The organism is Vibrio hibernica, from assembly GCF_015223435.1.
Taxonomy (GTDB): domain Bacteria; phylum Pseudomonadota; class Gammaproteobacteria; order Enterobacterales; family Vibrionaceae; genus Vibrio; species Vibrio hibernica.
In genome coordinates, this window is record NZ_VHKO01000002.1 from 57,672 (window position 1) to 173,014 (window position 115,343).

General features: G+C 39.0%; 102 protein-coding genes and 5 tRNA genes (2 of these 107 cut by a window edge). 45 read left to right on the plus strand and 62 right to left on the minus strand.

What is annotated here, in order from left to right:
* The 4 genes from FH976_RS01550 to FH976_RS01565 form a co-directional block, all read left to right on the plus strand.
* Positions 1-1,288, plus strand: partial view of a BCCT family transporter gene (locus FH976_RS01550; RefSeq protein WP_194089160.1) — the 3' portion only. 773 nt of this gene lie to the left of the window's left edge; the window shows 1,288 of its 2,061 coding nt (coding positions 774-2,061); its start codon lies off the left edge, out of view; it ends in the stop codon at positions 1,286-1,288.
* Positions 1,289-1,523: 235 nt separating this feature from the next.
* Complete coding sequence (locus FH976_RS01555; protein ID WP_194089161.1) at positions 1,524-2,270, plus strand: recombinase family protein; 747 nt, start codon at positions 1,524-1,526, stop codon at positions 2,268-2,270.
* Entirely contained in the window at positions 2,270-3,088 is an 819-nt protein-coding gene (locus tag FH976_RS01560; protein WP_194089162.1) for a siderophore-interacting protein, read from the plus strand. The genes FH976_RS01555 and FH976_RS01560 overlap by 1 nt, the downstream gene beginning before the upstream one ends.
* Positions 3,089-3,204: 116 nt before the next feature.
* The gene (locus tag FH976_RS01565) at positions 3,205-4,011 is read left to right on the plus strand and encodes a MetQ/NlpA family ABC transporter substrate-binding protein (RefSeq protein ID WP_194089163.1); all 807 of its coding nucleotides are present in this window, start codon (positions 3,205-3,207) and stop codon (positions 4,009-4,011) included.
* Positions 4,012-4,120: 109 nt separating this feature from the next.
* Here the strand turns inward: FH976_RS01565 and FH976_RS01570 are convergent, their stop codons facing one another.
* Positions 4,121-5,311, minus strand: coding sequence for a cystathionine beta-lyase (locus FH976_RS01570; protein WP_194089164.1), 1,191 nt, complete (start codon positions 5,309-5,311; stop codon positions 4,121-4,123).
* A 52-nt stretch (positions 5,312-5,363) separates the two neighbouring features.
* Positions 5,364-6,818, minus strand: a complete 1,455-nt coding sequence (gene cls, locus FH976_RS01575; protein WP_194089165.1) for a cardiolipin synthase — start codon at positions 6,816-6,818, stop codon at positions 5,364-5,366.
* Between the two features lie 474 nt (positions 6,819-7,292).
* Between cls and FH976_RS01580 the strand changes: the two genes are divergently transcribed.
* From FH976_RS01580 to FH976_RS01590, 3 genes are all read left to right on the plus strand, one after another.
* Complete coding sequence (locus tag FH976_RS01580) at positions 7,293-8,456, plus strand: aromatic amino acid transport family protein (protein ID WP_194089262.1); 1,164 nt, start codon at positions 7,293-7,295, stop codon at positions 8,454-8,456.
* Between the two features lie 150 nt (positions 8,457-8,606).
* Positions 8,607-9,323, plus strand: a complete 717-nt coding sequence (locus tag FH976_RS01585; RefSeq protein WP_194089166.1) for a TIGR01621 family pseudouridine synthase — start codon at positions 8,607-8,609, stop codon at positions 9,321-9,323.
* A 37-nt stretch (positions 9,324-9,360) separates the two neighbouring features.
* Positions 9,361-10,296, plus strand: coding sequence for a class I SAM-dependent methyltransferase (locus tag FH976_RS01590; protein WP_194089263.1), 936 nt, complete (start codon positions 9,361-9,363; stop codon positions 10,294-10,296).
* A gap of 129 nt (positions 10,297-10,425) precedes the next feature.
* Here FH976_RS01590 and gspS2 read toward each other — a convergent pair whose 3' ends face one another.
* The 10 genes from gspS2 to FH976_RS01640 form a co-directional block, all read right to left on the minus strand.
* Positions 10,426-10,815 (minus strand): type II secretion system pilot lipoprotein GspS-beta, encoded by a 390-nt coding sequence (gene gspS2 / locus FH976_RS01595; protein ID WP_194089167.1) that lies wholly within the window; start codon positions 10,813-10,815, stop codon positions 10,426-10,428.
* A 9-nt stretch (positions 10,816-10,824) separates the two neighbouring features.
* Positions 10,825-11,124 carry a YciI family protein gene (locus tag FH976_RS01600; protein ID WP_194089168.1) on the minus strand — a complete coding sequence of 100 codons (300 nt, stop codon included), beginning with the start codon at positions 11,122-11,124 and terminating at the stop codon, positions 10,825-10,827.
* A gap of 166 nt (positions 11,125-11,290) precedes the next feature.
* Positions 11,291-11,701: an acyl-CoA thioester hydrolase YciA gene (gene yciA / locus FH976_RS01605; protein ID WP_194089169.1), complete on the minus strand. Its 411-nt coding sequence runs from the start codon at positions 11,699-11,701 to the stop codon at positions 11,291-11,293.
* Between the two features lie 113 nt (positions 11,702-11,814).
* On the minus strand, positions 11,815-12,354 hold the full coding sequence (locus tag FH976_RS01610; RefSeq protein ID WP_194089170.1) for a septation protein A: 540 nt from the start codon (positions 12,352-12,354) through the stop codon (positions 11,815-11,817).
* A gap of 143 nt (positions 12,355-12,497) precedes the next feature.
* Positions 12,498-13,304, minus strand: a complete 807-nt coding sequence (gene trpA, locus FH976_RS01615) for a tryptophan synthase subunit alpha (protein ID WP_194089264.1) — start codon at positions 13,302-13,304, stop codon at positions 12,498-12,500.
* Positions 13,305-13,315: 11 nt separating this feature from the next.
* Positions 13,316-14,524, minus strand: a complete 1,209-nt coding sequence (trpB, locus tag FH976_RS01620) for a tryptophan synthase subunit beta (RefSeq protein ID WP_194089171.1) — start codon at positions 14,522-14,524, stop codon at positions 13,316-13,318.
* Between the two features lie 51 nt (positions 14,525-14,575).
* Entirely contained in the window at positions 14,576-16,027 is a 1,452-nt protein-coding gene (gene trpCF, locus FH976_RS01625) for a bifunctional indole-3-glycerol-phosphate synthase TrpC/phosphoribosylanthranilate isomerase TrpF (protein WP_194089172.1), read from the minus strand.
* 20 nt (positions 16,028-16,047) lie between these two features.
* Positions 16,048-17,046, minus strand: a complete 999-nt coding sequence (gene trpD / locus FH976_RS01630) for an anthranilate phosphoribosyltransferase (protein WP_194089173.1) — start codon at positions 17,044-17,046, stop codon at positions 16,048-16,050.
* A 55-nt stretch (positions 17,047-17,101) separates the two neighbouring features.
* The gene (locus tag FH976_RS01635) at positions 17,102-17,683 is read right to left on the minus strand and encodes an aminodeoxychorismate/anthranilate synthase component II (RefSeq protein WP_194089174.1); all 582 of its coding nucleotides are present in this window, start codon (positions 17,681-17,683) and stop codon (positions 17,102-17,104) included.
* A gap of 10 nt (positions 17,684-17,693) precedes the next feature.
* On the minus strand, positions 17,694-19,316 hold the full coding sequence (locus FH976_RS01640) for an anthranilate synthase component 1 (RefSeq protein WP_194089175.1): 1,623 nt from the start codon (positions 19,314-19,316) through the stop codon (positions 17,694-17,696).
* 383 nt (positions 19,317-19,699) lie between these two features.
* Between FH976_RS01640 and rnm the strand changes: the two genes are divergently transcribed.
* Together rnm and FH976_RS01650 are read left to right on the plus strand one after the other, a co-directional pair.
* The gene (gene rnm, locus FH976_RS01645; RefSeq protein ID WP_194089176.1) at positions 19,700-20,584 is read left to right on the plus strand and encodes an RNase RNM; all 885 of its coding nucleotides are present in this window, start codon (positions 19,700-19,702) and stop codon (positions 20,582-20,584) included.
* 124 nt (positions 20,585-20,708) lie between these two features.
* Positions 20,709-21,329, plus strand: coding sequence for an L-threonylcarbamoyladenylate synthase (locus tag FH976_RS01650; RefSeq protein WP_194089177.1), 621 nt, complete (start codon positions 20,709-20,711; stop codon positions 21,327-21,329).
* 104 nt (positions 21,330-21,433) lie between these two features.
* Here FH976_RS01650 and FH976_RS01655 read toward each other — a convergent pair whose 3' ends face one another.
* The gene (locus FH976_RS01655; RefSeq protein ID WP_194089178.1) at positions 21,434-22,123 is read right to left on the minus strand and encodes a DNA-3-methyladenine glycosylase I; all 690 of its coding nucleotides are present in this window, start codon (positions 22,121-22,123) and stop codon (positions 21,434-21,436) included.
* Between the two features lie 338 nt (positions 22,124-22,461).
* Here FH976_RS01655 and rluB point away from each other — a divergent pair, with 338 nt between their 5' ends.
* A complete protein-coding gene (gene rluB, locus FH976_RS01660; RefSeq protein WP_194089179.1) occupies positions 22,462-23,475 on the plus strand; it encodes a 23S rRNA pseudouridine(2605) synthase RluB in 1,014 nt (337 codons plus the stop codon).
* Between the two features lie 112 nt (positions 23,476-23,587).
* Here rluB and FH976_RS01665 read toward each other — a convergent pair whose 3' ends face one another.
* The 3 genes from FH976_RS01665 to FH976_RS01675 form a co-directional block, all read right to left on the minus strand.
* A complete protein-coding gene (locus tag FH976_RS01665; protein WP_194089180.1) occupies positions 23,588-23,908 on the minus strand; it encodes an HI1450 family dsDNA-mimic protein in 321 nt (106 codons plus the stop codon).
* Between the two features lie 29 nt (positions 23,909-23,937).
* Positions 23,938-24,507 carry an elongation factor P-like protein EfpL gene (efpL, locus tag FH976_RS01670; RefSeq protein WP_194089181.1) on the minus strand — a complete coding sequence of 190 codons (570 nt, stop codon included), beginning with the start codon at positions 24,505-24,507 and terminating at the stop codon, positions 23,938-23,940.
* A gap of 143 nt (positions 24,508-24,650) precedes the next feature.
* Positions 24,651-27,092: a DNA polymerase II gene (locus FH976_RS01675; protein ID WP_194089265.1), complete on the minus strand. Its 2,442-nt coding sequence runs from the start codon at positions 27,090-27,092 to the stop codon at positions 24,651-24,653.
* Between the two features lie 454 nt (positions 27,093-27,546).
* Here FH976_RS01675 and uvrY point away from each other — a divergent pair, with 454 nt between their 5' ends.
* The 12 genes from uvrY to FH976_RS01735 all read left to right on the plus strand — a co-directional run bounded on the left by uvrY (position 27,547) and on the right by FH976_RS01735 (position 37,302).
* Positions 27,547-28,191: a UvrY/SirA/GacA family response regulator transcription factor gene (gene uvrY, locus FH976_RS01680; RefSeq protein WP_194089182.1), complete on the plus strand. Its 645-nt coding sequence runs from the start codon at positions 27,547-27,549 to the stop codon at positions 28,189-28,191.
* Positions 28,191-30,053: an excinuclease ABC subunit UvrC gene (gene uvrC, locus FH976_RS01685; RefSeq protein ID WP_194089183.1), complete on the plus strand. Its 1,863-nt coding sequence runs from the start codon at positions 28,191-28,193 to the stop codon at positions 30,051-30,053. The genes uvrY and uvrC overlap by 1 nt, the downstream gene beginning before the upstream one ends.
* A gap of 46 nt (positions 30,054-30,099) precedes the next feature.
* Complete coding sequence (pgsA, locus tag FH976_RS01690) at positions 30,100-30,666, plus strand: CDP-diacylglycerol--glycerol-3-phosphate 3-phosphatidyltransferase (protein WP_194089184.1); 567 nt, start codon at positions 30,100-30,102, stop codon at positions 30,664-30,666.
* 311 nt (positions 30,667-30,977) lie between these two features.
* Positions 30,978-31,051, plus strand: a tRNA-Cys gene (locus tag FH976_RS01695).
* Positions 31,052-31,070: 19 nt separating this feature from the next.
* A tRNA-Gly gene (locus tag FH976_RS01700) sits at positions 31,071-31,146 on the plus strand.
* Between the two features lie 93 nt (positions 31,147-31,239).
* Positions 31,240-31,326: transfer RNA gene (locus tag FH976_RS01705), tRNA-Leu, on the plus strand.
* 29 nt (positions 31,327-31,355) lie between these two features.
* Positions 31,356-31,431: transfer RNA gene (locus tag FH976_RS01710), tRNA-Gly, on the plus strand.
* A 75-nt stretch (positions 31,432-31,506) separates the two neighbouring features.
* Positions 31,507-31,580: transfer RNA gene (locus tag FH976_RS01715), tRNA-Cys, on the plus strand.
* 539 nt (positions 31,581-32,119) lie between these two features.
* Positions 32,120-33,100 carry a phenylalanine--tRNA ligase subunit alpha gene (pheS, locus tag FH976_RS01720; RefSeq protein WP_194089185.1) on the plus strand — a complete coding sequence of 327 codons (981 nt, stop codon included), beginning with the start codon at positions 32,120-32,122 and terminating at the stop codon, positions 33,098-33,100.
* A gap of 19 nt (positions 33,101-33,119) precedes the next feature.
* Positions 33,120-35,534: a phenylalanine--tRNA ligase subunit beta gene (gene pheT, locus FH976_RS01725; RefSeq protein WP_194089186.1), complete on the plus strand. Its 2,415-nt coding sequence runs from the start codon at positions 33,120-33,122 to the stop codon at positions 35,532-35,534.
* A gap of 748 nt (positions 35,535-36,282) precedes the next feature.
* A complete protein-coding gene (ihfA, locus tag FH976_RS01730; RefSeq protein WP_027697326.1) occupies positions 36,283-36,579 on the plus strand; it encodes an integration host factor subunit alpha in 297 nt (98 codons plus the stop codon).
* Between the two features lie 78 nt (positions 36,580-36,657).
* Positions 36,658-37,302 carry a thiopurine S-methyltransferase gene (locus tag FH976_RS01735; protein ID WP_194089187.1) on the plus strand — a complete coding sequence of 215 codons (645 nt, stop codon included), beginning with the start codon at positions 36,658-36,660 and terminating at the stop codon, positions 37,300-37,302.
* A 168-nt stretch (positions 37,303-37,470) separates the two neighbouring features.
* Here FH976_RS01735 and cdd read toward each other — a convergent pair whose 3' ends face one another.
* The 5 genes from cdd to FH976_RS01760 all read right to left on the minus strand — a co-directional run bounded on the left by cdd (position 37,471) and on the right by FH976_RS01760 (position 41,721).
* Entirely contained in the window at positions 37,471-38,361 is an 891-nt protein-coding gene (cdd, locus tag FH976_RS01740) for a cytidine deaminase (protein ID WP_194089188.1), read from the minus strand.
* A 225-nt stretch (positions 38,362-38,586) separates the two neighbouring features.
* Positions 38,587-39,273: an LrgB family protein gene (locus FH976_RS01745; RefSeq protein ID WP_194089189.1), complete on the minus strand. Its 687-nt coding sequence runs from the start codon at positions 39,271-39,273 to the stop codon at positions 38,587-38,589.
* A 2-nt stretch (positions 39,274-39,275) separates the two neighbouring features.
* Complete coding sequence (locus tag FH976_RS01750; protein ID WP_194950287.1) at positions 39,276-39,650, minus strand: CidA/LrgA family protein; 375 nt, start codon at positions 39,648-39,650, stop codon at positions 39,276-39,278.
* Positions 39,651-39,719: 69 nt separating this feature from the next.
* A complete protein-coding gene (gene sbcB / locus FH976_RS01755) occupies positions 39,720-41,144 on the minus strand; it encodes an exodeoxyribonuclease I (protein WP_194089191.1) in 1,425 nt (474 codons plus the stop codon).
* A gap of 130 nt (positions 41,145-41,274) precedes the next feature.
* Positions 41,275-41,721, minus strand: coding sequence for a tellurite resistance TerB family protein (locus FH976_RS01760; protein ID WP_194089192.1), 447 nt, complete (start codon positions 41,719-41,721; stop codon positions 41,275-41,277).
* A gap of 207 nt (positions 41,722-41,928) precedes the next feature.
* Here FH976_RS01760 and FH976_RS01765 point away from each other — a divergent pair, with 207 nt between their 5' ends.
* The 3 genes from FH976_RS01765 to FH976_RS01775 all read left to right on the plus strand — a co-directional run bounded on the left by FH976_RS01765 (position 41,929) and on the right by FH976_RS01775 (position 47,380).
* The gene (locus FH976_RS01765; RefSeq protein ID WP_194089266.1) at positions 41,929-42,618 is read left to right on the plus strand and encodes a sulfite exporter TauE/SafE family protein; all 690 of its coding nucleotides are present in this window, start codon (positions 41,929-41,931) and stop codon (positions 42,616-42,618) included.
* 167 nt (positions 42,619-42,785) lie between these two features.
* Positions 42,786-46,760 (plus strand): ATP-dependent RNA helicase HrpA, encoded by a 3,975-nt coding sequence (hrpA, locus tag FH976_RS01770; protein WP_194089193.1) that lies wholly within the window; start codon positions 42,786-42,788, stop codon positions 46,758-46,760.
* 125 nt (positions 46,761-46,885) lie between these two features.
* Positions 46,886-47,380 (plus strand): outer membrane beta-barrel protein, encoded by a 495-nt coding sequence (locus FH976_RS01775; RefSeq protein WP_194089194.1) that lies wholly within the window; start codon positions 46,886-46,888, stop codon positions 47,378-47,380.
* 129 nt (positions 47,381-47,509) lie between these two features.
* On the opposite strand, the gene hxpB is transcribed toward FH976_RS01775, so the two are convergent.
* Positions 47,510-48,163: a hexitol phosphatase HxpB gene (hxpB, locus tag FH976_RS01780; RefSeq protein WP_194089195.1), complete on the minus strand. Its 654-nt coding sequence runs from the start codon at positions 48,161-48,163 to the stop codon at positions 47,510-47,512.
* A 251-nt stretch (positions 48,164-48,414) separates the two neighbouring features.
* On the opposite strand from hxpB, the gene FH976_RS01785 reads away from it, so the two are divergent.
* Positions 48,415-49,311: a DNA ligase gene (locus FH976_RS01785; RefSeq protein ID WP_194089196.1), complete on the plus strand. Its 897-nt coding sequence runs from the start codon at positions 48,415-48,417 to the stop codon at positions 49,309-49,311.
* A gap of 79 nt (positions 49,312-49,390) precedes the next feature.
* On the opposite strand, the gene FH976_RS01790 is transcribed toward FH976_RS01785, so the two are convergent.
* The 4 genes from FH976_RS01790 to FH976_RS01805 form a co-directional block, all read right to left on the minus strand.
* Positions 49,391-50,764, minus strand: a complete 1,374-nt coding sequence (locus FH976_RS01790; protein ID WP_194089197.1) for an MATE family efflux transporter — start codon at positions 50,762-50,764, stop codon at positions 49,391-49,393.
* Positions 50,765-50,873: 109 nt separating this feature from the next.
* Positions 50,874-51,107, minus strand: a complete 234-nt coding sequence (locus FH976_RS01795) for a CPXCG motif-containing cysteine-rich protein (RefSeq protein ID WP_194089198.1) — start codon at positions 51,105-51,107, stop codon at positions 50,874-50,876.
* Between the two features lie 383 nt (positions 51,108-51,490).
* The gene (locus FH976_RS01800) at positions 51,491-52,360 is read right to left on the minus strand and encodes a fructosamine kinase family protein (RefSeq protein WP_194089199.1); all 870 of its coding nucleotides are present in this window, start codon (positions 52,358-52,360) and stop codon (positions 51,491-51,493) included.
* 199 nt (positions 52,361-52,559) lie between these two features.
* Positions 52,560-53,033 carry a C40 family peptidase gene (locus tag FH976_RS01805; RefSeq protein ID WP_194089200.1) on the minus strand — a complete coding sequence of 158 codons (474 nt, stop codon included), beginning with the start codon at positions 53,031-53,033 and terminating at the stop codon, positions 52,560-52,562.
* Between the two features lie 222 nt (positions 53,034-53,255).
* Here FH976_RS01805 and nagK point away from each other — a divergent pair, with 222 nt between their 5' ends.
* On the plus strand, positions 53,256-54,179 hold the full coding sequence (gene nagK, locus FH976_RS01810; RefSeq protein ID WP_194089201.1) for an N-acetylglucosamine kinase: 924 nt from the start codon (positions 53,256-53,258) through the stop codon (positions 54,177-54,179).
* Positions 54,180-54,228: 49 nt separating this feature from the next.
* On the opposite strand, the gene FH976_RS01815 is transcribed toward nagK, so the two are convergent.
* The 3 genes from FH976_RS01815 to FH976_RS01825 form a co-directional block, all read right to left on the minus strand.
* Entirely contained in the window at positions 54,229-54,498 is a 270-nt protein-coding gene (locus tag FH976_RS01815; RefSeq protein ID WP_194089202.1) for a DUF2960 family protein, read from the minus strand.
* Positions 54,499-54,633: 135 nt separating this feature from the next.
* The gene (locus FH976_RS01820) at positions 54,634-55,524 is read right to left on the minus strand and encodes a mechanosensitive ion channel family protein (protein ID WP_194089203.1); all 891 of its coding nucleotides are present in this window, start codon (positions 55,522-55,524) and stop codon (positions 54,634-54,636) included.
* Between the two features lies 1 nt (position 55,525).
* A complete protein-coding gene (locus FH976_RS01825; RefSeq protein WP_194089204.1) occupies positions 55,526-57,877 on the minus strand; it encodes an ATP-binding protein in 2,352 nt (783 codons plus the stop codon).
* A gap of 279 nt (positions 57,878-58,156) precedes the next feature.
* Here FH976_RS01825 and cobB point away from each other — a divergent pair, with 279 nt between their 5' ends.
* Entirely contained in the window at positions 58,157-58,873 is a 717-nt protein-coding gene (cobB, locus tag FH976_RS01830) for a Sir2 family NAD+-dependent deacetylase (RefSeq protein WP_194089205.1), read from the plus strand.
* Between the two features lie 105 nt (positions 58,874-58,978).
* Here the strand turns inward: cobB and FH976_RS01835 are convergent, their stop codons facing one another.
* The 4 genes from FH976_RS01835 to potA all read right to left on the minus strand — a co-directional run bounded on the left by FH976_RS01835 (position 58,979) and on the right by potA (position 62,938).
* On the minus strand, positions 58,979-60,022 hold the full coding sequence (locus FH976_RS01835; RefSeq protein WP_194089206.1) for an extracellular solute-binding protein: 1,044 nt from the start codon (positions 60,020-60,022) through the stop codon (positions 58,979-58,981).
* Positions 60,023-60,148: 126 nt separating this feature from the next.
* Positions 60,149-60,937, minus strand: a complete 789-nt coding sequence (potC, locus tag FH976_RS01840) for a spermidine/putrescine ABC transporter permease PotC (protein ID WP_194089207.1) — start codon at positions 60,935-60,937, stop codon at positions 60,149-60,151.
* Positions 60,937-61,794, minus strand: a complete 858-nt coding sequence (gene potB, locus FH976_RS01845) for a spermidine/putrescine ABC transporter permease PotB (protein WP_194089208.1) — start codon at positions 61,792-61,794, stop codon at positions 60,937-60,939. Before potB ends, potC begins: the two co-directional genes overlap by 1 nt.
* Position 61,795: 1 nt before the next feature.
* Positions 61,796-62,938: a spermidine/putrescine ABC transporter ATP-binding protein PotA gene (gene potA, locus FH976_RS01850; protein WP_194089209.1), complete on the minus strand. Its 1,143-nt coding sequence runs from the start codon at positions 62,936-62,938 to the stop codon at positions 61,796-61,798.
* A gap of 327 nt (positions 62,939-63,265) precedes the next feature.
* Between potA and FH976_RS01855 the strand changes: the two genes are divergently transcribed.
* From FH976_RS01855 to FH976_RS01865, 3 genes are read left to right on the plus strand one after another with little or no spacing between them, the layout of a single operon-like run.
* Positions 63,266-64,072 carry a DUF2189 domain-containing protein gene (locus tag FH976_RS01855; RefSeq protein WP_194089210.1) on the plus strand — a complete coding sequence of 269 codons (807 nt, stop codon included), beginning with the start codon at positions 63,266-63,268 and terminating at the stop codon, positions 64,070-64,072.
* Entirely contained in the window at positions 64,069-64,833 is a 765-nt protein-coding gene (locus FH976_RS01860; protein ID WP_194089211.1) for a glucosaminidase domain-containing protein, read from the plus strand. The genes FH976_RS01855 and FH976_RS01860 overlap by 4 nt, the downstream gene beginning before the upstream one ends.
* A gap of 2 nt (positions 64,834-64,835) precedes the next feature.
* On the plus strand, positions 64,836-65,489 hold the full coding sequence (locus tag FH976_RS01865) for a DUF2987 domain-containing protein (RefSeq protein ID WP_194089212.1): 654 nt from the start codon (positions 64,836-64,838) through the stop codon (positions 65,487-65,489).
* 134 nt (positions 65,490-65,623) lie between these two features.
* Here the strand turns inward: FH976_RS01865 and ttcA are convergent, their stop codons facing one another.
* From ttcA to ccoN, 11 genes are all read right to left on the minus strand, one after another.
* On the minus strand, positions 65,624-66,571 hold the full coding sequence (gene ttcA / locus FH976_RS01870) for a tRNA 2-thiocytidine(32) synthetase TtcA (RefSeq protein WP_194950283.1): 948 nt from the start codon (positions 66,569-66,571) through the stop codon (positions 65,624-65,626).
* A gap of 142 nt (positions 66,572-66,713) precedes the next feature.
* A complete protein-coding gene (gene uspE / locus FH976_RS01875) occupies positions 66,714-67,655 on the minus strand; it encodes a universal stress protein UspE (RefSeq protein WP_194089213.1) in 942 nt (313 codons plus the stop codon).
* Between the two features lie 161 nt (positions 67,656-67,816).
* On the minus strand, positions 67,817-68,563 hold the full coding sequence (locus tag FH976_RS01880) for an FNR family transcription factor (RefSeq protein ID WP_194089214.1): 747 nt from the start codon (positions 68,561-68,563) through the stop codon (positions 67,817-67,819).
* A 137-nt stretch (positions 68,564-68,700) separates the two neighbouring features.
* On the minus strand, positions 68,701-69,372 hold the full coding sequence (locus tag FH976_RS01885) for a sulfite exporter TauE/SafE family protein (RefSeq protein ID WP_194089215.1): 672 nt from the start codon (positions 69,370-69,372) through the stop codon (positions 68,701-68,703).
* The gene (gene ccoS / locus FH976_RS01890; protein WP_194089216.1) at positions 69,369-69,554 is read right to left on the minus strand and encodes a cbb3-type cytochrome oxidase assembly protein CcoS; all 186 of its coding nucleotides are present in this window, start codon (positions 69,552-69,554) and stop codon (positions 69,369-69,371) included. Before ccoS ends, FH976_RS01885 begins: the two co-directional genes overlap by 4 nt.
* Entirely contained in the window at positions 69,554-71,962 is a 2,409-nt protein-coding gene (locus tag FH976_RS01895; protein ID WP_194089217.1) for a heavy metal translocating P-type ATPase, read from the minus strand. Before FH976_RS01895 ends, ccoS begins: the two co-directional genes overlap by 1 nt.
* An 8-nt stretch (positions 71,963-71,970) precedes the next feature.
* Entirely contained in the window at positions 71,971-72,450 is a 480-nt protein-coding gene (locus tag FH976_RS01900; RefSeq protein ID WP_194089218.1) for a FixH family protein, read from the minus strand.
* A 54-nt stretch (positions 72,451-72,504) separates the two neighbouring features.
* Positions 72,505-73,497 carry a cytochrome-c oxidase, cbb3-type subunit III gene (gene ccoP / locus FH976_RS01905; protein ID WP_194089219.1) on the minus strand — a complete coding sequence of 331 codons (993 nt, stop codon included), beginning with the start codon at positions 73,495-73,497 and terminating at the stop codon, positions 72,505-72,507.
* Entirely contained in the window at positions 73,497-73,676 is a 180-nt protein-coding gene (locus FH976_RS01910) for a cbb3-type cytochrome oxidase subunit 3 (protein WP_194089220.1), read from the minus strand. Before FH976_RS01910 ends, ccoP begins: the two co-directional genes overlap by 1 nt.
* A 13-nt stretch (positions 73,677-73,689) precedes the next feature.
* Positions 73,690-74,307, minus strand: a complete 618-nt coding sequence (ccoO, locus tag FH976_RS01915; RefSeq protein ID WP_194089221.1) for a cytochrome-c oxidase, cbb3-type subunit II — start codon at positions 74,305-74,307, stop codon at positions 73,690-73,692.
* A gap of 13 nt (positions 74,308-74,320) precedes the next feature.
* Positions 74,321-75,751 carry a cytochrome-c oxidase, cbb3-type subunit I gene (ccoN, locus tag FH976_RS01920; RefSeq protein WP_194089222.1) on the minus strand — a complete coding sequence of 477 codons (1,431 nt, stop codon included), beginning with the start codon at positions 75,749-75,751 and terminating at the stop codon, positions 74,321-74,323.
* A 213-nt stretch (positions 75,752-75,964) separates the two neighbouring features.
* Here ccoN and FH976_RS01925 point away from each other — a divergent pair, with 213 nt between their 5' ends.
* Positions 75,965-76,384 carry a hypothetical protein gene (locus FH976_RS01925; protein WP_194089223.1) on the plus strand — a complete coding sequence of 140 codons (420 nt, stop codon included), beginning with the start codon at positions 75,965-75,967 and terminating at the stop codon, positions 76,382-76,384.
* Between the two features lie 69 nt (positions 76,385-76,453).
* Here FH976_RS01925 and FH976_RS01930 read toward each other — a convergent pair whose 3' ends face one another.
* Positions 76,454-76,822 carry a DUF3693 domain-containing protein gene (locus FH976_RS01930; protein WP_194089224.1) on the minus strand — a complete coding sequence of 123 codons (369 nt, stop codon included), beginning with the start codon at positions 76,820-76,822 and terminating at the stop codon, positions 76,454-76,456.
* A gap of 174 nt (positions 76,823-76,996) precedes the next feature.
* On the opposite strand from FH976_RS01930, the gene FH976_RS01935 reads away from it, so the two are divergent.
* The 8 genes from FH976_RS01935 (at position 76,997) to FH976_RS01970 (ending at position 84,952) form a co-directional block, all read left to right on the plus strand.
* Positions 76,997-79,012, plus strand: coding sequence for a replication endonuclease (locus FH976_RS01935; protein WP_324187402.1), 2,016 nt, complete (start codon positions 76,997-76,999; stop codon positions 79,010-79,012).
* A gap of 69 nt (positions 79,013-79,081) precedes the next feature.
* Entirely contained in the window at positions 79,082-79,396 is a 315-nt protein-coding gene (locus FH976_RS01940) for a chemotaxis protein (RefSeq protein WP_194089226.1), read from the plus strand.
* Between the two features lie 263 nt (positions 79,397-79,659).
* Positions 79,660-79,902 carry a major coat protein gene (locus FH976_RS01945; protein WP_194089227.1) on the plus strand — a complete coding sequence of 81 codons (243 nt, stop codon included), beginning with the start codon at positions 79,660-79,662 and terminating at the stop codon, positions 79,900-79,902.
* Positions 79,903-79,961: 59 nt separating this feature from the next.
* Entirely contained in the window at positions 79,962-81,512 is a 1,551-nt protein-coding gene (locus FH976_RS01950; protein WP_194089228.1) for a hypothetical protein, read from the plus strand.
* Positions 81,513-81,514: 2 nt separating this feature from the next.
* Positions 81,515-81,880 carry a DUF5455 family protein gene (locus FH976_RS01955; RefSeq protein ID WP_194089229.1) on the plus strand — a complete coding sequence of 122 codons (366 nt, stop codon included), beginning with the start codon at positions 81,515-81,517 and terminating at the stop codon, positions 81,878-81,880.
* Complete coding sequence (locus FH976_RS01960) at positions 81,844-82,947, plus strand: zonular occludens toxin domain-containing protein (protein WP_228767307.1); 1,104 nt, start codon at positions 81,844-81,846, stop codon at positions 82,945-82,947. Before FH976_RS01955 ends, FH976_RS01960 begins: the two co-directional genes overlap by 37 nt.
* Positions 82,925-84,205: a secretin N-terminal domain-containing protein gene (locus FH976_RS01965; RefSeq protein WP_228767308.1), complete on the plus strand. Its 1,281-nt coding sequence runs from the start codon at positions 82,925-82,927 to the stop codon at positions 84,203-84,205. Before FH976_RS01960 ends, FH976_RS01965 begins: the two co-directional genes overlap by 23 nt.
* Positions 84,206-84,295: 90 nt before the next feature.
* The gene (locus FH976_RS01970) at positions 84,296-84,952 is read left to right on the plus strand and encodes a hypothetical protein (RefSeq protein WP_194950284.1); all 657 of its coding nucleotides are present in this window, start codon (positions 84,296-84,298) and stop codon (positions 84,950-84,952) included.
* 61 nt (positions 84,953-85,013) lie between these two features.
* Here FH976_RS01970 and FH976_RS01975 read toward each other — a convergent pair whose 3' ends face one another.
* From FH976_RS01975 to matP, 4 genes are all read right to left on the minus strand, one after another.
* Entirely contained in the window at positions 85,014-85,349 is a 336-nt protein-coding gene (locus FH976_RS01975) for a hypothetical protein (protein ID WP_194089230.1), read from the minus strand.
* Between the two features lie 77 nt (positions 85,350-85,426).
* Positions 85,427-85,804, minus strand: a complete 378-nt coding sequence (locus FH976_RS01980) for a phage protein (RefSeq protein ID WP_194089231.1) — start codon at positions 85,802-85,804, stop codon at positions 85,427-85,429.
* 147 nt (positions 85,805-85,951) lie between these two features.
* Positions 85,952-86,248, minus strand: coding sequence for a c-type cytochrome (locus FH976_RS01985; RefSeq protein ID WP_194089232.1), 297 nt, complete (start codon positions 86,246-86,248; stop codon positions 85,952-85,954).
* A 163-nt stretch (positions 86,249-86,411) separates the two neighbouring features.
* Complete coding sequence (matP, locus tag FH976_RS01990) at positions 86,412-86,861, minus strand: macrodomain Ter protein MatP (RefSeq protein WP_194089233.1); 450 nt, start codon at positions 86,859-86,861, stop codon at positions 86,412-86,414.
* Positions 86,862-87,090: 229 nt separating this feature from the next.
* On the opposite strand from matP, the gene FH976_RS01995 reads away from it, so the two are divergent.
* Both FH976_RS01995 and fabA read left to right on the plus strand, forming a co-directional pair.
* Positions 87,091-88,761 carry a S16 family serine protease gene (locus FH976_RS01995; protein ID WP_194089234.1) on the plus strand — a complete coding sequence of 557 codons (1,671 nt, stop codon included), beginning with the start codon at positions 87,091-87,093 and terminating at the stop codon, positions 88,759-88,761.
* Between the two features lie 64 nt (positions 88,762-88,825).
* A complete protein-coding gene (fabA, locus tag FH976_RS02000; RefSeq protein ID WP_194089235.1) occupies positions 88,826-89,350 on the plus strand; it encodes a bifunctional 3-hydroxydecanoyl-ACP dehydratase/trans-2-decenoyl-ACP isomerase in 525 nt (174 codons plus the stop codon).
* Positions 89,351-89,486: 136 nt separating this feature from the next.
* On the opposite strand, the gene rmf is transcribed toward fabA, so the two are convergent.
* From rmf to FH976_RS02065, 13 genes are all read right to left on the minus strand, one after another.
* The gene (gene rmf, locus FH976_RS02005; protein WP_194089236.1) at positions 89,487-89,660 is read right to left on the minus strand and encodes a ribosome modulation factor; all 174 of its coding nucleotides are present in this window, start codon (positions 89,658-89,660) and stop codon (positions 89,487-89,489) included.
* A gap of 161 nt (positions 89,661-89,821) precedes the next feature.
* Positions 89,822-91,792 (minus strand): DUF3466 family protein, encoded by a 1,971-nt coding sequence (locus FH976_RS02010; RefSeq protein ID WP_228767309.1) that lies wholly within the window; start codon positions 91,790-91,792, stop codon positions 89,822-89,824.
* 34 nt (positions 91,793-91,826) lie between these two features.
* A complete protein-coding gene (locus tag FH976_RS02015) occupies positions 91,827-93,761 on the minus strand; it encodes an ABC transporter ATP-binding protein (protein ID WP_194089237.1) in 1,935 nt (644 codons plus the stop codon).
* Positions 93,748-94,071 carry a glutaredoxin family protein gene (locus FH976_RS02020; protein ID WP_194089238.1) on the minus strand — a complete coding sequence of 108 codons (324 nt, stop codon included), beginning with the start codon at positions 94,069-94,071 and terminating at the stop codon, positions 93,748-93,750. The genes FH976_RS02015 and FH976_RS02020 overlap by 14 nt, the downstream gene beginning before the upstream one ends.
* Positions 94,072-94,116: 45 nt before the next feature.
* Positions 94,117-96,255, minus strand: a complete 2,139-nt coding sequence (rlmKL, locus tag FH976_RS02025) for a bifunctional 23S rRNA (guanine(2069)-N(7))-methyltransferase RlmK/23S rRNA (guanine(2445)-N(2))-methyltransferase RlmL (protein WP_194089239.1) — start codon at positions 96,253-96,255, stop codon at positions 94,117-94,119.
* Between the two features lie 597 nt (positions 96,256-96,852).
* Positions 96,853-97,395 carry a cell division protein ZapC gene (locus FH976_RS02030; RefSeq protein ID WP_194089240.1) on the minus strand — a complete coding sequence of 181 codons (543 nt, stop codon included), beginning with the start codon at positions 97,393-97,395 and terminating at the stop codon, positions 96,853-96,855.
* A 153-nt stretch (positions 97,396-97,548) separates the two neighbouring features.
* A complete protein-coding gene (pyrD, locus tag FH976_RS02035) occupies positions 97,549-98,559 on the minus strand; it encodes a quinone-dependent dihydroorotate dehydrogenase (protein ID WP_194089241.1) in 1,011 nt (336 codons plus the stop codon).
* 162 nt (positions 98,560-98,721) lie between these two features.
* Complete coding sequence (locus FH976_RS02040; protein ID WP_194089242.1) at positions 98,722-103,569, minus strand: NAD-glutamate dehydrogenase; 4,848 nt, start codon at positions 103,567-103,569, stop codon at positions 98,722-98,724.
* 318 nt (positions 103,570-103,887) lie between these two features.
* Positions 103,888-106,494, minus strand: a complete 2,607-nt coding sequence (gene pepN, locus FH976_RS02045; protein ID WP_194089243.1) for an aminopeptidase N — start codon at positions 106,492-106,494, stop codon at positions 103,888-103,890.
* A gap of 174 nt (positions 106,495-106,668) precedes the next feature.
* A complete protein-coding gene (locus tag FH976_RS02050) occupies positions 106,669-107,337 on the minus strand; it encodes a lipocalin family protein (RefSeq protein WP_194089244.1) in 669 nt (222 codons plus the stop codon).
* 163 nt (positions 107,338-107,500) lie between these two features.
* Entirely contained in the window at positions 107,501-109,504 is a 2,004-nt protein-coding gene (gene prc, locus FH976_RS02055) for a carboxy terminal-processing peptidase (RefSeq protein WP_194089245.1), read from the minus strand.
* Between the two features lie 17 nt (positions 109,505-109,521).
* Complete coding sequence (gene proQ, locus FH976_RS02060) at positions 109,522-110,163, minus strand: RNA chaperone ProQ (RefSeq protein WP_194089246.1); 642 nt, start codon at positions 110,161-110,163, stop codon at positions 109,522-109,524.
* Positions 110,164-110,265: 102 nt separating this feature from the next.
* Positions 110,266-110,739, minus strand: coding sequence for a GAF domain-containing protein (locus FH976_RS02065; protein WP_194089247.1), 474 nt, complete (start codon positions 110,737-110,739; stop codon positions 110,266-110,268).
* A gap of 67 nt (positions 110,740-110,806) precedes the next feature.
* Between FH976_RS02065 and FH976_RS02070 the strand changes: the two genes are divergently transcribed.
* The 3 genes in view from FH976_RS02070 to FH976_RS02080 are tightly spaced (at most 9 nt apart) and all read left to right on the plus strand, a layout consistent with a single transcriptional unit that may run on beyond the window.
* Positions 110,807-112,666, plus strand: a complete 1,860-nt coding sequence (locus tag FH976_RS02070; protein WP_194089248.1) for an ABC transporter ATP-binding protein — start codon at positions 110,807-110,809, stop codon at positions 112,664-112,666.
* Between the two features lie 9 nt (positions 112,667-112,675).
* A complete protein-coding gene (locus FH976_RS02075) occupies positions 112,676-113,968 on the plus strand; it encodes a PqiA/YebS family transporter subunit (RefSeq protein ID WP_228767310.1) in 1,293 nt (430 codons plus the stop codon).
* A protein-coding gene (locus FH976_RS02080) for an MlaD family protein (RefSeq protein ID WP_194089249.1) crosses the window boundary here: on the plus strand, positions 113,949-115,343 show its 5' portion. The gene runs 1,260 nt beyond the window's last position; the window shows 1,395 of its 2,655 coding nt (coding positions 1-1,395); the start codon lies at positions 113,949-113,951; its stop codon lies off the right edge, out of view. The genes FH976_RS02075 and FH976_RS02080 overlap by 20 nt, the downstream gene beginning before the upstream one ends.

Here is a 115,343-nt window from a genome sequence, read left to right on the forward strand (position 1 = left end):
AAACTTATCAATACTTAACATGGTGCTTGCGATTGCTTTAATGGTGTTTGTTTTTGCTGTCGGTCCGACAATTTTCATCTTGAATACTTTCATGCAAAACACAGGAAGTTATTTGAGCAACATTGTTGAACGTACCTTTAACCTTCAAGCCTATACTTCAAGTGATTGGATTGGTAACTGGACTTTATTCATCTTCGGCTGGACTATTGCGTGGTCTCCATTTGTTGGCTTATTTATTGCGAAAATTAGCCGTGGACGTACCATTCGCCAATTTGTTGTCGGTGTGATGGTGGTTCCTACTATCTTTACGTTTTTATGGTTCTCTGTTTTTGGTGACACGGCCCTGCATATGATCATGGTTGATGGTTACACGCATATCATCAGTGAAGTGCAAAATAACAATGCGATTGCGCTGTTTAAGTTATTTGAGCGTTTACCAATGACGTCCATTGTTTCATTTTTGACCGTGATCTTAATTGTAACTTTCTTTGTGACGTCATCAGACTCCGGATCATTGGTGATTGATTCATTAGCTTCCGGTGGAGTTAAGGAAACACCAATCTGGCAACGTGTTTTTTGGGTATCTACAGAAGGTGTCGTCGCGGCTGTTTTATTGCTTGCAGGTGGTTTAGGCGCTTTACAAACCGCAACAGTTGTCAGTGCGTTACCCTTTGCTATTATTATGCTGATCGCCATGTTTGGTATGATAAAAGCATTACGTATAGAAGGGCATCACGAAAACAGTCAGCAACAATATATGCAAATGCAACAATCGAATACGCCATCAGGTAAAGGATTGTGGAAAAAACGTTTGGCGAACTTAGTTGATTTTCCATCTCGTGACTCGGTTGAGAAGTTCATTAGTGTGACCGCGCTAAACAGCATGAAGCGTGTGGAACAAGAGCTAGAAGAACAAGAGTGGGAAGCGGAAGTTATCTTTGATGAAGAGCTATGCCGTGCACACTTTGAAGTATATAAGGAAGGTCAGGTAGAGTTTATCTATGAGATCCGCTTACGTGGTTATGAAATGCCAGAGTTTGTCAGTTCAGAAGATGATGAGCCATTAGATGAATACTACTATCGTGCGGAAGTATTCTTGCGTCGTGGTGGTCAAGCTTATGATGTGTATAACTATGATTCACAAGATATTATCAATGATATTTTGAATCAGTTTGAACGTTATCTGCATTTCATTCATATTTCTCCAGGTATTCTACCGTGGAATATGGAAGAACATGATGATGATATTCCACCCGAGCAACCAGATGCAGAACCGGAAAAAGTATAATTTCTACTTTGTAAAACCACTATGATAGTGTGAGTAAGTTAAGGCCCTGTTTTTATGACAGGGCCTTTTTTGTTTTTTAGCTCGTTTGGTGTTGACCTTTTTAATATGAACCACTAGGATTGATTTTAATTGAGCCTTAACACTTAATGAGCCTTTCTTGCATTACTTTAAACTTATGCTAAGAAAGTAGTGAAAATGAGGGGCTGGGTTATTTTGTTCTGGAAAAGGGATCAAAATGAACGGAAATAATATCTATGGGTACATTCGCATTTCTCCCAAAATGAAAGATGTAGATTCACGAATTGAACAACTGCAACAATACCAATCAGATGTGATCTTATTTAAAGAGACGGGCGTAAGAGGGAATGTAGCTTTACTCGATCGACCACAGTATCAATTATTAGCAGAGAGACTTACTACTGGTGATACGCTAGTGGTGTGGTGGTTGACGGAATTTGGTCGTCAATTTGATGACTGTTATAAAACGATAGAAGGCTTGTTAGATGAGGGTGTAAAGATCCTCACGATTAACCAGCAGCTTTCTTTATTACCAAATAATGAAAATACACAAGCGGTATTACAAGTCCTAAAAGGATATGCAGAAGCAGAAACACAACATCGTTTAATTGCCGCTGAATTTGGTCGCAGAGGTTTAAAAACCGATAAAGCGTTATGGAAAGAGAAATTTCAAGGCCGCCGGGCGGATAAAGACCAGCACCAAAAAATTGTGACATTGCTATTGGAAGGTAGAACGCTTCAAGCTGTCGCAGATGAAACAGGATCAAGTATTTCGACGGTTAAGCGAGTAAAAGCAAAATATCGTGATGGTGATGAATTAGGACAAATGCGCGGTAAATCTCATTCACACAGAAAATATTTACACAAAAATAATCATGGCCACGGGCATCATCTTAGTAAGAATGATATCGAATCGAGCCATACTGAAAACCAATCAACGGTTCAAAAAGAGATGGAGTCATAATGATGCCGAAGCGCCCATTAAAAACGACAACAGTTATTGATAGCTTTTCCTTAACGCCTAATATGCAAAGGATTGTGTTGCAAGGGGAAGAATTAAAGCAATTACAAACGCCTGACTTGGGTGGCTACATCAAGTTGATATTTCATCCTGAAGGTCATACAGATGTGAGTAATTTAGCTGATGGAGAGCGCCGGATTATGCGGACTTATACCATTAGTGAGTTGGATGTTGCACACGGGAAAATTAGTATCGATTTTGTTAAGCATGAAGCAGAGCACACTGATGAGAATAGAAATATTAGAGTTCAAGATCAAGGTGGTTATGCCATCCGTTGGGCGATGAAAGCCAAAGTTGGGGATCATATTTCCATTGGTGGCCCAGGGAATAGCCAAGATATTGATTTCAATGCGGAACAGCTATTTTTAGTAGCGGATATGACGGCTATTCCTGCTTTAAGTGCAAAAATTACAGCACTAAAACCGGATGCAGTTGGTGATGTTATTGTACAACTTACCTCAGAGCAAGACCTGCCTAATTGGACTTTGCCTCAGGGTATGACATTACATAAAGTCGTTGGGTATGAGCCTAGCCAATTGTCCGACTACGTTATCAATATTGCCGCTAAAAGTTTAGATATTGCTATTTGGTGTGCTTGCGAATTTACCGCGATGAAAACGATTCGAGGTCACTTTAATGATCATAATCTTGTTCAGCGACATAAAAGCTATTTCAGCAGCTACTGGAAACAAGGTGTTACCGAAGATGGCCATAAATTGATTAAGCGCAAAGATGCTGAAGGTTTAACGACCTTGCTATAACTATTCGTTATGTGGCAGGTAGATAAAGTTATTTTGTTTATTCATGCATTCAAGTATCATCTTTATTAGAAGTCTATACGGCTATTTTAGTGAGCTGCTTAATTTAAAGGAATAAGATGATGTTGAAGAATAAAATAACACGATTACTTTGTGTTCTGCCGCTAATTTTGGCTTTATCAGCTTGTGGTCAAAAAGAAGAAAGCCATATCATTAAAGTTGGCGCAACAGTTGGACCACATGCACAAGTGGTTGAAGCGGTTGCAGAAGAGGCAGCGAAGCAAGGCTTAAAAGTCGAAGTTGTGACTTTTTCAGATTACATTACTCCTAATGCAGCGCTCGCAGATGGAAGCATTGATATTAATAGCTACCAACATCAACCGTTCTTAGATAACTACAATAACAATAATAAAGCGCAGCTTGTTTCGATTGGACATTCTATTTTAATGCGTATGGGTATTTATTCGAAAAAATACCACTCTCTTTCTGAGCTGCCTGACAATGCAGAAATTACCATTCCAAATGATCCAACTAATAGTGGGCGTGGGCTTTTACTACTGGCCGATGCAAAGCTAATCACTTTAAAACCAAATGTAGATGATAAAGCAACGGTGTACGATATTATCGATAACCCTAAACATCTTAAATTTATTGAAATGGATGCTGCTCAATTACCACGTACGTTAGATGATGTGGCCGCTTCTGTAATCACCATGAATTATGTAATGTCATCGGGCCTTGATCCTAAGAAGGAAGGTATTTATCTTGAACCTAAAGATACGAAACTTGCCATAATGGTTATTGCCACCCGTGTCGCCGATAAAGACAAAGAATCGTATAAAAAGTTTGTTGAGATTTACCACTCACAGCCTATCCGCGACTTTATACAAAAAACGTTTAAAGGCACGATTGAACCTGCATTTTAGAACATTTTTAAATTCTAATATTGGGTATAAAGAAAAACGGCCATCTATAATAATAGCTGGCCGTTTTTTTCATGATTAATCCGTAGTAATGAAGACGTTGTTATTGGTCTTAGTTATTCAAGACAGCATTATAAGCGGCAAACCCGCGCTCTAAATCTTCAATTAAGTCTTCTACATTTTCTAAGCCAATATGCACTCGAAAGAGAGTCCCGGTAAAGTGAGGGTTGGCGACAGTACGCATGTTATCGAAGCTGCTTGGTTCATTGGCTAGGATTAGGCTTTCATAGCCACCCCATGAATAACCCATACTGAAATGTTCAACCGTATCTAAGAAAGCAGTGGTGGCTTCTTTATTACTGCTTGTTAATACAAATGAAAACAGGCCATTGCCACCAGTGAAATCTCGCTTATAAAATTCATGGCCAGGGCAAGACTCAAAAGCAGGGTGGCGAATATGATCGACTTCAGAGCGAGCTTCAAGCCATTTTGCAATCGCTAGGCTGCTTTGTTCGTGTTGCTTTAACCGGACACTCAAGGTACGTAATCCACGTAATCCAGTATAAGCATCATCAGGGGAGACACACTGGCCGAGTAAATAACTTTGCTCGCGCAATTGTGGCCAGTGTTTTTCGTTAGCAACTGCAGTGCCGAGCATGACATCAGAATGACCAACAATGTATTTAGTCGCCGCTTGAATAGACACATCAACACCATGCTTAAATGGTGAGAAGTTCACACCTGCCGCCCAAGTGTTATCAAGCATGACGATGATATCTTGCTCATGCGCAATACGAGAAAGGGTTGGAATATCTTGAATCTCCATGGTGTAAGAACCAGGAGATTCCGTAAATAAAATTTTTGTATTCGGGCGAATTAACCCACGAATGCCTTCACCTATTGTTGGATCATAATAGGTGGTTTCAATCCCCATTTTTTTGAGGATAATATTACAAAAATCGCGGGTAGGTTCGTAACAGGTATCCACCATTAGAATATGGTCACCGTGCTCAACAAAAGATAAAATAGAATTCGTGATTGCCGCCGCGCCACAAGGATAAAGGGCACAACCCGCGCCACCTTCAATTTCGACCATCGCTTCTTGAAATGCAAAGTGGGTTTCAGTACCACGACGGCCATAAAATAAGGTATGACCTTGTCGTTTCATTGTGGCCGCATTTTTTTCTGCAACAGTATTAAAAACAATTGTTGATGCACGTTGAATTGGTGGGTTAACCACGCCATGAGTCCATTTTTTATTGCGTCCTGCGGTGACTAGTCTAGTTTCATACTTCTTGGTCATCTTACGTCCTTTTAATTCTGTTGTTTGATACTAAGTACTGGTGAAGATCTCATTAAAGCAATGGGTTAAATAGGTAAAACAATCGTTCTAACATTCGATGGAAAAGACTACGATTTTGCCATTCAATTGGATCTATACTGCGTGATTGTTCGATATAGGTTTCTTGTACCCAATATAACTCTTTGGTGAATTCATCATCATCGACCGCGAGTGTTAATTCAAAGTTTAACCACAAGCTTCGCATATCAAGATTAACGCTACCAATTAGGCAGTTTTGTTGATCAATAACAACGGATTTAGTATGTAATAAGCCGCCGTCAAATTGATAAATTTTCACTCCGGCTTCAAGTAATTCGGCAAAAAATGATTTAGAAGCCCAGTTGACTAAGAAGGAGTCATTTTTTTTCGGTAATATCAATTCAACGGTCACGCCACGATAAGCCGTTGTTTTGATCACTTGAAGTAGATTATCACTAGGAACAAAGTATGGTGTGGTGATCCGTACGGATTCTTTAGCTTGGCTAATAGCGATCGTTAATACTTGCTGAATCAGGTTTTCAGGCATGCCAGGGCCAGAAGGGACGACTTGAATCGGGTGCAATGCGCCATTAGTTTCAATGTTGCATACCGGAATACTTGGTAAATGACGCTCTCCTGTTTCAACTTCCCAATCCCAAGCATGTATTGCAGCCAGAACATTAACCGTCGGGCCTGTCACTCTTACCATCACATCAATCCATTGGCCATAACCAGCATCTTGTTTGAAATATAAAGGGTCAACCATGTTCATTGAACCGGTGTAGGCGATTTCATCGTCAATGGTGATGATTTTTCGATGCAAGCGCAAATCAAGACGACGAAAGAACATCCGAAAAGCATTCACTTCTAATGCTTGAAGGATATGGATACCCGATTCTTTCATTAAACGGTGCCAGTGGCTGCGAAAGAATTTAGGGCTTCCCGCGGAGTCAATTAATATTTGGATTTTGATACCGCGATTTGCTGCTTGAATTAATGCAGCATTAACTAAGTCGATGAGCCCACCATTTTCCCAAATGTAAAACTCAATCCGAATATTTTCTTGAGCATTTTCGATATCCCTAATAATGGAATATAAAATTTTCTCTGGTGTATCTTGCAGTGAAAGTGTGTTGCCACACAGCGCTGGGATAGCTGTGCGATAAGTGCATAAATCATGGATTTGTGATAATTGGAGATTGAGTAGTTTAGGTTGGTGTGCTTGGCATTCATGTAATTGAGTAAACCATTCACCGTAAGGCTCAAACATCTTTTGTGAGCGTTCTGCTCGTTTTCGACCAAGATTTAGCTCACCAAACAGGAAGTAACAAATTACTCCAACAAAAGGAATGATATAGATGATCATCAGCCAAGCTAGAGAGACACTAACGGCTCTACGTTTCACAACGACGCGTATTGTTACGGCTGCGACCAGTAACCAATAACCAATGACACCTGCTAAGGCGATAATTTGATAAAGTTTTTCCATGAACTCGCATTATTAAATAGAGTAGAAACAGACATCGATACTAGCATTAATTAGCATGGGATTTGAAAGCTTTCTGCTGCTGTAGCAAATAAATTGTCATTATTCATATTGATATTAAAAAAGAGAGCTTAAATGGCATTTACAATCAATAATCAAGCCAAATTTGTAGCTAAATGATTATCCCATTAATGGTTCAACTGTTTGATGGTGTTTTACTCTATTTATATCGATTGATTTATCTCGAAATAGCTACACCTTAAAAAGAAAGTAATTAAATATGCTGCTTTGACTTTAAATTCATTGCGTAACCTGCTTTACTTACGCTCTTTTTTTCGTTTTCATGACTATTTTTCCTATGATGATTGTAAATTCATAGCTGTGATGACGGTAACTTTTTGATAATAAACTATAAATAGAGCTGATGAGTCTTCATTACGCTTTTATATAATGCTCTAAAGGAACAATGTTGTGAATATGAAGTTATTCGGTAGTTCTTTAATTCTAGCGGGAACCGCGTTAGGGGCTGGTATGTTGGCTATTCCTATGGTGTTGGCGCAATTTGGCTTCTTATGGAGTTTAGCGTTAATGGTTTTTATTTTCCTAGGAACTACTTATGCTTCTTTATTACTTGCAGAAGCATGCACCAAAACCGAAGACAATGGCGGCCTTAGTACGGTAGCGTTTGCCACTCTTGGGGCGAAAGGCAAGTATGCAATGAATCTCTGTTTCTACTTGTTACTACTTTGCCTTATTGTTGCTTATCTTTTGGGGCTAGGTGATCTATTTCATAAGCTTTTGTTATCTTTTGGGTTTGATGTGCCACAACCTATTTGTTATTCAGTTTTTAGCATATTGATGGGAATTATTGTTGTATCAGGTAAAAGCCACATTGATAAACTGAATCGTATTCTATTTATTCTCATGGTCGTGATGTTATTTATCGTCATTATTAGTTTATTCTCTGATCTTCATTTTGATTATTTATTGCAATCGGCAGATGTTTCGATGCGAGATGTAGTCAAGTACAGTACAGTTATTTTTACCAGTTTTGCTTCTATGGTTGTGATCCCATCACTGGTTTCATATAACCATGAAGCTTCAGCTAAACAAATTCGTAATATGGTTTGGTTAGGTTCGATTATTCCGCTTATCTGCTATTTGACCTGGTTGGCCGCTATTATTGGTAACTTGGGAACTGACCAAATTAGCCAATTCAATAATATCTCTGAGTTGATTAAGGCATTCAGTGGGCATTCATCTATATTGCAAATGGTGATTTCGATTTTTTCTGCATTAGCTTTGATTACCTCGTTTTTGGGTGTCTCGATGGCGTTGTTTGATCAAAATAAAGATGCGATTTCGAATAGTAATGCTGTGAGTTTTAGTTTGACGTTTATTCTGCCACTCTTTTTTGTTGCAGTATTTTCAGATCAATTTATTAGCATGTTAGATTACGCAGGAATGGTTTTGGTTTTCTTGGCTCTTTGGGGTCCATTAGCAATGGCTATGAGTACGCGTAGGTCGACGTTTAAACTTGTCGATGGTGTAGATACTTATACCGCAGAGGGCGGGCGATTTATGTTGGTCGTGACCTTCTTATTTGGTGCCTTTATTTTTATTTCGTGGTTTATACAGTAAGTAAGATACAAAGTTACTTGATATCGCCTGAAGCAGCGCTGAATAATTTTTAGTGCTGCTTTTTTATTTATGCCCGATGCATCATTATCATCAATATGTGAAGATGCGGTATACTTCGGCCAAAATCAGAATGAATATATTTGGAAGTGTATGTTTGATGTTGTTATGGATAGGCCTGACTTTTTAATTATCAATAAACATCCCAATGTGAGTGTGCATAAAGATGACGGCGAAACATCGCTACTTATTGAAGTTGCTAAAAAAACCGGTTTTGAGACACTGTTTCTCGTCCATCGGCTAGACAAAATGACGTCGGGCTTATTATTGCTTGCTAAAAATCAGTCTGCTGCGAGTGAATTATCCCAGCAATTTGCTCACCGTAAAGTGACGAAGTTTTATCTCGCCATTGGCGTTAAAAAACCGAAGAAGAAGCAAGGGTTAGTCTCTGGTGATATGGAGCGTTCACGACGTTCTAGTTGGAAATTGACGACAGGGCAAACGAATCCAGCTCAAACACAGTTTTTCTCTGTCGCGGGTGAGCAAGGTGAACGTATTTTTCTTTGTAAACCTAGAACCGGTAAAACACACCAAATCCGCGTAGCATTGAATTCTATCGGTTCTTCTATTGTCGGTGATTCGATTTATACGCCCTCAAGTATTGCTGATAGAGGCTATTTACATGCTTATGTTTTACAGTTTCAGTATCACGATGAAATGATTAGTGCACGTTGTGACCCTTCCGATTTACGATGGAATCAACAGAAAAATATGGGCGAAAAATGGCAAAGTGATGCGGTAAAGCAAGCGTTGTTAAGCTGGCAAAAACCTTGTGAGTTAAATTGGCCCGTTATAAAAATCAGTAATTAAACTTATGTACAGTAATCAAGAAAAAGTGAACTTAACTATGCAAGCCACAGCGTTACCTAAATTTTTTTTCGAACTCGATAAAACTCTTTCTGATTGTAAAACGGAAGTACGCCGTTTATTTCATGGTCGTGGTCAGTGCTGGGCAGGGTTGGAACAGTTAACGGCAGATTGGCTTGGACAGCAATTAATTGTCAGCTTATTTAAGCCGGTAGATGATGCGTTTCTAAAAGAACTGAAACAAGGATTGGTAGATTTTACTCAGTCAACTATTTGGCAGCAGTCGGAAGGAAAAGCCATTGGGTTGCAGCACCGATATGAGCATGGGGCACCGTTCGAGCTTCTATTTGGTGAGCTTGATGTACATCCTATCGGTGTCGAAAATGGCTTAAAGTATCAACTTGATGTCGGTAGGAATCAAAATTCTGGTTTATTTTTAGATATGCGTTTAGGCCGTGAATGGGTACGAAACGAATCTCAAGGGAAATCGGTCTTAAATTTATTTTCGTATACGTGTGCTTTTTCTGTTGTTGCCATTGAAGGCGGCGCAACCAATGTGGTAAATGTCGATATGGCGAAAGGGGCGTTAAGTCGAGGTCGGGATAATCATCGATTGAACGGACATGATCTATCTAATATTAGTTTTTTAGGGCACGATATTTTGCGCTCATTTGGCAAGATAACAAAATATGGGCCTTATGATCTGATTGTGATTGATCCACCGAGCTTTCAAAAAGGCAGCTTCGCTTTAACCAAAGATTATAAAAAAGTCCTACGTCGTTTACCTAGCTTGTTGAAGGAGAAAGGTACCGTACTGGCTTGTGTTAATTCTCCAGCAGTAACATCGGATTTTTTAATTGATTCTATGGCGGAGGAAGCACCAGAGCTTATTTACCAACAGCGTTTGGAAAATCCAGCTGAGTTTGCTGATATTGATGAACAGGCAAGTTTGAAGGCGTTAATTTTCATACGGTAATCATTTCACGCTAGCTAATAGTATGATATCTCAAGTTCAACGTTAGATATGAAAACGGCCAATTTAGTCTCTGTATAGCAGAGGTTACATTGGCCGTTTCTACGATTATTTTTAGATGCCTCTGTTTTTCTACTCTTCTTTCTCTAGTGCTTCACAAGCTTCTTTGGAGGCGACTTCTTGGCTGATCAATTTACCGCGTTCACTGCGTAGTATTAATTTATAAACTACGCCTTGATCTAATACGGTACGGACTTCTTTATCGCTGCAATAATAACGAATACTGGCATCAATCAAGGCGCTTGGTGCGATTTTACCGGTATCGTTGTAGATCATTAACAATTCAACGGTGTGATCTTTTGCTTGGGCGCTCATGATGTGTAATGGGCCAGATTTATAAGGAAGGCTGGACTCTAAAACGGCTGCTCGGTGGTCAGCCATAATGGAAACCTGATCGGTTGAGCTACAACCAAATAAAATTGATGTAGTGAGTATAGTCAGTAATACCGCTTTAATTTTCATAAAAACTCTTTATGGAAGGACTTTTTTGAATGGTTTCACTGTGACATGAGCATAAACACCCGCAGCAATATAAGGGTCATTATCTGCCCATGTTTTCGCATCGGTTAAAGAATTGAACTCAGCAATAACAGTTGAACCAGTAAAGCCTGCATCGCCTGGGTTTTCTGAGTCTATAGCAGGCATCGGGCCAGCAACAAGCAGGCGGCCTTCATCTTTTAGTGTATTTAATCGCTCTAAGTGTTTATCTCTAACACTCATGCGTTTTTCGAGAGAGTTTTCAACGTCTTGAGAAAAAATGACATACCACATTGATAATAGTCCTTTATTGTATTGAAACTAACAATAGTTTTTAGATTATTGCTGTATTGAATGAATAACTTAATATACGCTGCAAAAAAAAATAAGGCTACCATTTGACCGTAAAAGCCAGATTGGTAGCCTATTTTATGCGCTTGGAAACACACCTTAGAATTGGTTACTTTGCTTGTACCTGAGGACGAACTGCACAAGGGCGACCATTGGCATCAATAGAAACATAATTAAACGTGGCTTCACAAACTTTATTTTTTGCGCCTACACCTTCAAGGCTTACTGATTTAACCCAAACCTCTAAAGTAATCGACATTGAAGTATTGCCGACTTTAATGCAATCGCCATAACAGCAGACGACATCGCCAACCGCAACGGGTTGTTTGAAGGTGATGCTAGAAACGGAAACCGTCACCACACGACTGTTGGCTATTTCTTTAGCTAGAATCGCACCAGCTAGATCGAGTTGAGACATGATCCAGCCACCAAAAATATCACCATTAGCATTGGTGTCTGCAGGCATGGCTAAAGTACGAAGGATCATTGAGCCTTTAGGTGTGTCTAATTCAGTGTTCATTGTTTCTTCCTAAACATGACTTCTTCCTAAACATGACTTAGGAAGAATATTGAATCGCCACAGTTAAGTGGCGATTCATGATGGAGTAGAGATCCAGTTATAGATACCGGGGGTTATTTTTCTTTAGTTTCTTTTGGCATGTATTTATAGATATAAACACCAGTTAATAACGTATAGGCAAAAGTGGCGATTAATAAACCAAAGACTTTAAAATTAACCCAGGCATCCAACGGTAATTTATAAGCTACATAAATATTGATAACCGCGCATAGTGCAAAAAATATCACCCATGCAATATTGACGCGTTTCCAAATGGTGTCGGGTAAAGTGATTTCTTTACCAAGCATGCCTTTAATAACAGGCTTACCAATATAATCTGAGACTAATAGACCAATAGAGAATAATGAATAGATAATGGTTACTTTCCATTTAATGAAGTTATCATCGTGGAAAAATAGTGTCATACCACCAAAAATAGCCACCATTAAAAAAGTAATAATTTGCATTTTTTCTACTTTCTTATAAAGGAAGTAGGTCACAGTCACTTGGACGGCGGTAGCCGCAATTAATGCACCTGTGGCGACATAAATGTCATAACTTTTGTAGAGAAAGAAAAAAATAACCAGTGGAATAAAATCAATAAATTGCTTCATGCTGTCTTTTGTCTGTTATCAATGATGGGCTCAGTCTAACCAATTTCATTCAAATGAAAACCATTTAGAGATGCTTTGCTACAAAAAAGGAGCAAATCTGCTCCTTTTGTTTGTCTAATAGACAGTATTTCGTCTTATTCACATTACTTTTGCGTTGCCGTTTTCATTCCTGAAACAAAGGTGGCAAGTTTTTCTAGCATGATTTTTGGGTTATTCTCATTTTTTTCAATAATTTTGACTATCGCTGAACCAGAAATTGCACCTGCAGCGCCTGCAATAATGGCTTCATGGACTTGTGATGGATCTGAAATACCAAATCCAAGTAGTGCAGGAGGGGCGTTAAATTGGCTTAATCTATCGAGCAAGGCGTGAACTGGCATATTAGCTTTGGTTTCTGCGCCAGTGACACCTGAACGAGAAAGCAAATAAGTATAGCCACCACCTAAACTTGATACTTGTTCTAAGGTTTTATCATCGGCTGTAGGTGGCGCGATAAAAATAGGATGAATACCATGAGCCTTGGCTGCTTGATTAAATGGTGCACTTTCACCGGTTGGTACATCCGCGATTAAGACAGAATCAACGCCAGCTTGTTGGCAACGAGAATAAAAATCATCAATACCACGAGAAAAGACTAAATTAGCATAAACGAGTAAACCAATTGGCATATCTGGATATTCACGGCGAATTTGCGTGATAATCTCAAAGCAGGTGTCTGGTGTTGTTCCTGCATCTAATGCACGAATATTTGCGCCTTGAATCGTTGGCCCATCAGCAAGTGGATCGGAGAATGGGAAACCAAGCTCTAATGCATCGGCACCGGATTTAATTAAGGTATGAATGATCTCTAATGATAGTTCTGGATTTGGATCGCCAATCGTAACAAAGGGAACAAATGCACCTTGTTTTTTCTCTTTGAGAGAGCTGAATAGAGATTCATAGCGTTGTATTAATACTGTCATTATAAAGCTCCTCCTTTTTCTTCTAATAACCTGTCTTCCAATAACTTATGTACCGTGAAAATATCTTTATCGCCACGACCAGAAAGGTTGACCACTAATAGTTGTTCTTTTTCCGGATCTTCGTAAGCCATCTTTAAGGCATAAGCAAGGGCATGAGAAGACTCAAGTGCAGGAATAATGCCTTCATGTAATGCAAGGTTTTGGAATGCATCCAGTGCTTCATCATCGGTGATAGAAACATATTGTGCGCGACCAGTAGCATTTAGGTGTGCGTGTTGTGGGCCAACCGATGGGAAATCTAACCCTGCGGAAACAGAATAAGATTCTTCAATTTGACCAAAGTTGTCTTGCATTAACGGTGATTTCATACCAAAGAAAATCCCAGTTTTACCATGTTTAAGTGGTGCACCATGTTGGTTCGTATCGATACCTAAACCCGCCGGTTCAACACCGATTAAACCAACTTCTGTATCCGGAATGAAATCAGCAAACATACCGATGGCATTAGAACCGCCACCAACACAAGCAATGACAGCATCTGGCAGACGGCCTTCACGTGCAAGAATTTGATTTTTGGTTTCTTCACCGATCATGCGCTGGAATTCACGCACTATGGTTGGGAATGGATGAGGACCTGCGGCTGTACCTAAAAGGTAATGGGCATCTTCATAAGTGGCGGACCAGTCACGCAACGCTTCATTGCATGCATCTTTTAAGGTGGCTGAACCTGAATGGACTGGAATAACTTCCGCACCCATTAATTTCATGCGGAAGACGTTAGGGCTTTGACGTTCAACATCTTTTGCTCCCATGTAGACGCGACATTTTAAATCGAGTAATGCACAAGCTAATGCAGTTGCAACGCCATGCTGCCCAGCGCCAGTTTCCGCTATGATTTCTTTTTTACCCATACGTTTAGCGAGAAGGGCTTGACCTAATACTTGGTTGGTTTTGTGTGCACCGCCATGAAGTAAATCTTCACGTTTCAAGTACAATTTCGTTTTTGTACCTTTTGTCATATTACGGCATAAAGTCAATGCAGTCGGGCGACCTGCATATTCTTGTAATAATCCCATGAACTCGGCTTGGAACTCATCATCTTCTTGTGCGTCAATAAACGCTTGCTCAAGTTGATCAAGTGCTGGCACTAAAATTTGAGGTACATATTGACCACCAAACTCACCAAAATACGGGTCTAACTTAGGCATACAATAATCCTTTCTGTTGGCGATTAACGATGACATCAATCGCTAAATAATCTAATAATTTCTTAATGCTTTAAACGCAGCGTCTAATTTGGCTGGATCTTTCTTGCCCGGTTCGAATTCGACTCCTGAGTTCAAATCCAACCCAATACAGCCGAGTTGCCCGGCTTCTACGATATTATCTGGGGACAAACCGCCAGCGAGCATAATGCGGGCGCGGTGACTGGTGGATGTTTCACCTGTACCAGTACGTGAATATTCTTCTAATAAATTCCAATCAAAACTCATTCCGGTTCCTCCTGATTGATTTCCTACTTGAGCATCGAGCAAATGTTTGTCGACATGTTTTTCAAGTAGGGTGGGTAGCGTATTACTCACGCCATAAGCTTTCCAGATTTTGATGCTTTTTGGCAACAAAGAACGCAATTTAGTTATGTCGGCTTGTGTTTCATTACCGTGTAATTGCACTGCTGCCAAACCTAACTGATTCGCAATTTGAGCAATTTCATCGAGAGAGTGACTTTGCAATGATTTATTTTTAACCAGCTGATTTTTCAACGAGCCAAGATTTTGAAATACACCAACATAATGAAGAGGTGCACCGCTCATGATTAAACGTGCCGTTTCAATATCGACACAACGTTTAGAGTGCTTAACAAAAATAAGCCCACCATACACACTACCAGCTTGATAAGCGTGGTTGGCATCGTCAGGGTGAGTGAGACCACAGACCTTATTTTCACCCAACAACACGCGGCGTACCGCCAGTTCTAAATTGTCTTCTGACATTAACGAACTACCAATTAAAAATCCATTAGCATAATGTGATAATTCTTTTACTTGTTGGTGGTTATGAATGCCTGATTCTGAAATAACAATAGTGCCTTTTGGCAAGCGCGGAGCTAATTCTTTGGTTCGTTTAAGTGTTATGGATAAATCACGCAAGTTACGATTATTAATTCCAACGACGGGTGCTTTTAATTCGATGGCTCGCTCAAGCTCTTCTTCATTACTGATTTCGGTCAGGTAACCAAGGTTTAAGCTGGTGGCAACGTTGGCAAGGTGTCGATATTCATCATCATTGAGCACGGAAAGCATCAGTAAAATTGCATCAGCTTGATAATGACGAGCTAAATACACTTGGTATTCGTCAATCATGAAATCTTTGCAGATCACAGGCTGTGTCACTTGATTACGTACTTGAGGGATGAATTCAAAATCCCCTTGGAAATATTTACTGTCTGTAAGCACAGAGATGGCGCTGGCATGATTTGCATATACTGAGGCAATGTAATCGAGGTCAAAGTCATCACGGATCAAACCTTTAGAGGGTGAGGCCTTCTTACACTCTAAAATAAACTCAGTTTTACCTGTGTTTAAGGCATCGAAAAAGCTGCGATCGCTGGGTGTTAATTGTTGTTTAAAGCTTTCAAGAGGTTGTTGTATTTTACGCTCTTCGACCCAGAGTCGCTTGTCGGCCACTATTTGTGCTAATACGGTTTCCATTATTAATCCTTTTAAATCTGCTAACCGCGAGCGGCGAGTTGGGTCACAAGTTGATACGCTTTACCTGAGTTCATTGCCTCAATCGCTTGTTGAGTATTGGCTTTTAAATCTTCTTGACCAAATAAACGCAATAATAAGGCTACGTTAACCGCGACGGCAGAAACTTGTGCTTCAGTGCCTTTTCCATTCAATATTTTGGTGATGATGTCGCGATTTTCAGCTGGTTCTCCACCTTTAATTGCTTCTAGCGGGTGAATTTGTACGCCAAAATCCTCAGGCGTTAAAGTGTATTCAATGATTTCACCGTTGATGATCTCATTAACTAACGTTGAACCATGAATCGCCACTTCATCTAAACCACTGCCGTGAACGACGGCTGCGCGTTTTAACCCCATGAGTGCTAATGTTTTCGCAATAGGGTGAACCAATGACTCATCATAAACACCCATTAATTGTATATTAGGGCGAGCTGGATTAATTAAAGGGCCAAGTAGATTAAATATGGTGCGAGTCTTCATTGCTTGACGAACCGGCATTGCGTGACGAACACCACCGTGATATTGCGGTGCGAATAAGAATGCGACGCCAATTTCATCGATTGCCGTTTTGGTGTCTGCTGGGCTCATCGCGAGATTAATGCCAAATGAATCAAGAAGATCGGACGAACCAGATTTGCTGGATACACCACGGTTGCCATGTTTTGCTATTCTTACCCCACAAGCGGCAGCAACAAATGCTGCGGTGGTTGAAATATTAATGGTATTCGAGCCATCGCCGCCAGTACCGACGATATCGGCAAAGTCACCTTCAATGACTGGGAAGGAAGATGCATTTGCTAATAGCGCATTGGCAGCGCCTGTAATTTCTTCCGAGGTTTCACCTTTAATTTTTAATGCCGTTAATACCGAACCGAGTAAAATAGGGTCCATTTCACCTTTAATGATGGTATCGAATAATTGATGGCTTTCGTTTTCAGTTAAATTAGTTTGTGCGTATAACTTATTAATGATGTCTTGCATAAAATTGTGTCCTTGAAATTTTTTATTCGGTGCTCATTGATTATTATTTTTAGTTTTATTTTTCGAGCGCCCAGTTGATGGTGTTCTCTAGCAAGGTGGCTCCATAAGTTGTCATTATGGATTCTGGATGAAATTGAAAACCACACACTTTATGCTTTTCTTCGACCACGGACATGACCAAACCATTCACTTCTGATGTAACGGTTAATTGTTCACTGACATGTGTTGCAACTAATGAATGGTAGCGTGCGATAGCAAAAGGAGATGGCAAGCCTTGGTACGTTGGATGATTGTCATGCACCATCATTGATACTTTCCCATGAATGATTTCACCCGCGCCTGCGACCGTACCGCCATAAGCTTCAACAATGGCTTGATGCCCTAAGCAAATACCAATCATTGGCACTTTACCTTTTAAACGCTGGATGAGATCGGGCATACAACCAGCTTTACTTGGCTCACCAGGGCCAGGGGATAACACCACAATAGGGTTCTCAAGCTCGTTTATTGCTATTTCAATGATTTGAGCGGCGATGTTGTTTCTATAAATAGTGACACTGTGACCTAAGCTGCGGAATTGATCTACGAGGTTGTAGGTGAATGAGTCAAAATTATCGACAAATACGATATTAGCCATTTTAGTCACCTTATCCTTGGTTGATTTTATTAAGAGGAGATTGATGCGCAGATTGGATTGCACTGATACAGGCTTGCGCTTTACCACGAGTTTCATCGGCTTCTGATTGTGGATCAGAATCAAAGACCACGCCTGCGCCTGCTTGAACGGTAGCAATACCATTTTCAACATAAGCTGAACGGATCACGATACAAGTATCTAAGTCGCCTTCGCCCGTTAAGTAACCGACAGCACCGCCATAAGTACCACGTCGCTGTTGCTCAACATCTCTAATCAATTGCATTGCACGAATCTTAGGAGCGCCAGTTAATGTGCCCATATTCATTGTGGCCTGATAAGCGTGTAGAGCATCTAAATCGTGACGTAATTCACCCACAACACGAGACACCAAGTGCATAACGTGGCTATAGCGATCAACTTTCAGTAAATCTGCAACATGACGAGATCCTGCTGTGGATATTCTTGCGACATCATTACGAGCTAAATCGACAAGCATCATGTGCTCTGCATTTTCTTTTGTGTCGCTGCGAAGCTCTAATTCAATGCGGCTGTCTAAATCAAAGTTGATACTGCCATCGATATTTTTTCCTCGGCGGCGCGTTCCTGCAATCGGGTAAATTTCGACCTGCTCGGTTTGGGCATCATATTTAAGTGCGCTTTCCGGTGATGCGCCAAATAATGTAAACAATTCATCTTTCATGTAAAACATGTATGGGCTTGGATTACTGTATTTGAGTGCTTTATACGCGGCTAAAGGTGATGGGCACGGAAGCGTAAAGCGTCGAGAGGGAACCACTTGGAAAACATCGCCTTTGATGACGTTTTGTTTCAAATTTTGGACAATTTGGCAAAAATCTTCGTCGTTGATGTTGGTGTTAACCGACATATCTTCGACAACCGTAGCGGCTGGAAGTGGTGCGACATCAGTACAATGCTCACGGATATCGTGTAATCGTTGTTGCAATTGTTCTTTCGTCGCTTGGTTTGCATTAAAAGCACTGGCTTGTACATGACATTGTTTTGTTTGATGATCAAACACCATCAGTGTTTCTGCGACATAAAATACATAGTCTGGACAGTTATCAATGCTTTTCACATCACCTAGTGATTCAAAATTTGCGACTAAATCGTAGGCAAATAATCCACCGATGAAAATGGCATGCTTATCTTTACCTTCGATATCAAAGCTATGCTGGATCAGACGAAGGGCATCAAAGCTAGACGCTTCACGTAAACGGCTGTCTTCATCTAATAATTCATTGGGCGCTAAAAATGTCAGCTCAATTTGGTTATCACTTATTTGCGTTAATATTTGTGAGTTAATATTACTTTTGACGGCCTGCAGAAGTTGTTGACCATTATGAGTTTTGGCTGTCAGAGTGACTTGGTGTCCACAACACTCAATACGAACGGCGGCATCAACTAATAGTAAACTTTTTAAATTTTCTTTTGAGCTGATTTCTGCACTTTCAAGTAATAGGCTGTTTTGATCATCTTGTTCTTGATGTGCATTGACACACAACGCATTAAATACTTGAGTGGGATCGTCAAGATAAGGGGCTTCTAGCTGAAAGACATCAATTGGATGCTTTTTTTCTATCATTGAATTGTGGATTTGTGCTGCCTTATTCATAAGACGTCCTTTAAACTTAAATTATCATTCCATTTGTTTTCATTCTGTTATAAAGCGATGCGTATAAAAATGAAAACGTTTAATTGGGGTTGCTTATATGCAGATATTAAAAAACCCGCATGAAGAGCGGGCTTTACATCCTAATGATGAAAATCACACTCTCGTTATGATGAGATCAAGTGCCAAGTAAGCCAACGAGTGAGTAAAGTCGATAAGGAAACCACATAAAGCGGTTTTTTGTGGTAACGATGAATGTTAGAATCTTGTGATAATGATGAAAACATAAATCAAACCTCCGAAATTGACCTTAAGAACTTGTGTACTAGTAAACTAGTTTATTGTTTTTAGGTCAAGCCTTTTTTCGATTAAATTGAGTACCTCTGATGCGAATAGATTTGCATAGCCATACAACTTGTTCTGATGGGCGTTTTTCTACTGTGCAATTACTGGATCGCGCCGTCGAGTTCAAGATTGATGTGTTGGCGATCACCGATCATGACAGTGTAGATGCGATTAATGATGCTAAGGAATATATAAAAGCAGAATCATTACCGGTTCATCTAATCAATGGGATTGAGTTTTCGACGGTTTGGCAAAATAAAGATATTCATATTGTCGGATTAAATATTGATATCGAAAATACAGATCTACAACAATTAATTAAAGAACAAAAACAGCGCCGAATTGCACGTTCAGAGTTGATGGCTGAGCGTTTGGCTAAGCATACGCGTGAAGGTGTTTTAGATGAAGTAAAAGCGATTGCCGGTGATGCCTCTATTACGCGAGCCCATTTTGCTAAATGGTTAGTCGATAATGGTTATGCAAAAACGATGCAGATGGTTTTTAAAAAATACCTTACTCGCAATAACCCTGGTTATGTACCGCCTTCATGGTGCTCAATGAGTGATGCAGTCAATGCTATTCATGCTGCGGGAGGCAAAGCCGTTTTGGCGCACCCAGCTCGTTATCAATTGACAGCAAAATGGTTAAAGCGTTTACTTGCTGCATTCGTAGAAGCTGGTGGCGATGCAATGGAAGTTGCTCAACCGCAGCAAGCTCCGCAAGAGCGCCGTACTTTGGCCGATTATGCAATAGAATATAATTTATTAGCCTCACAAGGTTCGGATTTTCACTATCCTTCTCCATGGATGGAGTTAGGTCGAAATTTATGGTTGCCTGCAGGTGTAGAGCCTGTTTGGAAGGATTGGCAATCAATCGCACATATACCCATTTCTGGTGGTTATTCGATAGAAGAAATCTCTCTTTAGAGTAAAGGTCAATTCGATTGGAACTCAGATAAATTGCTGTTATAGCTATGCGATAAACATAATAAACAACGCTATAATTCAATTAAACAGGGTAGGTCAATCATAGACTCAGTTAGGAGTAGTAATGAGCCAATTTTTTTATTTACACCCAGATAATCCTCAAGCCCGCTTAATCAATCAAGCAGTCGCCATTATTCGTAATGGTGGCGTTATCGTTTATCCAACCGATTCAGGTTATGCGCTAGGTTGTCAGCTAGAAAATAAAAATGCTTTAGAGCGTATTTGCCATATTCGTAAGCTGGATGATAAGCACAACTTCACTTTGTTGTGTCGCGATTTGTCTGAGCTTTCTTTGTATGCCCGAATTGACAATACTGCCTTTCGCTTATTGAAAAATAATACACCAGGGGCCTACACCTTTATATTTAAAGGAACTAAGGAAGTGCCGCGTCGTTTGATGAATGCAAAGCGAAAAACCATTGGTATCCGTGTTCCGGATAATAAAATCGCATTGGATTTACTCGAAGCGTTGGGCGAGCCTTTAATGTCAACGACCTTAATATTGCCGGGTAATGATTATGCAGAATCCGATCCAGAAGATATTCGCGATAAATTAGAATATTCAGTTGATTTGATCATGAACGGCGGTTTCTTAGGTGAGCAACCCACGACCGTTATTGATTTTAGTGATGATGAGATGGTGATCGTTCGTAGAGGCGCTGGTGATCCAACCCCGTTTGAGTAATCAGTCCTAGATTTCTTATTGAAAGTAGTAAATCAAACCCATCATAAATTACTTGGTATAAGTAATTTATGATGGGTTTTTATATTGTATATCGAGAGATAGCGTTAAAGCACCTGATTATCACCACAACTAAAAGCAATAATTTGGCTTATTTCCGATTGGCTGCGTCCAGATTGTTGTTGCCAATAATTAAACGCTTTTTGCGCAGCTTGCATAGCTCGTTTTGTACCTCGGCCGCTATCTATTATACCTATATTTCGTAAATGTGACTCGACATCAGACGATAAAATAAAGGTATCAACACCCATTTGACGTAAGGAATAAGGTCCAGTATTACCGCCTAATCGATTGCCGTTTTTTTTCAGGTATTCCCACAAGCCGATTATATTATCGGTCGGCCAATTCGCTACCATGTGTGAGAAAGATGGGTAATCAAATTGAGCTGAGTGGATCATCTGAGCATTAGTTGGAATCGACTTCACTTTGGTCAAATGTCTGATAATGCTTGGATCTTGTGCTTTTTGTTCCCAAATTTCTTCCGGTAACATCATTAGTGGTTCAAGCTTGAAATTGAAAAATAGCTGTTCGAAATTAGGCCATTTCTTTCTCACTACCTGCCAAGAAATCCCACACTGAAACACTTTCATGGTAAATGCGGCTAACCAACGATCGTCAGTAATTTGTTGTAATTCTGATGAGGAGAGCGGTTTACTGAGAAGTAATTCTAAATGTTGCTTTCCGCCTTTCCGCTCAGCGGCTCGTTGATAAATAGCATTAAAATGTTCAATGGTCATAAATAGCATATGGTTAGGAGTTGAACCTTGAGAATAACAAAATAAAGTAGCTAAAGGTAATGTGGCCTGATTTTATGTCGTAAAATTAATGTCAGTATGGCTCAAGTTTTTCAACTATATTGAATTATCAGACTCGCGAGTATTTGGTGGGAAATCATTCTATCTATGAGAGGTTTGATGTATACTCTGCTGCCTTTTCTTCAAGCTGAAGTATTATATTTTTGTGCTTAGGTAATAAAGAAGAGAAAAATTATTTTTAATTTATTGTTTTTATAAGATTAATGTCTTTTATTAAACAATAAAGACGGCTGTGAAGTCGACAAACAAAAGGTCAATCAATGAACGAAAAGTTACAGAAAATTTTAGCCCGTGCCGGGCATGGCTCTCGTCGTGAATTAGAAACGATGATCCAAGCTGGTCGAGTGAGCTTAAATGGTCAAGTTGCAAAATTAGGTGATCGCCTAGAAGATGAAAATGCACTTGTTCGTATTGATGGTCATAAGGTTTCAATAAAAGACTCTGAAGACGTTATTTGCCGCGTATTAGCTTACAACAAACCTGAAGGTGAGTTGTGTACACGTCACGATCCTGAAGGTCGCCGCACGGTATTTGACCGCCTACCCAAAATTAAAGATTCTCGTTGGGTGTCTGTTGGTCGTTTGGATGCAAATACTGGCGGTTTATTACTCTTTACGACAGATGGTGAGTTAGCCAACCGTTTGATGCACCCAAGCCGTGAGGTTGAACGTGAATACCTCGTTCGTGTTTTTGGTGAAGTAAACGAAGATATGATCCGCAATGTCACTAGCGGCGTAGAGCTTGAAGATGGCATGGCACGTTTTGAAGATGTTGTTTACGCCGGTGGTGAAGGAATGAACCATACCTTTTATGTGATGATCACAGAAGGTCGTAACCGTGAAGTTCGTCGTTTATGGGAATCACAAGGTGTTACCGTTAGCCGACTAAAACGTGTTCGTTATGGGGATATCTTCTTAGAAAAAGCATTACCTCGTGGCGGTTGGGTGGAGCTTGAACTGAAAGAAGTTAACTATTTGCGTGAAATGGTTGAATTAAAACCTGAACGCGAAACGTTGATAGATCCAGATCTTCATTCTCGTAAACGCGATCGCTCTCGTGGACAGAAAATTCGTCGTGCCGTTAAACGTCATGAAGAAAGAGTATCTACACCAAAAGGCCGTACTCGTTCTGCGACTCGTGGTAATGTTGCGACTAAAGGCACCACGACCAATAAAGTCAACAATGGTGAAGCTGTTGGTGGTCGCGATGGTAAACAAAAACAACGTCGTGTTAATACTGGTTTACCTAAACCAAAATCAAGAACAAGAATCTAGACGATTACGTTAAGCTTCTAAAGTTAATAAAATGCCGAATTCAGTGAATGAATTCGGCATTTTTCGTTTGAGTTTGGTTCAAAAAACCATCCGTTTATTTATATGAAGACGATTAATCACGTTTCCATAAAATATGACAGAATTTATTGTCAGGATCTCGACTAATTAACATACGAGCAAATACATCATCGAGTGCATCATCTGCTTCATTAACTAAGCCAATTTTGACTTCAGCATAAGCTTCTTTATCAACATCAAAGCCAACATGTTGTGACCAATCATCACCAGTTTCTACTGCTTCTGCGGCACCGCGGTCTTCAAACTGAGCGGTGAATAAAATCACATCTACTGCTTCTAGGTTATCCGGTGCCATTTCAAGGAAAATGTCATACGCGACATCGATAGCATCATCGAGAGAGATTAAATTGGTCATAATGTCCTAATGTTTTTAAAAATGAAGGATTAGTCTGCACGGCTCATGAACTTGCGTTCAACTGTGTTAACTTTAACTTTATCACCATTGGCGATGTATTCAGGTACTTGTACAACTAGCCCTGTTGTTAATGTGGCCGGCTTAGTACGTGCACTGGCTGAAGCGCCTTTGATAGAAGGTGACGTTTCAACAATCACAAGATCTACGCTGGTTGGTAATTCAATGGCGATTGGCTTGTCATTTACAATTAAAACGCTAAGACCTTGAGTATCTTCGTTAAAAAATAACGTTTCATCTTCAATGGTTTCTTTATTGAAGTGGTATGGCGTGTAGTCTTCATTGTCCATGAAAATGTACTCGTTACCATCAATGTAAGAGAACATAACACTGCGGCGACTAAAGTCAGCTAATGTTAGTATCTCATCGGCTTTAAAACTCTCATCGGCTTTAGCGCCTGTTGCGACATTGTACATGCGCATACGGTACAAGCTTGCACCAGCACGACCACTTGGTGTTAATTTGCTTACTTCACGAACGGAATACACTTGACCATTCATTTCAACAACAGCATTTTTCTTAATTTCACTAGCTTTAGGCATGATTGCTTCCTAATAAATTTTTAATCACAGCGGTTTTATAATGAAAGCGCTATGAGGTGTTAAATAACGAGCTGAAAATATCACGATCTGAACAGAACGACAAAGAAAAGTAATGACTAGAATCGAAGTGTTTATCGGTTTACTCAAAATAATCCAATTTGTGGGGCTATGATCGATTCAAAGTCCAATCCAATGAACGGTAAAATAGCATCAGCAATGGGCTTTAACTGCTTATCTATATAATGTTGATAATCAATAGGACTGGATAGGTAATCTTTTGGTTCCGGTCCATTTACGGTAAATAAATACTGGATTCGACCTTTGTTTTGATACTGCAAGGGTCTCCCTTTGCGAGCATTGTGTTCATCGGCTAGTCTAGCGGCTCGAACTTGTGGTGGAATATTCTTTTGGTATTCATTTAACTTGCGACGTAAACGTTTTTGATACACAAGATTCTCGTCAAAATTCCCCGCCCAAGTATCTTCAACATATTGACGAATATAGGCTTGAGGATCTTGGTCATGAAAAACCATGTGGTACAATTTTTGTTGAAAATGATGGGAGAGCGGAGTCCAGTCGGTGCGGGCACTTTCTAGGCCTTTAAACACCATTTTTTCTACGCCGTGTTTATGAATTAAGCCGCAATAACGTTTTTTAGAACCGGTTTCAGATCCGCGAATTGTAGGCATTAGAAAACGTTGATAATGAGTTTCATATTCAAGTTCTAATGCAGAGGTTAAATTGAATTCTTTTTGAATATGCTGCTGCCACCAAACATTTATTTTTACGATCAAATCTTGACCAATGCTGTCGGCTTGCATTTGGTTATGCGGCTCAATTAAAGAAACAAATAAGGAATCAGTATCCCCATATATAACTTGATAACCTTGCTCTTCAATTAATCGGCGGGTTTGCTTCATGATTTCATGCCCGCGCATTGTGATGGATGAAGCAAGGCGAGTATCAAAAAAGCGACAGCCAGATGATCCCAGTACGCCATAAAATGAATTCATTATAATTTTTATAGCTTGAGAAAAAGCGGCTTCATTATTTTTCTTGGCGACATCTCTTGCTTGCCATAACTGCTCAATCATTTTAGGCAGAAAGTGTTTTTCACGATGAAATTGCCCACCGCGGAATCCTGCTACTGCTTCATTGTCATTTTTTCCTATGGATTGCTGTAAACCTTCGACTAAACCTAATGGATCAATAAGAAATGTCCGAATGATAGCGGGGTATAGAGATTTAAAATCAAGAACTAAAACCGAATGATATAAGCCAGGATCAGAATCCATCACATATCCACCAGGGCTAGCTAGCCAATTCTCCGATTGTAAATTAGGCGCAATATAACCAGCACGATGCAATTGTGGTAAATATAGGTTGGTAAACGCGGCGACAGAACCCCCAATACGGTCAAGCTCAACACCCGTGAGTTGGGTTCGCTCAATAGAAAATTGTAATAAATGCGTTTTTTCAAAGATACGAGTGACTAACTTACAATCTTGTAAGTTGTATCGAGCTAGAGATATTTTATCTTCACGAAACTGACGATTAATTTCATCCATTCGATTAAATGGATCATGAATAATTTTGCCTTCACCGAGTAGTTCTTGGGCTACTGACTCTAATGCCCAAGAGTTAAAATGATAAGTGGCCGTTTTTAAAGTATCAATGCCATCTAATACCACTCGGCCAGGAATGGAGACAAAACCTTGTTGGGTATTTTTGGATTGACGGAAATACAGGTTTTGTCCACCACGAGCGATTGATAATGGAGTTTTATGCCATTGAGCTCGTTTATCGAGCAGACGAAAATCAAAATCAATGACATTCCAACCAATAATAATGTCCGGGTCAAAAGTGTTAAACCAATGTATTAAAGCTTTTAACAAACCGAGTTCGTTATCCACCCATTCAATATACAGTGATTTTTCAACCTCGGGTGTTAAGGCTTGGGGCTCTCCAATCATGATCACGCGGCTGTCGAGGACAGAATCTAATCCTATAGAATAAAGAATACCTTTTTCTGAACATTCAATATCTAACGACACGATGCTCAAATTTGGTTTGTAATCGCTTGGTTTACATTTTGCTTGAACTATACTTTGGTAATGTGGTTTTTGTGTTACTTGGCCAATAAATTGTACGCCGCCACGAATAAAACGTTCCATTAAATAGCGGTCGCTAAGCCGAATATCATCTTCAAGAGTTACAATGTCACGTTTATTTAAGCATTGTTTTGCTAGGAACGAAGAGTGGTTATTTTCGCTATAACAAGCCAAAATTTGGCATTGTTCAAATGTTTTCAAATTAACAGGTTTTATTTGCAGTGATAACTGATGAGTATGGTTGAGCTGAGCTGCTATCTTTTTGTCTTGTTCGTGAATAAAAAAAACGGGTTGCTCACCATTTATCAATAGTTGTACTGGGCCAGAATCTGTAGATACCCATAATTCGATAAGAGATGACCCTGATTTTATATGAGAAAATTTTGATTGTGTATTGCTAGCGCTTGATGGCACATAATTAGACCTCGAATGCGTATCTCTGGCTTGTCTGGTTAAAATAAAACCATGTTGTATAGGAGAATGCACAGAATGTTCCGAAACGAGAAAGTTGGTGACAGGATATCAAATTAAAACGTTAATGAGAAAATATGCGTCATATCATAATTCACACGGATGATAGATCTCGTGCTTGACGTATTATCAAAATTATTAATAATATAGATGTTCATGTTTTTTATTATTAATAACCATTTGAATTTTAAATGTATTAGTGTCTAAAATGGTGTTTTTGACTATTAGTTAGCCTCTGAGGTTAAATAGAAAAGAACGGAGTTCAAATTTTTCTTTTAATCTAGACATTAGTAGTCATTTTTTAATGCCGAGTAGGATAGAATGATTTTGTGTTCAATGAAGAGTTCGGCTCAGGAACATAATAAAATTTAACAACGATGCTTAATAAACCGATGGTTAATAAATAACTAAGGTTAATAAAGTATGCTGGCGATAATCCAAGTGTGGAGATACAAGAGTGATAAATGTTTTCCTTGTAGATGATCACGAACTGGTTCGCACAGGGATTCGACGTATTATTGAAGACGTCCGTGGAATGAAAGTAGTAGGGGAAGCTGACAGTGGTGAAGATTCTGTAAAATGGTGCCGTGCTAATTACGCGGATGTTATTTTAATGGATATGAATATGCCGGGTATTGGAGGCTTGGAAGCCACCAAAAAAATCCTACGATTTAATCCGGACATTAAAATTATTGTGTTAACTATTCATACCGAAAATCCTTTTCCAACCAAAGTTATGCAAGCAGGAGCTTCTGGTTACCTAACCAAAGGGGCCGCGCCTGATGAGATGGTTAATGCGATTCGTATGGTTAACAGCGGACAGCGTTATATTTCACCAGAAATCGCGCAACAAATGGCACTAAGCCAATTTTCAGCATCATCAGATAACCCTTTTAAAGAGCTGTCTGAACGTGAATTACAAATCATGCTGATGATCACGAAAGGACAAAAAGTAACGGATATTTCTGAGCAACTGAATCTAAGCCCGAAAACGGTAAACAGCTATCGTTATCGCTTATTCAGTAAGCTAGATATTGGTGGCGATGTTGAACTGACACACCTTGCGATCCGTTACGGAATGATCACTACCGAGACTTTATAGTGTCGGTAGATTTTGATTCCGCCTCTTTTTTATCAACTGTTTCTGAACAGCCTGGCGTTTATCGTATGTATAACGCCATGGATGACGTTATTTATGTTGGTAAAGCTAAAAATTTAAACAAACGTCTTGCGAGTTATTTTCGTAGAAACGTTGATAATGAAAAAACGAAAGCGCTGGTTAGTCATATCCAAAAAATTGATGTTACGGTCACTCATACTGAAACGGAAGCATTGATTCTCGAACATAATTATATCAAGCAATATTTACCCAAATACAATGTCTTACTACGAGACGATAAATCTTACCCCTACGTTTTAATATCTAAACACAAGCACCCAAGACTTGCTTATCATCGTGGTGTAAAACGCCGAAAGGGTGAATATTTTGGCCCCTATCCTGAAGCGGGGGCGGTACGGGAAACGTTGCACTTATTGCAAAAAATTATTCCCGTACGTCAATGTGAAGACAGCGTTTATGCCAATCGAACAAGGCCTTGTTTGATGTATCAAATTGATCGTTGTTCGGGGCCTTGTGTTGAAGGCTTAGTAAGCGATGAAGAATATGCCGAAAGTGTTCATTATGTTCGTCTTTTCTTACAGGGCAAAGATGACCAAGTGCTTAATGCTTTGATCGCTAAAATGGAACAAGCCAGCCAAGCTTTACAATTTGAACAAGCCGCTAAATATCGCGATCAAATTCAAGCAATTCGTCGTGTGCAAGAACAGCAATCTGTTTCAGACGATTCACTTGAAGATATGGATGTTATTGGATTTGCTAAAGAAAATGGTCTTGCCTGTGTTCATCTATTAATGATAAGGCAAGGTAAGATTCTGGGTAGCCGTAGTCATTTTCCTAAAATTCCGGCGAATACTGATGATAAAGAAGTGTTTTCGAGTTTTTTAAGTCAGTATTATTTAAGCCATAATGAAGCATCTACCATCCCAAATCGTATTACGATGAGTGGTGAATTGTTTGATAACACCTTATTTGATGAGACTTCTAGCTTACAAGAGGCCCTTGTCCAGTTGTCGGGTCACAAGGTTCAGTTTCATACCAATCCTCGCGGAATACGTGAGCGTTATCTTAAACTTTCCAATACTAATGCCTTAAGTGCTTTAACGGCGAAAATTAGCCATAAAATGACGGTTAATCAACGAGTGAAAGCATTAGAGAAAGAGTTTAAGTTACAACGTATTGAGCGTATGGAATGTTTTGATATTAGTCATACAATGGGAGAAAGCACGATTGCGTCTTGTGTCGTGTTCAACCGAGAAGGGCCTGTTAAGCAAGATTATCGCCGTTATAATATTGAAGGTATTACAGGTGGTGATGATTACGCGGCTATGGCTCAGGTGCTAGATAGACGATATTCGAAACAGCAATATACTGATGTACATCAAATTGAAAAAATTCCTGATATTATTTTTATTGATGGTGGTAAAGGGCAGCTAAATCGAGCCCATGATATCCTTCAACAATATTGGTCTGATTGGCCTAAAAAGCCAGAGTTAATTGGTATTGCTAAAGGTGTGACTAGAAAACCGGGTTTAGAAACCTTGATAAAAGTAAATGGCGAAGAGTTTAATTTACCGAGTGACGCACCTGCGCTGCATTTAATCCAGCACATTCGAGATGAAAGTCATAATCATGCCATTAGTGGTCACCGAGCTAAACGAGGTAAAACCCGTAGAACCAGTAGTTTAGAAGGTATTGACGGCGTTGGGCCTAAACGTCGGCAAGCCTTGTTAAAATACATGGGTGGTATACAAGAATTAAAACGTGCAACTGTAGAAGAAATAAGCAAAGTCCCTAGGATCAGCAAATCTTTAGCAGAAATCATACATCAGGCATTGAAACCATAATGCTTTTAAAGCAACATTAACTTGTCCCCACCAAGAGTCAGTAATTATGCGATTTACCATACCCAATATTTTAACTTTGCTTAGACTGGCCTTGATTCCAGTATTCGTAGTTATTTTTTATCTTCCATTTACTTGGGCACCTTTTGCAGCCGCCATGGTTTTTTGGGTGGCTGGTTTTACAGATTGGTTAGATGGAGTATTAGCTCGTAAGCTGGGGCAAACTTCTCGTTTTGGCGCTTTTCTCGATCCGGTGGCTGATAAAGTCATGGTGGCGGTAGCACTCCTCCTAATTGCTGAGCATTACCATACTATTTGGATAACGATTCCCGCAGCCACTATGATTGCTCGAGAAATTATCATTTCAGCATTACGAGAGTGGATGGCTGAAATAGGTAAACGAGCGAGTGTTGCCGTGTCTTGGATTGGTAAATGGAAGACGTTGAGCCAAATGTTTGCGCTATGGGTATTAATATGGCGCTATGATGATTGGATGGTATGGGTTGGTTATGCCGCGCTTTATATTGCAACAGCCTTAACATATTGGTCTATGATCCAATATCTTAAAGCAGCGAAGGGCGATTTACTCGCTGGTGAGCAAGACGAGAAAGAATAAGTTGTCTAAAAATACATTTTTAATAAACGAGCCTTACCATTGTGAAGTGACCCCCAATGTTGGTTGTCCAACTATTGGGGGTCACTTCATTGTGTAAGGCTTTTTTATTTAAGGTCTTTTAATCTATAACATCACGTTTTTGCTAGAAATTTGACCAAATCAACGGTTTTTGATTATAAAGCATCCAAACGATTTAAAAATTTAAAAATAGTGTTGACGTAGTTGTCGGAATCCGTAAAATGCCACCCCGTACTCAAGAGGAACTCAACGCAAGTTTATATAGCAGTGTTGATGATTTTTCTTCAAGGTAAGGCGCCTTGGCAGAGTGGCTATGCAGCGGATTGCAAATCCGTGTACCTCGGTTCGACTCCGGGAGGCGCCTCCAATTATCTTGTGATTACATTGCGACACTAGCTCAGCTGGTAGAGCGCGACCTTGCCAAGGTCGAGGTCACGAGTTCGAGCCTCGTGTGTCGCTCCAAAATTTGCGATATTAAATTTATTTTTAGGAATGATTTGGTATCAGATGGTGTTCTAACTTTTCGGTTAGGTGCATCGCAATAAAGAATTGCGTGCCCTGGTGGTGGAATTGGTAGACACAAGGGATTTAAAATCCCTCGGCGTTCGCGCTGTGCCGGTTCAAGTCCGGCCCGGGGCACCATCTATTAAAGTCTGTAGCAATACAGCATCGCGACACTAGCTCAGCTGGTAGAGCGCAACCTTGCCAAGGTTGAGGTCACGAGTTCGAGCCTCGTGTGTCGCTCCAAATTAGAAGCCCTAACAGTAGTGTTAGGGTTTTTTATTTCATAATGTATAAACTACAGTATATTTTCAATTGAATGGCGCCTTGGCAGAGTGGCTATGCAGCGGATTGCAAATCCGTGTACCTCGGTTCGACTCCGGGAGGCGCCTCCATTCAGTTTTCCTCCTTATGTTTTCATCTCCCAAAATAGCATTGCATTTCTTTATTAGATCTAAATTTCTTGAACCGGTTATGAAGTAAATTAATCCATTGGTATCAATAATCATTGTTCAGACTTACCGATCCGGATTATCTATTATTTTCATCCCTATGATTGGCTTTACGTTCTATCAAATTTAATTATGTTAATGGTTAATGTGAATAGCTGCTAGTGCACTGAAAAAGAGTATAAATCGAGCTTAAAAAGGGAAAGAGAATAACAATTAAAGAAAGTGAAGAAATAAAGCCCTATTTACGGTGATTTCAATTTGGCTTTAGGTGCGTGTTTTATTACTATATACCGCTATTTTGGTAGGTTTTTATCATGCCAAGCTTTTTATCATGCCAGATTTATTAACATGATGAGTAAGGTTGCCATTTTGCATAACTTTTTGACGTGATTTGTCTCGCTAAGACGTTGAGCAAAATGGCAGTATAAATGGCCTTATTTTAGGAATTACCCACAAAACTACCTACGGTAGGTGAGGAAACGATGCAATTAGAACAAATTATTGCCAATGCAACGGCAGCGATCAATAACGCTGATTCTGTTGTCGCGCTTGAAGATGTGCGAGTACAGATATTAGGTAAAAAGGGCGATTTAACCCTACAACTTCAAAGCTTAGGTAAGTTACCACCAGAAGAACGTCGTGCTGCTGGTCAAGAGATCAATAAAGCGAAAGGTGTTGTTCAGCAAGCGATAGCAGCACGTAAAGATGCTTTGCAGCGCGCCGAACTTGAAGCCAAATTGGCGGCTGAAACGATTGATGTTTCATTGCCTGGTCGTCGTATTGAAAATGGTGGGTTACACCCAGTTACTCGTACTATCGATCGTATTGAGCAATTTTTTGGCGAACTTGGTTTCAATGTACAAGCGGGCCCAGAAATTGAAGATGCATTCCATAACTTTGATGCATTGAATATCGCACAAGATCATCCTGCTCGTACTGACCACGATACTTTCTTCTTTAATCCAGACCTTATGCTGCGTACTCATACGTCTGGTGTTCAGATCCGCACTATGGAAAACGGCAAACCACCGTTTCGTTTCATTGCGCCGGGTCGTGTATATCGTAATGACTATGACCAAACTCACACTCCAATGTTCCACCAAGTGGAAGGGATGTTAGTGGATGAAAACGTCAACTTTGCTCAGCTAAAAGGTATCTTGAACGATTTCTTATGCAATTTCTTTGAAGAAGAAGTGGAAGTGCGTTTCCGTCCTTCTTATTTCCCATTCACAGAACCTTCGGCAGAAGTGGATGTAATGGGAAAAAATGGCAAATGGTTAGAAGTATTAGGTTGTGGCATGGTTCACCCGAATGTACTTCGCAGTGTTGGCATTGATCCAGAAAAATACTCGGGCTTTGCATTTGGTATGGGCGTAGAACGCTTAACCATGCTTCGTTATGGCGTAAACGATTTACGTGCGTTCTTCGAAAACGATCTTCGTTTCCTAAAACAATTTAAGTAACCGAGAAGGATTAATTACAATGAAATTCAACGAATCATGGCTTCGTGAGTGGGTTAACCCTGCGGTTACAACCGAAGAGCTAGCTCATCAAATTACTATGGCTGGCCTAGAGGTCGATGATGTACTTCCTGTTGCTGGTAGCTTCACTGGCGTAAAAGTCGGTCAAGTGGTTGAGTGCGGTCAACACCCTGATGCCGATAAACTGCGCGTGACCAAAGTGGATATTGGCGCTGAGGAATTATTAGATATCGTCTGTGGCGCATCAAACTGCCGTTTAGGGATCAAGGTTGCCGTTGCAACGGTTGGCGCAGTTTTACCTGGCGATTTTAAAATTAAAAAAGCCAAACTACGCGGCCAGCCTTCACACGGTATGTTGTGTTCATTTAGCGAGCTAGGTATTGATATCGAATCTGACGGTATTATGGAATTAGCTGAAAGTGCGGTTTTAGGTACTGATTTCCGTGAATTTCTTGGTTTAGATGACGTGACGATTGATGTTGATTTAACGGCTAACCGCGCGGATTGTTTCAGTCTTCGTGGTATGGCACGTGAAGTGGGTGTTTTAAACCGCGCAGATATCACAGAGCCAAGTTCAGGGAACGTTACTGCAAGTATTGATGATATAGTTTCCATTGAAGTCAAAGCACCAGCGGCATGTCCTCGTTACCTTGGGCGTGTGGTTAAGAACGTTAACGTGAATGCTGAAACACCACTTTGGATGCAAGAAAAATTACGCCGTTGTGGTATTCGTTCTATCGATCCAGTGGTTGATATCACTAATTTTGTTTTACTTGAACAAGGCCAACCGATGCATGCGTTTGATCTATCTAAGATCGACGGTGGTATTGTGGTGCGTATGGCAGAGCAAGATGAAAAGCTCACTCTGCTTGATGGCACAGAAGCGAAATTGAATTCTGATACGCTTGTGGTTGCCGATCATTCTAAAGCACTGGCAATTGCTGGTATTTTTGGCGGTCAAGATTCTGGCGTGAGCACAGAATCAGGAAGTGAAACCAAAGACGTATTATTGGAGTGTGCATTCTTTGCTCCTGATCATATTCGTGGTCGCGCACGTAGTTACGGTCTACACACTGATTCTTCTATGCGTTTTGAGCGTGGTGTGGACTACGCACTACAAGCGAGCGCAATGGAACGTGCAACAGCCTTATTAGTTGAAATTTGTGGTGGTGATGTTGCGCCAGTGATTGCAGTTGAATCTGATTCGGATTTACCAACGCCAAATAAAGTAGCATTACGCCGGACTAAACTCGACAGCCTTCTAGGCCACCATATCGAAGATAAAGAGGTTGCTGAAATCTTAGAGCGTCTTGGTATGAGTGTAGAAACAACCGTTGATGGTTGGGCTGCTATTGCGCCAACGTGGCGTTTTGATATTGCTATTGAGCAAGATTTGATTGAAGAAGTTGGCCGTATTTACGGTTACAACAATATTCCAAATCAAGCGCCAGTGGCTGCATTGAATATGAACGATCATAAAGAAGCCGTTCTGCCACTTAAACGTGTTCGTAACTTGTTGGTTGACCGTGGTTTCCATGAAGCGATTACTTATAGCTTTGTTGAACCTGAGCAACAAAAGCTGATTGTTCCTGATGTTGAGGCACTTATTCTGCCATTCCCGATTTCAGTTGAAATGTCAGCAATGCGTCTAGGCTTAATTCAGGGTTTGCTTAACACCGTGGTTCACAACCAAAAACGCCAGCAACCACGCGTTCGTTTATTTGAATACGGTTTACGTTTTATTCCATGTGAATCGGCTGAAAATGGCATGCTTCAAGAACCAATGTTAGCTGGTGTTATTTCAGGTGCTCGTGGTGAAGAGCATTGGGGTATGGAAACCAACACGGTCGATTTCTTTGATCTTAAAGGCGATTTAGAAGCCGTTTTAGAATTATCAGCTAATGATAATGCTTACAGCTTTGTTGCGCTTCAGCACCCAGCCCTGCATCCTGGTCAATCAGCGGCAATCATTGTTGATGCTGATCTTGAAACTGAGAAAGTTGTGGGTGTTATTGGTACTGTTCATCCTGAACTTGAGCGTAAGTTTGGTCTGAATGGTCGTACGGTTGTTTTTGAGATCGAATTGTCTGCAATTGATACTCGCGTGATCCCAGAAGCCGTTGGTTTATCAAAATTCCCTGCAAACCGTCGTGATATTGCTGTAGTTGTAGATGACTCTGTAGCAAGTGGCGATGTCGTTAATGCTTGTCTTACTCATGGTGGCGAGCTATTAACTGGCGCAAAATTATTTGATGTTTACCAAGGTAAAGGCGTTGAAGAAGGTAAGAAGAGTCTTGCTATCGCATTAAGTTTACAATCGGTTGAACGTACACTAGAAGATGCTGATATTGCTACATCTGTTGATGCGATTGTATCTGCGTTAAGTGAGCAATTTGGTGCTTCATTACGAGATTAATTAACTCGTACAGAAATTATTTCTGACAATATAAAATCCGCTTTTGTATATTCAAAAGCGGATTTTTTGTTTGAAAATAAAGCCATTATTGATAATTAACCTGAATTCTGAATAAAAGTCTATAACCTATTGATTGCATAGTCTTTTATTCACTTAAAAACAACGCAAGGTGTTAATAGCACAACCAACCCTTCACACAATCGTTATACTCGTGATCTATATGTAATGGAGGAATAATCCATACTTCTAAGTGTAGTGTCAGTTGGTTTTTTAGTCGTTAAAACTTGAAGGTGAGCGTATATACTTTTTATCAGTAATAAGTTTTATTTCGACTAATTTCCACACTAAAATCGTATACAAGAAAGAGGGAAAAATGATAAGGTTTATTCATATTATTGGTTTAAGCTAATGTAATAACAGCAATTATCCTACTGATTTAGTGTTTGAAGGTCTATTTTATTGTTAGATCTCTTAATTAAAAATACAGAGTTTAATAACAGAAGATTTGAATACTCTAGTATTATATGTTGGTATTCTATCATTATTAGCTTAATTTTCTGATTGTTAACATTGTTTCCACCTGACTTCTGGTTAAGGTTACTTTTTCGCTTCATATTAAATTAAAAAAATTTGGCGAAAATCATAAGCTTGGCATACACTTTCGAAGTTACAGTTAGCTTTTTTGCTTGTTGAAATGTAAATGCAATATTAAGCCACAAATATGTGGTGACACATGAGGGATAGTTTTATGGCGCTCACTAAGGCCGATTTGGCTGAAAACCTGTTTGAAAAACTTGGCTACAGTAAGCGTGATGCCAAGGATACAGTGGAAGTGTTTTTTGAAGAGATTCGTAAAGCACTAGAAAATGGCGAACAAGTTAAATTGTCTGGTTTTGGTAACTTTGATCTGCGTGATAAAAGTGAGAGACCAGGACGCAACCCTAAAACGGGTGAAGACATTCCAATTTCTGCACGTCGAGTCGTAACATTTCGACCAGGTCAGAAACTTAAAGCCCGTGTTGAAAATATTAAGATAGAAAAATAACATTGGTTATAAGTGAAGAAAGGTCACCTTAGGTGGCCTTTTTGCTATTTGATCAATCAATAATACATAAGGTTAAATATGCAAGATCAAGAGTTTTGGCATAATAAGTGGGCAGAAAATAAAATTGGTTTTCACCTTGTTGATGTCAATCCACTATTACCTCAGTTTTGGCCTCAAGTTCAGCCCACTCAAGATCAAAGTGTACTGGTTCCATTATGTGGTAAAAGTGAAGATTTAATATGGCTTGCCACTAAGCATCAATCGGTGACGGGTGTTGAGTTGAGTAATATTGCGGTGCGATCATTTTTTGCAGAGCACTTATATACACCGATGGTGACTTCGTTAAGTAGTCAACATGAACTATATCAATTTGATGAGCTATCGATTTATACAGGTGATTTTTTTACGGCACCGCTCGAAAGTTATGACCTTATTTATGACCGTGCGGCAATGATTGCTCTACCACAATCTTTACGTGCTCAATATGTTGAACGACTTAAATCGTTAATGAAGCCCAATGGAAAAATATTGCTGATTGGTTTAGATTATGAGCAAAGTGAGATGCAAGGTCCGCCCTTTAATGTGTCAGAATCTGAAATTTGCCAATTGTATTCAGAAATGAAAGTCACACGTTTACATCGTAATGAAGCTGATGCCACGCATCCTAAAATTCAAAATGGTTTGTCACGTTTTGCAGAAGAAGTGTGGTTGATTGAGAAATAAAGATATCAAAAAAGTGATAAAGGGATGTTTAATATTAAACTCTTCTGCGGCTAAACAACGGATGCTTTCACGATATACATATACAAAAAATAGCCCATTTAACGACTTGTATTATCAATACGCCGTTAAATGGGTTAGGGAATTAGAAAGTAGCTATTACCAAAAACGTTATAAGGATAGGTAATCTAATGTGATATCAGGATTGATAGCTTCTAATGTCGATTGAGTCTCAGCTAAATGGCTAATTACTCCAGTTGATAGTTCGGTTAAACATGCTGATGTAATTGTATCGAGCGAATGTCCTGCTAATAACAACATATTAAGCGCGACTTGAAGTGGAGGTAGGCTGGGATTAAATGCCGCATTTTCAGCATAACTACCACTGAAAATACTACCTTCTTGGACTTGAATAGAGACACCACTGTAATTCTTACTATAAGGTGCGTGGCTCATGTTTAAGGCTGATACTGCCGCAGAGATTAAAGCGGTATTGTCTGGGCTTGTGAGAGCTTGTTGGTTTTGATCCATTAAACGGCTTGATTCATTTAGATCTGCAGGGCCAAAAGATTCTGGCAATAATTCATTTAATGACATCGCCGCCCTTTGAGGCAATTGAATACTTAGCTCATTAGCTGTGGTGAGTTCATTCATAAATTGGCGGCAGTGGCCACAGGGTGTGTGGTTGATGGTGATACTTTTGATCCCAGCTTCACCTTTCATCCACGCATGACTAATCGCGGATTGTTCAGCATGAACAGTTTGTCCCATCTGCGTACCTGCAAACTCTAAATTGGCACCCAAATAAATAGCGCCAGACAGACCTTCTGTAATAGCACCAACGTGAAAATTAGAAATGGAACAGTAAGAGAGTGAAGCGGCAAGTGGTAATAAAGCTAGCTTTAGTTCGGTATCAGATAAGCCCGAATCGTTTAAGAGATCTTGGTATTGTTCACAAGTAAAGTGACCTGTAAAGTTCGCATGGTTCAAATATTCAATCACTTTGGTTTGAGTGTTATTAGGCAATAACTCAAGGTGTACTGCGTCGTGTTGAATTGTCATTCTATATTCCCTTTAAATTTGTAGTTTTTGATCACGCTTTATCGAAGTATATACATTATATTTTCATTTAATCGTTACATTGATCAACTTTTAACGGCAGATTAGCTATTTTAAATTTTGATAAGTGATAAAGATCGCATTTTGGTAGAGACAAAAACAGGAAGCATTAGTTGCTTCCTGTTTGTCGGTACATATTACTTATATCGCTGTGTGATTTTTAGTGTTTTAGCCGATGAAGCCACCAACCCATAAACAAAAAGTAAAAAAGAGTGGTGCAAGGATTGAAGTAATGATCCCACAGCAGACCAAAGCTAAAGAGCTAAATGCAGCATCTTCAGAGTTTTTAGCTGCGCAGGTCGCCGTACCTAAAGCATGAGAAACTGTTCCCATCGTTAAACCACGAGCAATAGGGTGCGTTACGCCTAAAAATGTATAGATTGGATAAGCAAATACAGAACCAAACACACCAACAATTAATACTAAAATCGCTGCAATCGCCGGCTCTCCCCCGAGACTTTTCGCTATTTCCATAGCAATAGGCGTCGTGACTGACTTTCCCATTAAGCTTGCCACTAATGTTGGGTCGGTATGTAAAGAAACCGAAATTAACCCTGCCGAAAGCATCGACATGCAACTTCCTACTCCACAAGCAAGGAGAATAATTTTCCAATTTTGCCTTATTTGTGGAAGTTGTTCATAAAGTGGATAGGCGAGTGCGACAACAGCGGGCTGTAATAGATACGTCATCCAATCATTTTGGGCATAGTAGATTTTATACGGTACATCCAATGCCATTAAGGCTGGAATGATAATGATAATACTTAATAGCAAAGGGTTGGCAAGCGGGCTATTAACTTTACTGGTAAACCAACGGACGGAAAAGAAAACCACAAAAGTAAGTAACAACCACATGTTTAGGATTCCTTTTTCGTTTTAGATATATTGGGTTTAGAGGACAGGATTTTTTGTAACCCTAAAGCTAATAAGATTAAAACTAAGGTGGTAGCACCAACACTACTAGCAAAAATAGAAAGAGCATTATCAATAAGCAAGGGGAAGTAATCCATTAAGCCGACACTAATTGGGATAAATAGAATAATCATATAGCGGATAAAGGCATGTGAACTTGGTTTTACCCAATCTACTTTTATTAACCCTGAGACTAAAAGTCCGAATAAAATTAACATGCCGAAAATACTTCCGGGAATAGAAAGTGACAATAATGCCTGAATACCATTTCCGAGCCATAAGCAAGCCATGATGATGCCCAAAGAGATGATATACCCCATGATTTTCTTAAACACTAATAATTCCTATGAAATGGGTTGTAAGTAATTGAATTTGTATAAATGGCCTACTTAAGAAGCGATGGATTCTACATATTGATAGACTGCTTTTAGCACATCCATTTTAGCACTATCACTCTCATGTTCATGAGCAAGGTTCTCAAGATTCAATATATAGTCTTCAATATTGGCCTCAAAGTATTCACGACAATGTGCACGCCATTTTTCTTGTTCTTGCTCTGTTAGTGTCCAAGGGAAGTTTCTAGCGCGGTAGCGAAATAGTAACGGTGCAATGCGAGGATCCTTTACGGATAACTCTAAACCGGCTAATTTTTCTGGTTCGGTTTCACGGATAATATCCATGGTCGATTTATCAGCAGGTGAAAAAAATCCAGAATAAAGCTGAGTATCGACGTTGTCATCTTGTGGATAGTTTCGTTCAATACTATATAAACCGATTAATTTTTCACGGATCTCAGGATTGGCTTTCAATGTGGCTAAATTAGTTAGGCACTGAGTACGGTCGATACCTATGGTTGCAGCATTTTCAGCGGTTAAGGTTTTCGCTGGCGCTAGAATAGGACACTTATTTAGATGGACAAGTTTGATTGGAATAGGGAGTTCATCTGGCGCTAAATCATCGCGTTTGGTATATAAACGTTTTTGCAGTTGCTCAACGTCTAATTCTAATAATGGTGTAGGGTCTTTGGCTAGATCCACCACAATAACGGCATTAGCATTGCTAGGGTGCCAAGCCATTGGAACAATCCAACTGGTATTCGATCGTTGTACGCCAAACATACCAGACACATGCATCAAAGGCGTCATATTGACAATATCGATTAGCTCTTTAAGTTTATTTTTGTGGCGCATATTCAGCAAGTAACTAAATAACTTAGGTTGCGCCGTTTTAAGTTTTTTTGCCAGTTCAATGGTCGCAATCACATCTGCCATCGCATCGTGCGCGTTACTGTGCTCTATACCGTTAGCGATGGATAGGCGGTCAAGTTTAAAGCTAGGTAATCCGTCTTCATTTTCTGGCCAGTTGATGCCATCAGGGCGTAGGGCATAGCAAGTTCGCATTACATCCAATAAATCCCAGCGCGAGTTACCATTTTGCCATGACCAAGCATACGGGTCATAAAAATTACGATATAGGGTGTAGCGGGTAATTTCATCATCAAAACGCACATTGTTATAACCTAAAGAGGTGGTATTAGGCTTGGCAAACTCTTGATGGATTTGTCTAATGAATTCAGGTTCTGGCAGACCTTTTTGTACAGTTAATTGAGGCTTAATACCAGTGATTAAAGCTGCTTCTGGAGACGGTAGATAATCTGCTGGTGGTTGGCAGTAAATAACTAACGGTTCACCAATGATATTGAAATCTGCATCTGTGCGCACCCCAGCAAACTGACTTGGTCGGTCTTTAGCTGGACTCACGCCCCATGTTTCATAATCAAAAAAGAAAAAGGTTGGGGCATGTTGGTTGCTCATGAAGTGTCCTAGATATTCAATAGTATCAATGGCGTAATACTACCTCTTTTGATGGAAGACGAAAACTAACGACTGCATTGTGAGCAAGATTATTTTATTTCTACGAGTACGCTTGCTTACAAAAATTGAGTTATTTCTCTACAACCGACAATTTGGCTCGTATAAACTCATTATGATTGACATAAAGTAGTTCAGCGACTTTTCGGATTACAGCTTCTTCGATTGGATCAAGGTAGCCATCGGCGTAGGCGACGTTCCACATAGCTTGAATTAATTCAAAACGTTCTTTTTGCTCTAATTCTCGTAACTGGTCGGTAAATTCGTATACGGAAGCGGAGTTTTCAGAGCGAATATTAGCTTGGCTTAGTAGTTCTTTAGCTTCACTTTCTGTGATATTGACTAGCTTCATCAGCATATTGGTCTGAGCGATTTGTTCTTGCTCATCGATAGAGTGGTCGGCTTGAGATACTTGGCAAAGTAATGCGGCAATAGCCAGATCCGGAGTACCTGCCGTATTAGAGGCATTTTCAGCGCCTTCCGTGAGCTGACTTAATAAGCTTTTAAGGGATTGGATCATAGGTGCCTTCAATTTTACGAGTTAGTGATAACTATAGTCATTTTTTTAACGATAAAATTCAAGTATAGAAATAGTTTTCATTATATTTCTCATAAAATTTATTTACCCACAAATGTGTATATGCTTTTTACTCTGGTTTATGATGAACCTTTCTACATTACTTTTTGAGTATTCATGTTTGAGTTCAATCACACAGTATTAATGGCGATGGGATTAATATTTTTAGGTTCTTTCGTACAAAGTGCCATTGGGTTCGGTTTGGCGGTTGTGGCTGCACCCTTATTATTTATTGTCTCGCCTGAATATATCCCTGCGCCTATTGTTATGGTGGCGTTGTTTAATTCACTTTTTAATGCTTATAAGTATAGAAACAACATCGCGATTGGTGGCCTAAAAATGGCTATTTATGGGCGAGTCCCAGGGTCAATTGCAGGTGGTATATTGCTACTATTTGTATCGAGTTCTATTTTATCATTATGGCTCGGGGGAATGGTGTTATTGGCAGTATTGATTAGCTTGTTGCCTGTACGTTTTGAACCTACACCTAAACGTATGGCTATTGCTGGATTCTTTTCTGGTTTTATGGGCACAAGCTCTAGTATTGGTGGCCCTCCAATGGCATTGATTTTACAACACCAAGATGCCTCTTCGTTACGGGGTAACCTAGCGGCGTTCTTTGTATTTAGCTCTACTATGTCTTTGATTGTCCTATACTTCATTGATTATCTTACTTGGCAGCATTTCATCATGACGCTGCCATTATTACCAATGGGGTGGCTGGGATATGTCACAGCACAAATAGTGGTAAAGTATGTATCTAAACAGTGGATACGTATTTTTACGTTGGTACTTTGCTCAGCTAGTGGGCTAGCCGCGATTATCCGCGCTTTTTCTTAACTTTCTTCCCTATTTGGGGCTGTGCTATCATAGCCCCAATTTTCCGTTATCTTACCCACTGGTCTTGATGTCATAGCATATTGACTTATCCCATAGTGCTGATACAAGCATATTGTTGATAAAGAAAGGTAACGTGCATTCAAACATTAAATTCAATAGGAATTGCTTTGACCCAGTCTCAGCCTAATCAACCAAACTCTCCCTCTCAAGATACGTCATCCAGTCAAGGGAACAGTGCTCATAGCCTTCGCTTAGCCTTAAAAGACTGCATGATCCGTGATCGTTTTCGTTTAAGTAAACGCATTCATGGTGCGAGTAAGATTAAAAACCCAGATGCGAAAGCCAAAGTGTTTGATGAAATCGCCATGGATATTGCAAAATCGATGATGGTGGTACAAAACCGACGCCTACAACAACCGCATATCGAATACCCAGATATCCTGCCAGTAAGCCAGAAACGCGATGATATTGCTGAGGCGATAGCGAATAACCAAGTGGTGATCATTGCAGGGGAAACCGGCTCGGGTAAAACCACCCAGATACCCAAAATTTGCAGTGAGCTTGGGCGAGGTCGTACAGGTTTAATTGGCCATACTCAACCTCGACGACTGGCAGCGCGCTCTGTTGCTAATCGGATAGCTGAAGAAATGCAAACGCCACTGGGGGAATACGTTGGCTATAAAGTTAGATTTAACGATCAGATATCCGATAATACTCAGATCAAATTAATGACCGATGGTATTTTACTGGCGGAAATTCAGCACGATCGATTTTTAAATCAATACGACACCATCATTATCGATGAAGCTCACGAACGTAGCCTTAACATAGATTTTATTATGGGTTATTTGAAAGAGCTATTGCCTAAACGCCCTGATCTTAAAATCATTATTACGTCTGCAACCATCGATCCTGAACGCTTTTCTAATCATTTTGATAAAGCACCGATCATTGAAGTGTCTGGTCGAACTTATCCGGTGGATGTGCGGTATCGTCCGCTTAATCCAGATGAAGCCGATCAAGACCATGATCAGCTCGAAGGTATCTTTCAAGCGGTCGATGAGCTATGTGATGAGCCTGGTCTAGGCGACATTCTGATCTTTATGAATGGTGAGCGTGAAATCCGTGATACCGCCGACGCTTTAATTAAACGCGCCTTTGGTAATCGCAGCATGCGAGATACAGAAGTGGTGCCGCTGTATGCGCGTTTATCTTCAGCGGAACAAAATAAGATTTTTCAATCACACACTGGTCGGCGAATTGTACTGGCGACCAATGTAGCCGAAACGTCGCTTACCGTACCGGGCATTAAATATGTCATTGATCCCGGTACAGCGCGTATTAGCCGTTATAGCTATCGCACTAAAGTTCAACGTTTGCCAATTGAAGCAATTTCACAAGCCAGTGCCAATCAGCGTAAAGGACGTTGTGGACGTGTTAGTGATGGTATTTGTATTCGTTTGTATTCAGAAGAAGATTTCAACTCACGAGATGAATTTACTGATCCTGAAATTACCCGCACCAACTTAGCTTCCGTTATTCTGCAAATGACGGCTCTGGGGCTAGGGGATATTGATGCCTTCCCATTTGTTGAAGCGCCGGACAAGCGTAATATCCAAGATGGGGTGCGATTACTGGAAGAGTTAGGAGCGATTAACCCTAACTCTACCGATCCGAAAAAGCGTTTAACAGCCACAGGTCAAAAATTGGCGAAGCTGCCGATCGATCCTCGTTTAGCTCGAATGGTATTGGAATCGGTTAAGTATAATTGTTTGAAAGAAGTGATGATTATTGCTGCGGCATTGTCTATTCAAGATCCGCGCGAACGTCCATCAGATAAACAACAAGCCTCAGATGAAAAACATAAACGCTTCTTCCATGAAGATTCAGACTTCTTAACGTTTGTGAATATATGGGATTACGTTAAAGAGCAGCAACAAGCATTATCGAGCAACCAATTTCGTAACCTGTGTAAGAAAGATTACTTAAATTATTTACGCGTGCGTGAGTGGCAAGATGTGTATTTTCAAATTCATCAAGCGATGCGTGAAATGAACACAAAGCTCAATTCGGATCCAGCTAATTACGAAGCTGTTCATAGTGCGCTTTTAGTTGGTTTACTCTCACATATTGGTATGAAAGATGCGGAGAAGAGCGAGTATCAAGGCGCGCGTAATGCTCGCTTTCATATCTTTCCAGCTTCTGGCTTATTTAAAAAACAGCCTAAATGGATTATGTCGGCAGAGTTGGTGGAAACCTCCAAGCTTTGGGGGCGTATTATTGCCAAAATTCAACCTGAATGGATTGAGCCGCTAGCACCGCATTTAATCAAACGTAGTTATAGCGAGCCGCATTGGTCGAAGAAACAAGCTGCGGTTATGGCGCATGAAAAAGTGATGTTATATGGCATTCCGATTGTACCTAAACGCACCATTAATTATGGCTCGATTGACCCTACTATCTGCCGTGAAATTTTTATTCGTAGCGCATTGGTTGAAGGCGATTGGGAAACCAAACACCATTTCTTTAAACAGAATCGTCAGCTATTAAAAGAAGTAGAAGAGCTTGAGCATAAGTCTCGTCGTCGCGATATTTTAGTTGATAATGATGAGCTGTTCGAGTTCTACGATCAACGAGTGAACACGGAAGTAGTGTCTGGCCGTCATTTTGATGCATGGTGGAAAAAGGCACGTCAAGCTGAACCTGAATTGCTGAACTTTGAAAAAGCCATGTTGTTTAGAAGTGACGCTAGCCATGTCACTGATCTTGATTATCCTAACTTTTGGCATCAAAACGGTTTGAAATTAAAGCTGAGCTATCAATTTGAGCCAGGACAAACGGCGATTGATCAAGATCGAGATGGTGTGACCGTTCATATTCCATTACCGATTTTAAATCAAATCAGCCAAGACGGTTTTGACTGGCAAATTCCAGGTTTACGCCATGAGTTGGTGGTGAGCTTGATTAAATCTTTACCTAAAACGCTACGCCGTAACTTCGTTCCAGCGCCAAACTATGCCGATGCTTTTCTATCAAGAGTGACGGCAATGGAATTACCATTACTGGACGCTTTAGAGAAAGAGTTGCGCCGTATAACAGGGGTTGAAATTAAGCGAGAAGATTGGCAGCTTGAACAAATTCCTGATCATTTAAAAGTCACATTCCGCGCGGTGGATCATAGAAAACGTAAGCTCAAAGAACATTATGATTTGTATGAACTGAAAGAAAGCTTAAAAGATAAAGTGCAAGAAACGTTATCCCAAGTAGCGGATGATGATATTGAACAGCAAGGTTTACATACGTGGAGTTTTGGTGAGCTTCCAACAGTGTATCAACAAAAACGCGGCGGTTTTGAAGTTAAAGCATACCCTGCGCTGGTGGACACTAAAGATAGCGTTAAAATTAAATTGTTTGAAACCGAGCAAGAGCAACAACAAGCGATGAAAGCCGGGCAACGTCGTTTAATCTTGTTGAATGTGCCATCGCCAATCAAATATTTACACAGCAATTTACCGAACAAATCCAAGTTGGGTTTATACTTTAATCCATACGGAAGAGTGCTTGATCTTATTGATGATTGTATAGCCTGTGGCATTGATAAACTGATTGAACAAAAAGGCGGTTTAGTTTGGCAGCCAGAACAATTTGAAGTATTAAAAGAGCATGTTCGTGCTGAGTTGGATGACACGGTTGTTAATATCGCCCAGCAAGTTGAAACTATTTTAACGACTGCATTTAGCATTAATAAAAAGCTTAAAGGCAAAGTTGATTTCACCATGGCGTTTGCACTATCTGATATTAAAGCGCAAGTAGAAGGGCTGATATTTAAAGGCTTCGCAACCGAATGTGGATGGAAACGCCTGCCGGATATTTTACGTTATATGAAAGCAATCGAGCGTCGTATGGAAAAATTACCCATTGATCCAAATCGCGATCGCTTACATATGTTAAAAGTAGAATCGGCAGTTAAGGATTATAAGGAGTTACTAAATAAGCTCCCTAAAGGTGTTGAAATTCCCGATAACGTAAAAGAAATTCGCTGGATGATTGAGGAGTTACGTGTGAGTTTCTTTGCTCAGCAGCTAGGAACGCCTTATCCCGTTTCTGATAAGCGGATAAAAAATGCTATTGATGCTTGTTAGTCTTATAAAAACAGAAAAGTGACAAAAATGTTAGGTTTTGTGCTTGATTTCAATAGGCAACTACTGAATCATAGCTGAAAATTACAAAGTGCGAGATAACTCGCATCAATCTCGAAGGAATCGATATGAAAAGAACATTGTTAGCTTTAGCACTAGCAACGGTTGCGACTTCAGCTTCTGCTGACTCATGGTTATATGCTGGTGCAAACTATGGCGTTGCGGATTACACTGAAAATGGTACAGATAGCCATAGCGTATATGGCTTAAATGTTGGTACCGGTATTCTTCCGTTTATCGGTGTTGAAGCGGGTTACTGGGATTTAGGTAGTTCAGAAGGCTCAGATCTAACGGCTTTATATTTAGGTATTAAACCAAGTATTAATGTTGGTCCACTTGAGTTTTATGGCAAGTTGGGCGCAAATAAATATGATGTTACTTCAGGTTCTACTAAAGAAAGTGATGATGGCTACGACGTAATGTACGGCGCAGGTGTTGAATACACAGTTTTTGATAGTTTACCTGGTGGTTCATTATCTTTAGGTTTGGCTTACAACAGTTTTGGTTTTGATAAATTTAAAGCGAATACCTATACCGTTAGTGCTACATTCCATTTCTTATAACAGTGATTTTATTATAAGATTTAAACCCAGTATGTAAGGTGCAGCCTTTTAGGTCAGCAATTTATTACTGGTAGTAAACAGCTCGTTATCTTCAAAAGATACGAGCTGTTTTTATTTATCCTGATATCGCTATAAAGCGCTTAATAATTCAGGTGTAATATCGTTTAGTGAATTCAAGTTGTGATCAGCAATTACAAAGTGGGGTTGTTCACGGACGGAAGCCTCAGGTATCACGATAGTTTTCATTTGTGCAGATTTTGCAGCAAGTAAACCGGTAAAAGAGTCTTCTAAAGCGACACAATCAAGAGGCGATACTTCTAACGCAGTCGCTGCATTTAAATAGACCTCAGGATGTGGTTTTCCATAGGGCAATCCTTCTGCCGATAAAACCGCTTCAAAAACACCATCTAACTCTAGAGCATCTAAAGCTGCTTGTATTAAAACCATTGGTGAAGAAGAGGCTAGAGCAATTTTTAAGTTGTGTTGCTGACAAACTTCCAATGCATGAAATAATCCCGGCATCATAGGTTTGTGCTCTTTAACGAGTTCAATAACACGAGATAAAACCATATCACATACTTCTTGGCAGCTTTTTCCTTCCCAAGGTTGTTCACGGTAATATATTTCAACTATTTGGTCGATACGGATGCCCGTTGTGTTGATGGTATCTTGCAATGTAATTTCTACCCCAACGAGAGGGAATACTTCAAGTTGAGCTTGTTGCCAAAACGGTTCCGAATCAATCATCAAACCATCCATATCAAACACAGCCGCTTTAATCATGTCATGTACTCTTACTTATTAGATTTATTTCAGTCTAGCATCATGATTATGGACTTCCTACCGACCTTGGAAAAAACAGAATTGACAGCGTGCTTTTTAATCGAACGGCAGAAGTGTAATTAGCATGATTATCAATAAATCATTATTTTTATTTGCGTCACAAGTTAATATTAAAGCTCAGGTTGGGGATGTAAACATGCTTAATATGGACTTCTTTTTCATAAAATAAGGTCGATTGATCTTAAGGAATTATGTTGAAGCCCACTTATATTAATCCATATGGTTTCGCTCTCTCAGCAGTATGTTTGACGGTGTCATTTCCGATTTTTGCTGATACTGATATTAACGTTCTTAATAATTTAGAGGTTAAAAGACAAGATATATCAGTGCCTTTAGCGAATGATTTCTATGAAGGCGCTGATATTGAACAATATTGGTACAGTGAAAAGTTAGATGGAATTAGAGCCTTTTGGAATGGAGAGCAGTTATTTACCCGGACAGGCAAGCCCATTATTGCGCCTGAATGGTTTACTCAAGGACTCCCTAAAGAGAAATTAGATGGAGAGTTATGGGCTGGTCGAGGTCACTTTTCACAAGTTCAACGAACGGTTCTAGATCAAAAGCCGGATGAGGACGATTGGAAAAACATTCAATATATGGCTTTTGATTTGGTCGAATCAGGTACATATGATCAGAGGTATCAACACCTTCAACGTATTGTTAGCCGTTCAAATAATCAATATCTAGCATTGGTAAAGCAATCTCCAATAGACTCAACCGCATTCCTATATCAAAACCTGCAAAGTGTAGAAACTAAAATGGGTGAAGGTATTATGCTGAGAAAAATAAAGAGCCATTATCAAGGTGGACGCACTGATGATTTATTAAAATTGAAATCTTTTCAAGATGATGAAGCCACCGTTATTGGTTATAAGCCAGGAAAGGGCAAGAATTTAAATAGGACAGGCTCACTCTATGTTGAATGGAAGGATGGAAAGCGCTTCTATATAGGGAGTGGTTTGACGAATGAGTTGCGTAACACGCCACCTGCATTGGGTGAGAAGGTAACGTTTAGATTTAATGGTTATACTCGCTCTGGGCTACCTCGCTTTGCAAGGTTTATTCATGTTCGGTCAGAAAGTCTTTAGCAATAAAAAATGAAGCAACAAGGCAAGGGTTTAGCCTTGCTGCTTCAGATTATTTTGTCACGTAGTATTCGCTAAAGAATCAGCGTCCGGAGAACCTAAGCTGAGTTTCATCCGATTGTTTGTGCAGCCAATGTAGACGGTGGGAAAGCAATAGCGCAGCAGTCGATAACCCTATGATAATACCAATCCAAAATCCCGTAATGCCAAGAGGTTCACTGCTTAACCAATCGGTCATGCCCAGGATGTAACCTAAAGGCATACCAATGCCCCAGTAAGAGAGCAGAGTACGACTAAAGATCGCGCTCATATCTTTATAGCCACGTAGTGCCCCTGCAGCGACCACTTGAATTGCATCGGTACACTGATAAATAGCTGCCATGGCAAGAAGATGCATTGCAACTACTGCAACATTATTATTATCAGTATATAAACTAATGATTTGTTCACTATATACCACAGTTAATACTGCGGTTATTATTGCAGTAAACAATCCAAATAATAAGCCTACATGAGAAGATATTCTTGCACCTTCAACGCTTTGCTCACCAAGTTGATGCCCAACTCGAATACTGACCGCAGCACCAATACTCATTGGTAGCATAAAAATCAAAGATGAAAAGTTAATAGCCACTTGGTGCGCTGCAACGGTTATTGGTCCCAAAGGCGCAACCATTAATGCCACTACTGCAAAAAGCGTTACTTCAAAAAATAGAGCGGCAGCAATTGGAAACCCTAGGCTGAATAATCGTTTCAGTGAATGAAGGTTCGGTTTATGGAACTCTGTAAAAAGATGAATGTTTTTAAAACGTTTCGCTTTAATAATATACAACAACATTGCCACGAACATAAACCAGTAAACGATAGCGGTGGCAACACCACAACCTACGGCGCCAAGTTCAGGTGCCCCAAATTTTCCGTAAACAAAAATCCAGTTCAAAGGAATGTTTAATAATAGCCCGAGGAAACCCAATATCATGGCGGGTTTAGTCAGCGATAAACCATCAGATAAACTACGCAAAGTTTGAAAAAGCAAAAAAGCAGGTACAGCAAAAATCATAGCAAACATATAGCCATTAGTTTTTTCTGCCATGACCGTTTCGATATCCATCGCAAATAAAATATGACGGGTTTGAGATAAAACTAAAATGATTGGAATTGCGACGAGAAACGATAGGTAGGCCCCTTGCTGCACTTCATGTGCAATTCGAGTTTGGCGCCCTGAACCATTTAATTGTGCAATAACAGGCACTAAAGCTAACAGTAATCCAATACCAAATAAGATTGAAGGTAGCCAAATGCTAGAAGCTACGGCCACAGCAGCCATATCCGTTGCGCTAACGCCACCGGCCATAACTGTATCGACAAACCCCATTCCTGTTTGAGCGACTGAAGCAAATAATACTGGTGTTGCGAGTTTCACTAGTATTGACGCTTCTTTACGGTAACGATGCACAAAAACTCCTGATAAGCAAAATATTTGATGCTGATTATATAGTTAAGTCACTAATTTGCGACATAAATAATCATTTATTTTACAACAAAAAAGCCCCTAAGTAGGAGCGTCATAAAGAGTTTGAAGGTAACGAGCTATTATTAAAAAACGAATGGTCATCATCACCAATAGCGAGTTGCACCTTGTTTGTCTCAGTGTCTATTTTAATTGTTAAAAAGACAGCGTGATTACAAGTAGGGCAATCATCATAGAAGTTTTGACTTCCTGTCGATTTGTCTACGGTTAATCCAATATCATGACCACAATGTGGACAAGCGACTGTTTTTTCTGTGTATTTTATCATTGCTTTCCTCACTATACTTCCCGTGTTTATCGCGATGAACTGCAAAATAGAGCCAATATAAATCAAACAAATTCAGCGTAACTATAAAATACTGGTTAAACTAAACATGAGTGTAGTTAAGAGGTTAACGATCTAAGTTAGTTCATGTATCAAAAAAAGCCAAAAGATTGATTCTTACCAAATTAAATGTAGTTAAGATAAAAAAATAGTGACTAAACATCCAAAAAAGAAAGTTATATTATCGGTATAGCTGCCTCTACACAGTTAAATGACACAAGATAATGTAACTATAGAATGTCGTTACCATCTGATTACGATCGATATCTCAATCTGAATGAAAGATATTTATGAATAAAAATTAACAAATTATCGTTTACGTCTTGTTAGTCTATGTTCAAATATTGTGTGATTCTATGAATACATCGAGGAAGGTATTCACCACCATATTGATTACAAAGGCAAAGTAAATAGTAGAATTGATAGATGTCCTTTCGCTGTGAGTAATTGCTTTCAAGAGGGTAGATAGATTGATAACCTTCTAGGAAAGATGGACTCATTTCCCCATAATATTCGGCTATGGCTATATCATATTCTCGATCCCCCCAAAAGCTGGAAGGGTCATAACATAATGCCCCAATAGGAGATAAAGCAACGTTTTGTTGATTTAACGAACCATGTAAAAGTGAAGGTTTTGGTTGATGACTTGCTAATGTTTTCTTCACATATTGCACTAGCTCATTAATATCGCCTAAATCTATACCTTTCTCTTTCAATAACTGTAATTGCCATCCAATTCGGTGCTCCGCAAAAAATACGTGCCATTTTTTATGCCAAGCGTTCGGTTGCAAATTTAATCCAACATAAGTATCAGCATCATAACCAAACTCTTTTTGATCTCCCCACAAATGGAGTCGAGCAACTTGTTGGCCTAATGTGTAAAAATCAGAATCTTTATTAAGAGGTTTGGTTGGATAATAATTGAGAATTAAAAAGGAATGTTCTTTTGTCATACCACAAATAATGGGTTCAGGAACACAAAGTGTGGAAGTTGTATTCAAGGCAGATAAATTTTCAAATTCAGCTTCAAATTTTGAGAGACAAGACCGATCATTTAGTTTTATAAAATAACGTTGTTCGCCATCACCAATTAAATAACAGTCATTAGTTTCACCACCGTTGAGGTTTTCTTTTTCTCTAAGAATAAATTCAAAGGCGGTTGCATCTGAAAGTTGCTGTGAGATAGCTTGCCACATAAGACCTCCTGAACGGAAATAATCTGGTACTACCTTAGCTTAGCTTATCTTTACGTTTAGAGAACTGTTCCGCAAAAATAACATTAACTTATCTGCTAAAAATACTTTTTTTGTTTACGGTTAGACTTTTTATTAATATTTCTATTTCGCTAATTTGAGCGTGAGTAATTACGATATTTCTTCATGAATAGATTGAAAATTATCCTTTAATCACTGGAGTGATTCGTCGAAATTGCCAGAAGGCACTAGCCCAGTAAGGATTGTCCGTTCGTGAAATAATGACGCCCTGTGAAGATGAAGCGTGCATGAATTGTTTATTACCTAAATAAAACCCGACGTGGCGTTGATTCCAGCCGGTTTTAAAAAAGATGAGATCACCAAAAGCGGCCTGATTTTCTGGAATGTACCGACCTTTCTTACTTTGTTGCTCGGTTGTACGTGGAAGTTCTAATTGATATAACGACATAACGGTAACCTGCATAAAAGCAGAACAATCAATGCCTGAACGATTTTGACCACCAAATTGGTAAGGAACACCAACCCAACTTTGATAAAGCGAATCTATTTCTTCTTTTTCGGTATTGGTATAAGGCAATGGTTGAGGCGGTGTTGATGAACATCCTGCAATGGAAAAAAGAATAAAACAAATAAAATAGCGGATAGAAAGTGGCATGAAAGTATCCGTAATGTGGATCAAATTAATACCGTACTTTATAGGGAATTAAACCGATCAACAACAATTTGGCTATTTATAACGAGATAAATGCAGTATTTATGAGCAATCAGTTTCTTATCATTTTCAAAGTGGTAATTAATCACGGTTTGCACCAAGACTTTGTGGATAATAATCAACAAGTTCAATTTTAAAATAATATAAGACTTTGGGAGAAACAGGATGTATTACGGTTTTGATGTAGGAGGCACTAAAATTGAATTTGGTGCTTTTGATCATGAATTAAAACGCATGGCGACGGAACGAGTTCCAACTCCTGGTAATGATTATCAAGCTTTGTTAGTGATATTATCTGACTTAGTTAAGAAATATGATTTTGAGTTTGGGGTTGAGGGGTCAATAGGGATCGGAATTCCTGGTATGGAGAGTGTTGATGATGGTGCGCTCCTTACATCAAACGTTCCGGCAGCCAAAGGACAGTTTTTACGTAAGGACCTTGAAGCTTTAGTACAACGTCCGGTAAAAATAGCGAATGATGCTAACTGTTTTGCTCTATCTGAAGCATGGGATCAAGAACACCAAGGCGAAGAAAGTGTGCTTGGGTTAATTTTAGGTACAGGGTTTGGTGGTGGTATTGTCATCAATGGTCATGTCGTTGCGGGGCGAAGTCATGTTGCTGGCGAAATTGGTCATACTCGTATGCCATTAGATGGTTGGTTGCATTTACAAAATAGCTCACTAGATAAAGAGGCGCCATTATTTGGTTGTGGTTGTGATAAACAAGGTTGTATCGATAATTATTTGTCTGGCCGTGGCTTTGAGCAACTTTATGAGCATTATTATGGTGAACGAGTAAAAGCAATAGAATTGATTCAACGACAAGCGGAAGGGGAAGCAAAAGCGGTTGAACATGTTGAGCGTTTTATGGAGTTGCTTGCTATTTGTTTAGGGAATATTTTTACTGCTTTCGATCCTAACGTAGTAGTACTTGGCGGTGGTTTATCTAACTACGATTTAATTTATCAGGAAATGCCAAAACGTATCCCTAAATATTTACTGCCTATTGGAAAAGTGCCTAAAATATTAAAAGCAAAATATGGTGATTCAGGTGGTGTGCGTGGCGCTGCATTTTTAAACATTAGTTAATTTTTTTACGTTAGTTTTAATATAAAAAAGAGGTCTACTGACCTCTTTTTTATGATTTTTTCTTGTGACCAATTCCCATGTTTTCTTTTGGTAGCAAGGTAATACGACCAAAGCCTAGCTTGGCAAAATGAGCATCACGGTAGCTTCTAACTGCTTTAGTGTCGGAAACCGCTTCAATGGATTGCTCCATCTTTAAATACTCTTTGATATCAATCCCTTCATTCGCGGCTACTGCTTCGTGAATACTGTGATATTCACGATAGCTAAAAGGTAAGGTCTTTTCTTCATTTTTGTAGGTGTAAGCAATAATACGAGACATAAGAACTCATTTGATTAGATGCATGTTGAGTCGGAGTATAAAGCTATCCTAAACACGAATCTAATTTTGTTTACTAATCAGTGTAAAAAAGCCCAAAATGTTCACCTTGGACTTGTCTATGTTCACGCAATAGCACTAAATTTGGTTTGTACGTACCGCGATCTGAGGTGGCTGGATATTATGTTGCCTAAACTCTTTCATTACTCTTAATGTGATATCGGTTTCAAATAATTTTTCATAAAACGTATCTACCACATAAGCTTTACATGTTAGTTTGATTGCTAAGTAATTATCGGCCATTTCTTGGTTAACTAACACAACAACTGGCTTAGGTAAGTGAATGTAACGGCTAGAGGAGGCTGCTTCTTGAATTAAATCACGCGCAAGAAGAATGTCTTGATCCATACCGATGTAAAAAGGGATCACACATTGCATATCTAGTGCACCATAGTTTCCGCTCATGGTGACCTCACTTAAAAACTTATTATTGGGTATGGTAATGATGTCATCCGTTAATGTACGCATACGAACAGATCGCAAACCGATAGTAATGATATCACCATAATTACCTTCGAATGTGACGCGGTCACCGACCTGAAAAGGACGATCAATCATAACCGTAAGACCTGCAATAAAAGAAGCAGCAAGATCTTTTAGGGCGAAGCCTATCGATACTGCCAGAGTGCCGCCAATGAGTGTCAGTATTTGTTCATTGATGCGAAAACTCATCATAAACACGGTAATGCCCGCGGTCATATATACAAAGAACTGGAAAAAGGATTGAAGCTTTTGCAGTACCATTCTGTATTGTACAAATTGAGTACTAAAGGTATCAACTAGCTTATTGGTAAAGCGTAATAAAATCCATGCAGCAATCACGATAATAAAAGAAAATACAACGCCACCCCAGCGAACAAGGTTTGTAAACTGCGCAATATTTTCTAAGTGGCTATCTATGCTTTCACCTTCCGCAAAAGCCACACTATTAATTGAAAATAAAATAATAAAAAGAAGAGTTTTTTTCATGCTATTTCACCAATAAGTGCTGACGATGTAGGGCATTTGTTATATATCGATACCAATGGTCAGAAATTTTTGCTTTGTCACCAGACCATTCAATATAGTTACGACTTTCAAAGTAGCGTAATGTCCCGATAACTTCAGGAATGGTTAACTGAGTGCATTCAGATAGTTCCTCTGGTGTTGATACTTCCAATTGAACGATGGAACGTAAAATGGCGAGCATAGGTTTTGGCATTTTCTCTAATTCTTCCGATTCAGGTGCTTGGAAAAGCCGAACAACGACTTTGCCTGTCTTTTGGTCTTGGCGTAGCGATAACCTAAAGAAACGTAGGGCAACCGTTGGGTTACCATCCGAATAATGCCAAAGAATACGATAAAATCCCTGCCTTGCACGTTCTTCTTCAGATATATCATCTTGATCCCACTGCTTAGGAAGATTGAGATCATCAAATGATACCGGATTTTCGATATCGTGATTTAGACGAGAGTCGAGTAGTTCGGATATCTGAGACTCAGTCCAACGGGGCATAAATGTTACTAAGTCGAATAGGAGTCTCTCTCCTCGAGCTCGATCAACAAAACGCCAACTTGATTTTTCAATCGCCATCATAATTCGATGATTTTTCTTAGAGCGACGCATTAAGTTTGTGAACTTCATTAGCCCTACTAAACCACCGACCATCGGTTTTACAAGGCGTTGAGCGTTATCAACTGCGATAAGGTAAGAGGTCTCACTTTTTCTTAAGTAAGCCAAAATTTGAATGTCAGAAGATTCCTTGTCCAAACCAAGTTGTTCAGCTAACTCAGACATTAACTCATTATAACCAGCATTAGGACAGTTTAAATAAATTGGTTGAGCGTTATTTACTCTATAGAGTATTTGTTTTAATAAAGTGGTCGTTCCTATCCCTCGCTCACCTGAAATGACACACATAGCAGGACTATCGGATAGGATATATTTTGATAGTTGCTTAATCTCATCAGAAGCATAGCCAATGAGCTTGCTGTCTTCTTTTCCTGGTAAAATATAGTTAAATATATCATCACCTTTCAGCTGGACTAAGTTAGTATTCTGCCCACCATTATCACCCTGTTTTGCGACTTCAATTCTAAATAAATAGGCTAAAGCTTGACTAAAAAAGGCGTATTGGGAAAGGATTGCAATGACAAATTGCTTTAGGTTTCGTGAAATTAACCAAAACGTCATAATAAAAACGGAGATGGTTGATAGTCCAAAACTATCTTTTTTATTTATTGCCCACTGAGCCCATACAGGATGATCCATATTTTGGTTAGTTTCACTAAAAACATAAGGTTTCCATTTACGAAGTACAACCACAGTAATTAATAAAAACCAGAGTGATAACAAGCTCGAAACCCAGTGATATATAGTGCCTTCACCAATGGTTGTTTTTGTCATTTGCAGTATCACGCCAGCACCGATTGCGCTCCAAACATAGTAACGGATACTAGATAAACGAATAGCGGTCATTTCTTTTGTAGTACTACGACTATTACGATAAGCAAATTCTAAAATAAACTTAACAGCAATAGAGCCACCCAACACCCACCAAGTAAATATGCCCAAGAATTTCACATGCTGCAGGCTCTGAAGTGTCGCTAAAATATCTAAAGAGACGGTAATCGCAATTAACCATGCGATAGGGCGATTCGCTTTACTGATATACCAAATGAAACGAATGAGAAGTGATGGTGGTGTAGTGGTTTCAAGTTTTGCTTTACGAAATTGTTTAATGATATCGCTACTATTTCTTAACCACCAAGATAAGCCTAGATAGACTAAAAATAGCTTTACCAACATTACAATCACAGGAACAGGGGAAATGGTTAAATCAATTAAAAATGCTTTAAAACTTTGATATTGAAAAAAAATGAGATATTGAGCATTCAATTGGGTTAGGTGCAATTCAGATTTGAATTGAGTTACGCCATAAGGTCCAAATCCTGTCAGTTTATGAAAAATATTACTATTCGCTAGTTTAAGAAGTTGTTGTTTAGACTCACTAAAACTGTGTAGTGATAAATAATATTCTTGAGTTTCAAACCAGACGGCTTTCCCTTCCATTCTCCTATATTTGGATAAAGATTGATCAAACTGGGTCGTACCGTGGTCTATTTGATATAACGTTGCAGAAAGTAATTCATCGACCTTACTACGATCATTGTCAGACATAAAAAGTGGATCAGGCAATGCGGATACATCTTCAGCAATACGTTGAGCCTCAGAAGAAATCTCTGGTTGCTTCTTCGCCGTAGGCATAGACTCCCATTCTGCTTGTGCAGTAAACGAGAATGTGATTAATAATATACATAATATTGGATGAATTCTGCCCATAAAAGCCACTTTTAACTATTTGATAGCACTGATAATTAGCGCGATATTACACTATAGATATTAATCATAGTTGTTATTTTTTAATAAACATCGATTTTATTTAATCGTTATTTAATTTATACGAAATTATATAGGTTTGATAAAATAAGAGAGTTAGCGCTCAATAATTAAAACCCTAATTTTATCCTTTTTCGAAAACAAGGTAAGTTAGAGTTAATATCCTGTCTGTAGCGAATATACTGTGTAGTTGTACTGTCACCAAAATTTAAAGGACTAAAAATGCATTTTCCTTATCAAAATATTGTCATATTAACTGGGGCAGGGATTTCAGCTGAGTCGGGTATTCAAACATTTCGATCCCAAGATGGTTTATGGGAAAACCATTGTATTGATGATGTTGCAACGCCTGAAGGTTATCAGGCAAACCCTGAGCTCGTACAAAATTTTTATAACCAACGCCGCCAGAGCTTACATGATATTAATATTCAGCCTAATTTGGCGCATTTAGCACTTGCCCAATTAGAAAGTGAACTAGATGGAAAAGTAACCGTTATCACTCAAAATATTGATAACTTACATGAAAAATCCGGGAGCCAGCAGATCATCCATATGCATGGGGAGTTGTTTAAAGCCCGGTGTCCTGAATCAAACCAAGTCATTGATCAAATTGGTGATTTAACGACAAATGACCTGTGTCATTGTTGCCAAATACCGAATCCATTACGGCCACATATTGTTTGGTTTGGAGAGATGCCACTACGTATGGCAGAAATTTATTCAGCAGTAGAACAAGCTGATCTATTCATTTCGATTGGAACATCGGGTGTGGTGTATCCTGCGGCCGGTTTTGTTCATGATGCTAAAATGCATGGGGCCTATACCATCGAGCTTAACTTAGAGCCAAGTGCAGTTGAAAGTGAATTTGCTGAAAAGCGCTATGGTAAAGCCAGTATTGAAGTCCCTAAATTGGTCAGAGAGCTATTGGGTAATATTTAATTGATTCTATAGATACCTCTCAGTAAAGCTAGAAAGTAAAAAAGCTTGCAATAATCTGCAAGCTTTTGATTTTAAGGTGACTCGTCCGAGATAAGGGACTCTGAACTACATATCAACTTTTAGCTTTTGAAAGTATTGCTCATATAAAACATTTGATTCACCAACATCGTTTTGCCACTCGCCACTGTCAAAGACTTTTTGAGGAGGGAATACATCTTGATCCTCAATAAAATCTTTCGGAAGAAGTGGATAAGCGGCCTTTACTGGTGTTGGGTAACCAATTTCTAAAGCAATTTTAGCAGCGTTATCAGGACGTAATAAGAAATTAATCATCTTATGTGCGGCATCAACATTTTTAGACCCAGCAGGAATAGCTAGGCTATCCATCCAGAATATTGTCCCTTTTTCTGGCCAAATAATATGAATAGGTGCTCCATCCTTACGAGCCGCGTAAGCAGAACCATTCCAAATCATCCCTAAAGAAGTTTCACCTGCCATATACGGATTCGCAGGGTTATCTGAATTAAAAACTAATACGTTAGGCATCAGTTTTTTTAACTCCTCATAAGCTTGTTTGATTTCTTCTGGATCAGTTGAATTAGCCGAATAGCCAAGTTTTGTTAATGCTACTTGGAATACTTCACGAGGATCATCCATCATCATTAATTGACCAATCCATTTTGAATCCCATAAATCAGCCCATTTATGGATGGATTTTGTGTCTAGCATATCGGTGTTTATGCCAATGCCCGTTGCGCCCCAAATATAAGGGATCGAGTAGTCATTATTTGGATCAAACGGTTTATTTAAATAGTTTGGGTCTAAACCATCAAAATTTGTTAGTTTCGATTTATCTATTGGCTGTAACATGCCTTCTTTTCTCATTTTTGCGACAAAATAAGTAGAAGGAACAACTAGGTCATAGCCTTTGCCTTGGGTTTTTAATTTGGCATACATGGATTCATTAGACTCATAAGTCGAATAAATAACCTTGATTCCCGTTTCTTTGGTGAATTCTTGTAAGATCTCACTAGGGATATACTCTGACCAATTATAAAAATAGAGTTCATTGTCATCTGCCAGCGCATAGTTTGCCGTTAATGAGCCAGCCAATGCTGCGCCTACAAGTAACTTAGACCATGGTTTCATTTGTATCCCCCAGTGTGAATCGTAGTTTTATGCATATTAAAAATAGTGTGAAGTATAGTTAGATTAAGGTTTTTTTAAAGCCTTATTCAGTATTTATGAAAAATGTTAACCATTACAAAATCATACTTATGATCGAGCCCTATCTCTGGCAATTAACTGAGAGCAAACGACTAGAATTAAAGACACTATCAGCATAACTGTTGCTAAAGCGTTCACTTCAGGTGAAATGCCGACTTTAACCATGGAATAGATTTTTAAAGGTAGTATTTCATAACTAGGCCCAGTCACAAATGAGCTAATGATGACATCGTCTAATGATAACGTAAAACTTAGTAGCCAGCCGGCGGCAACCGCAGGTTTAGCTAAAGGTAATAGGATTCGTTTTAAAATAACCCACTCACTGGCCCCAAGATCTTTTGCCGCTTCTAGCATCTTCACATCAAACCCTTTTAGTCGACTGTAAACGGTCACAACGACAAAAGGTAAGCAAAAAGTGATATGCGATATGAGTAATGTTAGTAACCCTAATTGAAAACCAACGACCAAAAATAAGGCTAACAAAGAAATAGCCATCACAATATCAGGTGACATCATTACAATGAATAACAATCCATTCACCGCACCTTTACCTTTAAACCGATAGCGGAATAAAGCAACAGCCGTCAGGCTACCGATGATAGTTGCAGCCGTTGAGGAAATTACAGCAATGGTAATCGAATGCCCAGCGGCTTGAATAAGGCTATCATTATGCAATAAATCGCCATACCATTTTGTGGTAAAGCCATCCCAACGAATGCCAAATCGACTCGTATTAAAGGAATTAGCAATTAAAACTAAAATAGGTAAATATAAAAATAGGTAGACCAAGCTCATAAAACTGGACTTAATAACCTTAGCGCCGACTTTGTTGGCCATTAGTCTAACTCCACTTTTCTGTTGAGCAATTTTCCTGCGCGATAATAGGCATAAAGCATGAATGCCATAACAAGAGTGAGCGCGATGCTGGTTGCGGCGCCAAACGGCCAATCACGAGCGTTGAGTACTTGGCTTTTAATGACATTCCCGATCAATAGGTTTTTAGCACCACCTAATAAATCAGAAACATAAAACATCCCTAAAGCGGGCAATAATACTAATAAACAGCCACCAATAATACCGGGCATAGTGAGAGGTAGTATGACTTTAAGAAGGGTTTGAATTTTATTAGCACCAAGATCTCTTGCCGCCTCGATATAAGTTCGATCCAGTTTTTCAATGGCAGAGTAGAGCGGCAGAATCATAAACGGAAGTAATATATAAACTAATCCAACCATAACTGCGACTTCTGTATACATAATACGAATCGGGTGCTCAATGAGCCCAATCGCGATTAGGCTTTTATTTAAAATTCCTTGTGTTCCCAGCACAACTTTTAATCCATAAGTACGGATAAGGGAATTAGTCCAAAAGGGTACGATGACGAGAAATAACATAATTGGACGCATTTTCTCTGGCATTTTTGCCACAATATAAGCAAAAGGGTACCCAATGAACAAGCATAATCCGGTTGCTATGACTGCCATGTATAGCGAGTGAAGCATGACTTTTGCATAAAGCGGATCAAGCAGGCGTGCATAGTTGTGTAAAGTGAATGTTAGATCGATTAAGTTGGCATCATCACGCGTTAAAAAGCTAGTGATGATGATCATAATGTTTGGAATAAAAACAAACAACATTAACCATGACACAATCAAGAATATAATGCTGTTTTGAAGATTGATTTTCTTCATCATGCTATTCAGTGCCCGCGATAGATTGGAGTGTTTCAGATTCATCAGGAAGCACAACTTCCCAGCTTTCGACCCAAGTAATTGATACTTTTTGGCCAATCGAGTGATCAACATCGGGGTCATCTTCATTGAAAAACTCACTGACCATCACTCGCATGCCAGACTCTTCAAGTTCTACAACAGAATCTAAAGTCACGCCCTTATAGGTTCGTTCTGTGACATGCCCTACAATGCCGTTACCTTCAGATTCTTGAATTTCTTCAATACGAATATCTTCAGGTCGAAGTAGGACTTTCAACTCTTGCCCTTGTCGTACTGATTTTTTGAAATGCACAACAGATTCACAGCCTTCAATGGAAGCAAGAATCGTATTTTCATCAAGCCTACGAATGACGGTCGCATTGAAAACGTTTATCTCACCGATAAAACTTGCCACAAATAAGTTTCGAGGTTCTTCATAAATTTCACGTGGAGAGCCATCTTGTTCTATTACGCCATCTCGCATTACGATAATACGATCTGACATAGAGAGAGCTTCTTCTTGATCATGAGTAACAAAAATAAAGGTGATCCCAAGTTGGCGTTGCAGTCGCTTTAATTCGAGCTGCATTTGTTTTCGCAATTTATAATCTAGTGCAGAGAGGGATTCATCTAGTAGGAGTACTTTGGGTTTATTCACAACAGCGCGCGCGATCGCAATGCGTTGTTGTTGTCCACCTGAGAGTTGGTGAGGCTGTCTTTGTGCCATGTTCTCAAGTCGAACCATTTTTAAAGCATCAATGACACGAGTCTCAATTTCCAAATCCGCTACTTTTTGCATACGCAAACCAAAAGCTACATTTTCATAGACGGACATATGTGGAAATAAAGCATAGCTCTGAAATACAGTGTTGACATGTCGTTGTTCTGGGGGAAGTTGCGTCACATCTTCATTTGCCAGTAATATTTTGCCGCAATCAACGGTTTCAAATCCTGCAATCATTCGTAAAACTGTAGTTTTCCCACAGCCAGATGGACCAAGTATGGTTAAAAATTCACCATGATTGACGTTTAGATCTAAGTTTTCAATGATAGTTTTGTCATCAAAAGACTTACTTATGCCAGTTAGTGTAATAACTGTAGATCTATGTAACTGTTCAACATTCAATTTCGGTATTTCTCCCTAGAAAGAAAAGTATTGCTCAACACAAAAATTTGAGGGCGCATCATAGTCGCCATTGCAGACATTTTCTAGCGGTTTACAGTTAAATAATGGCTAGGACGGAATGTTTACAAGTAAGCCGGGCATTATCCTCTATTGTTTTGATGATTTCAAAAAAGTTGACATTAAATTCCTATTTATTGTTTTATTGTTTAATTTTTCATCATACTTACAAAATGAAATGGATTAAAAATGCTGGAAACTCGCATCTTGAGTTGGCATGGGTATAATGTGCGCCATAAGCTTATTTGACGCTGTTTGGACAACTAATACATGAATGATGAACTAGAAAAAGAATTCAATGTCGGAGGTGATCTGACGACAGCCTTAAACGGCCAATATGAATTAAAAGCGAGCCAGGTAATAAAAGAGGCTTGGCAGTTAACGATGAAGTATTTTTTATCATTCTCACCTACCATTTTCCTTTTATTGATTTTACAGATTGCTATCTTCGCCGTGGCGCTGAAACTTCAGCTTGGCGACCCTAGTGTGATCTTACAATTGTTTCAAGATGCCTCGGATATCTCTCAGCATCAAAATATTATTCAATCGATATTCGTTGCTAATTTTAGTTATGAAATTATCAGTGCACCTTTATATGCGGGTGTCTGCCTTATGGCTATGAGTCATACCACCGGTTTTAAAACACAACCTCGTCATATGCTGAAAGGTTTGCAGTTTACCGTTCCTCTTATGGTAATGACCTTGATTGCTTTAACCTTGCAAGGTATTGCTGGGATGGTGTTGCCGTTTTTATCACTATATTTGACTATGGCCTTTAGTCATGCACCATTATTGATTTGTGAGAAACGACTCACTCCCTTGAAGTCTTTGTTGCTGTCACTAAGAGCAGTCAATAAAAAAATCCTGCCATTAACTGCCATTTATTTATTAGTTATAATGATGTTTTTTGCAGCGGCACTCTTTTATGGCATTGGCCTTATTTTTGTTTTGCCATTTTATTTTCATGTTAAGGGCGTTCTTTATCGCGATATGTTCGGCATTCGTTTAAAAGTTGTCTCAGGTGGGGGGAATCCTCCTAATAATGGTAGTAAACAATCTCAGGTATTTAACGCATGATTAAAAAACTCATAATGGCTGTCATCATTTTGGCATTTTGGGCTGTGTATTATTTTCAAAATCATTACTCATCAGATACCACTAAACCTGTTGAAAAAAGCAAAACAGAAAACGTTGATATCAATGCTAAAAAAATGAATTTTTTCGAACAATTACGTCCTGGCTTTGAAAAGGAAAATCAACGTGTTGAAAGTGAGCGTAGTCAATTACTTGAATTACAATCAGCGCTTGCAGAAAAAAATGTCAGCTCTGGTCTGCTAAAAAAGGCTTCAACGCTTGCTCAAATGTATGATGTTTCTTTACCTGAAGAGGGTGTCACAAAAGACTGGTTAAGTGATATGTTTATACGAGTTAATATTTTACCTGAGGCTCTCGTATTAACTCAGGCGGCAAATGAATCCGCCTGGGGAACATCTCGTTTTGCTCGGGACGCCAATAACTTCTTTGGCCAATGGTGCTATAGCGAAGGGTGCGGTCTTGTTCCATCGCAACGTGTTGAAGGTGCGACTCATGAAGTGGCAAAGTTTGATAATCCTCAGGCGTCAATTCATGCTTATTTCATGAATGTAAACCGTAATGATGCTTATAAAGAGTTACGTAATATTCGTCAAAGTTTGGCTGAGAAAAAAGTGAGTTTATCTTCAACAGCCGCCGCATTAGAATTAACGAATGGGCTATTAAGTTATTCAGAAAGAGGTCAAGACTATATAAATGACCTTCAAAGTATGATTAAGCAGAATAAGAATTATTGGAAAAATTAATAATGAAACGATGGAGATACTCGATATTACTGATGGCACTAACTTGTGTATTGTCTACACCTGTTTATGCACAGCAATATAGGTTTAATTATTCTAAGCTATACACACAAATGAAGAATAATATAACGGAAGGACACCCTGATATTAAAGTGGGATTTTTCTTCCAACAGCATGATTCCCCGGATCTCTGTCGTATTGATAAAGCTTGGATGGAAAAAGAAAAACACTATGAAGAGTTTCATATTCCGGGTAACCAAGAACTGATTGTTCCTCTAGATGATAACTTACGCCAAGTAGGCCCTTTGGTTTATATTAATACTGAAGAGGGAAAACAGTGTGATTTCTCGATGGTAGTGATGACTAAGCAGCCTTTATCTGGTGATGTCAATTACGATAAAGTAAAAAGCTTAGTACCTCAAATGGATAAGATGCTTGATGATTTAGGTGGTATGTTTTCTCGTTGGTTTTCGCCAGATGTTGTTGGCTTGACGCTTGAGTTTTCTAATTTAAATAATGGGTGGATTACTGTTACGAATGGCCAGGATATCGAAATACGAAGTGGCAAAGCTTTAATAAAGCTAGCTGATTTAAAGTCAGACTCAATTCTACATCTTCCTAAAGCGACATTCAGAACAATGCCATTATTAGAAAAATAAAATATCTTCGTTTTCAGTTCATCAAATACGAATATAAAAACACCGAAGGTACATAAATAACCCCCAATGTTGGTTGTCCAATTATTTGGGGTCACTTCAAAACTACCTTCGGTGTTTTTTATTTCTATATAGCGCTAGATATTACTGACATCTAACTGCATCTTAGGATCAAAGCGGATAACATCTTCATCTGCCATAGAAGCTTGTGGTATTTCTTCTTTATCAAAACCAATATCACCCCCATTGATTACTCCAGAGTCACGGTCTATGGATTTAAAATCAAACAGTTCGTAATCAGCTAAATGGCTTGGCACTACATTTTGTACCGCTTTAAACATAGTTTCAATTCGGCCAGGGAAACGCTTATCCCACTCATTGAGCATTTGTTTAATGTTTTGGCGCTGTAAATTTGGTTGAGATCCACATAAATTACACGGAATGATAGGGTATTCGCGTAAGTCGGAATACTTGATAATATCTTTTTCACGGCAATAAGCTAATGGACGAATGACAACGTGCTCACCATTATCTGAAACCAACTTGGGTGGCATCGCTTTTAATTTACCGCCATGAAACATGTTCAGGAATAATGTCTCTAAGATATCATCACGATGGTGGCCTAAGGCAATTTTTGTCGCGCCAATCTCTTTAGCTGTACGGTATAAAATACCACGGCGTAAACGTGAACATAGAGAACATGTTGTTTTACCTTCAGGCACTTTATCTTGAACAATTGAATAAGTATCTTCAGTGACGATTTTGTACTCAACACCTAATTCATCAAGGTAAGCTGGAAGAATATGATCAGGAAAGCCCGGTTGTTTTTGATCTAGGTTTACAGCAATGAGTTCAAAATGAATAGGAGCACTTTTCTTTAAGCTCATTAAGATATCTAACATGGTGAAACTATCTTTCCCACCAGATAAACACACCATAATGCGATCACCATCTTCAATCATATTGTAATCAGCAATGGCTTGACCAGTATTACGACGAATACGTTTTTGTAGCTTATTGAAATCATATTGTTTAGCTTTATCAGCAGACTCGGTTTCTGGTGTGATATTTTGATTTGAACTCATGGTGATAGACCTTAACTTACCAAAACGCTTATGTAGTACATATGTTCAATACATAAATGAAGGCCGTATCATACCCACAAATAATAAAAGAGCAATACGATGTAATTGCTCTTTTAGAATAGTGGATAGCTGTAATGACAACTTAATTATTAGGATCGAGTGGGCTTATATAGCCATGAGGCTTAAGGGCAAGAATATCACAGTTAATTTTATCAATAACGTTTTCAGCAGTGTTACCAATAAAGACCGCAGATAATCCCGTCCTTCCTGTTGTTCCTATAATCACAAGTCCTGCTCTGACTTCTGTAGCGACTTTAGGAATTACATCTTCAGGAAGCCCTTCGAGAACTCGAGTATGATCTTCATCAATCGTATATTTTTGTCGTAGTGCTTTCATTGACGTTAAATGAAAACCGCGAACTGCATCAGTATAAGAGGTTGGATCAAATTCAGGTAGCTCAACTGTTACGTTTGCTGGCGTCACAGGGTAAGAGTTTGCTAAATAAACCTCTGCATTAAGCGGTTTCGAAAACTTAATAGCTTGCTCTGTCATATAGTGATTTAGTGATACATGTGTTTCGCTTTCAGATCCAACATGAACAGAGGCCACAATACTTCCATTGAGAGGCCAATCATGATTTTTGACCAATAAAACAGGGCAAGGGCATTTACGCAACAAATGCCAATCAGTAGGCGTGAAAAACACAGTCTCTAAGGTATCGTGCTTTCTCGTCGCTTTCAGGAGTAAATCATGTTCCCCAGCAAAAATCTCACCAATAATGGCTTCGAATGGGCGATGATGCCAAATAACTTTAATTGTAAACTGAATACCCGCTTGAAGGTAAGGTGCAGCTACTTCTTTCATCCATTCTTCACGTTGTTGTATCACACCTCGGCGCATAGCATCACGTTCATCAGAAGATAACATTGATGTCATGTCATAGGAGAAATCATAGATTGAAAGAAAGAAAGTAATCGGTGTAGGGGTTGGGAAATCTCGAACAATTTGAAAAGCACGTGACAGTGCAGATTGTTCAGTGTTGTTGACGTCAGCTACGACTAAAATGCTTTTATATTCATCCATAACAGCTTCCTTAACTTTTCAATATAATCAATATACGAATTTGTCTCTCACTAACTGTAGCTGAATCTTATTTGTTTTTTAAGTACATAGATCAATCTTTAAAGAGAAAAAAGGCCGAATGCACATATATTCGACCTTTTAACTATTTGATTTGACGATTGTTAATCATTGACCACACCAGCTAACTTCTGTAATTCATCATGGTTATTAATCGTAATGTATTTGCCTTTAACTGCTAAAATATCGCTTTTTTGGAAACGACCTAATAAGCGACTGATAGTTTCCACAGTTAAACCAAGATAATTGCCAATGTCACCGCGAGTCATGGTTAAGCGAAACTCTCGAGGAGAGAAACCTCGCTGAGAGAAGCGTGTTGATAGGTTGTAAAGAAATGCAGCCAAACGTTCCTCTGCATTTTTCTTTGAAAGTAAAAGGATCATATTTTGATCGCCTTTGATTTCATTACTCATCAAACGCATGATTTGTTGGCGTAATTTAGGCATCTTTCCTGATAAGTCATCTAAGGTTTCATATGGAATTTCACATATCATCGAAGTTTCAAGTGCTTGTGCAAAACTTGGGTGTGAATTTTCATTAATTGCATCAAAACCAATCAAATCACCAGCAAGATGAAATGCAGTAATTTGCTCATCACCTTGTTCTGTAATTGTATAACTTTTGATCGTGCCAGAGCGAATTGCATACAAAGATTTAAGATCATCTCCAGCTTTAAAGATCTCTTGACCCTTTTGAATCGGCTTTTTTCGCTCGATAATTTCATCTAACTGATCAAGTTCAGAGTCATTTAATGTAAAAGGAATACATAGCTGACTGATACTACAATCCTGACAATGAATTGCACTACCGCCAGGTTGGATACGTTTCGTTTTCGAGTTATCAGAAGTCATAAATTACCAAGCGTTATAATTGATATGTATCAATATTTTAGCAGTATATGAAGCTAAAGGATAGGTGAAAGTGGTATGTGGTGAATGTAATAAATCACCATATAGGTTATTTAATTTTATATAATAAATTCAAATGATTACAAAAATTTCAATATGGATTGATAGAGTTGAAATAGTCCATAAATGAAGAGTAATGAGGCACCTAATCGTCGAATAAACAATCGTCGAATCCAAACTTTTAACTTTCCGGTACTGACGCCAACAGCAAGCATTAAAGGGAGGGTGCCCAAACCAAAGAACAGCATGACTAAAGCACCTTGCTCAGCGCTACCGGCTGCGGCAGACCAAGTCAGCATTGAATACACCATGCCACAAGGTAACCATCCCCAGATAAACCCAAAAGGAATGGCATAAATAGGGTGTTTAATAGGTAAAAGCTTCTGTCCTATTGGCGATATATACTTCCATATGTATTGACCAATTTTTTCTATATGGAGTAATCCTTGCCACCACTGCCCAATATAAAGAGCTAAAATAATCATAAATAGAGATGACATAACACGCAGCCATGCCAATGAATTATTAATACCTGAAAATTGTATGATGGTCGATAAAGACCCGCCAATGAGAGCGCCTATTAAGCTATAACTTGCGATTCGACCTAGATTATAGAAAAGAGGATTGAGCCAGCTAGATTTTGGTGAGGTTTGCCCTAAGTTCATTAACCCTGCAATACCACCACACATCCCCATACAATGACCAGCACCTAATACACCGATCAAAAACGCTGCGATCCAGTCTTGTGTCATGGTGCTTTTTTATCCGATTGACTATTTACTTTCGGTTTATCTTCGTTGTCATCAAAAAGAATGCTGTGTCCTTGACGATCGAGATCATCAAACTGATCACTTTTGACAGCCCAAATAAAAATCGCAACCGCAATGCATACAAAGATGATAGCAATGGGGATTAAAATATATAAACTTTCCATTATTTTAATAGCCTTAAAGAATTGGTAACCACAATAATAGAGCTGGTAGACATCCCTAAAACCGCAATATATGGCGCAACAAGTCCCATTACCGCAAGAGGTAAAATAATGAGATTATAGCCAAGCGCCCAAGCAAGATTTTGCCTGATAATACGACGAGTAAACAGAGCTAACTGTCTAGCCTCTAAAATTCGGTCTAGTCTATCTCCCAACAGCACCATATCGGCAGATGCTTTAGCAACATCTGAACCTCCGCCCATCGCTACAGATAAGTGAGAACCAGCCAACGTTGGGGCATCATTTATACCATCGCCAATCATTAACGTTATTTTAGTTTTATTCAGTTCTTTTAAATAATGCAGTTTATCTTCCGGTTTAGCTTGGAAAACATAATCTTTCACACCTAAATTATTCGCGACTTTACTGGCACTAGATTCAGTATCGCCCGTTAAGATGGTGATATCCAATCCTTTAGATTGTATTGCTTGAATAAAATCAGGCGTTTCAGGTCGAATCGGGTCACTGTATTCAAAGCTGGCAATCAATTGACCATTTGAGGTTAAATAAATAGCCGAAGTTTTTGATGATGGTTCTAATAATGTTTGCTCTGAATGCATTAAGGCAAATTCCAACGTTCCAATACGCCATTCTTCATCTTGGTAGAATCCAGACAAACCTGAGCCTATAACATTATTCACCTGAGTAAATTCTATAGAAGTATCCAACTTATCACGAAATGCCTTTGCGATAGGGTGATTAGCATGTTGCTCTAAACCTGCTGCAATATTTAAGCATTGTAATGTGGAGAGTTCTCTTTCTATAGCAAATGGGCTTAATGTTGTTTGGTCGATATGAATATTACCAGTGGTGAGCGTGCCTGTTTTATCAAGAACAATATGATTCACTCTACATAAAGTCTCAAATACATGTCCTTTACGTAATAAAATGCCTAAGCTACCTAGACGGGATGTTGCACAGGTTACTGCTGTTGGTGTCGCCAGTGAAAGCGCACAAGGACAGGTTGCTACTAATACGGAAAGCATAATCCAAAATGCAGATTCTGGTTGATATTGATGCCAGTAGATCCAAGTAAATAATGCAATCACTAGAATGATAGCAACAAAATATTTAGCAATTCGATCCGCTATTTCAGCAACTTTTGGCTTTGAAAATTCAGCTTCATCTTGTAGGCGAACAATACTAGAAATAACAGAGTCAGCTTTATGGCGTGTCACTTCTAAATCAAAAGATTCATCAACATTTATGGTGCCGGCAAAGATAAAATCACCAACCGTTTTTAATACAGGAATTGATTCGCCGGTTAACATCGATTCATCAACTTGAGTTGTCGAGTTGATAATTTTGCCATCCGCGGGAATATGCTCACCAGGTAGAACCCGAACGACGTCACCAATCTGTAAACTTCTGACTGGAATTTGTGAACCATCAACTTTTCTTGCCATGGCAGGGATTAGTTTCAATAAATTGGCACTTGCTGTGGCGGCTTTTCGACGAGCCCGCATTTCTAAAAAACGGCCAATCAGTAAGAAGAAGGTAAACATTGAGATGGATTCAAAAAACACTTCACCTTTACCCGCGACCGTTGCCCATACACTAGCGAAGTATGCAAAGATAAGGGCAATTGATACGGGAACATCCATGCCTAAACTGCGAGCTTTTAAACTACGCCATGCGTTAAGGTAGAAGGGCTGAGCGGAATAAAGCAATACCGGGGTTGCGAAAATCAAACTAACGTAGCGCAAATATTGTTTGAATTCACTGTCGAGATCTGAAAATACTTCAAAATACAAAGCTACCGCTAGCATCATGACTTGCATTGTGGCCAGGCCTGCAACCCCGAGACGATAAAGATATTGCTTCATCATTTGATGGTAGCTTTCTTCTTGTTTATTTGGTTCAAAGGGGGCAGCTTTATAGCCTAATTGATGAATAGCGTTCAGAAGCTGGCTTAATTGCGTTTGAGTATCATCCCAACTTAAAATTGCGCGACTGGTTGTTATATTTACTCTTATTTGAATAACGCCAATTTGAGCGCTTAATTGTCTTTCAATTAACCAGGCACAGGCCGCGCATGATATACCATCTAGTGAGAGTGTTATTTCAGAAATGTCCTCACTAAAGCGAACAAACTCACTCTGTACTTCCTTATTATCGTAATGAATTAGCTCTTTAAGTTGCTCAGGGACTAGATCTGCTTTTTCAGCCGTAGCGGTGCGATACTGGTAATAAGAAACTAGTCCACTCTCTAAAATGGTCTGAGCGACCGATTGGCACCCAGGACAACACATTACCCTAAGTTCCCCTAGAATTTCGATGCTGAAACTGGCTTTGTCGGGAACAATATCACCGCAATGATAACATTCTTTTGGTGCCGAATTTTGTATCATGATAAGCCTTAATTCAGTAAAACGGTCGGTGATTCTGAAGGGAAAGTAACTTTGCCTTGGATTAACCATTCACTATCATGTGGTTGTAGTTTCATAAACCATGGGCCTTGAATGGGTGATGATAAATTAACGCGGTATCGTCCATTTGCATCTGATGTGATCGTTTGCTCGAAATCGCGATCTGGTAGTGTTCGATGAGTAAACGACACATTGAGAGCTGGGTAAAATGTTAATGAACCTTTATCTAAAGTAACTTCAACACCAGTTGCAGTTGAACTAACGGAAGCCTTTAATTTAAAAGCTTTTGCGACATGAATTTTAGTTAAGTCGACGTTAATACCTTTACCTTCTTTATAATAATCTTCAGAGACCAGATTAACGCTATTTTGAACAAATAAGCCTAAGGTCACGAAACTACCAATAACGGCTGACAGTGGAAGAAATAAAAGGAACCACGGCCAAAACTGCTTATACCAGGGTTTTTGCATAATATACTCGTAGGATAAATAAACAGCCCCAGAGCGGGGCTGTTGAACACACTATTATTTTTGTTGCTCAGTAGATTCGGAATTACTTAGACTCCAGACGTAAGCCGCAACTAATTGCACTTTATCTTCACCTAGAATATTTCCCCATGCTGGCATTACGCCTTGTCTACCGTACATAACGGTTTCAGTAACATCTGCCCGTGAATCACCGAATAACCAATCATTATCAGTTAGATCTGGCGCTCCGAATGCAGGGTTACCTTTACCATCGGTTCCGTGACAAGCAATGCATGAAGCAAAACGAATTTTACCGGCAGCGGCTTCACGAGCGTTGACTTTTCGTCCAGATAAACTTAAAACGTAACTCACAACATCACGTGTACCATCTTCGCCTAATAACTCCCCCCAAGCTGGCATTGCGCCATGGCGGCCATCTTTTATTGTCGTAAGAATGGCTTCAGGTTCACCACCATATAACCATGCACTATCGGTTAGATTAGGAAAGCCTTTTTGTCCACGAGCGTCTGAACCATGACATTGAGAACAGTTTTGTAAAAATAAATTCTGTCCCACTTTTAATGCTGCTGGGTCTGAGGCGATTTCAGCCGTTGGCTTATAATCAGTACCGGCTTCGTTATAGGCTAAACGCTTAAAGGATTCACCATAAAACTTATCGGCAGAATCTAATTCTCTGGCATATTGATCTAGCTGTTTATTATCTTGTGCGCTTTCAATGGCCGCATTCAATTCAGCTACCGTCCTCACCTGCTGAGGTGAACTTGTCCAACCAAGTAAACCTGGAAAATTGCCTAAACCAGGAAATAAGGCCAAATAGACGGCTGAAAAAAGAAAAGCGGAGAAAAATAGATAAGTCCACCATTTTGGTAGCGGATTATTAAGCTCACGAATACCATCGTATTCATGGCCCATATCTTCACCTTCCTCTGCGCCCATCTTGTCTTTTAAACACCAGATCAAAATCGCAGCAATCCCAAAGATGGTACCTAAAGTAATTACTGTTATCCAGACACTCCAGAATGTAGTCATCACTTCATTCCTCCTTGTTTTTTACTCTCTTGTGCCGCTGGTTCATCATCAAAAATCATGTTGGCAGCCTCATCAAAGCGAGATTGGCGCTTTTTACTTCCGTAAGCCCACCAAACTACACCACAAAAACTAATGAAAAGAACAACAGTCCAAATACTATGAATAACGATAATATCCATTTGATGCTGCTCCTTATTTCATTGCATGGCCAAGTGACTGAAGGTAAGCAATAAGAGCATCTAGCTCTGTTTTGCCTTCGACATCTTTTTGGGCATTAGCAATCTCTTCATCGGTATATGGGACACCAAATGAATCACGGAAAAGTCGTAATTTCTTTTCTGTTAATTCACCAGTAAGCTTATTTTCAGCCAGCCACGGATAACCCGGCATGATTGATTCAGGGACTACTTCTCGGGGATCCATCAAATGTACTCGATGCCATTCATCAGAATAGCGACCACCCACACGTGCTAAATCAGGCCCGGTACGTTTTGAACCCCATAAAAATGGATGCTCCCACACTGACTCACCGGCAACAGAGTAATGTCCATATCGCTCAGTTTCAGCTCTAAATGGACGGATCATCTGGCTATGACAAACATGACAGCCTTCTTTTATGTAAATATCGCGGCCTTCCATCTGAAGTGCTGTGTAAGGTTTTAAATCCTCGACAGGCTCCGTAGTTTGTTTTTGGAACATGAGGGGAGTAATTTCAACTAATGCCCCTAAACTGATGGCAAAGGCCATTAAAATTGCCAATAAACCGACGTTTTTCTCGACTATTGAATGGCGATTCTTATTAGAACTCATACGATAGCCTCCTTTACAAAGCCGGTTGTGGAATAGATTTCAAACTATTATCAGGTGCGCTAATGGTTTTGTATGTGTTGTAAGCCATTAACAACATACCCGATACGATAATGACACCACCGATAAAGCGGACTAGATAGAAAGGATGAGAAGCTTCAACAGTTTCAACAAAACTATAAGTTAATGTTCCATCGGCATTAACTGCACGCCACATTAGACCTTGCATCACGCCTGAAATCCACATTGCCACGATATAAAAAACAGTCCCGATGGTAGCAAGCCAGAAGTGAACGTTGATCAATTTAATTGAATACATACGCTCTTGAGCAAATAGCTTTGGAATCAAGTGATAAAGAGAACCAATCGTTACCATAGCAACCCAACCTAAAGCGCCAGAATGGACGTGACCAATGGTCCAGTCTGTATAATGGGATAGGGCATTGACTGTTTTAATTGCCATCATCGGGCCTTCGAAAGTCGACATACCGTAGAAAGATAATGAAACAATTAAGAAACGGAGGATTGGGTCATAGCGTAATTTATGCCACGCACCGGATAAAGTCATAATACCGTTAATCATCCCACCCCAAGATGGAACAAATAATAATATAGACATCACCATACCTAAAGATTGAGTCCAATCAGGCAGCGCGGTGTAGTGAAGGTGGTGAGGGCCAGCCCAAATATAAAGGGAAATCAGACCCCAGAAATGCACTATTGATAAGCGGTAAGAATAAACTGGGCGTTCTGCTTGCTTTGGCACGAAGTAATACATCATTCCTAAGAAACCAGCAGTTAACAAGAAACCAACGGCATTATGCCCATACCACCACTGAACCATGGCATCGACTGCACCTGAGTAAATGGAGTAAGACTTCCACAAGGAAACCGGAATTGCCATGCTATTTACAATATGAAGAACAGCAACGGTCAGAATAAAACCGCCAAAGAACCAGTTAGCCACATAAATATGTGATGTAGTTCTTTTAACTAAGGTTCCAAAAAAGACTATCGCATAAGATACCCAAACAATTGCAATTGCAATATCAATTGGCCATTCTAATTCTGCGTATTCTTTACTAGTTGTATACCCCAAAGGTAGGGAGATAACAGCGGCTAATATAATTGCCTGCCATCCCCAGAAAGTGAAGGGTACCAACAATCCACCAAAGAGGCGGGTTTTACATGTCCTTTGCACTACATAATAAGAAGATGCAAATAGGGCGCTAGTACCAAATGCAAATATAACTGCATTGGTATGTAGGGGACGTAAACGGCTGTACGTTAACCACGGCGTATCAAAGTTAAGCTGTGGCCAGACTAATTGAGCTGCAATTAAAACCCCAACGCTCATACCCACAATTCCCCAAAGTATTGTAACCAGGGCAAATTGACGTACAACCGTATAGTTATAATTGTGCTCAAGTTGATGTTCTTGGCTCATCTTGAATGCTTCCAATCTTATAATTAACTACATAGCATCAACACTAAAATAGTGTTGTAATGTTACCCAAATCATAACGGCAAGTTAAAATACCAACTAGCAACAATAATTTTAAATAAAAGCAACATTTTCATCGTTACTATACCTGAGATACCAATAGGTTAACCGTACTTCTTTTTAAAAGTTTGAACTAAGTTACACAGGAATATAGACATGGCAGCACAAAAACTGACAAAAGCAAGACTTGCACAAATCATCGCCATATTTATTGTATTGCTAGTCGCATTCTTTTGGCGTAGCTATCACTATGAAATAAAAGGCAAATCATCAGTTGAATGTCAAATAAATGAACCTTGTCCTATCCGAATAGAAAAAATGAAACTAGATGTAACATTTAGCGAATTTCCACCTTCTAAAGTAATGATTTCACTAGATTCAAAAGAAAAATCCAGGCAAAGCCTCGAAACAATAACAATTGAGTCAGCACGATTAAAGCCTAACAAGATGAACCTGAAGCTACGTGACTGGATAATAGACATAAATTTACCGATGCAATCAGAATGGTTACTATCAATTCCAGGTCGAGAATCTATTTTAATAAAACTGAATAAGAAGAGAGAATTTGACAGTTAAAATTTAATTAGGGAGTAGCGTAGGTTTACTAAGTAAGATTGATAGAATTGTAGATTCGACTAACTATATTTAACATAATATACATAATGCGCACTTGGTAATAGCCTCCGCATGGCTTGAAACCATGACCGCAATCGTTCCGCAAGCCATTGAAATCCCAGATAATCCCAAGCCATTATATTTTTTTGCGATGTTTTCCCACAGTGCTTTCACGTTAGGGTTTTCATTGCGATCTGCATGACAACCTAACAACGCAATTTCCGCGTCTATTCCTGCGCCTTCCGCTAGAAAAACTGCCTCATTATCAGATATATAGCGTCTATTGTTTCTCATTTCACTGATTCTAGACGGCTGTATATTCAAATCATGCGCAATTTGTTTGTCTTGTATGTAGTTTTTTGCCTTTTTATAGGCATTTAACAAGTCATTCTGGTACATGCTCATCTCCAATTTTCTTTCATTCTAGCCTACAAATTACGTTTTTTTGTATCTTGTGCATACGATTAAACGGAATTATGATTCCGAAATATCGTAATTTGACCGCCTTGAGGCTTTGACCTTGACGCTCAACCTCTTGGTGGTCAATCCCTCTAATCAGTCAAGGTGGTTTGTGTGTATCAATTAGTGAGAGACGAACAAACAGGTTTTGAAGAATGGATTGATTTCATTCCCGTCCAATCTTGGGCTACCGCTGACCGTATTTTTGACGACCAAACTATACGCACTAATTTTACCGACCACATCAAAGGCGATTACCCAAGCCGCATTGATATTCACGGTTATTCTGACAATTACATTCCCGTACGCGACCAATCTTTTTTGATTAAGCCGTCTTTCTCGAATCCTTGCGCGGCTGCGCTTTCTGCCAGTCACGGACACCGCGACTTTTCAAAACACATTCAACGTTCATTTTTAAACATCAACAAAAAGAAAGATTACTTCACCGCCCTTTCTACTGCGCAAGCAGCTTCCGAGCGTTTGTTTGCACACGGCTATACCAAGGCCATGAGCGACGACCAAATCAAAGATATGGCGCTTGAAAAATCCGACTTGCTTCGCTCTAAAATATTCCACATCAAACACGATGAACAATCATGCTTTGAATACACGGTGCAATTTCTTGCGCGTATGGGGCTTTCGTTCCGTGAAGATGAAATTAAAACAAAAACTGAATCGGGCGAATTGTTTGCACTGGTCAATCGTGCGTGTGATTCCATTTGGTTACGCCGTCAACTTCGTCGCAAATGCGCCTACGAGGTTGAGCAAGTCGCGCGCGACTTGCAATTAGTCGAACGCCATAAGCAAGTGTATTGCTCTGATTTTTCCGTAGAACGTATGCGCCACCGGATCAAATCTAATGAAATCGCCCTTAAAGAAACCATCGCTTACGATGAAAACGACACTAGCAATTTTTTCACACTTCATGAGCTTAGTGCTAAATCCGTGTCAAATCCAAGCATTAGACGCGCGGAAATGTTCACGCGCCTAAAGGGCTTTGAAGATTACGCAAAAGACAATTGTGATGAGGCGGTTTTTTTCACCGTGACCACGCCTAGCCGTTATCACGCGATTTCAAACTCTCAAGTAAATAAAAAATGGCTTGATGCCGGTTCGCCCGATGCCAAACAAGCGCATGATCATTTGCTTACCGTGTGGGCTGCGCTGCGTAAAATCATGGATAAGAAAAATATCAAAGTCTATGGCATGCGCATTGCTGAACCGCATCAAGACGGAACGCCACATCATCACCTTTTATTGTTCATCCAACCGCATGATAGAAAGTTTGTTACTGCTGAATTTCAACGCCTAGCGATGGCAGACACGCCAAACGAAAAAGGCGCAAGCAAACACCGTTTCAAAGCTGAATTGATTGATTTTGCTAAGGGGTCGGCTGTGGGTTATATCGCGAAATACTTAAGCAAAAATATTGATGGCCTACACATCGACAAAGATCGTGGTTCATCACTGCAAGGCATTGAAGCGGCTGAACGTGTGGTTACTTGGGCGCGTGTTAATCAAATCAGACAATTTCAATTTATAGGTGGTCCGCCTGTTTCGGTGTGGCGCGAACTTAGACGACTACGACAAGAATTCAAACAGGATGATGCCATGCTTACCGACTTAACCGAAGAAGAACATTTTCTATTAGAACGGGTTCGCAAGTCTGCCGATTTAGGTGACTGGAAAGCCTTTTGTATCGCAATGGGTGGCTTGCACGTTAAGCGTAAAGACTCGCCTTTAACCGTTCAATACTCGGTGCAAGATGCCGTTGAAAAACTGATTGAGTCAGGTGAATTCAGCGCGACCAAATACGGTGACGCGGCACAAGCTAAAGTTAGCGGCTTAATGTTTAAAGGTGTATTCCTTTGCACTCGCTTTACTAATTGGAAGATAGAGAACAAAGACCAATTCTTGAAAGCACAAAACAAGATGATGGAGGGTGCTGTTGATTGGTTTGATGCCCTAGAGCGTCAAGAAGAATACCAACGCATGGCCCAAGAACGCTATGACCAATTTTTAGACTTTATTGATTACAAAGACGAGCTACAAGCTTCGCTTTTTGATTCTGAGCTTTTCGAAACTGTTTTCACTCCCACCTGTTCGGCGCAGCCGGATAGGTGGGAGTGAAATCAGTTTCCTTGGACTCGTGTCAATAACTGTCGCTTTTGCTCTTACTAAATAAAAAAGGAAATAAACATGAAACTTGAAGGCTTAATTTTAGATGAATCCGATATCACCCAACAAACCAAAACCATTCGCGGCACTGGTGAGTCGCAGTTGGTCGGTTCAATTAATTTAATCACCACCGCCCCAACGGATACGATAAAGGTATCTATCCCTGCCGAACTTTGGGCCAATGGAAAAGCGGGTGAAGAATTAAAACGCTTTGTTGGCACTCGCACCATTTTCAATATTGAGTACCGCGATATGGCGTTTGGTAATGAAAAGGGTCAGCACGTTTCGATAAACGGCTTTCAACTTCATTCACTTCCTGCTGTAAACGCTAAGTAGGTTTTAACATGACCGATATTCAATTTGATGAACTGCTTGCCCATTTAGACAATTTTCAGTTAATGGTTTTTATCGGCTTTTGTTTCGTCCTAGTGGGTATCGGTTGGTTTGTCGGAGGGCAACGATAAATGTTGAGCATGGAATTTATGACACGTTCATTTTGCACTGTATTTATCCTTGGCTTCACGATTGGGAAACAAATTCTTGTTTTCAAACGTGCGGTTGAGATTTCAACTACTGGTTAACTATAAGGAATAATAACCATGAAAATTTTAAATACTGCTAAAAAATATGTAAACAGCAAAACGCTTGCAATCGCTTCTGTTGCTGCGCTTTCTTCTGTTGGTGCTCATGCGGAATTACCTGCCGAAGCTGCCGCAGCAATGACCGAAGTAAGTGGCATTGTAACGGATATGCTTTCTGCTGTTTGGCCTATCGTGGCAACTCTAACGGTTGGTTTCGTCGGTATTAAGCTATTCCAGAAAGCAGCAAACAAAGCTTCTTAATACCCTTTTTGATGTGACTGGATGGTCAAGGCATCCAGATTTATAAATGGACTTAATAAATGAGAAATTTACAATTTAAATTACTGTTTTTTATTTTATCTTTTTCATTTTCAATATTTTCTTTTGCATTTGATCAACTTGGCCCTTTTACATCTGGTTATTACTATTATAGTCCTAATGGTCAAGCTAGTGTTGGTGAAGAGCTGGCTGTTTTAAAAGCTGAATCATTACGTAAATTTAACTCACTTGATATTGTTTATCGTTTAGGTACTCAATATGCAAATGGCAATTTTACAGTTGATTATTACATATTGCATCCCCAACCAGATGGCACTAATAAAGAAATATTCTCTACTAGCAATACAATTTCTAGATCGCTTTGCACAAAGCAAACTCTTCATCTTCCATCTTGCGGCGCTTCTGAGTGTGGTGAAAATCAGCAATTTAATACTTTAACTAAAAGATGTGAAGATATTCCTTTTTGCGAACGTAAATCTACTTTAGATGATATACGTTCGCAAAGAAGAAGTTGTGAATTAACTAGTGGTACTTTTTATGTCAATTGTTCAGATGGTAATTCAATTGTTTCTGAGTCTTTAGAAACTAGCTGTTCTGCTCCTCCTGAAACATGCAAAGTTGGTTCTAGTATTTGGCCTGCATGTTTAGATCAAATTGATCCGTCTCATCTCCCTATAACGCCGCCTGATGATAAATTTACACCACCTAAGGGATCAATTATTCCTCCTGATGATCCTTATGAAAACACTCCGGTTCATCAAGTTACACCAACTGATTCAACAGATACCGCTGTTTTGGAATCGATAAAGAATTTAAATAGTGATCAGAACAAAGCTTTATCAAAAATTAGTTTAGATTTAAATAACTCATTTGCAAAAGTTAATAATAAATTAATGGATTTAAATGCAACTAATGATTTAATTGGTCAATCAATAGTAGATCAAATGAATCAAGATTATAAAATTGCTGAAGGACAAAGACGAGACAGTCTAAATCAAGTAAGTGCAATCACCGCTCTTGGTAATCGTTTAGATAAAATTGCTGATACTCAAACTGATGAGCTTGGATATAAATTAGATACAATTAATGAAACTTTAAAGGCAGCCAATGAAAATAATGGCACTCCCTCAGAAGATGGTAATTTAACTCTTCAAAAAATAGAAGATAAGATATGCGACCCTCGAACTGACGAATTTAATTGTGAGGGTGAAAACGGTAAAATATCATCTGAATATGTAGCCGGACTTGTAACTGATTTGACAGGCTCAGTAAGTCAAGCTGATAGTACATCAAAAGATGTCTTAATTGATTCCGTAAATGGTTTGATTGTTGATTCTGGAACTGGTCAGGTTCAAGGTGTTATAGAGGGAAATATTGATCTAATGTTTGGTGCATTACCTAATATCGGATCATGTTCACCGCTCTCTTTTCCAAGTTACTTTGGCCCTGTTGAATTAGGGTGTGATTTTTCCAGTCGTTTTAAAAGTATCGCCTCTTTTATTTTGTACATTTACACCGCTTGGACGCTTATTAGTATTATTTTGTCAGGTGTAACCCCAATCCCTGCGTCACCTAACGGAACGAGGAGCTAATCATGCCTGTCTTTTTATTGCCTATTATTTCGGGTATTGGAAACCTGTTAAGAATTCCCGCTTTAATTGCTTTTCTGGCCCAATTAGCCGCCACCGTTCTAGGTTGGTTTGCTTTAAGATTAACGCGCAATGTGGCGATAAACCTGACCGTTTTAACGATGGTGATAGGGCTTGCATTAACAACTGCCCTCGCCTTATCGGTGATTTTTTCGGGGCTTTCCTATGTTGTGCCGCCTAATTTATCGGAGGGTTTCTCTTTATTCATTCCTGACAATGCTATCCCTTGCCTCAGTGCTATTTTTTCCGCTCGCGTTATTCGTTGGGTGTGGCAATGGCAATTCTACGCCATTACGAAAGTCTCAAGTTAATGGCGGTATATTTTGTCACTGGCAAACTGGGCGCGGGCAAATCCTTAACCTCGGTTGGTCGAATTCGTGAAGCCTTTCTGCGTGGCGCGCCTGTTGCGACCAATTTAGACATTAACTTACGTTTCATGCTTGGTCGCAATAAGAAAAACACTCGATTGTTTCGCGTACCTGATAAGCCAAATTTACAGGACTTGGAAGCTTTAGGCCGTGGCAATCCTACCTATGATGAACGCAAAAATGGTTTATTGGTGCTTGATGAATGTGGTACGTGGTTTAACTCTAGAACATGGAATGACAAATCAAGACAGCACATTATCAACTGGTTTTTACACGCAAGGAAATTAGGGTGGGACATTATTTTCATCGTTCAAGATATTTCCATTGTCGATAAACAAGTGCGTTTAGCCTTGGCGGAACATACGGTTTTTTGTCGACGATTAGACCGTATGCAAGTGCCGATTATTTCAAGCCTCATTCGTATTTTATCGTTTGGCACGCTGCGGCTGCCTCTCCCCAAGCTCCATATCGGCATTGTGAAATATGGTGATAGCGTTCAATCGTTAACCGTGGATAAGTGGAATTTATGGGGGACGGATTTATACGCCACCTATGACACCAAGCAAGCGTTCTCTGATAATTACGACCGAGGCACATATTCAGTGCTGCCGCCCTACCTCACGCATGGTCGCTACACTGTCACCTATACAGCGAGAAACCTTATGAGAATTACCAAAATTTATGCACGTAAATACTCTCGATTAACCTGTTTAGCTGTGGGCGTCATTGCTTCATTTCTGGTGACTTATTTTGTCATTCCACATGAAAATATACAGGATAAAAAAGAGTCTGAACCTACTGTTATTACTAAGAAAATAGATTTTAAAAATTACAAGATTTCTAGCTTTATGCGCGCGCCAGGTGAACCCGTTTATTTCCAACTTGATAACGGTTCAAATCGCCTTACCAGTTCTGAATTAACCTCAACGGGTTATCAATTCGAAATCGTATCTAGTTGCCAAATTATCATTCGTCAAGGTGAGAAAAATGAGATTATTACCTGCCATTAAATTAAGCTCGATTTTCAGTATTAAACGGTTCTTTGGTTTAATGCTTAAAATGAGTAAGCAAGCGAAGCGCGGTAGTATTCTCGTGTTGCTGATACTTTCCCCTATTTGCTTTGCCGATGACAACGCCACTTTTGAAAGTACCAACACCCCAATTGCTGATTTTGTAGCATGGGGCGCAAGAAAATTAGACCGCCCCATTGTATTGGGTCAAGGCGTAATAGGTTCGGTGAGTTTTACCGCGCCCAATTTGCAGCCCTCCGAATATGCCGCCTTTTTTAATAACGTGCTTACCGCTCACGGTTATTGGATACAATACGAAAACAATCTTTATGTGGTGAAACCTAAAGGTCCAGAAGAAGAACACATCGAGCCGTCATTGATTAAGCTCTACCGCTTAAACCATGTTCGTAATACTAAAATTTTGACCTTGCTATCAACTACCCTTGCCGCCTCTCAAACCAAAAACAGCAAAGGCGAATCTGCCCGCAATTTTAATGTTGAGGCGCTCCCCACTACGAACGCGCTCATAGTCACAGGCAGCGCGGAACAATTTAAGAAAATAGACGCCCTCGTCTCAGGCATTGACCAGCCACAACGGCAAGTATTTATCGAGGCGGTAATCACTGAAACCTTGCTCGATAATTCAAAAGAAGTGGGCGTTAATATGAATGTGGCTTTAGGTAAAGCGGGATTTGTGACTAACACCACTGTACTTGATTTACTGACCGATAATGCCGCCATCTATAGCGGTGGTGATTTTAAGGCGTTGGTAAAAGCTGTCTCGACTGACCAAAACACAAAGCTACTTTCTCGGCCTAATATGTTAATCATGGATAGAGAGCGCGGATACATTACTGTAGGTCAAAACGTCCCTTTTCTGACTTCAACCGAAGTGACGGACGGCGGCAACGTAATTCAACAAATAGAACGTAAAGATGTGGGCGTGTCGTTGGAAGTTGTACCGCATATCATCGGGGGTGAAATCGTTCTCGATATTAATCAAGAGTCGCAATCTGTCAGTAATTCCTCTATTGCTTCGGATATCATCACCAACAAGCGAACACTAAAAACGGTGGTTAAGGTTAAGGACAAGCAAACCATCATGCTAGGTGGTCTTATCTCCAATGATGAACGAAAAACGGTAAGCGGTGTGCCTGTGTTGATGGACATCCCCTATCTAGGCGCGTTGTTTCGCTCAGATAAGATGGAAAAGACACAGCGAGAATTAAGAATAGTGATTAGAACGACAGTTTTATGACACACTTTTATTCATGTTATTGATAACACTTTGTTACTTATGATTATTATGTATAATTCCTGCTCATTGATATTGATAAAGGGATTAATTTTGAACAAATTTAAGCTAATAGGGTTAGTTTTAATTTTTGCAGGTACACTTAATGGCTGTGGATCATTAAATAATGCTCTTGCCGAAAAAAGCAAAACGGTGGAATACTATAGAATTTTTGACATCCAAACCGATAGTGATAGAGCTACAGTAATAAATGCTGCAAGCAATGGTCTTGGACAAAATATTAACTCTGCAAACGAATCGACACCAATCCCCAATTTTTCAACGCCTCCAGAGCAATCTGGTCGCTTTTTTTTAGTAAATCCCTTTGCAGGTTCTAATATGGCCTCTTTAGCCGCAGCAAACGGTGTCTCTTTAAAAGTAGCTACATGTGATGGTGCTGTTTGGGTTGCTCAGGCTACGCGTGAGATTGAAAATAGTAGTACATTAAAGTTAACTTCTTGCTTATGGCAATATAAAAATGGATATCATTTAGATGTTTATGCATCGTTTAATAAAAAGACGGGTGGAATAATGCAAATTAGCAGAAGCATGTCTGATGCGATGGTAGGAACTTCTGAGGAATGGACGGAGAAAACATTTTTAGATATTGTCAGGGAAATAAGAAAAGAGACTGATGCCAAAATTACTTATTTAGAAGGCTATCCCAAAATGCATGGTACGCCATGGTTAGATGCTGAAGACGGCGTTTAGCATCTCAGCTATAGAAACTTGCAGATCTGCAAGTTTCTATAGCAATATATTGATTATTGATTTAGTTTCTATCTGAGCTATGAATCCCAAGGATACTACTTAAAAGATGATCGTTAAATTCATTATCTTCGTTATCTACATCTTCATCCATATCTAATTCGTAGAATTCTCTTTGACAATTTTCAAAAAAAAGTCTGAATTTTTCTTTAAGTTGAAAATTTTCATCACAGTATTCTTCATCAAAATAAATATCCTGAATAGTGCCCCAGCATGGTTTTTCAAGTAAATGACTAAAATGAAAAAATAGATATAAACAAGAATATGTAACATGATAAATTTCTAGTTCTTTAGTTTTTACATGTTGGTATAAAACTGGGAATGTTATTATATAAGTCATAAATCACCTAAAATTAAAACTGCCATATTATTTTTTATTTGTCTTTATTAGACAATATAAAAATATAACAGTTTAAATTATGTTCCCATATTTTTTATTTTACTGATTGCCATTGAGATTTTTAATATATTTCTGATTACTCTTAAATCAGCCTCCGTACTGCATTCTAATAAGCTTAGACCTATTATTATTTGTTGTGGCGATGCCTTTTGACCAGTCGGGATAATTAAGCGGTCATGTACCATTTCAAAGCCATTCCATTGATCCCCATTACTTAATTCTCGTCCAGATACCATCCTCATTAGCCTTTTACATTCTGGGGGTATGGTTTTTCCTTTATCCCATGATTTGACCGTCGTCACACTTTTAAAACAAAGTTCTGCTGTTTGTTTAATTGATAGACCACACTTAAATTCCCTAAAATATAAGTTTTTGGTCATTTCGTTTCGATTCACAAATATAAATCCCTAAAGACTCATATTCTAAACTTATTGTATTTGACAGTACGTTTACCATAACCTTACATAATGCGCACTTAATTGAGGCTTCCAATACGTCTATAATTTGGCTGCCGATACGAACCTCAGCAGCCCTAAGATCTTTTATTTTAAGCTTTGATAATAAGCAGCAACATTTTTTATATCGTCATCCGATAGCATGCTGGCCATTGGTTTCATTACAGGGTCAACTCGATCACCAGATTTAAATGCTTTTAACTGCTTCTCTAAGTAAGCGGCATTCTGTCCGTGTAGGTTAGGATAAGTGGGTATCACTGCTTTACCATCTGGACCATGACAAGAAGCACATACGGCTGTTTTAGCCTTTCCTGCCGCAATATCAGCAGCCAATGCTGGTGTGGTGGCTAACGCCGCTAATACAATAAAAAATAGTTTTTTCATATTTTAGTACTCCAATGAGTTTAGCTTTACATATGATTTATGTACAAAGTACAAACAAGTTGACGAACAATTATGTATACAATCTAGCATTGAAATTAGAAGAGTCAAAAAGTTCATTGATAAAAATGTAACCTTCATCAAAGAAAAAGTTAAAAATAATGGTTTAAAAATCGAGTAACTTGCTTAAATCGGCTTTAAGATTAGATACTTTCTTACTGGCTTTTTCACTACGGGATGCCTCTGATACTAAGTATTCAATTGCATCCGATAATGTACAGCCAAGCTCTTGAGAACGTTCGGATAGTTTTTCCCATACTGCATAATCTAAATCAATGGACTTTTTCTTTGTATGCGTATGCTCTGCGTTAAAGTGACGTTTTCTTTTTGCTCTAATTGCTTGCTTCATTTTGTTATGAAGTTCGGGATTCATATGTTCATCCATCCAATTAAGCACTTGGTTTGGTTGGTGTTCAAGCTTCTTCAAACCTTCGATGGCTGCCATGGACTCACTTGTATCTTGATATCGAGTAATTAACTCCCCATCTTTCCACTTACGGACTAAATATTGCCACTTCCAACCACATTCTAAATTATCTAATTGCTGATATTTCATTACTAATCCTTTATCGTCACATTGATGGTGACAGCGTAACCATCCTTAGGTTTTTTCTCAACATGTATGATCACATAATGGTATGTTTTGAAAGATTATTTGTAAGTAAGGTTAAATTGGTTTCACTTTCCATTTAAATCCAGTTCATTGAATAACAAACCGCTATAAGGTTAGGCTATTTTTCTATATACTTCCTACCCTTTACAGACTTATTGAAATCAAATTACGAATGATAAAAGAGCCTTGGCAATCTGCAATACCTGACTTCTCTCAATACGAAGATATACTTTCGTCCTCTTCTCATGAGGAGGTAAGTTTTTTAACGATGCAACCGCGATTAAAAGCAGCATTCAATCAGTTTGAAAAGCTCAATGGTTTTACACGTTTTTTACTGGTTAACTCTCCTGATAACTTAGTGTATAGACAGTTTATTCAAAACTCATTACTTGAATTACAAGCTGATAATCAAATCGCTAAAGCCGCCCCCATTATTTGTACCGAAAGCATTGAGCCAGAAACTTTATTTGGTCAATATAAAGCCGTTGATGGCGTAATTAAGCAGAAATCGATAGGTCTATTGCAACAAGCAAACCATGGCTACCTTATAATTTCTTCCAATATCATTTTAGCAAACCCACGTATTTGGCCAATATTAAAAGCCGCCGTTTTAGGTTACCCGTGCTCACCAATATCATCTGATCCTAAACATATCCTGGCTGAACAACCAATCCAAACTTATGATATCAAGCTTGTGATTGTTGGTGACCGTATGCAGCTAGGTGATTTAGATATCTTTGATGCAGATATTCGAACTCAACTCTGTTTATTTGCTGAAATTGAAGAAGATTTAAAACTAGACCATTCTTCACTGGCTTTATATTTAAGTTACGTCTCAGGGTTAGCCACTCAAGCGAAACTACCTCTTCCTGTCGATTTAGCCGCTTGGCAAGAATTGCTAAATGAAGCCGCGAGACAAACTGAAGATCAACAGCGTATGCCGCTATGTCCAATCTGGCTTAGGAACATATTAGCCGAGTCTGCAATTGAGTCGAATCAAGAACCGATAGAGGCTTTACATATTCAGCAAGCCATTGAAAATAAAGAATACCGACAGTCATATTTACCACAGCGTGCGCTGGATGACATTCTGGATGGACAGGTGGTTATTGAAACTCAAGGTGAGCGCATTGGACAAGTAAACGGTTTAACGGTGATTGAAATACCTGGTCACCCTGTCACGTATGGAGAGCCGGCACGTATTACATGTGTAATCCATTTTGGCGATGGTGATATTTCTGATGTTGAAAGGAAAGCAGAGTTAGGTGGTAATTTACATGCAAAAGGCATGATGATAATGCAGGCTTTTTTAAGTAGTGAACTTAACCTTCAAGAAGCTCTACCTTTCGCAGCCTCAATTGTTTTTGAGCAGTCTTATAGTGAAGTTGATGGTGATAGTGCATCACTTGCTGAGCTTTGTTCTTTAGTTAGTGCCCTTTCTGAATACCCTATTAACCAACAAATTGCAGTTACTGGCGCGGTTGATCAATTTGGTCGAGTGCAAGCTGTTGGTGGTTTAAATGAAAAAATTGAAGGTTTCTTTCATGTATGTCAGCATCAAGGATTAACTGGAAACCAAGGTGTTGTACTGCCAAAAACGAATTTAAAACATCTTTCTTTACATAAAGATGTCGTTAGTGCCATTAAAAATGAACAATTTCATTTATGGTCCGTTGAGTCAGTTGATGAAGCTTTACCATTAATTTTTGGAAAGGCCTTTCGTGGTGAAGAAGAAGATACCATATTGAATAAAATATCTGAACGCATTGAGTTATTTGATAAGCCAGAGAACATGTCCTTTGGATTTTTGAATAAGATCAAAAATATTTTAGGTATTTACTGATCGGACTTGTTTAGCTTACACGTGTTCACTAAGATACACAGACTATTTTTGGAGTAATTTAATAATGCAAAATAAACGTAACTCATATAATCGTGACGACCTTCTCGCATCAAGCAAAGGTGAATTGTTTGGCCCGACAGGCCCACAACTTCCAGCACCAAACATGCTAATGATGGATCGCATCCCTACCATTACTGACGAAGCTGGTTCTGGCGATTTTGGTAAAGGTCTAATCATTGCTGAACTCGATATCACTCCAGATTTGTGGTTTTTTGATTGCCATTTCCCAGGTGATCCGGTTATGCCTGGTTGTCTTGGTCTCGATGCTATGTGGCAACTTGTTGGCTTCTTCCTAGGTTGGGTTGGCGGCGAAGGCAAAGGCCGCGCTTTAGGTGTAGGTGAAGTGAAGTTTACTGGACAAGTATTGCCAACAGCTAAAAAAGTGACTTACGAAATTCATATGAAGCGTGTTGTCAATCGTCGTTTAGTTATGGGCCTTGCTGATGGCCGTGTACTGGTTGATGGTAAAGAAATTTATGTCGCGAAAGATTTGAAAGTAGGATTATTTCAAGATACCTCTTCTTTCTAATTAAATCGTTGTTATGATTAAGTCAGCGTTTATCGCTGATTTATTTTTATACTCATATTTAGTTATAGTGCGTTAAAGGGGTAACATAAAGGCTCCATTAAAATGAACAAATGGAGCCGAAACGTTTAATCTCAAATTATTTAATCATGCCCGAATTCTTATCATCACGGGCATCGCGCCAACCACCTAGCCAATTAGATTTAGCATCCATTTGTTGATATGGGCAGTCATCCATCGAACGTCCATTTAAGCCAGCTTTATAACCTTGAGACTGGGCTCTGTCTAAACGATCGCGTTTCTGTCTCTTCATAGTACAATCCTCTTACTTTAAATTTAGAAAATAGCTATGAGCTGCTATTTATAACAGCACTTTTAAAGTGTCGGACAGTTTTGATCTTTTCTCAAGATCAAAAAAAATCGGACTATCTTTTTGTGATAGTCCGATAGATTTGACAATGTTTTACGCTTACATTATTTTTTCAGGGAACTTTTCCGTCTAAACCCAATAAAGCCTAATAAGCCTAATACCCAAACGCCTAGACTACCGGCACGTTCTACTTTAGGGTTATCCCCACTTCTAGCGGTAATATCAGCACTCGTTGTTCCTGCGATAGGAACCAGTTTTACAGCGACAACCTTTTCTTTGCTATTGCCATCCCCACAATATGAATTATGGGTTGTATTGTCATAACCACCTTCACATTTGATAGCAGTCGCTGAAATAACGCCATCATCATTAATTCCAGTGGCATTAATGATGCGGTACTGATTATTTTTAGGGTCGGCATTATCACCGTTAGTTAAATTATCTAACCACCATGATTTGCCTTGGAAAATAGCTAGGCGATCAGGGTTTGTTCCTGTTAAGTTCAATGGGTCAATGAACCCACGGCGACGACGTTGTTTACCACCTGACTCTCGATCTTTTTCAGCATCGATAGAGCCAACAACTTCATTAAAGTTATTGATGTCATTCGCTTCACCGCCGGCACTCGAGAAAAATATATCACCAGTTAAGTAAACTGCATTAGGTGATTTACTTGCTGAACCTGTCGCTGCATCGGTATAAAATAGACGATTATTAGCCGCGCCACTATCTGAATAACGCCCACTACGTTTCGTCTCACCAATAGCAATTAAATTGCGGTTCATCGCTTTAACTAAGCTGTTGCTGTAAATGTAGTCACTGCCATCTTTAACTCTGGCGCCATTAATGAACACACTGCTCCAGGCATTATCACCAACAGAAAATCCAGCTGATTTAGTAGGATAGAAAATAGCCGCTTCCATTAATAAATTTTTATCATCACTACGCGTATTAAACCCACCTAATACCGGTAAAGTATCATATTGATTACCAGGAATTTGAGCAATAGCAGCAGTACGTGCACTACCTTGAGCCGCTGCTTTCTTGTGGTTTGGTGACGTTGTAGCTTGGCCTACCCAACCAGAAACAGCCACTCCAGATGCAGTAGCTGGTGCCACAGCGCCTAAATTCCAAGTATAAGCTTGAGTAGCAAATGCAAAGTTTTGGCAATCCGATGACGCAGCAGGATCAGCATCGGTTTTACAGTGCCCTAAGCTACCGTTGTTATATTCTTTATTATCATCTCCGGTGTCAAAGGCAGCAATGGAAGCCGAACCAACCGCATATGTTGACCCATTATATTCAAATGAATCATATGCAAAAGTACGTCCCATTTTTTCTACTATTGCACCATCTTGTTTCGGCAGTAGCTGAGTCGTATCATAAAAACCACGCTGGCGAAATGCCAATGCATAACTTCTATTAACATCATAATATCCACTGCTGGTAATACCGATAACAGCGGTAGGCGTTGCTTTGCCAAAGTTGGTTACAACAACATTTTTTGTACTATCAACCGGTGATGCTATTCCACCTGGTTTATAAACGGAGTCGCTAGGAATATTAGTTAAAATACCGTTCTTAGAGTTAAATGCCGACGCATTGCTCTTATAGTTTGCTTGAGAAAATGCATCACGCTCACGCTCTAATCCGCCAGCTGATTTGTTACCACCTCCATACCATTGATCATCAGCCCAACCTTCACATGTGTCATAGCCCAGTTGGTTATAACAATAACGCTTCAAATCATCACGATCTAAATAGGTAAACGTATTATCTACTTTAAAAGGTACTTCATCTTTATATGGAATCCCTTCGGTACCATTACGAGTGTCACCGGCAAGTACATAATCTTTCTCATCACATTGATTAGTACCAAAACAGCCCAGCTGTGTGGGATCTTTAGGATCAGTAGTCGCATCAATTTCTTTAGATTCAATCGCACTGCCATAATATTGATTGGCAGTAATCTTTGGCGTTACTTCAACTACATTATAGATAGCAGCAGAAGCGGACTGAGCCGCCAATAATGAGGCGGCAATAAATGTTAATTTAAATGTTGTTTTTGACATCATTAATAGCTTAGTTCCATAATAGTGCTAATAATTATTAGCACTGCATCGATTCCAGTTCTTCCCATCGCTCAAATGCAGTTTCTAATTCTTGTTCAGCAGCGTGTAAACGATCCAACGTTGATTGTGTTTTATCGCTACTCTGGGCAAAGAAATCAGGTTGATTGACCTGTACTTGCAATTGTTCTATTTCGGCTTCAAGAGCTTCCAATACTTTAGGTAAAGCTTCGAGTTCTCGTTGCAGCTTATAGGATAACTTCTTCGATTTCGTCTCTATCGGTTGAGGTTTGGGACTTTCTTCAACTGCTATGCTTTCTTTTGCTGCTTCTTTAGCCGATGAACTGTTAACTACAGTGTCACCTCTAGTGGCTAAAACTTGTAAGCGTTGAGCTTGAGCATCGTGATACCCACCGACAAATTCTTCAATCTTACCTTCACCTTCAAAAATCCAGCTGGTTGTCACTGTATTATCAACAAATTGACGATCGTGACTAACAAGAAGCAAAGTACCCTGATAGTTGGCAAGCAAATCTTCTAAAAGTTCCAATGTTTCTATATCTAAATCATTGGTTGGTTCATCGAGTATTAATAAATTGTTCGATTTGAGGAATAATTTTGCTAATAGTAAACGGTTTTTCTCACCACCAGAGAGCGCTTTTACTGGTGTTCGAGCTCGTTTAGGCGCAAATAGGAAGTCTTGTAAATACCCTAGAGCATGACGAGTACGACCACCGACAGTGACTTCTTGTTTTCCGTCGGCTAAGTTATCCATAACCGTTTTTTCAGGATCTAGAATTTCACGATATTGGTCGAAATACGCCACTTCTAATTTAGTACCGCAATGTAAACGGCCAGAATCTGGTTTTAATTGATCCAGTAAAAGCTTCAATAAGGTACTTTTACCGCAACCATTTGGGCCAATAAGCGCGATACGGTCACCACGCATGATGTTAAAGCTAAAGTCTTTAACAATGGTCTTGCCATCAATCTGGTAATTGATATTTTCAGCTTCAAATATAATTTTGCCAGAGCGGTTCGACTCATCGATTTGGATGTTGGCTTTACCCACGACTTCACGGCGATCAGAGCGCTCTTCTCGCAATTGTTTTAAAGCACGTACACGCCCTTCATTACGAGTACGTCGAGCTTTAATACCTTGACGGATCCAGACTTCTTCTTGCGCGAGTTTCTTATCAAATTCCGCATTTTGCATTTCTTCAACGCGTAATGCCTCTTCTTTATCAATAAGGTATTGAGAGTAATTCCCAGGGAAAGAACTCAAGTTACCACGATCCAAATCAATAATACGTGTCGCCATTGATTGGATAAATGCACGGTCATGCGAGATAAAGATAATAGAGCCACGGAAGTCTTTTAGAAATGCTTCTAACCATTCAATCGTAGTCACATCTAAGTGGTTGGTTGGTTCATCTAGTAGCAATACATCAGGGTCGCATACTAATGCTCTGGCCAAAGCGGCTTTACGCTGCCAACCACCTGATAAGCTAGTCAGTAAAGCATTCTCATCTAAAGATAAAGAGGCAAGGATATTTTTGATGCGATCTTCCAAGCGCCAACCATCATTATGGTCAAGCTGCTCTTGAACCTTAGCAAGGCGGTTGATGTTTTTTTCAGAAGGATCTTCCATCATTATATCGAGTTGATGATGGTATTCTTTCAGCAACGCTCCAACTTCGGCAACACCTTCAGCAACATAATCATAAACCGTGCCTTCAGCATTTCGTGGCGGATCTTGTTCTAAACGCGATACAACTACATCTTGTGTAATTTGAATTTTCCCATCATCCATAATGATTTCGCCAGATAGCACTTTCATCATGGTGGACTTGCCTGCCCCATTACGACCAACCAAACACACTCTTTCGTTTTGTTGTAATGAAAAGTCAGCCTTATCTAATAAAGGATGATCGCCAAAGGCCAATTGGCCATTATGGATACTAATTAATGCCATTTTGTTTTAACCACACTTGTAATTCTTCAATATTAAAAGGCCAAAATAACTCAATTGGTTGAAGAGTTTCTTTTGGGTTAGCTGTTCTTTCGGATGCAACAGCTTGATAATCCATGTTTTGAATCTTTGTTTTTTCAACATACTCTTTGGTAAAAGCTAGAACAGGAATGGTGACACCGTAACTAGAAAATAATTCATCGTCAAAGGCAATATCAACAACATCAACTTTATCACCGAGATTAAGCTGCTGTAGTTGGCTAAATGCCATTTCGCATAAATGACAGCCTGATGTTGAGTAAAGCGTTAACACATCTACTTCCTGTTCTATTTAAAATATAGCTTTCGAGTAGGAATATTATTTTTGATGGGTAATAATCCAACAATTATGAATATGTTTATTACGCTCGAAATCTAAAGGCCTAGTCTTTTCTGATATATTCTCAGCTTGTAAACCTAGCTCAGCTAGCCCCTCTAAATCCATCTTGAATTGACGTTTATTATTAGAGAACACTACGATGCCATCTTGACGCATGAGGCGTTTTAGGTCTTCCATTAAATTTAAATGGTCACGTTGAACATCAAAGGTATCTTCCATACGCTTTGAGTTTGAAAATGTCGGTGGATCGATGAAAATCAAGTCAAATTGACGATCTTCATGTTTAAGCCATTGCAAACAATCAGCCTGTTCAAATTGGTGTGCATCGCCAGTGAAACCGTTAAGTTCCATATTGCGCTGAGCCCACTGTAAATAGGTATTCGACATATCAACGGTTGTGGTAGATTTAGCACCGCCTGCCGCAGCATGTACGCTCGCACTTCCCGTATAAGCGAACAAATTTAAAAAATCTTTACCTGCTGACATTTGCCCTAAGCGACGGCGAGTTAACTTATGATCTAAAAATAAACCGGTATCTAAATAATCTTGTAGATTAACCAGCAATTTCACACCGTATTCATTAACTTGTAAGTATTCAGAATCTTGAGAAAGCTTTTGGTATTGACGCTTACCTTTTTGTTTCTCACGAGTTTTTAAAACAACCTTATTCGCATCCACACCTAATACTTGGATTGTGGCTCGAATAATATCAGTGAGACGGCGTTTTGCCACATCTTCAGGAATGGTTTTGGGTGCTGAATATTCTTGAATGACGACTTGATCGAGATACAAATCAATGGCGACATTATAATTAGGCAGATCAGCGTCGTAGGCTCGGTAGCAATCTAATTGCTCTCGTTTTGCCCACTTACCAATTTTAGCGATGTTCTTTTTCAAGCGATTGGCAAATTCTGGAGCAACTTGAGCTTCTTCTCGCTCGGCTTGACGTGGAGTTTCACCGTCTGGATTAACTCGACCCGTAATAGAATAGTTTTTTTGGTGACACGGTAACGCGCCATTACTCAACTTATATTGCTTATCAGCACGCATGCGTAAACAGCTTAATAGTTCATCACTCGCCGAAAATATAGAAGCTTGGCTACCTGAAAATTCACTTTTTAAACGAGCACCTAATTCAGTATAGAGCGCTATCAAGCCAGGCTCTGTACCTAAACGCTCGCCATATGGTGGGTTACAAATAACAACACCAGTATCAAAATCAGCTGGCTTTTCTAGCTTCGCCGCATCACCTAATTGAAATTGAATGATATCGCCTAAACCTGCTCGCTTAGCATTATCTTTTGCCGCTTGCATAACACGGCGATCATTATCAATACCAAAGAACTGAGTATTAGTTAGTGCTTTAAGACCTTTTCTACCCTGAACACTGGCTTCGGCTTTAATTTCTGTCCATGTTTCAGGTTCAAAATCATTTAATGATTCAAATGACCACTTAGGACGTTGCATACCCGGTGCCATATTCGCAGCCATCAATGCAGCTTCAATTAATAGTGTTCCTGAACCACACATAGGATCGAGTAATGGCAGCGTACTGTCCCATCCACTGCGTAAAATGACCGCACACGCTAGAGTTTCACGTAAAGGTGCAGCCCCTGCTTCTGTACGATAACCACGTTGATGTAATCCTAGGCCAACCATATCGATTCCCAAGATAGCGCGATCGCGATGCAAACGGACATGAATTCGAAGATCCGGCTGTTCCTTACTAATATCAGGGCGACCTAAATCTTTCTTAGTGAAACTATCAACGATGGCATCTTTAACTTTCATCGCTCCGTATTGGCTATTGCGGATCTCACGGTTAGTCCCGTTAAAATCAACAATAAGGCGCTTATCAACCGAGAAATGGCTCGACCAATTTATTGCTGAAGCCGAGAGATATAAATCCATATCATCATTGCAATAAAACTCGGAAAGGACCTTCACAAAACGAGATGCTAAACGGCTCCATAGGCAGCAACGATAAATTTGAGCATTGCTTGCAGTAAAGCGTACCCCAGCTTGAACTGGTTTCGCATCGGTAATGCCTAACTGTGTAAGTTCGTCAGCAAGAAGGTTTTCAAGGCCGTTAGATGTGATAGCTAAAAATTGATTCATTATCTCGGTCAGTAACTTGGTAAATGGACCGCGATTATATACTGAAATGCCATACAGATGCGAACATCTCTCACCCGTTCGTACTTTTAACTCTTTCCCTCAATTTCTAGTTTTATTTTTAGCTAAAATATCCCCCCTTAAATCTATGCAATTTTCACATACACAAACCAAGAGCCAGCATTGATAGTGAGCACTAATTTGCATCTTTATTCACCTCAAATCTGGACTATACCAGTAGTGAGTATTTAGTGTTTTTTTATTACAGAATGTCGATAAATGAGGAACTTAGGTCGTGATAGGTGCTATTTTGAGCACAAAAATAGGCTTAAAATAATTTAAAATAATTGAGGTTTGACCAAAATAAATGGCTCAGAAATCAGTATAACTACAATTGATCCAAAGTTTATCCCCCTGCCATATGCAAAAGAACGTTATTAATATGAAGTGTCGTGACCAAGTGGCTAGAATAAACAGAATAGAATTAGCTAAAAAATGATAATCCGGAAATATATCACTGATATTTTAGGCAAAAAAAAGTCGGCAAAGAAAGCCGACAGAAAAACAACAAGGAACAAAATAAGATAAGTAGGTAAACGTTTAGCCAACCATTGCGTAAGTATTGGCTTGGTGCTGTCGATAAGCTTTAGCAAATCTATCGTGCATAACCTTAATAGGCTCACCAAATTGCATTACTTTTGACTCTGTTAAGCTAAAGTCTCTTAATGAAACCGATACGCATATACTGGCTGTTTCACCTACTTCTACTACCATAAACAACCCTTCATCATAGCAGTTACGTAAATGAACAATTTCGCCTTCTTCAGGCACAAAGTCCCCGCCTTGAGAAGAAAAGAACCAGCTCTTAGGTTGTACTGGCTTATGGAATCGACGTGCAGCTACGCTATTTAATGCTAGTTCAGCTTTGCGAGGCTCAGACAAAGGAAGAGTATCAACTTGTTCTCTAAACGTATGAAAACTATTCGCATCATCAATAGAGAATTCATTAGATTCAAATGCATTATTAACGAGCATTTTGGTCTGAATATTTACGCTGAAAACCATGTCCTGCCCTAGATCCAACATGAGGGCCTTGGTAGTTTCATTGTAATACCATTTCCATGTATCACTTGGTTTAAGCATTGTCCTCTGCCTCTTTAAAATAAAGTGAAAATAGACACTCTACTTCTTTCGTCTATCCCTTAGGTATTAATTCATTCTACAAACGGTTGGACAAAAAAAAAGAGGAAAACAAATTTCCTCTTTTATACTAAAACCATATAAATATTGTATTATTTAAATGTTTTTCACTATTTCTTTTACTAATTCTGGCCCTCTGTAAATAAAGCCAGAATAAACTTGGACCAATTTTGCTCCTGCTTGCATTTTTTCTTTTGCTGCAATATAAGAATCAATACCACCGACCCCAATAATTGGGATCTCATCACCTAATTCTTTATATAATTGACGAATAACTTCGGTGCTGCGAGATTGCAATGGTTTACCACTCAACCCACCCATTTCATCCGCATTCTTCATGCCATCGACTAAACTACGATCTAAAGTAGTATTGGTTGCAATCACACCATCAATTTTATGCTTTTTCAAAGAGTCACAAATTTGCACTAATTCATCATCACTAAGATCCGGTGCAATTTTCAATGCAACTGGAACATATTTGCCATGCTGTTTCTCAAGCTCAGCTTGCTTTTTCTTTAAGGCCGACAATAGTTCATCTAATGCTTCACCATATTGCAGAGAGCGCAACCCTGGCGTATTTGGCGATGAAATATTTGCAGCAATGTAACCAGCATGCGGATACACTTTTTCCATGCAAATTAAATAATCTTCCGTCCCTTTTTCAATTGGAGTGTCTTTGTTTTTCCCAATATTAATGCCAATCACACCTTTATATTGGGATTTTTTAACATTTTCAACTAGCTTATCGACACCTTCATTATTAAAGCCCATACGGTTAACAATGCCTTCAGCTTCAATAATGCGAAAACAACGAGGTTTATCATTACCAGCTTGAGCGCGCGGTGTTACTGTTCCAACTTCAACAAACCCAAATCCCATCGCGCCAAAACCATCAATGGCTTCACCGTTTTTGTCCATACCAGCGGCTAATCCAACCGGATTTTTAAATGTAATTCCCATCACCTCAACACTACGAGTTGGTAAATTTTGACGAAAAAACACATCAAGTGGTGTTCCATTTAAGCGACGGATATTTTTGATCGCAAATTCATGTGCCGTTTCAGCACTGAATTGAAATAAACCAGCTCTGGCAATACGATAAAGCATGTTTGGTCCCCAAAAGATTCATTCAAAAGAAAAAGCCCCTAAAATTAGGGGCAAAGTATACCTTTGACACTTAAAATATACTAGCCATAATCATTTGCGATAACGGCTAGTGAGTTTTATATAGTCTTTAAAATCAACAAATTAAATTATTATCAATAAATATTATGCATTTGCTGCGCAATTTAAGTTCAGTAACATCAACTCTCTTAACGCTACTGAGAACTTAGCAAACTCATGAGCATTTCCTACTTTAAACTCATTCAGAATGCTTTCCCACCTTCCCAGTGATCCTTTATTAGTATCAATCCACGAATTAAGTGACAGTGTGACATCTTTTATTTGTATATTTTGACCAGTCCTAACCAAAACTTGTAAGGTTAGTTGGCGCTGTTGCCAATCAAGATCTTCTCTAAAAGTAGCACGCGCTAAAGCCTGCCAATGGTTATCAATTGGCTGATTATTAATCTGCTCTAAGAACCAATGTAAAGACAAACGGTCGCCTAAAACAAAATATATGGAGGCTGTTTTCTCAACATCCACACCCACCTCATTAGATACAGTAATAATATCTAATGCTGAATATAGGCTACTTAATCGTGAAACATTGATTGCTAAAGCTTTAGATACTCCAGCTTCAATCCATACTTTTGCTAATTCATCATGTTCTTTAATTTCTAAAGGAACTAAAAATTGAGCTAATCCTTGTTCAACGCTATCAATACCTGATTGATATTTATCGACAATTTCACCAACTGTTAATTTTGTCATTTGATTACGAATCAACCAACGTGAGGAGCGTCTTAAATGACGACGTACTAGCATTAATAGTTCATATTGAATATTGGCCGTTGTTTTATTATCCAACGATCTAATAGCATTAAACATTTGTGCGGCATTAAAAATAACGCGTGAAGCAACATAAGCATTGGTAATATCTACAACCGTTGCTCCTGTTTCATCTTGCAGACGACTAACAAAATTACAGCCCATCTCATTAACCATTTGATTTGCAAGAGACGTTGCAATTATTTCTTTACGTAATGGGTGTGTTGGCATTTGCGCTTCATAGTTACGGCGTAACTCTTTAGGGAAATAGTTAACCAACAACTGAGCATTATATGCTTCATTTGCTATCTCATCACACGCTAGATTTTCTTTTAATACCATTTTAGAGTACGAAATAAGCACTGAAATCTCAGGTCGAGTTAGTCCCTTTCCATGTTTCTCTCGTTCTAATAACGTTTCATCATCTGGTAAAGACTCCAGGTTACGATCAAGCTTACCCATTTTTTCTAAAGTATGGATGAAGCGAATGAGTTCTTTAACTTGTGCTGTCCCTTGGCGTTCCAGTACTGAGATAGATTCGGATTGACAATAAGCATCATCAAGCACGATTTCACTGATCTCATCTTCCATGCTATCTAAAATAACATTTCGCTGTTTAAAGGTGAGATCACCATTTGCTACAAGTCCATTTAAGAAAATCTTAATATTCACTTCATTGTCAGAACAATCCACGCCACCAACATTATCAACAAAGTCAGTATTAACACGACCTCCAGTTAAGGCAAATTCAATACGACCTAATTGAGTCATACCTAAGTTACCACCTTCACCAATGACTTTTGCTTTTATCTCCTTGCCATCAACTCGTAATGAATCATTAGCTCTGTCACCGACATTTGTATGACTTTCTTTTGATGATTTAACATATGTTCCAATTCCTCCATTCCATAACAGATCAACCTTCATTTTGAGGATCATGCTGATCAATTCAGTTGGAGTTAACGACTGTTTTTGTGTGCCAATCATCTTTTGGATTTCAGGTGTCAATGTAATAGATTTCGCTCGTCTTGAGAAAACCCCACCACCTTGAGAGATCAACTTAGATTCATAGTCTTCCCAGCTTGATCTTGGTAGGTTAAATAATCGTTCTCTTTCTGGCCAGCTTGTTGCCGCATCAGGATTTGGATCAATAAAAATATGCATATGGTTAAAGGCTGCTTGTAAACGGATATGCTTAGATAACAACATCCCGTTCCCAAACACATCTCCGGCCATATCACCAATACCAATACAGGTAAAATCGGTCGTTTGTATATCAATATTCATTTCGCGGAAGTGACGTTTAACCGACTCCCAGCCACCTCTTGCAGTGATCCCCATTGCTTTATGGTCGTAACCATTTGAACCACCGGAGGCAAAAGCATCATCAAGCCAGAAGTTATACTCAGCAGCCACGGAGTTGGCAAGATCACTAAAAGTCGCCGTTCCTTTATCCGCCGCCACGACTAAATAGGGATCATCAATATCATGACGTACGACATTAACTGGTGGGACAATTTCCCCTTCAATAATGTTATCGGAGACATCGAGTAATGCTCGAATGAAGCGTTTATAGCAACGTTGTCCTTCAGCAAAAATTTCATCGCGTGTTGTAAAGTTTTGCTGACGTTTACAAACAAACCCTCCTTTAGCGCCAACAGGAACGATCACGGTATTTTTAACTTGCTGTGCTTTTACTAAACCAAGCACTTCGGTTCTGAAATCTTCCTGGCGGTCTGACCAACGCAATCCACCACGAGCAACTTTTCCTGCTCGTAAATGCACGCCTTCTACATCAGGTGCATATACAAATATCTCAAACTCTGGAACAGGTGCTGGAATTTCAGGGATCTTACGAGGCGTTAATTTCAGAGCCAACCATGGTTTGGGTTCACCATTTTGATCAACTTGATAATAGTTGGTGCGAATGGTTGCCAACATCATTTCCATATAACGACGAATAATTCGGTCATCATCTAAGCTATCAACTTTATCCAGTTTAGCTTTGATTAATGTGATCAATTTATCTTCGGCTTTAGAACGTGATTTCACTTTAGGATCAAAGCGTTTTTCAAATAAATCGACTAGTATTTGTGCTAATTCAGGATGGTTGGATAATGTATCTTCAATATATTGCTGGCTAAATGGAAAACCGACTTGACGCATATAGCGCGCATAGCTGCGTAGAATAGTGATTTCTCGGCCCGTTAAATTGGCTGATAAGACTAAACGGTTAAAACCATCGCTTTCTAAATTACCATTCCATATAGAAGCAAAGGCTTGTTGGAATCGCTCCCTTGCCTCTCTAAGATCCACTTGATCTTTGCTTTGGTGCAACATAGAGAAATCTAAGATCCAATATATTGTGCCGTCTGCTTTTTCGATCTCATAAGGAGACTCTCCGATCACTCGCAAACCTAAATTTTCTAACATAGGCATAACATCGGATAAATGGATCGGTTCATCTCTATGATAAAGCTTTAAACGAACAGCTTTTGAATCTTTCGTCGCTTCTTGAGGACGATAAAAAAGCATGCCAAGTTTATTCGTTTCATTTAATGCTTCTAGCTGTTCAACATCAGCAACCGCTGTTCCTCCAGCTAATGTCGCTTCTTTATAAGATCGAGGAAAAGCATCCTGATAAGCTTTCGATAATGCCGTTCCTTTATTCTCGCCAAAATTAACAATGACAGCTTGTGTCAATCGGTCATCCCAAGATGAAGAAGCTTCCATTAAATTCCTCTCTATCAATTTTACATCTATATCTTGATTATTATTATCGACTCGTACGATGTATTGCGTTCGAGCTAATGGGCTTTCAGAAAAGTATGTCGTAAACTCAACATCTTGATCACTACCAAAGTAGTCTTGGAAAATACTTTGAGTTTTCGTTCGAAGTTCTGTGTTGTACCGGTCTTTAGTCACATAAACCATACAGCTATAAAAACGTCCAAATGGGTCTTTACGAACAAATAATCGCAGGAGATCCCTGTCTTGCATTTGGACTACGCCCATTCCAACTTCTAGTAATTCGTCTTCTTTTGCTTGAAGCAGTTCATCTCTTGGGTAATTTTCTAAAATATTATGTAAAGCCTTCCAGGAATACGACCCTTTAAGATAACCACTGGAATAGAGGATACGCGCCACTTTGTCGCGAATAAGAGGAATATTTTCAACACTTTGGTTATACACAGCAGAAGTGTAGAGACCAATAAATCGATGTTCACCGACCACTTTGCCATTTTCATCAAATTTCTTAATACCAACATAATCGGTGTAAGCAGGTCGATGAATAGTTGAAGCATGGCTGCCTTTGGTTAACATCAGTAAATCTGGTTTTTTTGCTTCTAACTTGGCTAAATCAGATAACGTAGAAAGACGAACACTACTTTGCACTCGTTGTTCTTGCTTTAATAAACCTAACGCCTCACCGCTAGACGGGACAAGTTCATAATCTCCGTCTATCGGTAATAAGTCATATTCCTTATACCCCATAAACGTAAAGTTATGCTCTCCAAGCCAACGTAAGAAAGCAAAACCAGCATCTAAACGATCAGCCTCCACTGGGATATGTTTTCTTTGTTTTTCTGTCAACTCAATCACAGAATTTAACTGGGAGCTCATCGATTGCCAATCAGAAACGACAAGTTTAACATCTTGAATAACAGACAATAATTCGGCTTTTAAATCTGCCATGCATTGCTTATCGGTAAGGCGATCTATTTCGATATGAAATAAAGATTGCATCCCACCGTTGCCATTATTGATACCGCAAACCTGCCCATTGTTATATTCAATTTGAGTTGGGCCATTGGCCATAAGGTGACTAGTAAGATCGAATCGTGATAATACCATTTTGATTGAATCGACTAAAAAAGCAGTATCCGGCACTACAATTTCAATAATAGTATGTGTTGACTGCCAACCTTGTCGACTAAGAGTTGGATTAAATACGTGGACAGAAACTTGTTCTTCCTTTTTACCAGACACATGTTGCCAAAGGCTCATAACTGCGCCGTATAGATCTGATTCATTCCTTTGAAAGAGATCATCTTGTGAAATATTACTATAAATATGTTCAGCTAAATGGGTCACTAATTCTTGTGAAGGTGACTCTAATTTATCCTTAATGAGCTGATATACTTTTTCGAGTAACACTGGAACAATTTTTTCACTAGATGGCATCTTTTTACTCCAATCATTGGATAGACAATTAACTTTAGGATCGCATAAAGCTCGGTGTTTATATTTTGCAATCTACTCTCTTATTGTAAGAGGTATATTGCTATAAAGTTAATTGTTTTAGTGCCTAATCTATGGAATAAAAATTGGTTTTGTGAGATTGACTCACCTTCATACCTCTAAGTAATTAGAATAATCCATTGTTAATCACTAAAAAATAAATCTTACTCAATTTTTTATTCTTAAAGAAAAATGTAATAAAAAAAGTGGCGGCCCAATTGGATCGCCACTTTTTAATTCTATGAGTAAAAATCGTAATCTTTATGCATCAAGAGCTTTATTGATTTTTTCAAACAGATCTTTCGCTAAGTTCTCTAATTTAGATAATTTCTCAAGTTCTAAACGAATCAACTTTTGACGAGCGTCATCGTACTGACGGTATTTCAATAATGGATCAATCATACGTGATGCCACTTGAGGATTGCTTGTGTTTAAAAATTCTAAAATCTCACCAGCGAAGCGATAACCTGAACCATCAATAGCGTGGAAGTTAACAGGATTACTATTAAAGAAAGCACCGACTAAGCTACGAGTACGGTTTGGATTTCTCAAACTAAATGCAGAATGATCCATTGTCGCTTTAATGACTTCTAAAGCATCTTCTGCTGGATTGGTTCCTTGTAACATAAACCATTTATCCATCACTAATCCATCATGGCTCCATCTATCACTAAACGTTGTCATTAACTTTTCACGACATTCGAGCTGAGCTTGGTTTGCAGCTCCCATTGCTGCCATTGTGTCAGTCATATTGTTTGCTAATTCAAACTGCTGGCTAACTAACTTTTCACCTAACTCTGTTGTCGCAAGGTAAGATAAACAAACATTGCGAAGTGAACGTTGGCCAATTGCAGTATGTTCAATGCTATAGTCATCTTGTTTCAAGCTATGGTATGTTGCAGTTAATTCATCAATCAACTCAGCCGCTAAAGTTTTCTTCATAAACCCAAGAGCTTCATTAATCGCATCAACATCAATTGGCTTGAACCAACCCGCCACTTCGTTTTGACTTGGCAGAGTAAGCATTTCAGCAATAAAAGCATACTCTAGCTCTTCACTTAAAATCACACCTCTAAATGCATCAATAACATTACTATTAAGTTCAAATACTTGATTCGTTTGGTAGGCGGTAATATTGCTACGTAAATATTTAGCAATTAAATTTTGACCGGCATCCCAACGAGCGAATTCATTTTGAGCATTCACCATTAAGAACATTAAATCTTGGTCTGAATAATCGTATTCTAACTTCACCGGCGCAGAGAACTCTCTCAACAACGAAATAATGGGTTGCTCTTCCACATTTTCAAACTTGAAGATTTGTTTTTCTTGTTTAAAATCCAATACGTTATCAATAACTTTACCGTCAATTTGAAGTGGGATGACCTGGCCATTAGGCTGATATAGTTCGATATTCATTGGAATATGGAGTGCTTGTTTTTCTGGTTGATCTTGTGTCGCAGGCGTTTTTTGCTCAAGCTGTAATGTAAATACTTTTGTATCGGCATTATATTCAGTTGATACTTTTACTGTTGGTGTACCGGATTGGCTATACCATAGTCGGAATTGCGTCAAATCCACCCCAGAGGCATCTTCCATTGCAGCCACAAAATCATCGCATGTCGCAGCAGTACCATCATGGCGCTCAACGTAAAGTTTTATACCTTTTTGAAAGCTCTCTTCGCCAAGTAATGTATGGATCATTCGGATCACTTCACAGCCCTTTTCATACACAGTCAAAGTATAGAAGTTATTCATTTCTATCACTTTATCAGGACGAATTGGATGTGACATTGGACTTGAGTCTTCGGCAAATTGTGGTCCACGAATAATACGAACATTGTTAATTCGATTAACTGCACGCGAGCCTAAATCTGATGAAAATTCCTGATCACGAAAAACGGTCAAACCTTCTTTTAAGCTTAACTGGAACCAGTCACGACATGTAATCCGATTTCCTGTCCAGTTATGAAAGTATTCATGACCGATCACCGCTTCAATGCCTAAATAATCTGTATCGGTTGCCGTTTGAGCATTGGCGAGGACATATTTTGAATTAAATACGTTTAAACCTTTATTTTCCATTGCGCCCATATTAAAGAAATCAACGGCAACAATCATATAAATATCAAGGTCATACTCTAAACCAAAGCGTTCCTCATCCCACTTCATAGCATTAATTAAAGATGTCATCGCATGAGGCGCTCTATCTAGGTTGCCTTTATCAACAAAGATCTCAAGATCTACTTTTCGACCTGATTGAGTTGTGAACACATCGCGTAAAACATCAAACTCACCTGCTACCAATGCAAATAAATAAGATGGTTTAGGATGTGGGTCCTGCCATTTAACCCAATGACGACCATTCTCTAAATCACCACTATCAATGCGATTTCCATTACTCAATAAATATGGATTTTCGGCTTTATCTGCAATGACTGTTGTGGTGTATTTAGCTAAAACATCGGGGCGATCTAGAAAGTAAGTAATACGCCTAAAACCTTCCGCTTCACACTGAGTACAGAATGCCCCGCCAGATTTGTACAAGCCTTCAAGTGCAGTATTTGAAGAAGGATTTAATCTCGTTTCAATCGTTAATATAAATTTATTTGGTAAGCTATTAATTATCAGCTGAGTATCCTTTAACTGATAATCTTCCCAGTGAGTTTCATCAATTTTAATACTGACAAGTTCTATATGCTCTCCATCTAGGATCAAGCTATTTGATGTCCCTTGCTTGAATACTTTAGATACCGCAGTCACCGTTGTATTCTCATCATAGAGATCAAAGGTGAGATCGAGTTCGGTGATAGTAAATTCAGGAGAAGTATAATCTTTGCGATATTTTGCTTGAGGCATTTGGCTCATTATTATTCCCTTTTAATGGTATCAATTGATCTAAAATAACAATCTAGGCCATCGATACTATGACTAGATTTAGTCTTCCATTCTTACATAATTGTTTAAAATTTCCCATATCACAAAGAGAAAAAGCTTAATTAGACCAGAATATTGAAATATTAAATTAACGTCATTCTAGTGCTAAGGTTTATCTTTCTGAAAAGCGATATACATGTCATCGTCTGTGCTTGATAACACAAGTTGCTTGGGTTGAATCGAAAATTGGGAGGTTTGTTCACCATCTTTATAGATAAAATAAATATTATTATCCTCAATATAATAGACGCCTTCTCGGTACTTAATTTTACCATTACCAGTAATCGTATGTATGGCGAAATAAAAATTAGGATCGAGATTTAGATCAATATCAACCAGTTGACTTGGAGTAACGTCTTTACCTGTAATATGAGTACTATGCCATTTTCCAGCTAAGTGAGTTGGCATGGTTTTTATGAATATGACACCATTAAGCATTAGTTGACTTGGATTTACATCATAAGAATAAATTTGTGGGGCTTGGGAATTTGAACCCAAAGTTAAAGTACCATTATCAGCAGTGAAATCTCCTTTCCAGGTATCTGTTGATAAATCTTTCCTCTTAATTGCTATTGTAAATCGATAATTAGACTCAAGCTGTAAATGAATATACAAAAAGTCATCCGCTAATTCTTGCGCTGATGGGTTGAACACATACCAGCTGCCAATTAAAAATGGATTTTCAAATAAAAACATATCCATTTTTTTAGGGATTTCAACCGTAGTTGCACCGACAGTCAAAGAACACAATAGAATTAATGTACTTTTCCACATAAGCAAAGCACCTTCATCGATATCATTATATCTAAAGCTTAGGTGATGTGACTTAACTCGCAAATATGTTTTGGCAACAATTTAATTATTAGCTATAAAAAAATGAAGCCATTAGCAATATACTAATGACTTCATAGATTTTTATTATTTCTCAGAGAATGAACTAACGACTCATATCTGCAGTAATTGAGACAGCTTCGTCAAGATAAGCATCGGGTGCTTCATAATCTTTAGGAATATCATCTAACTTTTTAAACGCTGGTTTTCCCGACGCTTTTTGACGCATATTGATGCGTTCAAGTTTCAGTTGATCTTCTTTCTCAGATTCTTGTTCGCGGAATTTTTCATTAAGGGAAATCGTTGTATCATCTTTTTCAGCTTGATACTTCGCAATATCTTCATTAATGAATTTAAACTCTAAATTACTCGCAATACGTGTTTTATGCTGCTCAGTAAGTTTGGTAACTAAGGCTTGCTCATCTGGTACTTTAACGACTGGTTCATAATTTGCTTTTGCGATTTGATCCCAAGGTAATGCATTATCTTCAACACTTTCACCCGTATCTTTAGGTGCGATGGCTGCTGGGAATGTAATATCTGGAGCTACACCTTTACGTTGAGTACTACCACCACTAATCCGGTAGAATTTTTGGATTGTATATTGTACAAAACCTAATGGCTTATCAAAGTTATCGTAAATGTGCGTTAGTGAACGATGCTGTTGAACCGTTCCTTTACCATAAGAATTTTCACCCACAATGACAGCGCGATCATAATCTTGCATTGCTGCGGCAAAGATTTCAGAAGCAGAAGCACTATAGCGATTTATTAAGACCGTCATAGGACCTTCGTAGTTTTCGATACCATCAGTATCACTATCTACATTCACTCGATCATAACTATCACGAACTTGAACCACTGGCCCTTTCGTGATGAATAAGCCTGATAGATCAATAGCCTCTGTCAGTGCGCCACCACCATTGTTGCGTAAATCGACAACAATACCATCGACTTTCTGTTTATTCAGATCGACCAATAGTTTTGCAGTATCTTTCGATAAACCAACATAAAAGCTTGGTACTTCAAGTACACCAATTTTTTTACCGTTTTGTTTAATAATTTTCGATTTTACCGCACGATCTTCTAAACGAATCTTATCTCTAACAATTGTGACAACGTGACTTTTTGCATTCTTACCCGCTGGTAATACCTGTAATTTAACCTTAGTTCCTTTTGGTCCTTTGATTAATTGCACAACATCATCTAAACGCATGCCAATAATATCAACCAGTTTCTTACCATCTTGCCCTACAGCGATAATTTTATCACCTTCGGCTAATTGCTTAGAACCTGCCGCTGGCCCACCAGTGACTAATGAACGAATAGTCGTGTAATCATCATCAGATTGAAGGACTGCGCCAATACCTTCAAGTGATAGGCTCATTTCCGCTTGAAATTCATCTGCAGATCGTGGAGATAAATAGCTAGTATGTGGATCCACTTGACGAGCAAATGCATTCATATAAATTTGGAATACATCTTCACTGTGTGCCTGAGTTATGCGTTTAATGGCATTATTATAGCGTTTAGTGAGTAATTCTTTTATTTCAGGCCACTTCTTACCTGTTAACTTTAAATTTAGTGCATCGTATTTTACACGTTGTCGCCAAAGTTCATCAACTTCAGCCTCACTCTTTGGCCATTCAGCTTTCGAGCGATCCAATTCCATTCTTTCATCGGTATCAAACTTGATCTCATGATCAAGTAGTGTCAATGCATAAGAGAACCGCTCGTACCGACGCTTCATTGATAAATTAAACATATCAAAAGCAGCCGTTGTATCACCAGACTTTAGCTGATCATCAATTTCTGTTTCAAATGGTTTAAAGTTATCAATATCAGATTGCGTAAAAACATTACGGCTGTAATCAATGGATTCAAGATAGCGATCAAAAATGCCTTTTGAAAAAGCATCATCAAGTTTGAAATGTTTGTAATGAGAACGAGTAAAGCGAGAAGCAACTCGTTGACTGGCAATAGCATGCTGAGCTTCAGGAGTAAGAACCGGAATTTGAGACTCTTTAATCTTAGCTTCGGCTGCCAATGTTGAGTTTGCTGCTAGCACAAGGCTAACAGCAAGTAATGACACTTTTAATCGGAAATTCATGCGTAGGATTATCCCCTTTATACGCGTAAGTGCTCCGCTTTCACGACCATTTGCAAGCCGTTAGCAAGGCGAACACGTACATCATCCTTGTTAATTTCGACAATAGTTGCTGCCATATTGCCTTGACCCATATTCACATTAATATCTTTACCAAGAACAATTTCATCAGATTTCAATTCACGAGTTTCAACTACTGCCGGCTTTGCCGTTTTAGGTTTAGAATCGACGTTTGGTTTTGAATCTGTTTTCGGTTTACGTGGCGCTTTAGATTTTACTTTAGCCGCTCTTTCTTCACGGTTTTTATCCGCTTGCTCTTTACGACGAGCTTGAACGCGAGCCTTACTTTCTGCTAATGCTGTTTTTGCATGCTCAACATGCTCAGCTTCTAATTCACCACACGTATTACCATCAAGGTCAACACGTTCTGCACCTAGTTTTACACCATGAAGATAACGCCAAGATGATGTGTATTGACGTAATGCTGCACGTAATTGAGTTTTGCTAACTTTTTCATCGTCACTCAAACGCTCAGCAAGATCTTGGAAGATACCAATTTTAAGAGGCTTAGCTTCTCCTTCAAGGGTAAAGCATAGTGGGAAACGTTCAGCAATATATACAATTACTTCTTTGCTGTTTTTTAACTTTTCAGTGTTTTCCATGGGGGGTCCTGATTAATGCGGGAAATTTTCCGCACGGGTGTTCATAAAAATATTTTAGCTATTATAGAGAGATGGAAATGAAAAACCACCAACACATGCAAATTATAGTGGTGAAATATGTGTTTGGAGGACAATTTCTACTTCTTTCATCAATTCCAACAGCCCTTTTTCGTCCTCCTCATCAAATCGGTTAAATTCTGGGCTATCAATATCTAACACACCAATGATTTGATTGTTTACAGAAAACGGTATCACGATCTCAGAATTACTATTTGCATCACAAGCGATATGTCCTGAAAATTCATGAACATCTGACACTCTTTGTACTCTGTTTTCTGATACAGCAGTACCACAGACTCCACGGCCAACAGGAATACGAACACATGCTGGGTTACCTTGGAAAGGTCCTAATACTAATTCATCTCCTTTTAGTAAGTAGAAACCAACCCAATTGATAGATTCCAGCTCCATATTCAATATAGAGCTAATATTAGCTAAATTCGCGATAAGATCCGTTTCTGACTCAATCAACGCGACAACCTGTGCAGTTAAACGCGAGTACAACTTATTCGACATGCTCTACTTCCATATTTTGGTTAATTACGTACAATGCAAACTTCGCAAATGGGAATCATTATCACTCATGAATAATAATTATCAATCTATGATTAACCAGTCTTGGCTTATTACTCAAGTAAAAAATCATAAACGTAAACTCATTGCTGCAAATGTAGTCGCCGTTATCGCCACCATGCTCAGTGTCCCTATTCCATTATTAATGCCTTTAATGGTCGATGAGGTCTTACTCAACAAGCCATCAACTGGCATTGAAGTAATGAATCATGTTCTTCCTCAATCATTACACTCGCCTGCTGGCTATATTGGTTTGGCTTTTTTAATGATTGTCTTAATGCGCACTGCCAGTCAGTTATTAAATATTTTACAAAACCGTCAATTTACATTGGTATCAAAAACCGTTACTTATCAAATTCGAAGCAAAATGATTGATAAGCTTGGTTTGATCAGCATCCAACAATACGAGACTCGCGGTAGTGGCAGTATTAATTCCCACCTAGTTACAGATATTGAAACCATCGATAAGTTTATTGGCACCACATTAAGTAAATTCGTTATCAGTTTTCTTACCGTATTTGGTACCGCGGGTGTCTTACTATGGTTAGACTGGCGCTTGGGTTTATTCATCTTATTGGTCAATCCGTTAGTTATTTATTTATCTCGAAAGCTCGGCGGTAAAGTTAAACATTTAAAACAAAAAGAAAATAAATCATTTGAACGTTTTCAAAATCGATTAATTGAAGTTTTAGACGGTATTTATCAATTACGAGCGGCAAATAAAGAATCCTTATATTTACAAGAACTCAAACAGCAGGCCAATCAGATCCGCGAAGATGCAGATAAATTTGCATGGCAATCAGAAGCTGCAGGCCGACTTTCTTTTCTATTATTCTTATTAGGTTTTGAGCTATTTAGAGCCATTGCCATGTTAATGGTTGTCTTCAGCGATCTTACTATTGGTCAAATTTTTGCTGTATTTGGGTATTTATGGTTTATGCTCGGCCCAGTACAAGAATTGTTATCAGTCCAATTTTCTTGGTATAGCGCCAAAGCAGCGCTTCAACGGATTAACGATTTGCTTTTACTAGAAGAAGAATATCGACCTGTCGCAAAGATAAATCCATTTAACGAATATTCCTCTTTAGACATTCATATTCAAGATGTAGAATTTTCTTATAATCACGAACAAAAAATATTAGATAAGCTAACGTTAACCATCCCAGCAGGAAAAAAAGTTGCATTGGTTGGCGCTAGTGGCAGTGGTAAATCCACACTTATACAATTACTTATTGGTGTTTATCGTGCTCAAAGTGGTATGATTTTGTTCAATAAAACTAATTGCGACGATATTGGCTTTAAAGAAATTCGAGACCAAATTTCAGTAGTATTGCAAAATCCTGTTTTATTTAACGATACTTTAAGGCAGAATTTAACGCTTGGAAGTGAATATACTGATCATGATCTGTGGCAAGCGCTTAACATGGCGCAGTTGGATGATGTGATTAATCAGTTGTCAGATGGTTTAAACACTCTAATAGGTAGACAAGGAGTTCGTTTATCTGGCGGTCAACGACAACGACTTTCAATTGCTCGTATGTTACTAACCAATCCGAAATTTGTTATTTTAGACGAAGCCACATCAGCATTAGATACAGCCACTGAATCTAGACTTCACATGGCAATGGACACTTTTTTAACCGGACGGACAACTCTAATTGTAGCTCATCGACTCTCCGCGATTAAGCAAGCTGATCTCATTTATGTATTAGAAGATGGTCAGGTAACACAAGCAGGAACTCATGGTGAACTGCTACATCAACAAGGGCTATATCAAACACTCTATGGCGCAGCAACTATTGAACGCAATCAACCAACAAAATCTACGACAGCAGAACTATCACATTCTGGGTCAAGCTATTTCCGCTGAGATTCTGGCTTGAATACCGAACAACGTCATAATCTGCATCCTTCATCAAAAGATGATGAAGCAACTCGGCTTCTTCAAGCAAAGCAGGCTCAAATAATTTGTCCAACCTGCGAAATAAAAATCACAACTTGTGAGGTACCTAATAATAAAAATGCCCACTGCCCAAGGTGTAATACTCAACTTTATTGTGGCAATCAAAGTCATTTAAAAAGTAACTTATTCCTCGCGGTTAGTGGTTTATTATTTTTCATTCCATGCCTGTTTTTTCCATTTGTAACCATTCGTCTTTTCAACATTAATTTTTCAGCTAACTTATTCAGTGGCTCATATGTATTGATGAAAGAAACATCCATCGTTTTAGGCTTTGTAGTTTTATTCTGCAGTATTCTCACTCCTCTTATCGTGTTCTGCTCTGTCATTACCGCTCATTGGGGATTAAGACATCAACATTTTTTAGTATTCAAGTATTCTTTAGTTATATTTCAACGGTTAAAACATTGGATGATGCTAGATGTATTTTTATTGGGTATCGCCATCGCCTTCTTTAAATTAAGCGAATACGCAACTATCAATCCACAGCTGGGGTTAGCTTGTATTTTTCTTACTCAAATTGTTATTATCTTTTTATTATCTCGAATGAGTGTGCGTCGTTATTGGCAACAATGGAAACCAGCGAACCACTTTCAATTTAAAAAAGTTGATAGCCACTGTCGCCATTGTCATTTATCCCAACCAGAAGCAGATTCATGTCAGCGCTGCGGCTTTAAAATGCGCAAGAGAAAACCTAATTCGATACAGAAAACATGGGTATATTTAATTACTGCGAGTATTTTAATCTTCCCTGCAAATATGCTCCTTATCTCTATTTTTTATAGTAATGGTAAGCGCTTTGAAGACACTATATTTTCTGGCGTTATTTCATTCATTGATGGTGGTATGCCATTAATTGGATTAATTATTTTCATCGCCAGTATTGCCGTTCCGATTGCAAAAATAGTTGGGCTTATTTACATACTGATCAGTATTCAAGTAAAATCGCTCACTCACTATACTCGTAGAATGAAAATCTACTTATTTGTAAAATGGATAGGAAAATGGTCCATACTAGATTTATACGTTATTGCGATTACTATAGCTTTAGTGGATCGGGATCAACTCCTTGATTTCTCACCGGGTCCAGCAGCTATTGCCTTTGCCGGTGTCGTTGTGCTTACCATGCTGGCAGCAGAAAGTTTAGATCCGAGGCTAATCTGGGACAACTACCCTACTAATAAAGAGAAGAATGAACTTACCGATGAATAATGAGCAAACGCCAATAGATAAAATCACAATAAAAAGTGAACCTAAAATTTCACCATTATGGATTCTTCCGTTGATCGCTCTTTGCCTTGCCGGTTGGTTAGGTTATAAAACGTATTCAAAAATGGGTGAGCGGATTCAGATTCACTTCTCTGATGCACAAGGATTAGTTGAAGGAAGAACAACGATACGCTATCAAGGATTAGAGGTCGGCATTGTCAAAAAGATAAGTCTCTCCGATGATTTAAAAGATATTTATGTCACGGCTGATATTTACCCTAAGGCAAGTAAATTATTATCTAAGCATACTCGTTTTTGGTTAGTTAAACCTCAGGCAAGCTTGAGTGGAATCACGGGGCTTGATGCCTTAGTATCTGGTAACTATATTGCAATTGATCCAAATAATCATGAACTAAGAGACTCCTCTAAGCATTTTTCAACTAATTACACCGCGTTTAAAGAAGAACCGATGGATCTTCGTAGCCAAAATGGCCTTAACCTCACTCTCACTTCAAAGGATTTAGGTTCTATCACGGTCGGATCTAAAATTATGTACCGTAAGATCCCGATAGGAGAAGTGACAAACTTCACACTCGCTAAAGATTCAAACTCAGTCAAAATTCAAATTTCTATCCAAAAGCAATACTCTCATATCATCAATTCAGACAGCCGGTTTTGGAATGTAAGTGGTATCAGTGCCAATATAGGTTTTAATGGTGTTGATGTTCAGTTAGAAAGTTTAAATGCGTTATTGATTGGTGGTATTGCCGTTGACTCCCCACAAGATGGCAGCACAATAGAACCCGATACTAACTTTAATTTATATTCAAACATTAAAACGGCAGGACGCGGAACTCGTATAACAATGGTATTACCTGATGACAGTAAAGTATCAGCCAATTCCCCTATCATGTATAAAGGCATCGAAATAGGTCAAATTACGGATGTAAAACTATCTGAAGATAAAAAATCAGTTATCGCTTCAGCGGCAATTCAACCTGCGTTTAATGATGTATTAAATCAAGGCTCTCAGTTTGTCTTAGAAGAAATTAAACTCTCGTTAACCAAATTGGAAAATGTATCTAACCTTGTGACTGGTAATTTTCTAACTTTGGTTCCCGGCATTGGTATAAAAACGCGTCAGTTCAGTGTTATTCGTAAAAATGATTTACTACGCACTAAGCGTCTTACAACAGCAATAACATTGATTTCAGATGACACATACGGATTAGAAACTGGAACCCAAATTCTTTATAAAGGGATTCCTGTAGGTACAGTCAGTAATATATCTTTACGTAACGATAAAGTAGTTTTTGATGCCCAAGTTAGTTCTAAATATGCTCAACTAGTAAAATCTCAAAGCCGCTTTTTTGTGAGT

Bases quoted from the DNA above. Each gene is read 5' to 3' on its own strand.
- FH976_RS01555 (WP_194089161.1), top strand. From the start codon at position 1,524: ATGAACGGAAATAATATCTATGGGTACATTCGCATTTCTCCCAAAATG.
- FH976_RS01560 (WP_194089162.1), top strand. From the start codon at position 2,270: ATGATGCCGAAGCGCCCATTAAAAACGACAACAGTTATTGATAGCTTT.
- FH976_RS01565 (WP_194089163.1), top strand. From the start codon at position 3,205: ATGATGTTGAAGAATAAAATAACACGATTACTTTGTGTTCTGCCGCTA.
- FH976_RS01570 (WP_194089164.1), bottom strand. From the start codon at position 5,311: ATGACCAAGAAGTATGAAACTAGACTAGTCACCGCAGGACGCAATAAA.
- cls (WP_194089165.1), bottom strand. From the start codon at position 6,818: ATGGAAAAACTTTATCAAATTATCGCCTTAGCAGGTGTCATTGGTTAT.
- FH976_RS01580 (WP_194089262.1), top strand. From the start codon at position 7,293: ATGAAGTTATTCGGTAGTTCTTTAATTCTAGCGGGAACCGCGTTAGGG.
- FH976_RS01585 (WP_194089166.1), top strand. From the start codon at position 8,607: ATGTTTGATGTTGTTATGGATAGGCCTGACTTTTTAATTATCAATAAA.
- FH976_RS01590 (WP_194089263.1), top strand. From the start codon at position 9,361: ATGCAAGCCACAGCGTTACCTAAATTTTTTTTCGAACTCGATAAAACT.
- gspS2 (WP_194089167.1), bottom strand. From the start codon at position 10,815: ATGAAAATTAAAGCGGTATTACTGACTATACTCACTACATCAATTTTA.
- FH976_RS01600 (WP_194089168.1), bottom strand. From the start codon at position 11,124: ATGTGGTATGTCATTTTTTCTCAAGACGTTGAAAACTCTCTCGAAAAA.
- yciA (WP_194089169.1), bottom strand. From the start codon at position 11,701: ATGAACACTGAATTAGACACACCTAAAGGCTCAATGATCCTTCGTACT.
- FH976_RS01610 (WP_194089170.1), bottom strand. From the start codon at position 12,354: ATGAAGCAATTTATTGATTTTATTCCACTGGTTATTTTTTTCTTTCTC.
- trpB (WP_194089171.1), bottom strand. From the start codon at position 14,524: ATGCCTAAGTTAGACCCGTATTTTGGTGAGTTTGGTGGTCAATATGTA.
- trpCF (WP_194089172.1), bottom strand. From the start codon at position 16,027: ATGGAAACCGTATTAGCACAAATAGTGGCCGACAAGCGACTCTGGGTC.
- trpD (WP_194089173.1), bottom strand. From the start codon at position 17,046: ATGCAAGACATCATTAATAAGTTATACGCACAAACTAATTTAACTGAA.
- FH976_RS01635 (WP_194089174.1), bottom strand. From the start codon at position 17,683: ATGGCTAATATCGTATTTGTCGATAATTTTGACTCATTCACCTACAAC.
- FH976_RS01640 (WP_194089175.1), bottom strand. From the start codon at position 19,316: ATGAATAAGGCAGCACAAATCCACAATTCAATGATAGAAAAAAAGCAT.
- rnm (WP_194089176.1), top strand. From the start codon at position 19,700: ATGCGAATAGATTTGCATAGCCATACAACTTGTTCTGATGGGCGTTTT.
- FH976_RS01650 (WP_194089177.1), top strand. From the start codon at position 20,709: ATGAGCCAATTTTTTTATTTACACCCAGATAATCCTCAAGCCCGCTTA.
- FH976_RS01655 (WP_194089178.1), bottom strand. From the start codon at position 22,123: ATGACCATTGAACATTTTAATGCTATTTATCAACGAGCCGCTGAGCGG.
- rluB (WP_194089179.1), top strand. From the start codon at position 22,462: ATGAACGAAAAGTTACAGAAAATTTTAGCCCGTGCCGGGCATGGCTCT.
- FH976_RS01665 (WP_194089180.1), bottom strand. From the start codon at position 23,908: ATGACCAATTTAATCTCTCTCGATGATGCTATCGATGTCGCGTATGAC.
- efpL (WP_194089181.1), bottom strand. From the start codon at position 24,507: ATGCCTAAAGCTAGTGAAATTAAGAAAAATGCTGTTGTTGAAATGAAT.
- pgsA (WP_194089184.1), top strand. From the start codon at position 30,100: ATGCGATTTACCATACCCAATATTTTAACTTTGCTTAGACTGGCCTTG.
- pheS (WP_194089185.1), top strand. From the start codon at position 32,120: ATGCAATTAGAACAAATTATTGCCAATGCAACGGCAGCGATCAATAAC.
- pheT (WP_194089186.1), top strand. From the start codon at position 33,120: ATGAAATTCAACGAATCATGGCTTCGTGAGTGGGTTAACCCTGCGGTT.
- ihfA (WP_027697326.1), top strand. From the start codon at position 36,283: ATGGCGCTCACTAAGGCCGATTTGGCTGAAAACCTGTTTGAAAAACTT.
- FH976_RS01735 (WP_194089187.1), top strand. From the start codon at position 36,658: ATGCAAGATCAAGAGTTTTGGCATAATAAGTGGGCAGAAAATAAAATT.
- cdd (WP_194089188.1), bottom strand. From the start codon at position 38,361: ATGACAATTCAACACGACGCAGTACACCTTGAGTTATTGCCTAATAAC.
- FH976_RS01745 (WP_194089189.1), bottom strand. From the start codon at position 39,273: ATGTGGTTGTTACTTACTTTTGTGGTTTTCTTTTCCGTCCGTTGGTTT.
- FH976_RS01750 (WP_194950287.1), bottom strand. From the start codon at position 39,650: ATGGGGTATATCATCTCTTTGGGCATCATCATGGCTTGCTTATGGCTC.
- sbcB (WP_194089191.1), bottom strand. From the start codon at position 41,144: ATGAGCAACCAACATGCCCCAACCTTTTTCTTTTTTGATTATGAAACA.
- FH976_RS01760 (WP_194089192.1), bottom strand. From the start codon at position 41,721: ATGATCCAATCCCTTAAAAGCTTATTAAGTCAGCTCACGGAAGGCGCT.
- FH976_RS01765 (WP_194089266.1), top strand. From the start codon at position 41,929: ATGGGATTAATATTTTTAGGTTCTTTCGTACAAAGTGCCATTGGGTTC.
- FH976_RS01775 (WP_194089194.1), top strand. From the start codon at position 46,886: ATGAAAAGAACATTGTTAGCTTTAGCACTAGCAACGGTTGCGACTTCA.
- hxpB (WP_194089195.1), bottom strand. From the start codon at position 48,163: ATGATTAAAGCGGCTGTGTTTGATATGGATGGTTTGATGATTGATTCG.
- FH976_RS01785 (WP_194089196.1), top strand. From the start codon at position 48,415: ATGTTGAAGCCCACTTATATTAATCCATATGGTTTCGCTCTCTCAGCA.
- FH976_RS01795 (WP_194089198.1), bottom strand. From the start codon at position 51,107: ATGATAAAATACACAGAAAAAACAGTCGCTTGTCCACATTGTGGTCAT.
- FH976_RS01800 (WP_194089199.1), bottom strand. From the start codon at position 52,360: ATGTGGCAAGCTATCTCACAGCAACTTTCAGATGCAACCGCCTTTGAA.
- FH976_RS01805 (WP_194089200.1), bottom strand. From the start codon at position 53,033: ATGCCACTTTCTATCCGCTATTTTATTTGTTTTATTCTTTTTTCCATT.
- nagK (WP_194089201.1), top strand. From the start codon at position 53,256: ATGTATTACGGTTTTGATGTAGGAGGCACTAAAATTGAATTTGGTGCT.
- FH976_RS01815 (WP_194089202.1), bottom strand. From the start codon at position 54,498: ATGTCTCGTATTATTGCTTACACCTACAAAAATGAAGAAAAGACCTTA.
- FH976_RS01820 (WP_194089203.1), bottom strand. From the start codon at position 55,524: ATGAAAAAAACTCTTCTTTTTATTATTTTATTTTCAATTAATAGTGTG.
- FH976_RS01825 (WP_194089204.1), bottom strand. From the start codon at position 57,877: ATGGGCAGAATTCATCCAATATTATGTATATTATTAATCACATTCTCG.
- cobB (WP_194089205.1), top strand. From the start codon at position 58,157: ATGCATTTTCCTTATCAAAATATTGTCATATTAACTGGGGCAGGGATT.
- FH976_RS01835 (WP_194089206.1), bottom strand. From the start codon at position 60,022: ATGAAACCATGGTCTAAGTTACTTGTAGGCGCAGCATTGGCTGGCTCA.
- potC (WP_194089207.1), bottom strand. From the start codon at position 60,937: ATGGCCAACAAAGTCGGCGCTAAGGTTATTAAGTCCAGTTTTATGAGC.
- potB (WP_194089208.1), bottom strand. From the start codon at position 61,794: ATGATGAAGAAAATCAATCTTCAAAACAGCATTATATTCTTGATTGTG.
- FH976_RS01855 (WP_194089210.1), top strand. From the start codon at position 63,266: ATGAATGATGAACTAGAAAAAGAATTCAATGTCGGAGGTGATCTGACG.
- FH976_RS01860 (WP_194089211.1), top strand. From the start codon at position 64,069: ATGATTAAAAAACTCATAATGGCTGTCATCATTTTGGCATTTTGGGCT.
- FH976_RS01865 (WP_194089212.1), top strand. From the start codon at position 64,836: ATGAAACGATGGAGATACTCGATATTACTGATGGCACTAACTTGTGTA.
- ttcA (WP_194950283.1), bottom strand. From the start codon at position 66,571: ATGAGTTCAAATCAAAATATCACACCAGAAACCGAGTCTGCTGATAAA.
- uspE (WP_194089213.1), bottom strand. From the start codon at position 67,655: ATGGATGAATATAAAAGCATTTTAGTCGTAGCTGACGTCAACAACACT.
- FH976_RS01880 (WP_194089214.1), bottom strand. From the start codon at position 68,563: ATGACTTCTGATAACTCGAAAACGAAACGTATCCAACCTGGCGGTAGT.
- FH976_RS01885 (WP_194089215.1), bottom strand. From the start codon at position 69,372: ATGACACAAGACTGGATCGCAGCGTTTTTGATCGGTGTATTAGGTGCT.
- ccoS (WP_194089216.1), bottom strand. From the start codon at position 69,554: ATGGAAAGTTTATATATTTTAATCCCCATTGCTATCATCTTTGTATGC.
- FH976_RS01895 (WP_194089217.1), bottom strand. From the start codon at position 71,962: ATGATACAAAATTCGGCACCAAAAGAATGTTATCATTGCGGTGATATT.
- FH976_RS01900 (WP_194089218.1), bottom strand. From the start codon at position 72,450: ATGCAAAAACCCTGGTATAAGCAGTTTTGGCCGTGGTTCCTTTTATTT.
- ccoP (WP_194089219.1), bottom strand. From the start codon at position 73,497: ATGACTACATTCTGGAGTGTCTGGATAACAGTAATTACTTTAGGTACC.
- FH976_RS01910 (WP_194089220.1), bottom strand. From the start codon at position 73,676: ATGGATATTATCGTTATTCATAGTATTTGGACTGTTGTTCTTTTCATT.
- ccoO (WP_194089221.1), bottom strand. From the start codon at position 74,307: ATGAGTTCTAATAAGAATCGCCATTCAATAGTCGAGAAAAACGTCGGT.
- ccoN (WP_194089222.1), bottom strand. From the start codon at position 75,751: ATGAGCCAAGAACATCAACTTGAGCACAATTATAACTATACGGTTGTA.
- FH976_RS01925 (WP_194089223.1), top strand. From the start codon at position 75,965: ATGGCAGCACAAAAACTGACAAAAGCAAGACTTGCACAAATCATCGCC.
- FH976_RS01930 (WP_194089224.1), bottom strand. From the start codon at position 76,822: ATGTACCAGAATGACTTGTTAAATGCCTATAAAAAGGCAAAAAACTAC.
- FH976_RS01940 (WP_194089226.1), top strand. From the start codon at position 79,082: ATGAAACTTGAAGGCTTAATTTTAGATGAATCCGATATCACCCAACAA.
- FH976_RS01945 (WP_194089227.1), top strand. From the start codon at position 79,660: ATGAAAATTTTAAATACTGCTAAAAAATATGTAAACAGCAAAACGCTT.
- FH976_RS01950 (WP_194089228.1), top strand. From the start codon at position 79,962: ATGAGAAATTTACAATTTAAATTACTGTTTTTTATTTTATCTTTTTCA.
- FH976_RS01955 (WP_194089229.1), top strand. From the start codon at position 81,515: ATGCCTGTCTTTTTATTGCCTATTATTTCGGGTATTGGAAACCTGTTA.
- FH976_RS01960 (WP_228767307.1), top strand. From the start codon at position 81,844: ATGGCAATTCTACGCCATTACGAAAGTCTCAAGTTAATGGCGGTATAT.
- FH976_RS01965 (WP_228767308.1), top strand. From the start codon at position 82,925: ATGAGATTATTACCTGCCATTAAATTAAGCTCGATTTTCAGTATTAAA.
- FH976_RS01975 (WP_194089230.1), bottom strand. From the start codon at position 85,349: ATGACTTATATAATAACATTCCCAGTTTTATACCAACATGTAAAAACT.
- FH976_RS01985 (WP_194089232.1), bottom strand. From the start codon at position 86,248: ATGAAAAAACTATTTTTTATTGTATTAGCGGCGTTAGCCACCACACCA.
- matP (WP_194089233.1), bottom strand. From the start codon at position 86,861: ATGAAATATCAGCAATTAGATAATTTAGAATGTGGTTGGAAGTGGCAA.
- FH976_RS01995 (WP_194089234.1), top strand. From the start codon at position 87,091: ATGATAAAAGAGCCTTGGCAATCTGCAATACCTGACTTCTCTCAATAC.
- fabA (WP_194089235.1), top strand. From the start codon at position 88,826: ATGCAAAATAAACGTAACTCATATAATCGTGACGACCTTCTCGCATCA.
- rmf (WP_194089236.1), bottom strand. From the start codon at position 89,660: ATGAAGAGACAGAAACGCGATCGTTTAGACAGAGCCCAGTCTCAAGGT.
- FH976_RS02010 (WP_228767309.1), bottom strand. From the start codon at position 91,792: ATGATGTCAAAAACAACATTTAAATTAACATTTATTGCCGCCTCATTA.
- FH976_RS02015 (WP_194089237.1), bottom strand. From the start codon at position 93,761: ATGGCATTAATTAGTATCCATAATGGCCAATTGGCCTTTGGCGATCAT.
- rlmKL (WP_194089239.1), bottom strand. From the start codon at position 96,255: ATGAATCAATTTTTAGCTATCACATCTAACGGCCTTGAAAACCTTCTT.
- FH976_RS02030 (WP_194089240.1), bottom strand. From the start codon at position 97,395: ATGCTTAAACCAAGTGATACATGGAAATGGTATTACAATGAAACTACC.
- pyrD (WP_194089241.1), bottom strand. From the start codon at position 98,559: ATGCTTTATCGTATTGCCAGAGCTGGTTTATTTCAATTCAGTGCTGAA.
- FH976_RS02040 (WP_194089242.1), bottom strand. From the start codon at position 103,569: ATGCCATCTAGTGAAAAAATTGTTCCAGTGTTACTCGAAAAAGTATAT.
- pepN (WP_194089243.1), bottom strand. From the start codon at position 106,494: ATGAGCCAAATGCCTCAAGCAAAATATCGCAAAGATTATACTTCTCCT.
- FH976_RS02050 (WP_194089244.1), bottom strand. From the start codon at position 107,337: ATGTGGAAAAGTACATTAATTCTATTGTGTTCTTTGACTGTCGGTGCA.
- prc (WP_194089245.1), bottom strand. From the start codon at position 109,504: ATGAATTTCCGATTAAAAGTGTCATTACTTGCTGTTAGCCTTGTGCTA.
- proQ (WP_194089246.1), bottom strand. From the start codon at position 110,163: ATGGAAAACACTGAAAAGTTAAAAAACAGCAAAGAAGTAATTGTATAT.
- FH976_RS02065 (WP_194089247.1), bottom strand. From the start codon at position 110,739: ATGTCGAATAAGTTGTACTCGCGTTTAACTGCACAGGTTGTCGCGTTG.
- FH976_RS02070 (WP_194089248.1), top strand. From the start codon at position 110,807: ATGAATAATAATTATCAATCTATGATTAACCAGTCTTGGCTTATTACT.